103 protein-coding genes, 5 tRNA genes and 2 riboswitches (2 of these 110 only partly in view) are annotated in these 111,638 nt (G+C 61.9%); of the genes, 71 read left to right on the forward strand and 37 right to left on the reverse strand.

Features of this window, described 5'->3' with window-relative positions; translation table 11 throughout:
• The 3 genes from ACYVKQ_RS06785 to ACYVKQ_RS06795 form a co-directional block, all read right to left on the reverse strand.
• On the reverse strand, positions 1–493 hold the 5' portion of the coding sequence (locus ACYVKQ_RS06785) for a site-specific integrase (protein ID WP_460576955.1). Its footprint begins 395 nt before the window's first position; 493 of the gene's 888 nt are visible here — the first part of the coding sequence; it begins with the start codon at positions 491–493; its stop codon lies beyond the left edge, outside the window.
• Positions 494–656: 163 nt separating this feature from the next.
• Positions 657–848, reverse strand: coding sequence for a small ribosomal subunit protein bS21 (gene rpsU / locus ACYVKQ_RS06790; RefSeq protein ID WP_460576957.1), 192 nt, complete (start codon positions 846–848; stop codon positions 657–659).
• 118 nt (positions 849–966) lie between these two features.
• Positions 967–2,106, reverse strand: a complete 1,140-nt coding sequence (locus ACYVKQ_RS06795) for an acyl-CoA dehydrogenase (RefSeq protein ID WP_460576959.1) — start codon at positions 2,104–2,106, stop codon at positions 967–969.
• A gap of 336 nt (positions 2,107–2,442) precedes the next feature.
• On the opposite strand from ACYVKQ_RS06795, the gene ACYVKQ_RS06800 reads away from it, so the two are divergent.
• From ACYVKQ_RS06800 to ACYVKQ_RS06860, 13 genes are all read left to right on the forward strand, one after another.
• The gene (locus ACYVKQ_RS06800) at positions 2,443–3,258 is read left to right on the forward strand and encodes a polysaccharide biosynthesis/export family protein (protein WP_460576961.1); all 816 of its coding nucleotides are present in this window, start codon (positions 2,443–2,445) and stop codon (positions 3,256–3,258) included.
• Positions 3,259–3,323: 65 nt separating this feature from the next.
• A complete protein-coding gene (locus ACYVKQ_RS06805) occupies positions 3,324–5,828 on the forward strand; it encodes a P-loop NTPase family protein (protein ID WP_460576963.1) in 2,505 nt (834 codons plus the stop codon).
• A 12-nt stretch (positions 5,829–5,840) separates the two neighbouring features.
• Entirely contained in the window at positions 5,841–6,596 is a 756-nt protein-coding gene (locus ACYVKQ_RS06810) for a tyrosine-protein phosphatase (RefSeq protein WP_460576965.1), read from the forward strand.
• Between the two features lie 92 nt (positions 6,597–6,688).
• Complete coding sequence (locus tag ACYVKQ_RS06815) at positions 6,689–7,702, forward strand: Rossmann-fold NAD(P)-binding domain-containing protein (protein WP_460576967.1); 1,014 nt, start codon at positions 6,689–6,691, stop codon at positions 7,700–7,702.
• Positions 7,703–7,789: 87 nt separating this feature from the next.
• Entirely contained in the window at positions 7,790–9,187 is a 1,398-nt protein-coding gene (locus ACYVKQ_RS06820; RefSeq protein ID WP_460576969.1) for a tetratricopeptide repeat protein, read from the forward strand.
• A 139-nt stretch (positions 9,188–9,326) separates the two neighbouring features.
• Complete coding sequence (locus ACYVKQ_RS06825; RefSeq protein ID WP_460576971.1) at positions 9,327–10,160, forward strand: phosphosulfolactate synthase; 834 nt, start codon at positions 9,327–9,329, stop codon at positions 10,158–10,160.
• Between the two features lie 264 nt (positions 10,161–10,424).
• Positions 10,425–10,901 (forward strand): hypothetical protein, encoded by a 477-nt coding sequence (locus ACYVKQ_RS06830; RefSeq protein ID WP_460576972.1) that lies wholly within the window; start codon positions 10,425–10,427, stop codon positions 10,899–10,901.
• An 84-nt stretch (positions 10,902–10,985) separates the two neighbouring features.
• Positions 10,986–11,510, forward strand: a complete 525-nt coding sequence (locus tag ACYVKQ_RS06835) for a GNAT family N-acetyltransferase (RefSeq protein ID WP_460576974.1) — start codon at positions 10,986–10,988, stop codon at positions 11,508–11,510.
• A gap of 84 nt (positions 11,511–11,594) precedes the next feature.
• Entirely contained in the window at positions 11,595–12,473 is an 879-nt protein-coding gene (locus ACYVKQ_RS06840) for an alpha/beta hydrolase (RefSeq protein ID WP_460576976.1), read from the forward strand.
• A 68-nt stretch (positions 12,474–12,541) separates the two neighbouring features.
• The gene (locus ACYVKQ_RS06845; RefSeq protein ID WP_460576978.1) at positions 12,542–13,909 is read left to right on the forward strand and encodes a PQQ-dependent sugar dehydrogenase; all 1,368 of its coding nucleotides are present in this window, start codon (positions 12,542–12,544) and stop codon (positions 13,907–13,909) included.
• A gap of 195 nt (positions 13,910–14,104) precedes the next feature.
• Positions 14,105–14,302, forward strand: a riboswitch (cobalamin riboswitch).
• Between the two features lie 163 nt (positions 14,303–14,465).
• Positions 14,466–14,852 carry an acyl-CoA thioesterase gene (locus tag ACYVKQ_RS06850; RefSeq protein WP_460576980.1) on the forward strand — a complete coding sequence of 129 codons (387 nt, stop codon included), beginning with the start codon at positions 14,466–14,468 and terminating at the stop codon, positions 14,850–14,852.
• Positions 14,853–14,957: 105 nt separating this feature from the next.
• Complete coding sequence (locus ACYVKQ_RS06855; protein WP_460576982.1) at positions 14,958–15,608, forward strand: SNARE-associated domain-containing protein; 651 nt, start codon at positions 14,958–14,960, stop codon at positions 15,606–15,608.
• A gap of 98 nt (positions 15,609–15,706) precedes the next feature.
• Positions 15,707–16,450: a shikimate dehydrogenase family protein gene (locus ACYVKQ_RS06860; RefSeq protein WP_460576984.1), complete on the forward strand. Its 744-nt coding sequence runs from the start codon at positions 15,707–15,709 to the stop codon at positions 16,448–16,450.
• A gap of 112 nt (positions 16,451–16,562) precedes the next feature.
• Here ACYVKQ_RS06860 and ACYVKQ_RS06865 read toward each other — a convergent pair whose 3' ends face one another.
• From ACYVKQ_RS06865 to ACYVKQ_RS06880, 4 genes are all read right to left on the reverse strand, one after another.
• Complete coding sequence (locus ACYVKQ_RS06865) at positions 16,563–16,739, reverse strand: hypothetical protein (protein WP_460576986.1); 177 nt, start codon at positions 16,737–16,739, stop codon at positions 16,563–16,565.
• Positions 16,740–17,020: 281 nt separating this feature from the next.
• Positions 17,021–19,630 carry a TonB-dependent receptor gene (locus tag ACYVKQ_RS06870; RefSeq protein ID WP_460576988.1) on the reverse strand — a complete coding sequence of 870 codons (2,610 nt, stop codon included), beginning with the start codon at positions 19,628–19,630 and terminating at the stop codon, positions 17,021–17,023.
• A 275-nt stretch (positions 19,631–19,905) separates the two neighbouring features.
• Positions 19,906–20,793 carry an ABC transporter permease gene (locus tag ACYVKQ_RS06875; RefSeq protein WP_460576990.1) on the reverse strand — a complete coding sequence of 296 codons (888 nt, stop codon included), beginning with the start codon at positions 20,791–20,793 and terminating at the stop codon, positions 19,906–19,908.
• Positions 20,790–21,716, reverse strand: a complete 927-nt coding sequence (locus ACYVKQ_RS06880; RefSeq protein ID WP_460576992.1) for an ABC transporter ATP-binding protein — start codon at positions 21,714–21,716, stop codon at positions 20,790–20,792. The genes ACYVKQ_RS06875 and ACYVKQ_RS06880 overlap by 4 nt, the downstream gene beginning before the upstream one ends.
• A 260-nt stretch (positions 21,717–21,976) precedes the next feature.
• On the opposite strand from ACYVKQ_RS06880, the gene ACYVKQ_RS06885 reads away from it, so the two are divergent.
• Both ACYVKQ_RS06885 and ACYVKQ_RS06890 read left to right on the forward strand, forming a co-directional pair.
• Positions 21,977–23,125 (forward strand): sensor histidine kinase, encoded by a 1,149-nt coding sequence (locus tag ACYVKQ_RS06885; protein WP_460576994.1) that lies wholly within the window; start codon positions 21,977–21,979, stop codon positions 23,123–23,125.
• A gap of 29 nt (positions 23,126–23,154) precedes the next feature.
• On the forward strand, positions 23,155–23,919 hold the full coding sequence (locus ACYVKQ_RS06890) for a LytR/AlgR family response regulator transcription factor (protein ID WP_460576996.1): 765 nt from the start codon (positions 23,155–23,157) through the stop codon (positions 23,917–23,919).
• 225 nt (positions 23,920–24,144) lie between these two features.
• Here the strand turns inward: ACYVKQ_RS06890 and wrbA are convergent, their stop codons facing one another.
• A complete protein-coding gene (gene wrbA / locus ACYVKQ_RS06895) occupies positions 24,145–24,603 on the reverse strand; it encodes an NADPH-dependent FMN reductase family protein (RefSeq protein ID WP_460576998.1) in 459 nt (152 codons plus the stop codon).
• A 343-nt stretch (positions 24,604–24,946) separates the two neighbouring features.
• Here wrbA and ACYVKQ_RS06900 point away from each other — a divergent pair, with 343 nt between their 5' ends.
• The 4 genes from ACYVKQ_RS06900 (at position 24,947) to ACYVKQ_RS06915 (ending at position 29,894) form a co-directional block, all read left to right on the forward strand.
• Positions 24,947–25,627, forward strand: coding sequence for an RNA polymerase sigma factor (locus tag ACYVKQ_RS06900; RefSeq protein WP_460577000.1), 681 nt, complete (start codon positions 24,947–24,949; stop codon positions 25,625–25,627).
• A complete protein-coding gene (locus tag ACYVKQ_RS06905; protein ID WP_460577002.1) occupies positions 25,608–27,227 on the forward strand; it encodes an outer membrane beta-barrel protein in 1,620 nt (539 codons plus the stop codon). Before ACYVKQ_RS06900 ends, ACYVKQ_RS06905 begins: the two co-directional genes overlap by 20 nt.
• Positions 27,228–27,378: 151 nt before the next feature.
• The gene (gene uvrB / locus ACYVKQ_RS06910) at positions 27,379–29,421 is read left to right on the forward strand and encodes an excinuclease ABC subunit UvrB (RefSeq protein ID WP_460577004.1); all 2,043 of its coding nucleotides are present in this window, start codon (positions 27,379–27,381) and stop codon (positions 29,419–29,421) included.
• 137 nt (positions 29,422–29,558) lie between these two features.
• Complete coding sequence (locus ACYVKQ_RS06915; protein WP_460577006.1) at positions 29,559–29,894, forward strand: DUF4177 domain-containing protein; 336 nt, start codon at positions 29,559–29,561, stop codon at positions 29,892–29,894.
• A 23-nt stretch (positions 29,895–29,917) separates the two neighbouring features.
• On the opposite strand, the gene ACYVKQ_RS06920 is transcribed toward ACYVKQ_RS06915, so the two are convergent.
• Complete coding sequence (locus tag ACYVKQ_RS06920) at positions 29,918–30,445, reverse strand: DUF421 domain-containing protein (RefSeq protein ID WP_460577008.1); 528 nt, start codon at positions 30,443–30,445, stop codon at positions 29,918–29,920.
• A 13-nt stretch (positions 30,446–30,458) separates the two neighbouring features.
• Entirely contained in the window at positions 30,459–30,971 is a 513-nt protein-coding gene (locus ACYVKQ_RS06925) for an inorganic diphosphatase (RefSeq protein ID WP_460577010.1), read from the reverse strand.
• 135 nt (positions 30,972–31,106) lie between these two features.
• Between ACYVKQ_RS06925 and ACYVKQ_RS06930 the strand changes: the two genes are divergently transcribed.
• A complete protein-coding gene (locus ACYVKQ_RS06930; RefSeq protein WP_460577012.1) occupies positions 31,107–31,517 on the forward strand; it encodes a hypothetical protein in 411 nt (136 codons plus the stop codon).
• 95 nt (positions 31,518–31,612) lie between these two features.
• On the opposite strand, the gene ACYVKQ_RS06935 is transcribed toward ACYVKQ_RS06930, so the two are convergent.
• Positions 31,613–32,656: a LacI family DNA-binding transcriptional regulator gene (locus ACYVKQ_RS06935; RefSeq protein WP_460577014.1), complete on the reverse strand. Its 1,044-nt coding sequence runs from the start codon at positions 32,654–32,656 to the stop codon at positions 31,613–31,615.
• Between the two features lie 246 nt (positions 32,657–32,902).
• On the reverse strand, positions 32,903–33,277 hold the full coding sequence (locus ACYVKQ_RS06940) for a YbbN family protein (protein ID WP_460577016.1): 375 nt from the start codon (positions 33,275–33,277) through the stop codon (positions 32,903–32,905).
• 160 nt (positions 33,278–33,437) lie between these two features.
• Between ACYVKQ_RS06940 and ACYVKQ_RS06945 the strand changes: the two genes are divergently transcribed.
• Positions 33,438–35,051 (forward strand): sensor histidine kinase, encoded by a 1,614-nt coding sequence (locus tag ACYVKQ_RS06945; RefSeq protein ID WP_460577018.1) that lies wholly within the window; start codon positions 33,438–33,440, stop codon positions 35,049–35,051.
• A complete protein-coding gene (locus ACYVKQ_RS06950) occupies positions 35,029–36,078 on the forward strand; it encodes a response regulator (RefSeq protein ID WP_460577020.1) in 1,050 nt (349 codons plus the stop codon). The genes ACYVKQ_RS06945 and ACYVKQ_RS06950 overlap by 23 nt, the downstream gene beginning before the upstream one ends.
• Before the next feature lie 86 nt (positions 36,079–36,164).
• Here the strand turns inward: ACYVKQ_RS06950 and ACYVKQ_RS06955 are convergent, their stop codons facing one another.
• The 10 genes from ACYVKQ_RS06955 to ACYVKQ_RS07000 all read right to left on the reverse strand — a co-directional run bounded on the left by ACYVKQ_RS06955 (position 36,165) and on the right by ACYVKQ_RS07000 (position 46,993).
• Positions 36,165–37,082, reverse strand: coding sequence for a universal stress protein (locus ACYVKQ_RS06955; RefSeq protein WP_460577022.1), 918 nt, complete (start codon positions 37,080–37,082; stop codon positions 36,165–36,167).
• Between the two features lie 41 nt (positions 37,083–37,123).
• Positions 37,124–37,849 (reverse strand): sulfite exporter TauE/SafE family protein, encoded by a 726-nt coding sequence (locus tag ACYVKQ_RS06960; RefSeq protein WP_460577024.1) that lies wholly within the window; start codon positions 37,847–37,849, stop codon positions 37,124–37,126.
• Between the two features lie 102 nt (positions 37,850–37,951).
• Positions 37,952–38,431: a FixH family protein gene (locus ACYVKQ_RS06965; RefSeq protein ID WP_460577026.1), complete on the reverse strand. Its 480-nt coding sequence runs from the start codon at positions 38,429–38,431 to the stop codon at positions 37,952–37,954.
• 111 nt (positions 38,432–38,542) lie between these two features.
• Complete coding sequence (gene ccoG, locus ACYVKQ_RS06970) at positions 38,543–39,958, reverse strand: CcoG/RdxA/FixG family protein (RefSeq protein ID WP_460577027.1); 1,416 nt, start codon at positions 39,956–39,958, stop codon at positions 38,543–38,545.
• Between the two features lie 277 nt (positions 39,959–40,235).
• The gene (locus tag ACYVKQ_RS06975; RefSeq protein ID WP_460577029.1) at positions 40,236–41,099 is read right to left on the reverse strand and encodes a cbb3-type cytochrome c oxidase N-terminal domain-containing protein; all 864 of its coding nucleotides are present in this window, start codon (positions 41,097–41,099) and stop codon (positions 40,236–40,238) included.
• A 32-nt stretch (positions 41,100–41,131) separates the two neighbouring features.
• Positions 41,132–41,338: a hypothetical protein gene (locus ACYVKQ_RS06980; protein ID WP_460577031.1), complete on the reverse strand. Its 207-nt coding sequence runs from the start codon at positions 41,336–41,338 to the stop codon at positions 41,132–41,134.
• A 97-nt stretch (positions 41,339–41,435) separates the two neighbouring features.
• Complete coding sequence (gene ccoN / locus ACYVKQ_RS06985) at positions 41,436–43,634, reverse strand: bifunctional cbb3-type cytochrome c oxidase subunit I/II (RefSeq protein ID WP_460577033.1); 2,199 nt, start codon at positions 43,632–43,634, stop codon at positions 41,436–41,438.
• Between the two features lie 239 nt (positions 43,635–43,873).
• Positions 43,874–44,296, reverse strand: a complete 423-nt coding sequence (locus ACYVKQ_RS06990) for a DoxX family protein (protein WP_460577035.1) — start codon at positions 44,294–44,296, stop codon at positions 43,874–43,876.
• Between the two features lie 88 nt (positions 44,297–44,384).
• The gene (gene ccoS, locus ACYVKQ_RS06995; RefSeq protein ID WP_460577037.1) at positions 44,385–44,543 is read right to left on the reverse strand and encodes a cbb3-type cytochrome oxidase assembly protein; all 159 of its coding nucleotides are present in this window, start codon (positions 44,541–44,543) and stop codon (positions 44,385–44,387) included.
• 8 nt (positions 44,544–44,551) lie between these two features.
• Positions 44,552–46,993 (reverse strand): heavy metal translocating P-type ATPase, encoded by a 2,442-nt coding sequence (locus tag ACYVKQ_RS07000; protein WP_460577039.1) that lies wholly within the window; start codon positions 46,991–46,993, stop codon positions 44,552–44,554.
• Between the two features lie 181 nt (positions 46,994–47,174).
• Between ACYVKQ_RS07000 and ACYVKQ_RS07005 the strand changes: the two genes are divergently transcribed.
• Positions 47,175–47,684, forward strand: a complete 510-nt coding sequence (locus tag ACYVKQ_RS07005; RefSeq protein WP_460577041.1) for a hypothetical protein — start codon at positions 47,175–47,177, stop codon at positions 47,682–47,684.
• A 17-nt stretch (positions 47,685–47,701) separates the two neighbouring features.
• The gene (locus ACYVKQ_RS07010; RefSeq protein WP_460577043.1) at positions 47,702–48,088 is read left to right on the forward strand and encodes a group III truncated hemoglobin; all 387 of its coding nucleotides are present in this window, start codon (positions 47,702–47,704) and stop codon (positions 48,086–48,088) included.
• Positions 48,089–48,195: 107 nt separating this feature from the next.
• On the opposite strand, the gene ACYVKQ_RS07015 is transcribed toward ACYVKQ_RS07010, so the two are convergent.
• Positions 48,196–49,329, reverse strand: coding sequence for a glycoside hydrolase family 43 protein (locus tag ACYVKQ_RS07015; RefSeq protein ID WP_460577045.1), 1,134 nt, complete (start codon positions 49,327–49,329; stop codon positions 48,196–48,198).
• 25 nt (positions 49,330–49,354) lie between these two features.
• On the opposite strand from ACYVKQ_RS07015, the gene ACYVKQ_RS07020 reads away from it, so the two are divergent.
• Complete coding sequence (locus ACYVKQ_RS07020) at positions 49,355–49,573, forward strand: hypothetical protein (protein WP_460577047.1); 219 nt, start codon at positions 49,355–49,357, stop codon at positions 49,571–49,573.
• Positions 49,574–49,663: 90 nt separating this feature from the next.
• On the opposite strand, the gene ACYVKQ_RS07025 is transcribed toward ACYVKQ_RS07020, so the two are convergent.
• A complete protein-coding gene (locus tag ACYVKQ_RS07025; RefSeq protein ID WP_460577049.1) occupies positions 49,664–50,446 on the reverse strand; it encodes a DUF547 domain-containing protein in 783 nt (260 codons plus the stop codon).
• 379 nt (positions 50,447–50,825) lie between these two features.
• Between ACYVKQ_RS07025 and ACYVKQ_RS07030 the strand changes: the two genes are divergently transcribed.
• The 8 genes from ACYVKQ_RS07030 (at position 50,826) to ACYVKQ_RS07065 (ending at position 63,632) form a co-directional block, all read left to right on the forward strand.
• Entirely contained in the window at positions 50,826–52,130 is a 1,305-nt protein-coding gene (locus tag ACYVKQ_RS07030) for a site-specific integrase (protein WP_460577051.1), read from the forward strand.
• 100 nt (positions 52,131–52,230) lie between these two features.
• The gene (locus ACYVKQ_RS07035) at positions 52,231–52,755 is read left to right on the forward strand and encodes a GIY-YIG nuclease family protein (protein ID WP_460577053.1); all 525 of its coding nucleotides are present in this window, start codon (positions 52,231–52,233) and stop codon (positions 52,753–52,755) included.
• Between the two features lie 3 nt (positions 52,756–52,758).
• The gene (locus ACYVKQ_RS07040; protein WP_460577055.1) at positions 52,759–54,240 is read left to right on the forward strand and encodes a type I restriction-modification system subunit M; all 1,482 of its coding nucleotides are present in this window, start codon (positions 52,759–52,761) and stop codon (positions 54,238–54,240) included.
• Positions 54,237–55,403, forward strand: coding sequence for a restriction endonuclease subunit S domain-containing protein (locus ACYVKQ_RS07045; protein WP_460577057.1), 1,167 nt, complete (start codon positions 54,237–54,239; stop codon positions 55,401–55,403). The genes ACYVKQ_RS07040 and ACYVKQ_RS07045 overlap by 4 nt, the downstream gene beginning before the upstream one ends.
• Positions 55,403–58,741: a DEAD/DEAH box helicase family protein gene (locus ACYVKQ_RS07050; RefSeq protein ID WP_460577059.1), complete on the forward strand. Its 3,339-nt coding sequence runs from the start codon at positions 55,403–55,405 to the stop codon at positions 58,739–58,741. The genes ACYVKQ_RS07045 and ACYVKQ_RS07050 overlap by 1 nt, the downstream gene beginning before the upstream one ends.
• A gap of 54 nt (positions 58,742–58,795) precedes the next feature.
• Positions 58,796–61,195 carry a DEAD/DEAH box helicase family protein gene (locus ACYVKQ_RS07055; RefSeq protein ID WP_460577061.1) on the forward strand — a complete coding sequence of 800 codons (2,400 nt, stop codon included), beginning with the start codon at positions 58,796–58,798 and terminating at the stop codon, positions 61,193–61,195.
• A gap of 591 nt (positions 61,196–61,786) precedes the next feature.
• Positions 61,787–62,191: a hypothetical protein gene (locus ACYVKQ_RS07060; RefSeq protein WP_460577062.1), complete on the forward strand. Its 405-nt coding sequence runs from the start codon at positions 61,787–61,789 to the stop codon at positions 62,189–62,191.
• A gap of 406 nt (positions 62,192–62,597) precedes the next feature.
• Positions 62,598–63,632 (forward strand): DUF3871 family protein, encoded by a 1,035-nt coding sequence (locus tag ACYVKQ_RS07065; RefSeq protein WP_460577063.1) that lies wholly within the window; start codon positions 62,598–62,600, stop codon positions 63,630–63,632.
• A gap of 46 nt (positions 63,633–63,678) precedes the next feature.
• On the opposite strand, the gene ACYVKQ_RS07070 is transcribed toward ACYVKQ_RS07065, so the two are convergent.
• On the reverse strand, positions 63,679–63,963 hold the full coding sequence (locus tag ACYVKQ_RS07070) for a helix-turn-helix domain-containing protein (RefSeq protein ID WP_460577065.1): 285 nt from the start codon (positions 63,961–63,963) through the stop codon (positions 63,679–63,681).
• Positions 63,964–64,043: 80 nt separating this feature from the next.
• On the opposite strand from ACYVKQ_RS07070, the gene ACYVKQ_RS07075 reads away from it, so the two are divergent.
• Entirely contained in the window at positions 64,044–64,502 is a 459-nt protein-coding gene (locus ACYVKQ_RS07075) for a hypothetical protein (protein ID WP_460577067.1), read from the forward strand.
• Positions 64,503–64,741: 239 nt separating this feature from the next.
• Here the strand turns inward: ACYVKQ_RS07075 and ACYVKQ_RS07080 are convergent.
• A tRNA-Gly gene (locus ACYVKQ_RS07080) sits at positions 64,742–64,814 on the reverse strand.
• Between the two features lie 126 nt (positions 64,815–64,940).
• Between ACYVKQ_RS07080 and ACYVKQ_RS07085 the strand changes: the two genes are divergently transcribed.
• From ACYVKQ_RS07085 to ACYVKQ_RS07095, 3 genes are read left to right on the forward strand one after another with little or no spacing between them, the layout of a single operon-like run.
• Positions 64,941–65,207 (forward strand): hypothetical protein, encoded by a 267-nt coding sequence (locus tag ACYVKQ_RS07085; RefSeq protein WP_460577069.1) that lies wholly within the window; start codon positions 64,941–64,943, stop codon positions 65,205–65,207.
• A gap of 34 nt (positions 65,208–65,241) precedes the next feature.
• Positions 65,242–65,778: a GNAT family N-acetyltransferase gene (locus ACYVKQ_RS07090; protein ID WP_460577071.1), complete on the forward strand. Its 537-nt coding sequence runs from the start codon at positions 65,242–65,244 to the stop codon at positions 65,776–65,778.
• A 2-nt stretch (positions 65,779–65,780) separates the two neighbouring features.
• Positions 65,781–66,845 carry a hypothetical protein gene (locus tag ACYVKQ_RS07095; RefSeq protein ID WP_460577073.1) on the forward strand — a complete coding sequence of 355 codons (1,065 nt, stop codon included), beginning with the start codon at positions 65,781–65,783 and terminating at the stop codon, positions 66,843–66,845.
• A gap of 22 nt (positions 66,846–66,867) precedes the next feature.
• Here the strand turns inward: ACYVKQ_RS07095 and ACYVKQ_RS07100 are convergent, their stop codons facing one another.
• The 3 genes from ACYVKQ_RS07100 to ACYVKQ_RS07110 form a co-directional block, all read right to left on the reverse strand.
• Positions 66,868–69,195: a B12-binding domain-containing radical SAM protein gene (locus ACYVKQ_RS07100; protein WP_460577075.1), complete on the reverse strand. Its 2,328-nt coding sequence runs from the start codon at positions 69,193–69,195 to the stop codon at positions 66,868–66,870.
• Positions 69,196–69,412: 217 nt separating this feature from the next.
• Entirely contained in the window at positions 69,413–69,976 is a 564-nt protein-coding gene (locus ACYVKQ_RS07105; RefSeq protein WP_460577076.1) for a helix-turn-helix domain-containing protein, read from the reverse strand.
• A complete protein-coding gene (locus ACYVKQ_RS07110; RefSeq protein ID WP_460577078.1) occupies positions 69,973–70,332 on the reverse strand; it encodes a hypothetical protein in 360 nt (119 codons plus the stop codon). The genes ACYVKQ_RS07105 and ACYVKQ_RS07110 overlap by 4 nt, the downstream gene beginning before the upstream one ends.
• Positions 70,333–70,525: 193 nt before the next feature.
• Between ACYVKQ_RS07110 and ACYVKQ_RS07115 the strand changes: the two genes are divergently transcribed.
• Positions 70,526–70,804: a hypothetical protein gene (locus tag ACYVKQ_RS07115; RefSeq protein ID WP_460577080.1), complete on the forward strand. Its 279-nt coding sequence runs from the start codon at positions 70,526–70,528 to the stop codon at positions 70,802–70,804.
• 78 nt (positions 70,805–70,882) lie between these two features.
• Here the strand turns inward: ACYVKQ_RS07115 and ACYVKQ_RS07120 are convergent, their stop codons facing one another.
• On the reverse strand, positions 70,883–71,977 hold the full coding sequence (locus ACYVKQ_RS07120) for a DUF5074 domain-containing protein (protein WP_460577082.1): 1,095 nt from the start codon (positions 71,975–71,977) through the stop codon (positions 70,883–70,885).
• A gap of 28 nt (positions 71,978–72,005) precedes the next feature.
• Entirely contained in the window at positions 72,006–73,907 is a 1,902-nt protein-coding gene (locus tag ACYVKQ_RS07125; protein WP_460577084.1) for a TonB-dependent receptor, read from the reverse strand.
• Positions 73,908–74,118: 211 nt separating this feature from the next.
• A riboswitch (cobalamin riboswitch) is annotated at positions 74,119–74,346 on the reverse strand.
• A gap of 105 nt (positions 74,347–74,451) precedes the next feature.
• Between ACYVKQ_RS07125 and ACYVKQ_RS07130 the strand changes: the two genes are divergently transcribed.
• Positions 74,452–75,051 carry a DNA-3-methyladenine glycosylase gene (locus ACYVKQ_RS07130; RefSeq protein WP_460577086.1) on the forward strand — a complete coding sequence of 200 codons (600 nt, stop codon included), beginning with the start codon at positions 74,452–74,454 and terminating at the stop codon, positions 75,049–75,051.
• A 133-nt stretch (positions 75,052–75,184) separates the two neighbouring features.
• Here ACYVKQ_RS07130 and ACYVKQ_RS07135 read toward each other — a convergent pair whose 3' ends face one another.
• Together ACYVKQ_RS07135 and ACYVKQ_RS07140 are read right to left on the reverse strand one after the other, a co-directional pair.
• The gene (locus tag ACYVKQ_RS07135) at positions 75,185–76,381 is read right to left on the reverse strand and encodes a THUMP-like domain-containing protein (RefSeq protein ID WP_460577088.1); all 1,197 of its coding nucleotides are present in this window, start codon (positions 76,379–76,381) and stop codon (positions 75,185–75,187) included.
• Positions 76,382–76,426: 45 nt separating this feature from the next.
• A complete protein-coding gene (locus ACYVKQ_RS07140; protein WP_460577090.1) occupies positions 76,427–77,041 on the reverse strand; it encodes a hypothetical protein in 615 nt (204 codons plus the stop codon).
• 123 nt (positions 77,042–77,164) lie between these two features.
• Here ACYVKQ_RS07140 and ACYVKQ_RS07145 point away from each other — a divergent pair, with 123 nt between their 5' ends.
• Positions 77,165–77,923 carry a DUF4397 domain-containing protein gene (locus tag ACYVKQ_RS07145; protein ID WP_460577092.1) on the forward strand — a complete coding sequence of 253 codons (759 nt, stop codon included), beginning with the start codon at positions 77,165–77,167 and terminating at the stop codon, positions 77,921–77,923.
• A gap of 114 nt (positions 77,924–78,037) precedes the next feature.
• Entirely contained in the window at positions 78,038–79,351 is a 1,314-nt protein-coding gene (gene ahcY / locus ACYVKQ_RS07150) for an adenosylhomocysteinase (protein ID WP_460577094.1), read from the forward strand.
• Between the two features lie 101 nt (positions 79,352–79,452).
• Here the strand turns inward: ahcY and ACYVKQ_RS07155 are convergent, their stop codons facing one another.
• A complete protein-coding gene (locus ACYVKQ_RS07155; RefSeq protein ID WP_460577096.1) occupies positions 79,453–79,848 on the reverse strand; it encodes a hypothetical protein in 396 nt (131 codons plus the stop codon).
• Between ACYVKQ_RS07155 and ACYVKQ_RS07160 the strand changes: the two genes are divergently transcribed.
• From ACYVKQ_RS07160 to nadD, 7 genes are read left to right on the forward strand one after another with little or no spacing between them, the layout of a single operon-like run.
• Positions 79,817–80,584 carry a glycosyltransferase family 2 protein gene (locus ACYVKQ_RS07160; RefSeq protein WP_460577098.1) on the forward strand — a complete coding sequence of 256 codons (768 nt, stop codon included), beginning with the start codon at positions 79,817–79,819 and terminating at the stop codon, positions 80,582–80,584. The two genes, ACYVKQ_RS07155 and ACYVKQ_RS07160, sit on opposite strands and share 32 nt — an antisense overlap.
• Positions 80,581–81,609, forward strand: a complete 1,029-nt coding sequence (locus ACYVKQ_RS07165) for a glycosyltransferase family 9 protein (RefSeq protein WP_460577100.1) — start codon at positions 80,581–80,583, stop codon at positions 81,607–81,609. The genes ACYVKQ_RS07160 and ACYVKQ_RS07165 overlap by 4 nt, the downstream gene beginning before the upstream one ends.
• A 37-nt stretch (positions 81,610–81,646) precedes the next feature.
• On the forward strand, positions 81,647–82,921 hold the full coding sequence (locus ACYVKQ_RS07170; RefSeq protein WP_460577102.1) for an O-antigen ligase family protein: 1,275 nt from the start codon (positions 81,647–81,649) through the stop codon (positions 82,919–82,921).
• 60 nt (positions 82,922–82,981) lie between these two features.
• A complete protein-coding gene (locus ACYVKQ_RS07175) occupies positions 82,982–83,632 on the forward strand; it encodes a sigma-70 family RNA polymerase sigma factor (protein WP_460577104.1) in 651 nt (216 codons plus the stop codon).
• A gap of 41 nt (positions 83,633–83,673) precedes the next feature.
• Positions 83,674–83,970, forward strand: a complete 297-nt coding sequence (locus ACYVKQ_RS07180) for a hypothetical protein (RefSeq protein ID WP_460577106.1) — start codon at positions 83,674–83,676, stop codon at positions 83,968–83,970.
• A 9-nt stretch (positions 83,971–83,979) separates the two neighbouring features.
• Entirely contained in the window at positions 83,980–84,564 is a 585-nt protein-coding gene (gene gmk / locus ACYVKQ_RS07185; RefSeq protein WP_460577108.1) for a guanylate kinase, read from the forward strand.
• Entirely contained in the window at positions 84,564–85,163 is a 600-nt protein-coding gene (nadD, locus tag ACYVKQ_RS07190) for a nicotinate-nicotinamide nucleotide adenylyltransferase (protein WP_460577110.1), read from the forward strand. Before gmk ends, nadD begins: the two co-directional genes overlap by 1 nt.
• A gap of 63 nt (positions 85,164–85,226) precedes the next feature.
• Here the strand turns inward: nadD and frr are convergent, their stop codons facing one another.
• The 3 genes from frr to ACYVKQ_RS07205 form a co-directional block, all read right to left on the reverse strand.
• Positions 85,227–85,790, reverse strand: a complete 564-nt coding sequence (gene frr / locus ACYVKQ_RS07195; protein WP_460577112.1) for a ribosome-recycling factor — start codon at positions 85,788–85,790, stop codon at positions 85,227–85,229.
• 105 nt (positions 85,791–85,895) lie between these two features.
• Positions 85,896–86,696: a uridine monophosphate kinase gene (pyrH, locus tag ACYVKQ_RS07200; RefSeq protein ID WP_460577114.1), complete on the reverse strand. Its 801-nt coding sequence runs from the start codon at positions 86,694–86,696 to the stop codon at positions 85,896–85,898.
• A gap of 68 nt (positions 86,697–86,764) precedes the next feature.
• Complete coding sequence (locus ACYVKQ_RS07205) at positions 86,765–87,265, reverse strand: acyl-CoA carboxylase biotin carboxyl carrier protein subunit (protein WP_460577116.1); 501 nt, start codon at positions 87,263–87,265, stop codon at positions 86,765–86,767.
• A 109-nt stretch (positions 87,266–87,374) separates the two neighbouring features.
• Between ACYVKQ_RS07205 and ACYVKQ_RS07210 the strand changes: the two genes are divergently transcribed.
• The 23 genes from ACYVKQ_RS07210 to rplC form a co-directional block, all read left to right on the forward strand.
• Positions 87,375–89,957: a M1 family aminopeptidase gene (locus ACYVKQ_RS07210; protein ID WP_460577118.1), complete on the forward strand. Its 2,583-nt coding sequence runs from the start codon at positions 87,375–87,377 to the stop codon at positions 89,955–89,957.
• Between the two features lie 177 nt (positions 89,958–90,134).
• Positions 90,135–90,217: transfer RNA gene (locus tag ACYVKQ_RS07215), tRNA-Tyr, on the forward strand.
• A gap of 29 nt (positions 90,218–90,246) precedes the next feature.
• A tRNA-Gly gene (locus ACYVKQ_RS07220) sits at positions 90,247–90,319 on the forward strand.
• 39 nt (positions 90,320–90,358) lie between these two features.
• A tRNA-Thr gene (locus tag ACYVKQ_RS07225) sits at positions 90,359–90,433 on the forward strand.
• 160 nt (positions 90,434–90,593) lie between these two features.
• Entirely contained in the window at positions 90,594–91,781 is a 1,188-nt protein-coding gene (gene tuf, locus ACYVKQ_RS07230) for an elongation factor Tu (protein ID WP_460577120.1), read from the forward strand.
• A 371-nt stretch (positions 91,782–92,152) separates the two neighbouring features.
• Positions 92,153–92,223, forward strand: a tRNA-Trp gene (locus ACYVKQ_RS07235).
• Between the two features lie 69 nt (positions 92,224–92,292).
• Complete coding sequence (gene secE, locus ACYVKQ_RS07240) at positions 92,293–92,487, forward strand: preprotein translocase subunit SecE (RefSeq protein ID WP_460577122.1); 195 nt, start codon at positions 92,293–92,295, stop codon at positions 92,485–92,487.
• A gap of 25 nt (positions 92,488–92,512) precedes the next feature.
• The gene (gene nusG, locus ACYVKQ_RS07245; RefSeq protein ID WP_460577124.1) at positions 92,513–93,073 is read left to right on the forward strand and encodes a transcription termination/antitermination protein NusG; all 561 of its coding nucleotides are present in this window, start codon (positions 92,513–92,515) and stop codon (positions 93,071–93,073) included.
• A gap of 114 nt (positions 93,074–93,187) precedes the next feature.
• Positions 93,188–93,631 carry a 50S ribosomal protein L11 gene (gene rplK, locus ACYVKQ_RS07250; RefSeq protein WP_460577126.1) on the forward strand — a complete coding sequence of 148 codons (444 nt, stop codon included), beginning with the start codon at positions 93,188–93,190 and terminating at the stop codon, positions 93,629–93,631.
• A gap of 12 nt (positions 93,632–93,643) precedes the next feature.
• Entirely contained in the window at positions 93,644–94,342 is a 699-nt protein-coding gene (rplA, locus tag ACYVKQ_RS07255) for a 50S ribosomal protein L1 (RefSeq protein ID WP_460577128.1), read from the forward strand.
• Between the two features lie 14 nt (positions 94,343–94,356).
• Positions 94,357–94,911, forward strand: a complete 555-nt coding sequence (gene rplJ / locus ACYVKQ_RS07260; RefSeq protein ID WP_460577130.1) for a 50S ribosomal protein L10 — start codon at positions 94,357–94,359, stop codon at positions 94,909–94,911.
• 59 nt (positions 94,912–94,970) lie between these two features.
• A complete protein-coding gene (gene rplL, locus ACYVKQ_RS07265; RefSeq protein WP_460577132.1) occupies positions 94,971–95,351 on the forward strand; it encodes a ribosomal protein bL12 in 381 nt (126 codons plus the stop codon).
• A gap of 347 nt (positions 95,352–95,698) precedes the next feature.
• Entirely contained in the window at positions 95,699–99,583 is a 3,885-nt protein-coding gene (gene rpoB / locus ACYVKQ_RS07270; protein WP_460577134.1) for a DNA-directed RNA polymerase subunit beta, read from the forward strand.
• 394 nt (positions 99,584–99,977) lie between these two features.
• Positions 99,978–104,324: a DNA-directed RNA polymerase subunit beta' gene (gene rpoC / locus ACYVKQ_RS07275; RefSeq protein WP_460577136.1), complete on the forward strand. Its 4,347-nt coding sequence runs from the start codon at positions 99,978–99,980 to the stop codon at positions 104,322–104,324.
• 168 nt (positions 104,325–104,492) lie between these two features.
• On the forward strand, positions 104,493–104,822 hold the full coding sequence (locus ACYVKQ_RS07280; RefSeq protein WP_460577257.1) for a DUF3467 domain-containing protein: 330 nt from the start codon (positions 104,493–104,495) through the stop codon (positions 104,820–104,822).
• 64 nt (positions 104,823–104,886) lie between these two features.
• Positions 104,887–105,627: a class I SAM-dependent methyltransferase gene (locus ACYVKQ_RS07285; RefSeq protein WP_460577138.1), complete on the forward strand. Its 741-nt coding sequence runs from the start codon at positions 104,887–104,889 to the stop codon at positions 105,625–105,627.
• 56 nt (positions 105,628–105,683) lie between these two features.
• Positions 105,684–105,977: a hypothetical protein gene (locus tag ACYVKQ_RS07290; protein WP_460577140.1), complete on the forward strand. Its 294-nt coding sequence runs from the start codon at positions 105,684–105,686 to the stop codon at positions 105,975–105,977.
• Positions 105,978–106,200: 223 nt separating this feature from the next.
• Positions 106,201–106,629, forward strand: coding sequence for a 30S ribosomal protein S12 (gene rpsL, locus ACYVKQ_RS07295; RefSeq protein WP_078013202.1), 429 nt, complete (start codon positions 106,201–106,203; stop codon positions 106,627–106,629).
• Positions 106,630–106,738: 109 nt separating this feature from the next.
• Positions 106,739–107,206: a 30S ribosomal protein S7 gene (gene rpsG, locus ACYVKQ_RS07300; RefSeq protein WP_111478191.1), complete on the forward strand. Its 468-nt coding sequence runs from the start codon at positions 106,739–106,741 to the stop codon at positions 107,204–107,206.
• 97 nt (positions 107,207–107,303) lie between these two features.
• A complete protein-coding gene (fusA, locus tag ACYVKQ_RS07305) occupies positions 107,304–109,439 on the forward strand; it encodes an elongation factor G (protein ID WP_460577142.1) in 2,136 nt (711 codons plus the stop codon).
• Positions 109,440–109,463: 24 nt separating this feature from the next.
• Complete coding sequence (gene rpsJ, locus ACYVKQ_RS07310; RefSeq protein WP_078013199.1) at positions 109,464–109,769, forward strand: 30S ribosomal protein S10; 306 nt, start codon at positions 109,464–109,466, stop codon at positions 109,767–109,769.
• 186 nt (positions 109,770–109,955) lie between these two features.
• A complete protein-coding gene (locus ACYVKQ_RS07315; protein WP_460577144.1) occupies positions 109,956–111,257 on the forward strand; it encodes an O-antigen ligase family protein in 1,302 nt (433 codons plus the stop codon).
• Between the two features lie 263 nt (positions 111,258–111,520).
• Positions 111,521–111,638, forward strand: partial view of a large ribosomal subunit protein uL3 gene (rplC, locus tag ACYVKQ_RS07320; protein WP_460577146.1) — the beginning only. 503 nt of this gene lie beyond the right edge of the window; the window shows 118 of its 621 coding nt (coding positions 1–118); its start codon is at positions 111,521–111,523; its stop codon lies beyond the right edge, outside the window.

Consider the following 111,638-nt stretch of genomic DNA (forward strand, 5'->3'; position numbering starts at 1 on the left):
CGCGCACGGTGCGGCCCGGCAGGCTCACGTCTTGGTGCCCGATACCGATGAGCTCGGAGAGGCGGATGCCCGTGCCGTAGAGCATCTCCAGCATTAGCTGGTCGCGCACCCCGCCGAAGCTGTCCTCGAACTGAAATGAATCCAGCAGGTGGTTCAGCGGCTCCTCCGGGACGAAGTCCGGCAGCTTCTTGCTGGTTTTAGGGGCCGTGATGCGCAGCATGGGGTTGCGCACCACCACGCCCGTGTGCAGTAGGAACTTGTAATAGGAGCGGAGGCAGGCAATTTTGCGGTTCACGGTGCGCGGATCCCGCTGCTGCTCCATCAGCGTCACGATCCAGGAACGGATGAGCGTGTGGTCGGCCTCCGCCGAGTTGCTCAGCTCGTAAGTCGCCAACAGGTAGTCGCCAAACTGCCGTAGATCAGTTTCATACGACAGGATGGTGTGGGGCGAGTAACGGCGCTCGAAGCGCAGGTAGTCAATAAATGCTTGCATTAAGAGGACGCCCCGGGGCGGCAGGCGGATAGCCAATGTAGGAAACCCGCCCGATAATCAAAACATAAAAAACGGCTGGCTGTCCCCACCGTAGAGGGGCCAGCCAGCCGTGGAAGAGGCTAGCAAAGCTGGCTACGCCAACTTGCTCAACGTCGCGGGAGAATTAGTCCTGCGTGCCGTACATCGCCTGCTTGTAAGCAGCCTTGATCTTCTGCTTACGCTTGGTGATGGAAGGCTTTTGGAAAAACGTGCGGCGGCGCAGCTCTTTCAGCACACCCGTGCGCTCGAATTTCTTTTTGAAGCGTTTCAGGGCGCGGTCAACCGACTCGTTCTCCTTGATTTGTACGATGAGCATAAAAAAGAAAGCGTGAGTTTCAGACTTTGAGGGCCGCAAAGATAATGATTGCTTTTGAATGTTGCAACCAAAACCGCAGATGCACAGCGCGGTTTTGGTTGCAGGCCGCTTCAATAGGCTATTTCAGAATGGTACGGGCAATAACCAGTTTTTGAATCTCCGAAGTGCCTTCGCCGATGGTGCAGAGCTTGGAGTCGCGGTAGAATTTCTCGGCCGGGTAGTCTTTGGTGTAGCCGTAGCCACCAAAGATCTGCACCGCCTCGTTGGCCGTGCGCACGCACACCTCGGAAGCGTATAGCTTGGCCATGGCCGATTCGCGGTTGATGCTCAGGCCCTGATCTTTCATGTCCGCGGCGCGGTACGTGAGCAGCGAGGCCGCCTCGATTTCGGTAGCCATGTCGGCCAGCTTGAAGCTGATGCCCTGGAAGTTGCTGATGGGCTGGTTGAACTGCTGGCGCTCCTTGGAGTACTGCAGCGCCGCTTCGAACGCGCCCTGCGCAATGCCCAGGCTAAGCGCCGCAATGCTGATGCGGCCGCCATCGAGCACCTTGAGCGCCTGCACAAACCCGTCGCCCACCTTGCCGATGACGTTTTCCACGGGCACGCGGCAGTCGGTGAAGATCAGTTCCGTGGTTTCGGAGGCGCGCATGCCCAGCTTGTCTTCTTTGCGGCCGGCCGCGAAGCCCGGCGTGCCGCGCTCGATGATGAAGGCCGTCATGCCGTGCGAGTCGCCTACTTCGCCGGTGCGGGCAATAACCACGGCCACGTTGCCGCTCTTGCCGTGGGTGATGAAATTTTTGGCACCGTTCAGCACGTAATGGTCGCCGTCGAGCACGGCGGTGGTGCGCATGTTGCCCGCGTCGGAGCCGGTATTGGGCTCGGTGAGGCCCCAGGCCCCGATCCACTCGCCGGAGGCCAGCTTGGGCAGGTACTTGCGCTTCTGCTCCTCCGAGGCGTGCTGCAGGATATGGCCGGTGCAGAGGGAGTTGTGCGCCGCCATGGAGAGGCCAATGCTCGGGTCGATTTTCGACAGTTCGGCAATGGCCGTCACGTATTCGGTGTAGCCAAAGCCTGCGCCGCCGTACTCGGCGGGCACCAGCACGCCCATCAGGCCCAGTTCGCCGAGCTTGTGGAACACCTCTACCGGAAATTCCTGGGTGTCGTCCCACTCGCGCATATTGGGTTTGATGTGCGCCGCACCGAAGTCGCGCACCATCTGGGCAATCATCGTCTGGTTTTCAGTGGCTACCAGTTCCATGGCAGTAAAGGGGTTGGTGGGAATGATGGGAGAAGCAGAACCCAGGAAAACAAACGCTCGTTTGGGTGGGGCCAAGGTACGCATTTTGACGGGTCGCCGCCAGCGTCTGCCGGGGCAGAATTTTGATGGGGGCTGGTAATTCGGTTTCTTTGAAGGTTTTTTAGAATAACCACCCCAGCCAGTGGCAACAACGCTTGCACCTGCGCTGGTTTCTTTTCGCTTCTACCTGCCTGCATGCGCTGTTTGAATTTGGGCCGTGAGTGGCTTCGCCATCTGTGGTTGCTTGCCCCGCTGGCCTTGTGCCTCTCGTCGTGCGCGACGTATCGTCAAAACATCATGTTCCGCATGCCCGAGGGCGCCGATACGCTAAAGCTGCGCCGGGCGGTAAACCGGGCCGAGCAGCAGTACCGCATTCGTCCGAACGATTACCTGGAGGTGCGGGTGTACACCAACAAAGGCGAGCGGATTCTGGATCCGAACGGGGAGCTGTCTTTTGGCAACCCCAGCGGCATGGGGCTGGGCCAGGGCACGACCAGCTACGGCCGGGCCGGGCAGGCCATCAGCGGCCAAACCGCTACAACCGTTACCCAGTCCTTGAACACCACCAATGAATTTTTGGTACAGTCTGACGGTCAGGTGAAACTGCCGATGGTCGACTTGGTGTTGCTGGGGGGATTGACCCTCTACGAAGCCGATAGCTTGCTGCAGATTCGCTACACCAAGTTCTACAAAGACGTGTACGTGTCGACGCGCGTGACCAACAACCGGGTTGTTGTGCTCGGCAGCGTGGGCGGGCGCATTGTGCCGCTTTACAACGAGAACATGAACCTGCTGGAAGTGCTGGCGGCCGTGGGCGGCATTGGAGGCGGCGGCGGCGCGGGCGGGGGCGGGGGGGCCAGCGGCGTAGGCCGGGCCACCAACATCCGCCTGATCCGCGGCGACCTGAAAAACCCGCAGGTGGAGGTCATCAACCTCTCCACGATTGAGGGCATGCGCCGGGCCAACCTGCAAATGGAGCCCAACGACATCATTTACATCGAGCCGGTGCGGCAGCCCTTCGTAGAAGGCTTCCGCGACTATGGCCCGATTGTGACGACGGTGCTTTCGCTCGTCACGACCACGATTCTGGTCATCACCACCATCCAACGTTAATAAAGAAGGAGTGCTGATCAGTCGCCGGCTCTGCTGGCCCAGCTGATCGGATTTCTGCGCCTGCTATGGCTGTAAACGAAAACGCGGAGCTGGAACAACTGATTCGCAACGCTACCAGCGGCGGTACCCCCGCCGCGGCCGCCCCAACGGCCGAGCCGGAGGAAGACTCCGTCGGCGGGGGGCTGGACATGCCGCTGCTGCTGTCCGTCACGCGGCGCAGCGTGCCGTGGATGGTGCTGCTGGTGCTGCTGGGCCTGGCCGCCAGCTGGACGTACCTGCGCTACACCAAGCCCGTTTACCAGTCCAACTCCACCATCAAGATTGATGAAAAAACCCAGGCGGGGGTGCTCAACCTGCCCGGGGTCGGCTCGGCCGACCCGCGCCAGGCGGGCAGCCGGCTGTCGGGCGAGGTTGAACTGATCAAATCGGACCTGATCTACACGCATTTGCGCGATTCGCTGCCGCTCGACGTGAACTATTACGCCGAGGGTACCGTGCTCGAAACCGAACTCTATGGCAGTTCCCCCTTCGAGGTAACGTACACGGTGCGCCAGCCGGTGCAGTACAACCAGAAGTTCAACGTGCTGGTGCTGGACGCGCAGCGCTTCCGTCTCACGTACACGCTGGGCCAGCAGGAAGTGGAGGGCGAGTACCGCTTCGGGCAACCGATTGCCACGCCGGGCTTTACGCTGCAACTCACCCCGACTGCACGCTTCGGGCCGCAGACACCGGAATCGGCTTACTACTTCACCATCAACGACCCCGGAACCATCAATAGTTACCTGGGGGCCAACCTGGCCGTCAGCATCATCAACCCGGAGGCCAGCACCATCGGTATTTCTTTTACCGACCACAACCCGATCAAGGCCCGCGACATCGTCAACAAGATTGACTCAGTGTATTTGCAGGTGAAGCTGGCTCGCAACAACCAAGCGACGCAGCAGACCCTGGCTTTCCTGGAAGGGCAGCTGCTCGACAACAGGGACAAGCTTTCCAGCGCCGAGGAAGCGCTGCAGAACTTCGTGAAGCGGAGCAAAACCTACGATGCCAAGGCCGACCTTTCGGCCCTGACCACCAGGCTCGACGACTTGCAGAAGGAACGGGAGCTGCTGCTGCGCCGTGCTTCGGTGCTGGCGGAAGTAACGCGGCTGGTAGAACAGGATCAACTAACCAGCAGCGACGACGAAACCGTGGAGCAGAGCATCCCGAGTTTGGCCAACCTGCAGGACGCGCAGCTAACCCAGCAGATCAGTCTGCTCAACGACCAGCAGCGCGAGATGCGCAAGGTGCTGCAGTCGTACCAAGCGGGGGCCACCACGGCCATTCGCATCCGTGAAGAGCAGCTGAAGCGCACCAAGAGCAACATCCAGAAGCTGCTGCGCCAGAACCTGCAACTGGTGCAGAAGGAAATCAACGACTTGGACCGCCGCAGCAACGAGTTTAACGCGGAGCTGCAGGCCCTGCCGCAGAAGGAAACCGAGCTGGCCCGTCTGCGCCGGCCGCTGGAGCTCTACGAGAAGAGCTACCTGATGCTGATGGACAAGAAAGTGGAATTCGCCATTCAGAAGGCGGGAACCACGGCCGACTTCCAGATTCTGTCGCCGGCCAGCCTGCCGAGCGCCCCGATTTACCCGGTCAAGCTGATGGTGTACGCTATCGGACTGGCCGTGGGCGCAGTGCTGGGCTTGGGCTTGGTGGCGGGCCGCTATTTCCTGCACAACACCGTAACCAACATCCGGGAACTGGAGCGCAACACCGCCGCCCCGGTACTGGGCGTGGTGCCCTCTTACGACAAGGAAAAGCTGGCTGTGTCGAAGCTGATTGTGGACAAGAACCCCAAGTCGGCTATTTCCGAAGCTATTCGCTCCATCCGCACCAACCTGGAGTTCGTGGCCAACTCCAAGCAGAAGCGCCTGATTTCGATTACGTCCACGATTTCCGGTGAAGGCAAAACCTTCGTGGCGGTTAACCTGGGCGGTATTATTGCCCTCTCGGAACAGCGCGTGGTCATCATCGACCTGGACATGCGCAAGCCGAAGGTGAACCTGGCATTCGACGCGGAAAACACGAAGGGCGTCAGCACCATCCTGATTGACCGGCACTCGGTGCAGGAGTGCATCCAGCACACCAACATTCCGACGCTGGACTTTATTTCGGCCGGCCCTACGCCGCCCAATCCCTCGGAGCTGATCCTGCACCCGCAGTTTGATCTGATGCTGGAGGAGCTCAAGCGCCACTACGACGTTATCATTATCGATACGCCCCCGGTGGGCTTGGTAACCGATGGGGTACTGATCATGCGCAAGGTGGACGTGCCGATTTACATTGTGCGGGCTGGTTACTCGAAGAAAACCTTCCTGAAAAACGTGAACAAGCTGGTGCGCAGCGGGGGCTTCAGCAAGCTCACCACCATCCTGAACGACGCGCAGGCCGGCGGCATGTACGGCTACGGCTACGGGTATGGCTACGGGTATGGCTACGGCTACGGGTATGGCACCGGCTACGGCTATTACGAAGATACCAAGGCTCCCACGGGGCTATTGGCCCGCCTGCGCCGCCGCTTTTCGTAAGTTGGCGCTGCCATGGCCTCTTTCTTCCAAAAGCTTTTCGGCCGCTCGGCAGCCGTAGCATCGGTTTCCTTCGCCGCCCTCGGTGCCGACATGCACTCTCACATTCTGCCGGGCCTCGACGACGGGGCCGAGACGTTGGAGCAGTCGGTGGAGCTGCTGCGCCTCATGCAGGGGCTGGGCTACCGCAAGCTAGTGATGACGCCCCACATCATGGGCGACTTTTACCGCAACACGCCCGAAGGCGTGCGCGGGGCGCTGGCCCAGGTGCAGCAGGCGGCCACGGCGGCCGGCCTCACGCTGGAGCTGAGCTGCGCCGCCGAGTATTACCTCGACGAGTTTCTCGTGCGGCGCCTGGAAACCGGGGAAGAGCTGCTCTCGTTTGGGGGCGAACAGCGCTACGTGCTCTTCGAGACCTCCTACATCAACGAGCCGTTTAACCTGCAGGAGGTGGTGTTCGGGCTCCGCTCGGCGGGTTATCAGCCGGTGCTGGCGCACCCGGAACGCTACACCTACCTCTACGGCCGCTTTCAGGAACTGGAAAAGATTCGGGAAAACGGCGCCCTGCTGCAGCTCAACCTGAATTCGTTGGTGGGCTACTATTCCAGCGGCGCCAAGCGCGTGGCCGAAAAGCTCATCGACGGCGGCTTGGTTGATTTTGTCGGTTCAGATACGCACAACCTGCGCCACCTGAGTGCTTTGGAGCGGGTGCTGCAGAGTGAATATTTGTCTAAGCTGCTGCGCCTGCCGCTGCGCAATGCAGAGCTTTGAATTGTTAAACGGTTAAACGGTTAAACGGCCGGTCGTTCGCAGACTTGAACGACCAGCCGTTTAACCGTTTAATAATTCAGCCACTACCCACCATGATCTTCGTTACCGGCGGCAGCGGCCTGATAGGCTCTTACCTGATTCCGGCGCTGCAGGCGCGGGGCCTGGGCGTGCGGGCGCTGTACCGCCAGCAGGTGCCGGCGCAGGTGCCCGGGGCCGGCAAGGTGGAGTGGGTGGAAGGCGACCTGCGCGACTCCGGCGTGCTGCGCGATGCGCTGGCCGGCGTAACACACGTGTTTCACTGCGCCGGGCTCGTCTCTTACGCCCCGCAGGATGCTGAACTGCTGCGTCAAGTAAACGTGGAAGGTACCGCCGCCGTGGTGGACGCTTGCCTGGCCCGACCGGGCATCCGCCTTTGCTACGTGTCCTCGGTGGCGGCACTGGGCGGGCTGCCCGAAACCGCTACCGGACCCGAACTGGATGAAAAAGCCAAATGGGACCTGGGCGCCGCCCACGGCCACTACGCCACCAGTAAATACCTGGGCGAAACGGAAGTATGGCGCGGGGTGGCCGAGGGCCTGTCGGCCGTCATCGTGAATCCCGCCGTGGTGCTGGGCGACACGGACTGGTCCCGCAGCAGCACGCGGTTATTTCGCTACGCCCACCAACAGCATTCGTTTTACACACCCGGAAGCGTTAATTTTGTAGATGTGCGCGACGTGGTGGAGGCCATGCTGCGGCTGACATTGGACCTTGACGTGACGGGCGAGCGGTACATCCTGAGTGCTGCTGCCCTGCCGCTCGGGGAGTTTTTCCGCCAAGCCGCCGCTTGCTTCGGCAAAAAGCCCCCCACGGTGAAAGTACCCGACTGGGCGGCCGAAGTCATCTGGCGGCTGGAGCACCTGCGCAGCCTCACCACGGGGTCCCGGCCGCTCATCACCAAAGACACCGCGCGGGCCGGGCGCAAGCCGGTGGTGTACCAATCCGGGAAGGTACAGCGGGCAACCGGCCTGCGGTTCCGGCCGGTAGAAGAGACCATCCGCTGGGCCTGTGCCGGACTGCAAGCCGCGTCGAACTCGCAGCCGGCGGGCGGGGTTGTACTACCCTAGGGCCCGTCCGGCCGAAACCGGCGGCCGTAAAGAGGAGGGAGGCGCCAGCCGCGTTGGCCGGCGCGTCCGTTGCTGATTAGAATGAGAATGAACGAACAATCTGAGGAGCGGGATGAGGTGTTGGCCACGGTGCGCCGCTTTGAGCGCATGCTGGCCAATGGTGAACCGATGTTTTTTGATCTGGCGGATTTTGAGAGCATCATCGACCACTACACCCAAGCTGCCCAATTTGATAAAGCGCTACAAGCTTGCGAAGCCGCGGTGGCTCAGTACCCGTTTTCCACGGAGCTGCTGATCGACCGCGCCCAGGTGCTGGCCATGCGCGGCCAGTACCAGGAAGCCCTGCACCAGATCGACGAAGTGGCCAGCCGCGACCCGGACAACGCCGATGTGGCCGTTACGCGCGGCATCATTGCCACCCAGCAAGGCGACTTTCCGGCGGCCGTGGCCTATTTCCAGCAGGGCGCTGAGCGCGCCCCTGACCGCGACGATATTTACTTCAACCTCGGCCTGGCGTATCAGCAGTGGCAGAAGTTCAAGAGCGCGGCGCGCAACTACAAGCAAAGCCTGAAGCTGAACCCCGACAACGACGCGGCCGTGCAGGAGCTGCTGTACTGCCTGGAGGTGTCGGGCCGGCTGGAAAGCAACCTGGAGTTCTTCCGCCGCTTCACCGACGAGGATCCGTACTCGGCCCTGGCCTGGTACAACCTCGGGCAGGCGTATTACAAAGCGGCTCAGTACGGCAACGCCGCGCAGGCCTTCGACTACGCCACTGTCATCGACCCCAAGTTTTACGAAGCGCACGCCTTCCTGGCCAGCTGCTTCGTGAGCATGGAGGAGTACCAGCGCGCCATCGAGGAGTTTCAGCTCAGCTATGAGGAGGGCCAGCCTACGGCGGAAGCGTATTGCAACATCGGCGAGTGCTACGAGAAGCTGCGCCAGTGGGACCAGTCGCGCCGCCACTACCAGAAAGCGCTGGACATCGACCCGGAGATGGACGAGGCCTGGTTTGGCATCGGGGTGATTCTGGACGCGCAGGAGCATTGGTTTCAGGCGCTGCACTACTACCGCAAGGCCGTGAGCCTCTACGCCGACAGCGGCGAGTACTGGGTGGCCCTGGCCGGCGCCGAATACCAAGTGGGCAACGTGGTCAGCGCCTTGGAAGCCTACGAGAAGGCCACCGAGGTGCAGCCCGACATGCCCGAGGGCTGGATCAACTGGAGCGCCATCCTCTACGAGCAGGGCAACTACGACGGGGCCATCGACCTGATGAAGACCGCCACCGAGCTGCTGCCCGAAGACGCCGAGCTGCTTTACCGCCTCTGCGCCTACCAGTTGGCCGCCGGCCGCTACCGGCAGGCGTACGACGTACTCGAAAATGCCCTACTTTTGGACTTCGACAAGCACCGCCTGCTCTTCGAGTTCTTTCCGGAGCTGGAGCAGCAGCGCGCCCTCACCCGCTTGATTGAGCAATACCGGAAGTAAATGGCTGATTGGCTGCATTGTTAAATGGCTAACCACAGGAGTGGCTGTCTGGGCTTCGGCGCCAGATGGCCACTCTTTTTTTGCCGTTGCCAGAACGACCAGCCTGTTGGCCATTGCGCCATTTGACCACCCACACAAGATGAACTACACCCTTTCGCAAATCCCGGAGCGCACCCAGAAACCGCGCGAGCAAGGCTTCACCATGGTCATGGACAAGGGCCTGAGCGTGCGCGAAGTCGAAGATTTCCTGGAAAACGGCGCCGAATACACGGATATCGTCAAGCTGGGCTGGGCCACGTCCTACGTGACCACCTCGCTGCAGCGCAAGCTCGACGCCTACAAGGCCGCCGGTATTCCGGTGTACTTCGGCGGCACCCTGTTCGAAGCCTTCATCATCCGCGGGCAGTTCGACGACTACCGCCGCCTGCTCGACCAGTACAGCATGGAGTACGCCGAGGTATCGGACGGCTCCATTGAGCTGGACCACGAGCGGAAGCTGGACTTTATCCGCGAACTGTCGAAGGACGTGAAGGTGCTGTCGGAAGTGGGCTCCAAGGACGCGGAGAAGATCATCCCGCCCTACAAGTGGATTCAGCAGATGCGCACCGAGCTCGAAGCCGGCGCCATCAAGGTTATCGGCGAAGCCCGCGAGGCCGGCAACGTGGGTTTGTTCCGCTCGACGGGCGAGGTTCGTTCGGGCCTGGTAGAGGAAATCCTGACGCAGATTCCCTTCGAGAAGATTCTCTGGGAAGCTCCGCAGAAAGCCCAGCAGGTGTGGTTCATCAAGCTGCTCGGCGCCAACGTGAACCTGGGCAACATCGCCCCGAATGAAGTCATTTCGCTGGAAACCATCCGCCTCGGCCTGCGCGGCGACACGTTCTCCCACTTCCTCGACATGGACGGCGTCGACCCCATGTTCAAGCCCGTGGAAAAGCCCGGCGCCAAGCCCGGCACTTCCATGCCGCGCGGGTAAAGCCAGCTTCGGAGGTGGCCGGAACTTGGACGTACCCCGGTCCCATTCGGCACAACCAACTCCGCTCCGGCCCGCAGAAAGGCCACGGTTTCCCGACGGGAGGCCGTGGCTTTTTTGCGGGCCGGGCGCCAGCATTTCAGCGCTGGCCACAACTTCCAGGCGGGGTAGGTGCGTATAGCGGCGAGCAGGAGGCGGATGGTTCCGAGCCGCTGGTTGGCCCTCCGATGCGTCCGCCCGTCACCCCAACCCCCATTGCTCATTCCTATGCGTCGCCATTATCCCACCTATCCGCCGGCCCGCGGCAATGTGCTGCTGCTGAGTTGTATGGACCTGCGTCTGCTCGACGACATCGGGCGCTTCATGGACCACGACAACCTCACCAACCGCTACGACCAGTTCATCCTGGCCGGGGCGGCCTTGGGCGCCATGCACAAAGAGCAGTGGTCTGTTGCCCTGTTTGAACACCTGGAAGTGGCCTGCCAGCTGCATAAGGTGCGCGACGTGTACATCCTGGAACACCGTAACTGCGGGGCGTACCGCGAATTTTTGGGCGAAGAAGGCACGTTCGGCGACTCAGACCAAGCGTACGATTCGGAGCGTGTTCTGCACAACCGCTACGCCCAACAACTGGCCGACAAGATTCGGGCTTGGAGCGCCGGACGGCCCGACTGCCCGCTGCAGGTGCGCTGCTTCCTCATGGACCTGCGCGGCAACGTGGAGCTGCTGGAAGCTAACAGCTAACCGAGCGGCGGCCCAAACCGGCTACCTTGCGCGGCCAGTCGCCTTGCCCGTATGCTACACTTCCAATTGACCCCGTTTGCTGAATTGCGCACTCCCCGCCTCGTGTTGCGCCGCATTACGCCCGCCGATTCGCCCACCATCCTTTTTCTGCGCTCCGACCCGGCGGTGATGCGCTACCTTGACCGGGAACCCGACGCTTCGCTGGCCGAGGCGGAAGCCGTCGTTCGGCGCATGGACGAGGCGCTGGTGAAAAACGAGGGCATCGTGTGGGGCCTCGCCCGACTGGGCGAGGAGGAGCGGCTGCTGGGGACCTGCGGACTATGGCGCCTGATACCGGAGCACCACCGCGCCGAAGTGGGCTACACGCTGCACCCCGACGGCTGGGGGCAGGGCCTGATGGGCGAGGCCCTGGCCACGGTATGCCGGTACGCTTTTGAGGTGATGGGTCTGCACAGCATCGAAGCCAACGTAAATCCTCAGAATGCGGCTTCCATCCGGCTGCTGGAACGGCAGGGCTTTGTGCGCGAGGCCTACCACCGCGAGAACTATTACTTCCGCGGGCAGTTTTTAGACTCGGCCATTTACTCGCTGCTGACGCCCCAGGCGTAGGACTTAGGAACCATGAATCTCAAACGTATAATCAGCGCTGTGGGGGCGAGCCGCTTGCTCCTGTGGGTAGGCACTACTTGCGGCTTGCTCGCTTTCCGCGCCGACGACCCGCGTGACCCGGGCCGCGTGGAGCATTTGGCCGATTTTCCCTCGCAGTTTGTCCAGCCCCGCCACGTGGATGTGTGGTTGCCTGCTGATTACCCACGTCCCGGCCGCCGCTACGCCGTGCTGTACATGCATGACGGGCAGAACCTGTTTCACCCGGCCAGCAGCTACGGCGGAGTGGCCTGGGAGGTCGACAGTACCTTGGCCCGGCTGCAGCAGCGCGGCGAAGTACGTCCCGACGTCATCGTGGTGGGCGTGTGGAACACCGGACGCCGCTTCGCCGAGTACTGCCCCGCCAAGCCCTTTCGGCTGATGAGTACCGCCCGCCAGGCGCAACTGGCGCAGGAACGCCTGCTGGCCGGCCCGCCGCTGTCCGACGAATACCTGCGCTTTCTGGTGCAGGAGCTAAAGCCCTATATCGACGGGCATTACCAGACCGATAAACGGCGGCAAAGCACGTTTATCGGCGGCAGCAGCATGGGTGGCCTGATTTCGCTGTACGCCGCCGTGGAGTACCCGCACGTATTTGGCCGGGCGGCGTGCCTTTCCACCCACTGGCCGCTGAGCCTGCAAAACAACACTGCGGACTTTACCTCCGCTTGCCTGCGCTACTTGGATCAGCACCTGCCTAACAAGGGCCGTCGGCCGGGCCTCTATTTCGACTTTGGCACCACTACCCTGGATGCCCGCTACGAGCCGCACCAGCGGCGCGTCGACAGCCTGCTGCGCGCCAAAGGCTACACCGAACGCAACTGGCGCACGCGCAAGTACGAGGGCGCAGCCCACAACGAAGCCGCTTGGAAAAAGCGTTTCGACGTGCCCGCGCGCTTTTTACTCGGTTCGTTCCAAGGCCGATAGGCCAGCGCGGGCAACCCTACGGCCGCCCGACTGGTATGAGGGCAAACACACCGCTTGCCGCCCGCCTTATGAAAACGTTGCCGCTTTACCTACCAGTCGCTGCGCTGCTGCTGGCGGCCTGCAATCAAAACGCCAAACCCACCAACGCCGAGGCCGGCGCGGCCAACGCGGCCACCGCTGCCGATACGGCCGCCACTGCGCAGACGCTGGCGCTGCCCCCGCCCAATGCCACGAAATCCGCTACCAAGCGCGTGGACATCATCGACTGGCCGGCCGGCAAAACCCCGACGGCCCCGGCCGGCTTCTCCGTCACCAAGTACGCCGATGGTTTCGAGAGCCCGCGCTGGCTGTACATCGCACCCAACGGCGACGTGCTGGTGGCCGAGGCCAGCACCATTCCGACCACAACCAAGAAAAAGATAGCCGCCGAGCTGAACCTGGATAAGTCCCGGTCCTTGCGCGAGAACAGCGCCAACCGCATCACCCTGCTGCGCGACGCGGACCAAGACGGGCGGCCGGAACTGCGCGAGACGTTCCTGGCGACGGGCCTGAGCCAGCCCTTCGGCATGCTCGTGCTCGATGGCTACTTCTACGTGGCCAATACCGACGGCGTGCTGCGATTCCCTTACAAAGCCGGCCAAACCAAAATCACCAGCCCGGGCCAGAAAATCATGACGCTGCCCAAGGGCGGCTACAACAACCACTGGACGCGCAACCTGCTGGCCGCGCCCAACGGCCAGAAAATCTACGTGTCGGTGGGCTCGGCCTCCAACGTGATGGAGCACGGAGCGGAAGAAGAAACGCGCCGGGCCAACATCCTGCAGATCAACCCCGACGGCTCGGGCGAGAAAATATACGCCGCCGGCCTGCGCAACCCCGTGGGCATGGCCTGGAACCCGGCCACGAAAACGCTGTGGACGGCCGTGAACGAGCGCGACGAACTGGGCGACGACCTAGTGCCCGATTACCTGACCAGCGTGCGCGAGGGCGGCTTCTACGGCTGGCCCTACGCATATTTCGGTCCGAACGAGGACCCGCGCCGCCAAGGCGAGCAGCCGGCGCTGGTGCAGAAAACCCTGGTGCCCGAAGTGCCGCTGGGCGCCCACACGGCTTCGCTGGGGCTGGCCTTCTACGACGCCGCGGCCTTTCCCACCAAGTACCGCGGCGGCGCCTTCATCGGGCAGCACGGCTCCTGGAACCGCTCGGCCTACTCGGGCTACAAAGTGGTGTTTGTGCCCTTCCAAAACGGCAAGCCCAGCGGCCCGCCCGAAGACTTCCTGACGGGCTTCCTGGCCGGCGGTGACAAAGCCTACGGCCGCCCGGTGGGCACCTTCGTGGCCCCCGATGGCGCCATGCTAGTGACCGACGATGCGGCCAACACTATCTGGCGGGTAGCCGCCAGCAAAAACGGCGGCACAGCGGCTGGCAGTCGGTAGGCCATTGAGTAGCCGGCCGCCTTCCTGAGCGCCGCGAAGGGCGCTGATGCCCCGTACGGACTCCTTATTTCGGTGGTGGCTGCGCTTCGCGGTGGGGACAAGAAGCTGTGCTGTGCTCAGGACGACGGACAATCTTCACTACTGTTGACTGGCGCGCGTCTACTTCACCCTACCTTGCGGCTCGTTCTTTACCATCCGCAATTGCCGTAGTAAGGTTTTGGGCCCGCCACGGGCCCGGACGAAGAAGGAACCGTGTGCAAATCACGGGCTGTCGCGCAACTGTAAGTAACTACCCGGGCGGCCCTGCTGCACGCCATTGCTTCCGCGTGCGGAAGCGAGAAGGCCGGCCGCCCCGTTACGAGCCAGGAGACTTGCCTTACCACGACGTGACGCGCGCTTTCGCGACTTGAAGCTGCCGTTGGGTCAATTGGGAACTACCCGTAACTGGCGTCTGCATGGGGCCGGGCGTCGGAGGAAGCCCCGTTATGGCCCGAGGAGGAGCGGCAAGCAGCGCGCGGCCGGTGCCAGCGCGGGCTAACCTTCCTTTTTCTTTGCCATGACAGACCTGGCCCAACGCATTACCCAAGCCGAAACGCGCCTCTTCAAAGCCGTTTTCCCCAACACCACAAACCACTACGACACGCTGTTTGGCGGCACGGCCATGCAGATGATGGACGAAGTGGCGTTTATCGCCGCCACGCGCTTCAGCCGCAAGCGCATGGTCACCGTCTCGTCCGACCGCATCAACTTCCGCATTCCCATCCCGGCCGGCACCATCGTGGAATTGGTAGGGCGCATCTCGCGCATCGGCACCAAAAGCCTGGACGTGACGGTGGACATCCACATCGAGGAAATGTATTCCGAGCTGCGCCAGGATGCCGTATCGGGCACCTTTACCTTCGTGGCCATCGACGAGGATAAGGTGCCGATCAGCGTACTGTAGCACTGCTGGCCGGCTCCAGGCATTTCGGCTTGGGGGTGAGTTTGGCCCGCACGGCTGGGCCTTTGCCGCTTACGGGTTAGCTTTGTAAGCTAATCTCACGCCCGCATGGAAATCATCAAGGACTTCATTGACATTGTTCTGCACCTCGATAAGCACCTGACCGAGTTGGTGCAGCAGTACGACACCTGGACGTACGCCATTCTGTTCCTGATCATCTTCGTAGAAACGGGCGTGGTGGTGCTGCCCTTCCTGCCCGGCGACTCGCTGCTGTTCGCCGCCGGCTCGCTGGCCGCCCTCGACGGCAGCCCCCTGAACGTGGGCGTGCTGATGCTGCTGCTCATCGTGGCGGCCGTGCTCGGCGACGCGCTCAACTACCACATCGGCGACTACATCGGGCCGCGGGTGTTCCGGCGCGATTACCGCTTCCTCAAGCGGGAGCACCTGATCCGCACCCAGGAATTCTACGAGAAGCACGGCGCCAAAACCATCATCATCGCCCGCTTTATCCCGATCATCCGCACCTTCGCGCCCTTCATCGCTGGCGTGGGCACCATGAGCTACACCCGCTTCCTCTCCTACAACGTCGTAGGAGCCGTGCTGTGGGTGGTGCTGCTCACGGGGGCCGGCTACTTCCTGGGCGGCATTTCCATCATCCAAAAGAACTTCGGCCTGTTCACGCTGCTCATCATTGCCGTGTCGGTGCTGCCGGTTGTTTTCGAGTTTATCAAGCAGCGCCGCAGCCCGGTAGCCCGCTAACTGGATTTGGACAATAGAAAGTATGAACCCGCCCCGAGCCGCTTTGGCCGGGGCGGTTTTTTTTGCTTTTTCGGGTCCGAAACCAACCCCCAGGGAGTATGAGCCGCGAATTTGGATTGATCGGGCGCACGCTGACGCACTCGTTTTCGCCCACGTACTTCCAGCGGAAGTTCGAGCACCTGGGCCTGGAGGATTGCGTCTACGAAGCCTTTGAGCTGGCCGACATCCGCGAGCTGCCCGCCTTGCTGGCGGCGCATCCGCAGCTGCAGGGCCTGAACGTGACCATTCCCTACAAGGAGCAGATCATCCCGTACCTCGACGAGCTGGCACCTTCCGCCGGCCGGGTGGGCGCCGTCAACACGGTGCAGTTTGGGCCGGAGGGCCGGCTGATCGGGCACAACACGGATTACGTGGGCTTCCGCGAGTCGCTGCGGCGCTTTTACCCGCTGCGCGGCGAGGCGGCCGCGGCCCTGGTGCTGGGTACCGGCGGGGCCGCCAAGGCCGTGGAAGTGGCCTTGCGCGAGCTGGATATCCGCCACTGGGTGGTCTCGCGCGACCCGATGAGCCGCGGCCTGACTTACGCCGACCTCACGCCGCAGTTGCTGACCGAGCATACGCTCATCGTCAATACCACGCCGCTGGGCACCTACCCGCAGGTGGAGGCCTGCCCGCCCATTCCGTACGAGCTGCTCACTGCCCGGCACTACCTTTTCGACTTGGTGTACAACCCCCGCGAAACCGAGTTTCTGCGCCGCGGCCGGGAGCAGGGCGCCCACGCCCAGAATGGCTTCGAGATGCTGTGCCTGCAGGCCGAAGCCGCCTGGACGATCTGGAATCAATGACTTTTTGATTGTCAAATGGCTCGATGGCTAAATGGCTGGTCGTTCAACGATTCGTCCGAACGGCCAGCCATTTAACCATTTGACCATTTAACCATCAACCATTGCCCACGCTTTACTTCTGAAAAATCCAGCGGCAGCCTGGCTGGTACTTCTTATACACCGGGCGGTGCAGGCGGTGCTTTTGGTACCGGCCGCGGGCCGGGCTGGCGGCAAAGACGGCCACAGTCGGGAGCAGCAGGGCTACAACCAGAAACAGCGAAGCGAGGCGGGCGAGCAGGGGAGCTTTCATGAGCGGCGAAGGAAACGTTGCGCTTGGTGTGGTATCCCAGGTGGCGTGGTGGCCCTGGAACACGACAAAGGTGCCGCGCCGCCGCGCCGTCCGTGGCCGTGTTTCGCCCGAATGCTGTTGCCGCTGTGCCGGGGCCGTTGCGGGCTGTCCGAACGGCTGATGGCCGCAGCAGACGCACCGCTGGCTACATGCCCCTTAAAAAGCAGCGGCCGGCGCTTCCGCGAGGAAGCGCCGGCCGGCAAGAGGTCATCAGAACAGAACGTGTGGGCGTTGCGGAGCGATTAGTTGCCGCCCTGGCCGCCGCCACCGTCCCCCGACTTCTGGTCGTCGTTGCGGATGGAGCGGCTGGGGCGCTTGGGCTTGTTCTCCAGCTTGCCGAAGCGGTAGTTGAAGGCCGCGCGCACGCCGCGGTTGTACACGTACGTGGTGTTGCGCGAGTCGGAGCGGCCGTTGTCGAAGTCGTTGTAGAGACGGATGTTGCGCGCGAAGAGGTTGTCGGCGTTCAGGGTCAGGTCGGCCTTGCCCTTCAGCAGGTCCTTGCGCAGCCCGATGGAGTACATCTGCCAGGGCGAGTTGCGGCCTTGCAGCTGGATGCGCGGCGAGTTCAGCATGCCGAAGAACTGCAGGCTGTAGCCCTTGTCGAACTTGTAGCCCGAGTTGATGTTGGCCGAGTACACGACGCCGGAGTTGCGGTTTTTCTGGTTCAGCTGCTTCAGCGCTGCGCTGTACAGGTCCACGTAGAACACGCTCAGGTTGCCGCTCACGTCCCATTTGGGCAGGGGCTTCACCGAGCCGAACAGGTTCAGGCCGTACGTCTGGTTGCGGGCCACGTTGCCGAACGTCGATACCACCCGGCCCTGCTCATCGGTGTTGTACACCCGCTCGATGGCGTTGTTGGTCTGGCGCGAGTACAAGGACACGTTAATCACCGAGGTCTTCACGAAGGTGTTCCAGTTCAGCTCGTAGTTGTCGGTGAACTCGGCGTCCAGTTCCGGGTTGCCCTGCGAGATGTTGCGCGGGTCCGTCTCGTTGCGGTAGGGGTTCAGGAAGAAGATACTCGGGCGCTGGATGCGGCGCGAGTAGCTCAGGCGTACCGAGGAGCCGGGCTGCTTGAGGTTGCGCGTCAGGGCTACGTTGGGCAGCACGTTCGTGAAGTCCAGCGCGAACGGCCGGTCCTGGTTCTGGAAGTTGCCCTCCAGCTCCGTGCGCTCGGCGCGGGCCCCGAGGCGCACGTTGTACTTCTTGCCCAGGCTGGTGGCGTAAGTGGCGTAGCCGGCCAGCACGCGCTGGGTGTAATCGTAGTTGTTGGTCAGCTCCGGAATGAGGAGCAGGCCCTGCTGCCCGGTCAGGTCGCGCAGCACGCTGTACTCGCTCTCCACCTGCCGGTCAATCATCTTCACGCCCACTTCCGCGGTCTGCTTTTCCGACAGCGGGTGCACGTAGTCGGTTTGCAGGGTGGTTTCCAGGTTGCGCGAGAGGTTCGGGCTGAACTCCCGGAACACCGTGTTCAGCTTGTCGTAGTCGTCGAGGCGAAACTGGTCCACCTCGTAGCGGCGGTTGTTGCGGTTGCGGTTGTGCTGGGCCAGCACCGTCCACTCGCGGCGGCTGCCCTGCCCGAAGCTGCGGGTGTAAGTGCCCGTCAAATCGTAGCTCTGGGTGCGGAAGCGCTGCGCGAAGTTACGGGTGTAGTTGCCGGCCAGCGGGTTGCTGGTGTCCAGCACGCCTTCGTCCAGGGTGTACGTGTTGTAGATGTCGGCCTTGTTGCGGTTGCGGAACATGTTGCCGTTCACCGACAGGCTGAAGGTGTGCAGGGGCGAAGGCTCAAATTCCAGCCCGATGCGGCCGTTGCCGCCGCCGCCCTGGGCGCGGCCCTCGTTGCGCTGCATCAGCCGCCCGGTGGTGATGATGCCGTCGTCGCTGCGCACGTTGCGGTCGGTGCGGTCCACCTCCTGCACGCCGGGTGCATAAAAGGCCCACCCGTTGATGGCCGACGATAAGCCGAACTTGCCTTTGCGGGCGTTCAGGCCGAGGTTGCCGTTGGAGTTGCGCGTGCCCACGGCCAGGCCCACGTTGCCGTTGACGCCCTGCAGGTTGTTTTCCTTGAGCACGATGTTGATGATGCCCGCCGAGCCTTCCGCGTCGTACTTGGCCGACGGCGAGGTAATCACCTCCACGTTCTTGATCTGGTCGGCCGGCAGCTGCTTGAGGGCTTCCGCGATGTCGCCGGCCACCACGGCCGAGGGCTTGCCGTTGATGAGCACGCGCACGTTGCCGGAGCCGCGCAGCTGCAGGTTGCCGTCCGGGTCCACCGACACCATCGGGGCCTTGCGCAGCACGTCGGCCGCGGTGCCGCCCTTGTTGGTGTTGTCCTGGGCGGCGTTGTACACGAGGCGGTCGGGCTTGCTTTCCACCACGGGCCGCTCGCCGGTTACCTGCACCTCGCCCAGCTGCTTGGCCTGCGAGGTCAGGGCCACGGTGCCCAAGTCCACGCTCATCTTGCCTTCGGCCAGCGTAATGGGCTGCACCGAGGCGCCGTAGCCGATAAAGCTGATGGAGAGGCGGTACGAGCCGGCAGCCAGGCCTTTCAGCGCGAAGCGGCCTTTGTCGTCGGCCACGGCGCCGTCGATGGGCTGTTCGCCCACGGCCGGCAGCAGGGCCACGGTCGCAAATTCCACCGGCTGCTTGGTGGCCGCGTCGAGCACGGTGCCCGTGATGCGGCCGTTGCCGCGCACGGCCGGGGCGGCCAGAATGGCGGCTTTGGGGCTGGCACCGCCGGGGGCACCCGTAGGGGCACCGCTGGGAGCTACCGGTTTGGCAGCCGGTGCCTGTGCAGCGGCCTGCGTTGCTGCCAGGCTGGAAGAGGCCAGCAGCAGGAGTAAAGCGTTTTTCATAACGATAAGGAGGGGCGGAGGGAGGGTGAAGGCCGCTGGGGCAGCCGGCAACGAAGGGTGGAGCTACAAGGCGTGGGCAAAGCCGAGCGGGTAGCTGTGAAGGGTGGGGGCGCCCGCAGGCGCGGCAGGTCAGGTGCTCAGAAAACGCGGCGCCGGGCAGATGGCCTTACAGCAGCACAAAGGACCGGGTGGAATCAGGCTTAATCAATCACTCGTTCATGTGATAGGCGGCGCCAGGACGCGCCCGGTTACGTACGTGCGACAAGGGTCGTCGCCTACACAGGCTGGGTTGCATTTCCACCAGACAAAATTGTTGCTGAAGGGGCCCGCCGGAAGCGTTTTGGCAGGGCTGCGGCGCCCTCGTGCCGGTAGCGCAGCGCCGCGTAGCCCGCCACCAGCACCCCTACGAACCAGCCCAGCGCCAGCTGTTCGGCCGAGGTGAGCGGCAGCGGCACCTGCAGCGCGTCGCCCACCAGCCGGCCGGCCCGCACCGCCTGCAGCGGCGCGGCGTACGGTACCCAGTCGATGTGTTCCCAGCGGAGCAGAATCAGCGACGTGACGATGCTGCCCATGCCCAGGGCCACGGGCGTCACGAAGCTGCGCGACCAGAGCGCGGCCACGTACTGCACCGCTAGCAGCCCCAGAGTGGCCACGTAGGTGTGCAGCAGCAGGCGGCCGGCGGCGCCCACAGGAACGGCGTGGTCGAGGAAGTGCAGGCCGGGCCGCAGCAGCCCCAACACCCAGCCCGAGGCTATCAGCAGCAGCAAGAACAGCAGCTGGGCCAGCGCATTCAGCCCGAGCACAATCAGCAGCTTGCTGACAAAAGTGCTGAGCCGGCCGATGGGCTGGGCGTACAGGTGCTTCCAGGCGTTGGCGCGGTTTTCCACGCCCAGTACCAGGCTGGTGAGCAGCACCACGAACAAGGGCAGCAGCAGGGCCGCCGGCGTCTGCCAGCTCTTGAGCAGATACACGCCCCACGGGTCCTGTTCCGGCCTGAGCAGCTCGTGGCCTTTGAAGTAATAAATGCAGAAGGCCAGCACCACCGGCAGCACGCCGCTGCCCACGCTCAGCCAGAGGGCGGCGGTATGCTTGAGCTTGAGTACATCGGCCGCGAGGCTGCGGCGCAGCTGCACCAGCGGAGACGGCAAAGCGGAGTAATTCATAGGGCTACAGCTTGTTCGGTGAGGTGCAGGAAGGTTTGCTCCAGGGTGGGCTGCTGCCGGCGCAGGCCGTAGAGCGGCTGCCCGGCGTACACCAGTTGCTGCGCCAGGTACGCCAGCTGCTCGCTCGATTGGAACGGCACGCCCAGCGTGCCGGGCCCGAGCACCGTGGCGTGGCCCAAATCGGCGGGCAGCAGCAGGCGGCAGGTTTCCGCGCTTTCCGTTTCAATGACAATCTGGGTTTGATCGGCCTGCCGGAGCTGCAGCGCCGCCAGGCTGCCCTGAAATAGCAGCTCCCCGTGCTGGATGACGCCCACGTGCGAGGCCACGCGCTCAATCTCCCCGATGAGATGACTCGACAGCAGGATGGTTTTGCCGTGCGCCCGCTGCAGGGCGAGCAGCAGCTCGCGCATCTCGGCAATGCCCTGCGGATCAAGACCGTTGGTGGGCTCGTCGAGGATGAGCAGCTCCGGCTCCGACAGCAGGGCCAGGGCCAGCCCGAGGCGCTGGCGCATGCCCAGCGAATACTGCCGCACCGGCCGGCCGGCGTCGGCGGTCAGCCCCACCACGGCCAGCACCTCGGCGGTGCGGGAGTGGGGCAGCCCGCGCAGGCGGCGCGTCACCTCCAGGTTGTCGCGGCCGCTAAGGTGGTCGTAGAGCGAAGGCATTTCGATCAGGGCCCCGACGCGGCTCAGGGCCGTAAGGCGCTGCCGGCTCAGGTCGTGGCCGAAGAGGCGCACGCTACCAGCCGGCGCGGGCAGCAGGCCCAGCAGCAGGCGCAAGGTGGTGCTCTTGCCCGCCCCGTTCGGCCCCAGAAAGCCGTAGATGCTGCCGGCGGGCACCTGCAGATCAAGGTGGTGGAGCACAGGCCGCCGGCCGAAGTCGAAGGACAGCGCGTGGGTTTCGACGAGAAAGGAAGTCGCCATAGCGGTGCGGGAGTTGGAACGGCAGCAAACCTAGGAATCGGTAAGGCCCGCTATTGGAATATTCCACCAACCACTCGATTTCCGGGACGAAAAGCCGGATTCGGGCTGCCAGTCGCGGGGCACCGGGCATCGGCCGGGCTGAATCAGGTTGGAGGGCCAAACGGGGGCTTTGGCGGCGTGCCGCGGGCAGTTCGTTGAAATTGGGCAGCGTCCGCCCCGGCCGGCCGGTAGATTGCGGCCGCTTTTTTTATTCCGCTGCTATGAGCCTTTCCTCCGATGCCGTGGCCCTGGCCCCGGCAGCATCCGCCCCCCCGTTTACGGGGCGCCCGGCTGCCCCCGGCGAGCGGCGCGTGCCGCTCTGGGCCCACTTGGTGCTCGGGGCGCTGCTGCTGATCAGCGACGGGCTGCAGTTCTGGCAAATGCTCACCGTGCCTGAGCGCCACGGCCTGTCCGGCCGGGAGCTTTGGCAAAGCGCCGTGCTGCGCAGCCTCTGCACCGATGCTCTGTACGCGGCCATCTTCTACCTGAACTGGCGCGAGCTGATTCCGCGCCTGCTGGCCCGCGGCCGGGTGCTGCTCTATGCCCTGGGCGTGCTGGTGCTGCTGGCGGCATTTGTGAGCCTGCGGGTGGCCGCCTCGCGCTGGGTGTACAGCACCCCGGCGGATCTGCCCCCGCCCGCGCTGCCCAAGCTGCTGATTCCTTACGCCCTTACTGGTCTGATGATGGTGTTTCTGAGCTCGGCCCTGAAAGTCACCGGCGACTACCTGCGCGAGCAGCGCAACCGGCGCGAGCTGGAGCGCCGGCAGCTGCTCACGGAGCTGTCGTTGCTGAAAATGCAGGTGAACCCGCACTTCCTGTTCAATACCCTGAACAACATTTACGCCCTGGCCAGCCAGAAATCCGACCGCGCCCCCGAGGCCGTGCTGCGCCTCGCCGACATCATGCGGTACATGCTCTACGAGAGCAGCGCCGACACCGTGCCGCTAACTCAGGAGCTGCAGCACCTGCGCAGCTTCCTCGATCTGCAGCGCCTGCGGCTGCCTTCCACCGGCCCGGCCGCCGTGGCGTTCGACACCGCTGGTATGCCCGCCGACGTGGCCTGGCCCATTGCGCCCATGCTGCTGCTGCCGCTGGTCGAAAACGCCTTCAAGCACGGCGACCTGACGGCCCGCCCCGCCGTGAGTCTGGAGCTCCGCCTAGCCGCCGACGGTGCGCTGTGCTTCGTGGTACAAAACGCCGTGGCGGCGCCGGCCGCGGGCCCTGCCCTGGAGCAAGCCGGCGGTGTAGGCCTCACCAACCTACGCCGCCGTCTGGAGCTGCTCTACCCCGGTCGCCACCAGCTGCAGGTAGAGGTGCCGCCCGGGCGCCACCGCGTCACGCTCACGCTGTGGCCCGCCGCGCTGGCTTGATCGGGCGCCACCTTTCTACCTTGCCCCGCATGGAATCCGCCAAACCTACCCGCAAGCTTAGCTGCGTGCTCATCGACGACGAGCCGCTGGCCCTCGACGTGCTGGCCGGTTACTGCGCGCAGCTGCCGTTTCTGGAGCTGCGTGGGCAGTTTCACGATGCGTTGCAGGCGCTGGCGTACGTGCAGGACCACCCCGTCGATGTGGTGTTCGTGGATATTCACATGCCGCGCATCACGGGCCTGCAGCTCGTGCAGCTGCTGCCCCGGCCGGCTCCTCGGGTGGTCTTTACTACGGCCTACGACCAGTACGCCGTGCAGAGCTACGAGCTGAGCGCTACCGATTACCTGCTGAAGCCCATTGCCTTCGAGCGGTTCTTGCAGGCCGTCAACAAGGTGCGTGCCCTCACCGCCGCGCCGGTTTCGGCTCCGGCCCCGGCCTTGGAGGCCGGGCCCGCGGCGCCGGCCGTGGCGGCGGATGCCATGTTCGTCAAAAACGAGCACCGGCTGCAGCGCGTGGCCTTCGACGACATCCTCTACATCGAGGGCATGCGCGAGTACCTGATGATTTACACGGCCGAGAGCGGCAAGATCCTGACGCTGCAGTCGTTTCGGCGGGTGGAGGAGGTGCTGCCGCCGCAGCGCTTCGCCCGCATCCACAAGTCCTTCTTGGTGGCCTTGAACCGCATCGAGCACGTGGAGCGCAGCAAGGTGCAGGTGGCCGGCCGCCTGCTGCCCGTCGGCGACGCCTACCGCGACGGGTTCATGGCCCTGATCCGCGCCTATAATCAGCTGTGAGGCCAAAAGGTGAGTTGAGGCTCGGATGATCCGGCGTACCTCAATTCACCCGGCTATGGTCGCTCCGATTTACTTCTGCGCCAGCTTGCTGGCAATCTGGGCCGTGTAGCGGCCCTGGTAGCGGGCGCCCTCCAGCTCGTTTTCGCTGGGTTGCCGCTCGCCCTTGCCGCCGGCAATGGTGCTGGCGCCGTAAGGCGAGCCACCCGTTATTTCGTCGATGCGCGACTAGCCCTGCCAGGCGTAGGGCAGGCCGGCAATGACCATTCCGTGGTGAAGCAAGGCCGTATGCGCGGTACGGATAGTGGTTTCCTGGCCGCCGTGCTGCGTAGCGGTGCTCACAAAGGCCCCACCCACTTTGCCGACCAGCGCCCCGCGGGCCCACAGCGGCCCGGTGGCATCAAGGAAAGCCTGCACCTGCCCGCACAGGCTACCGTAGCGCGTGGGCACGCCCAGGATGATGGCGTCGTAGTCGGCCAGCTCCTCCACTGTGGCTACTGGCAGGTGCGCAAACGCCTGCTGCGCCTGGGTAGCCCCTATCTGAGCCAGCAGCTCTTGGGGCAGGGTCTCAGGCACTCGCTTGAGGGTAACTTCGTTGCCGGCAACTTCGCGGGCGCCTTCGGCCACGGCTTCGGCCATTTTCCAGACGTGGCCATAGGTGGAGTAGAACAGAACGAGGGTTTTCATGGTGTGGGTACGGAGAAGGTGAAAGAAGCCCGGCCGGCGGCCAGGCTAGGGTAGGTACCGGGAATCGGGCAGTGAGGTTGGGGTGCTGCGGGATAAGCCGTAGCTTTAGGAGTGCTGAAAGCACCAGCGGGCAGTGGATAGAGCCCGCGCCGAGAAAAAATTACCCTGACTTGCAACCCCGCAGCGCCCGCGCTGCTCCTCCTATTGCCGCTGCCTGCTGAGCGGTTCTGTTTTGCTATTCCGTGGTCCATTAGCCCATGAGACATCTGCTACCTGTTACCAGCTCCCGCCGCCGCTTTGCGCTGGGTAATGGCGCCCCCGGCCGCACTTGCCGGGCCCACGTATGAGTGCCCTCGCCGCCTTTGGCACCAGCGGTCTGGGCCGGCTCGTGGGCGGGCTCTCCGCTTCACCTACGGAAGCTTCCGACGTGGCTCCACCGGCTGCCACGCGTCCGCTGCAGCCGGCCAACCGCTGGAGCGAAGCCGAGCTGATTGACGCCTGCCTCGACGGCAGCCGCGTGGCCCAGAAAGAGCTGTACGTGCGCTACGCCGGCCGCATGCTGGCCGTGTGCTCCCGCTACTCGCAGACGACCTTCGAAGCCGAAGACGTGCTGCAGGAAGGGTTTGTGACGGTGTTCAGCAACTTGAGCCACTTCCGGCGCGAATGCCCGCTGGAGTTCTGGATTCGGCGTATCATGATCAACGCCGCCCTGCGCCAGCACCGCCGCAACGCGCCCATGCTGGCCGTTACGGAAAGCGAATACCCCGAAGCCGTAGCCGACGAGGAGCTCATCCTTTCGAACTACAACTTCGAAGAATTACTCAAGATGGTGCAGGACCTGGCCCCGCGTTACCGCATGGTGTTCAACCTGTTTGCCATCGAAGGCTACGGCCACAAAGAAATTGGCGAGATGCTCGGCATTTCGGAGGGTACCAGCAAGTCGCAGTACTCCCGGGCCCGCGCAATCCTGAAAGCCAAGCTGGAAAGACTCGACCAACGTTGCAATGACACCCGTTTCCGATAACCACGACCACCGGCCGCCCACCGGCAACCTGGAGGAGATGTTCCGCCAGAAGTTTGCCGAGGCTGAGCTCACGCCCCGCGCCGACGTGTGGGACCGGCTCGACCACGAGCTGCTGCTGCGGGAAAACCAAGGCTACCGCCGCCGGCTGGTGGGCTACCGCCGTCTGGCCGCTGCGGCCTGCGCCGTGGCCACGCTGGGCGTAGGCGGCTGGCTGACCCAGCGTACCCTGACCGCTGATACCCCGGCGCAGGTAGCAGCCGTAACCAACCGCGCTGCCACCGAGGCCGCGGCCAGCCGCCTTGGCGAAGCTGCCAACGCCTCGGTCTCCGGCGAGGCGCAGCGCAGCACAGCCGCAGCGGAAGGCCGCCCGGCCGGTGCTGGTGGCGCTGCTGCCGATGCTTTTGACCTGCGCCAGTCCTCCGAAGGCGTGGCCGCCCAAAGCCCTGCGGCCGATGCGGCCGTAGGACCTGGCTTGGCTGTCGGGGCTCTGCGGGAGTCGTTTGGCGCTGCGCCGGAGGCCGCTACCCAGCCTGGGCTGGTAAGCCGCGCGCTGGCCACCATCAAGCAGACTTTCGGTATGGAGGCGGGGCAGTCGGCGCCGGTGCCCGGCGGCGCTATGCCCGGTGGGCGCAGCCTGCCGCTGAACGGTGGTAACGGCTCCCTCGCCACGCCCGGCAGCGCGTTGGCGGCGGCCCGCATGCCCGCCGCCGGCGCCCTGGCCGCGCCGGCTGCCGCCCAGGCAGACGGCATCGACGGCCTGCAGCCCATTGCCAGCCGTCTGCGGCGGGCCGCCGCTGGCAGCCGTCCCGATTCGGTGAAGCCCGCGCTGCTGAGCGCCCCCGTGCTGCTGGCCGCGCAGGTTTCGTCGGAAGAAGAAACCGATGACAAAAAAGAGCTGAACAGTCGGTGGAAGTGGCGCGGCAGCTATGCTGCCCAGCGCTTTGTGCCCAACGTGAGCGGCGCCGCCGGCACGGGAATGGCTTTGAATTTTGCGTCGCCGGCCTCGCCGCTGCGGCCCGCTCCCGTCGAAGAGCCCACGAAACTGCAGCCGGGCCTGGCCCAGCGCGGGCAGCTGGGGGTGGCCGTACCCTTGGGCAAAAAGCACTGGACCCTGCTGACCGGCGCCGAGCTGGCGGCCATCAGCGGCAACACCGGCCGCGAAGTTACCCGGCAGTTTAGCAGCGCCAACAGCCCCAGTGCCGCCGACCAGAAATTCCAGACCGGCCGCTACCACCTGACCACCATCGGCGTGCCGGTGCAGGTGCGCTACGAAGGGCGCAAGCAGGGCTGGGGCGTGTATGCCGCCGTAGGCGCCGCCGTGAACGTGCTGCTGCGCAACCGTACCGACGTCGGGACGCTCAGCGCCACTAGTGATGCGCCTTACCGCCGCGTGCTGGCCTCGGCCCGGGGCAGCGCGGGCGTACGCTTCTCGCCCGCTCGCGGCAACTGGCAGCTCAACGTGGGCCCCGAGGCGGAAGCCGGGCTGAACACGCTGAACGTCAATCCGAGCGAAGGCTGGAGCAAGCGCACCCGCCCGTACGCGGTGGGGCTGGCGGCCAGCGTAGAGTTTGGCGGCGGCAAAGCCGAGCTGGCTCCCTGATAAAGCTTCCCCAGCATTACCCACTCACTCACCTGGGTCGAACCCTGCGGCTGGTATCCAGTCGTGGGGTTTTTCTTTGTTCGGCGGAAACCCCCTGCGCGCCGCCGTAGTTAAGAAGGGTTATCTTTCCCGCTCTCCGAATTCTCCCCGCATGGAGTACCAACTGACCTCTGAATTCAAGCCTACCGGCGACCAGCCCAAAGCCATTGCCCAGCTCGTGGCGGGCATCGAGGCGGGCGAGCCGGCCCAGGTACTGCTGGGGGCTACCGGCACCGGCAAGACCTTCACGATGGCCAACGTCATTGCCCAGACGGGCAAGCCGGCGCTGATCCTGGCCCACAACAAGACGCTGGCTGCCCAGCTCTACGGCGAGTTCAAGCAATTCTTCCCCAACAACGCCGTCGAGTACTACATCAGCTACTACGACTACTACCAGCCCGAGGCGTACATCGCTTCGACGGACGTGTTCATCGAGAAGGACCTGGCCATCAACCAGGAAATCGAGAAGCTGCGGCTACACACCACGTCCTCGCTGCTCAGCGGGCGGCGCGACGTGATTGTGGTGGCGTCGGTGTCGTGCATCTACGGCATCGGCAACCCCGAGGAGTTCGGCAAGAACATGATCCTGCTGAAGCCGGGGCTGAAGTTTTCGCGCAACGCCCTGCTTTACCAGTTCGTGCAGATCCTGTACTCGCGCACCGAGCAGGAGTTTACCCGCGGTACCTTCCGCGTGAAGGGCGACACGGTGGACATTTTCCCGGCCTACCTCGACTACGCCTACCGTATCTACTTTTTCGGCGATGAAATCGAGGCCCTGCACCGCATCGATCCGGAAAGCGGCAAGAAGCTGGGCGAGGAAAAGGACGTGGCGCTGTTTCCGGCCAACCTCTTCGTGACCGGCAAGGATACCCTGCAGCAGGCCATCAAGGAAATTCAGTACGACATGGTGCAGCAGCACGCCTACTTCGAGAAGGAGGGGCGCGACTCGGAGGCCAAGCGCATCGTGGAGCGCACCGAGTTCGACCTGGAGATGATCCGGGAGCTGGGCTACTGCTCGGGTATCGAGAACTACTCGCGCTACTTCGACGGCCGCTCGCCCGGCTCGCGCCCGTTCTGCTTGCTCGACTACTTCCCCGACGACTACCTGCTGGTGGTGGACGAAAGCCACGCCACCATGCCGCAGATCCGGGCCATGTGGGGCGGCGACCGAAGCCGCAAAACCGCGCTGGTGGAGTACGGCTTCCGCCTGCCCTCGGCCATGGACAACCGCCCGCTCACCTTCAACGAGTTTGAGAGCATGTTCCGGCAGGCCGTGTACGTGTCGGCCACGCCGGCCGACTACGAGCTGGAGCGCGCCGGTGGCGTGGTGGTGGAGCAGATTATCCGCCCGACGGGCCTGCTGGACCCCGAAATCGAAATCCGGCCGAGCATCAACCAGATCGACGATTTGCTTGACGAGGTGGACAACCGCGTGAAGATGGGCGACCGGGTACTCGTCACGACGCTCACCAAGCGCATGGCCGAGGAGCTGACCAAGTACATGGAGCGCCTCAACATCAAGGTCAGCTACGTGCACTCCGACGTGAAAACGCTGGACCGGGTAGAAATCCTGCGGCAGCTGCGCCTGGGCGAAATCGACGTGCTGATCGGCGTGAACCTGCTGCGCGAGGGCCTGGATTTGCCGGAGGTGTCGCTGGTGGCTATTCTCGACGCCGATAAGGAAGGCTTCCTGCGCGACCAGCGCAGCCTGATTCAGACCATGGGCCGCGCCGCCCGTAACGACCGCGGCAAAGTCATCATGTACGCCGACCGCATCACCGGCTCCATGCAGCGCGCCATGGACGAAACGAACCGCCGCCGCGCCACCCAGATGGCTTATAACGAGGAGCACGGCATCACCCCGCGCACCGTGCGCAAGTCGCGCGAGGCCATCATGGAGCAAACGTCGCTCTCCGATTACCGCGTGCCGGAGCAACCCATGGCCTACGTCGGCCCCGACGAGGACGGCGGCGGGCTGGCCATTGCGGCCGAGCCGGTGGTGGCCATGATGAGCAAGGCCGACCTGGAAAAGCTCATCAAGCAAACCGAAAAGCAGATGGAAGCCGCCGCCAAGGAGCTGGACTTCCTGCAGGCCGCCAAGTTCCGCGACGAGCTGGCTTCCCTGCGGCAGCTGCTCAAAACCAAGCGCGACTAAGCCCCGCAGATAGATCTGCGTGCCACAAACGCCAGCTCGGGCTTTTCGGGCTGGCGTTTGCCTGTTTCGGGGCTTAGTTTTTGCACGTGGTTGACCGGCTCGTTTCGGCCTTTCGCCACCCTTATTCCCCCTGGTTTATGCGTCTGCTTGTTATCTGCTTGCTGCTGGGCTTGGGCCGCTTTATGCCGGCGGCTCAGCAACCTATACCGCGTTATCAGTTCATGCACGTCAACTTCAGCGGCAGTCGCATCTTTTTCTCGCCGGCCCGCCAAGGCAAGGAGTGGGTGAAGGTGAAGGATTACCTGGGGCAGAGCTTCTCCATGTTCGACCAGGAAAAGCTGGGCTGGGAGGCCATGAGCCGGCTGCTGAACGAGCTGTCGGCGGACGGGTGGGAACTGGTTCAGATGCTGCCCGAGAACAACAAGGATGGCAACGTGGGTGCGGTGTACCTGCTGCGCAAGCCGCAACCGTAAGCATCGCGGCTGCCGATACCCGATCAGGCCGTTTGGGGGCGGCTGGCATCATCGTTTTTGAGCACCACGCTGATGCGGCCGTCGCGCTCCAGCCGGGCCATTTCGATGGCGGCCAAGTCGTCGGTGCCGCCGGCCTCCCGGATGCCCTGCAGCAGGTCGCGGCGGCTCAGGTTATTACGGCGCAGGTTGGCGTACTGAATGCGGCCGTGCTGCACCAGTAGGTAAGAGTTGCCCTTGATGACGCGACCGATCAGCGGACTGTGAAACGCAGCCCAAGCCAGCAGGCGGTGCAACAGCACCAGCACGGCACAGGCCAGCACAGTGCTGCCCAGCGGCGAGGCGCCCACAATGGCGCGGCTCAGCACCGCCCCGAGAATGATCTGAATGACCACATCGAAGGGGCTGATGCTGCCAAAGGTGCGTTTGCCCGACAGCCGCAGCAGCGTCAGCGCCACGAAAAAGACCAAGACAGCGCGGGCCGCCATCTGCCCCGCCGAGAGGTTGTCTGCGTCGGCCCGCAAGCCCAACAGCTCGTTGAGAAACGATTCCATGAAACAGCGACGGTTAAGAAGCCGCGCGTTGGGCAGCCCGCTGAACCAGCACCTCGGCCCGCTGCTTGCCGCTGCGGCACCAGAAGTGGGACAACTGCCCCTTGGCCTCGTGGCAGGACGCAAGGAAAGGCTCGATTTCGTGCAGCAGCTGCGGCGGCAGTCCACCGACGGCATGCCGGTGCTGGCCCGACCCGGCGGCCACGGCCAATAGCCGGTCGTGGCGCCGAAGCTGGCCGGATTCGGGCTGCTCCACTTCGAGCACCCCGATCCAGGGCGCTTTCGCTACCGTGCCCGGGGACGTAGAGGCGTCCATGAGCAGCACGGCGACCGGGTTGCCGTCGTCGGCTAAGGTGGAGGGCACAAAGCCGAAGTCTTTGGAAAACGAACTGCCTTTGGACAGGAAGCGCTTGGGCCTGAAGAAGCCCAGTGCTGGAGCGAAGGCCAGCTTGTTGGGGCTGCTCTTGGACGTCTTGGTGACTACGTGCAGGCGGCGGCAGCCGGGTGGTTGATCCAGCGTGGGAGGCATAGCGTGGGGGAGTTGCTGTAGTATACCCGGCCCGCTGCGCCAGTGTTGCCCGGTCGTGGCCGCCACATCATCATGCGTTGCCGGGCGGTGCGGGGGCCACTACTTTTGGGCCAACCTAACCTCTTTTTTCCATCCATGCGTACCCGCCGTTTGCTCCGCTTCTTCCCCGTTCTGCTGTTGCTGCTCCTGCCCCTGCTGCCCCAGCGCAGCCTGGCCCAGGTGTCGAAAGCCGGCTCCTACCAGTTCATGCAGATGACCACCATCGAGTCCATCGTGGCCGGCGGGCTGGGCCGCTCGCGGGTGATTTTTACCCCTGAGTTCAAAGGTTCGAAGGAAACCAACATGGAAAACCTATTCAGCCTCACCGGCATCAACATGCAGAACGTACGGGCCAACGAGGAAACCATCCTTCGTTTCCTGGCCGACGTACAGGCCGACGGCTGGGACCTGGTGCAGGTGACGCCGCTCACCCAAACGCTGCAGAGCGGCGGCTCCACGGGCCAGGGCATTTTCATGACGCGTTACCTCTTCCGCAAGGCTAAGTAGCGTTTTTACGCCTCCTAGCTATCCGCGTCGCGGGCCTGTGCGCACCGCTGCGTACGGGCCCGCAGCGCGGACGCGGGGAGCCCCGCGCGGCTGCGCTAGGCCGGGTTGTTGCGGTGCGAAGAGGCGCGGATAAGCAGCTCGGGCGTCAGCACCACCGGCGGGAGCGTCGGGGCGGGGGATTCGCGCTGCAGAATGTGGAGCAGCTGCTGCACGGCCAGGCGGCCCATCTGGTGGCAGCGCTGGTCCACTGAGCTGATGGTAGGCTCGGTGAGGGCCGTGAAGGCTTCGTTGCTGAAACCCACGACGGCCACTTCTGCCGGCACGCGGATGCGCCGGGCCTTGAGCACCTGGATAGCGCCCACCGCGGCCAGGTCGTTGGATGAAAACACCGCGTCGGGCGGGTTCGGCAGCTCCAGCAGGTGCTGCATGTTCTGCGTGCCGGTATCCTGGTTCAGCTCGGAAAAGCACATCAAGGCTTCGTCGGGCTGCAAGCCGTGGTCGCGCAGCGCGTCCAGGTAGCCTTGGTGGCGGTTGCGGTGAATGTTTAGGTGCAGGGGGCCGCTGAAGTGCGCGATGCGGCGGCAGCCTTGCTGGATCAGGTGCGCCACGGCCGCGTAGGCGCCGGCGTGGTCGTCGAGCACCACGGCGCTGGTGTGGGGGCCGGCCATGTCTTCCACGATGCGGTCGAAAAATACCAGCGGCACCTCGGCCCGGCGCACCGCGTCGAAGTGCGCAAACTCCTGGGTGGTACTGGCCAGCGACACTAAAATGCCCTCTACCTGGGCGTTCAGGAGCAGCTCGATGTTCTTTTTCTCCTGTCGCACGTCTTCGTTCGACTGGCAGATCATCACGTTGTAGCCCTGCTTGCTGGCTTCGATGGCAATGCCGTTGACCACTTCTGGAAAAAAGTGGCCCGTGATGTAGGGCACCAGTACGCCGATGGTGTTGCTGCGTCCGCGGCGCAGCGCGGCGGCCAGTTGGTTGGGCTGAAAGTTCAGCTCGTCGGCCAGCTGCCGCACCCGCTGCTTGGTGGCCTCGCTCACCTGCGGGTGTCCCGTCAGCGCCCGCGACACGGTGGAGGGCGAGAGGTTCAGGGCGTTGGCCAAGTCAGTGATGGACGTCCGATGCGGTGCCTTCATGCCGGTAGGGGCCACTACGGAGCCGATAAGCGCCCGGGCGGCCGGAAGTGGTGAAACAGGGAACAGTGCCGGCCGGCAGTTACCTGCGGCCGTTCACAGGTGGTAAACATAAGCAGAAGCGGCCGCACGTCCCGCCGGCCTAGACACAGCGGCAGCCGCGCAAAAACGAAGCCGCCGCAGCGGACAGCAGCGGCGGCAACGGTGAACCCGCACCAGGACGACCTGGGGTTGGCGGTTTCGGTTCGATCAGTGAACCGGTTGTGCGTTGGGCCGGTAGGTGGTCGTTACCCCGGTGCCCTCGGCTGGGCCGAGCTTGCTCAGCAGCGCAGCCACGGCCGCCTCGTCCTCGGGCAGGCCCACCTGCCGCCACAGCTCAATGCCCTGCCGCACCAGCACGCACGAGGGCAACTGGCTCGCCTGAAAGCTGCGCACCACGGTTGGGTGGCTGGCCTCATCGATTTTGAGCACCCGCACGGCCCCGCCGAGGCGGTGCTGCAGCTGGGTGAGCGAAGCGCTGGAGACGGGCGGTAGTTGCCTGGGTTGGCCCGCATCCGGCAGCAGCACCAGCAGCACGGCCGCATCGGAAGCCGGCAGCAGCGGTTTGGTTTGGATGACGGTCATAACGGGCAGTTGAAGGTTACGCTAGCAAAATTGACCTTTCCGCGCTGCTTATTCCATGATATTCGTCAGGTCGGGGTATAACTTCGGTCATCTCCGGCCGTTTTAGCCCGAGTTTTGTCCGAACGGCTTTTCCTCTGTTTCTTTCGCCCCGCTGCTTCCCATGACTCCGAACCCTTACGCCGACGCTTTGGTGAACACCCTGTTCCAGCAGGCCCAAGGGTTCGTGGGCGTGTATGACGCGCAGCTCGGCTGGTTTACCCAGGTAAATCCGCGCGGCCCGCAGCTGCTGGGCTACGCCTCGGAGCAAGCCCTAGTGGGCGCCGCCGACCACGTGCTGCCCGTGCGGCCGCGGGGGCACCAAAGCTGGAACGAGTTGCTGGAGGCCGCGCGCATCTCCGGTTCCCAAGTAGTCGATGCCGACATCCAACGGCTCGACGGCACGGCGTTTGGGGGCACCGCGGAAATTACATCCTTTCAGCACGACGGCCGCGCGCTGTTTCTGGTGCGCCTGCATGCACAGGACCGCCTGCGGCAGGCCGAGCGGGAACTGGCCCAGAGCGTAGGGCGCTTTGAGGCCGTGGTGGCCAACGCCACCATTGGCATTATCGTCTGCGACCGGCAGGGTCGCATCGTGACGGCCAACCGGTTGTCGCAGCAGCAGTTCGGCTACGAAGAGGGCGAGCTGACGGGGCTGAAGATCGAAGTGCTGGTACCCAACGCCGTGGGCCGCCGCCACGAGCAGCTGCGCGAATCGTTCAACGCCAACCCCTCGGTGCGGGCCATGGGCGCGCACCGTGGCGGCCTGGAGGCCCTGCGCAAGGACGGCACCGTGTTTCCGGTGGAAGTCAGCCTGAGCTATTTCCACCTCGACAACGAGCTGTACGTGGTGTCCTACATCCTCGACATCACCTACAAGAAGGAAGCTGAGCGGGAGCTGATTGCCCAACGCCAACACGTGGAGAAACTCAACGCCGAGCTGGAGCAGAAAGTGGCCGACCGCACGCACGCCCTGCTCAGCACCCTGGAGCAGCTGGAGCAGCGCTCCGAGGAGCTGGCCAAGGCCCTGGCCGCCGAGCAGGAGCTGGGCGAGCTGAAGTCGCGCTTCGTGAGCATGGCCTCGCACGAGTTCCGCACCCCGCTCACGGCCGTCATGAACTCGGCTACGCTCATTGAGAAGTACCCCGCCGGCGACCAGCAGGACAAGCGCCTCAAGCACCTGCACCGCATCCGCGCCTCCGTCAAGCACCTGAACGACATCCTGGAAGAGTTCCTCTCGGTGGGCAAGATCGAGGAAGGCAAGATCGAGGCCCGGCCGGTGCAGCTGCGCCTCGACGAGCTGCTGACCGACACGCTGCCCGACGTGCAAAGCCTGCTCAAGCCCGGCCAGCGCATCGTGCCGCGGGTGGAGTGCCCCGACTCGGTGTGGCTCGACCCCTCGCTGCTGCGCAAAATCCTCGTCAACCTGCTCTCCAACGCCATCAAGTACTCCGGCGACGGCTCCACGGTGACTGTGCACGCCCACTGCGCCCACGGCCAGCTCACGCTGGCCGTGCAGGACGAGGGTATGGGCATCTCGGCTGAGGATCAGGAACACCTGTTCGAGCGGTTTTTCCGGGCCCGCAACGCCGGCAACGTGCCCGGCACCGGCCTCGGCCTCTACATCATTGCCAAGTACCTGGAGCTCATGGGCGGCCACATTGCCCTGCAGAGCGAACTGAACGTGGGCACCACCGTCACCGTCACCATTCCCTATGAAGACCATCCTGCTGATTGAGGACAACGACCTGATTCGCGAGAGCACCGCCGAGATTCTGGAGCTGGCGGGCTACCACGTGCTAACGGCCGAAAACGGCAAGGTGGGCGTGGAGCACGCCCGCAGCACCCGTCCCGATCTGGTGATCTGCGACATCATGATGCCGGTGCTCGACGGCTACGGCGTGCTCCAGATCTTCAACCAGGATGCACAGCTGGCGGGCATCCCGTTTATCTTCCTCACGGCCAAGACCGAGCGCACCGACATGCGCAAGGGCATGGAGCTGGGCGCCGACGACTACCTGACCAAGCCCTTCGAGGAAAGCGAGCTGCTAAGCGCCATTACGGGCCGCCTGAACCGTTTCCGCCACTTTAAGGCCGACTACGACCTGCAGCACGAGGGCCTGAACGAGTTTCTGGACGACGCGCGGGCGGTGGGCAAGCTGGAAAGCCTCTCGGCCGACCGCAAGGTGCATGCCGTGCGCAAAAAGCAGGACATCTACCGCGAAGGCGACGAGCCCACGCGGCTGTACTTCGTGAAGGCGGGGCGGGTGAAGACGGTGAAAGCCACCGCCGCGGGCAAGGAGCTGATTACCGGCATTTACGCCCCCGGCGAGTTTTTTGGCTACATGGCCCTGCTGGAGCAAACCCGGCACGGCGACTCCGCCGTGGCCGTCGACGACTCCGAGCTGGTGTATATTCCCAAGGACGACTTCGCCCAGCTGCTGCTGCGCAACCCCGAAGTCAGCCAGCAGTTCATTCGCCTGCTGGCGGGCCGTGTGAGCGAGCGGGAGCAGCAGCTGGTGGGCATGGCCTACAACTCCATCCGCCGCCGCGTGGCCGACACGCTGCTGCGCCTGCACGAGCAGCACGCCGACGCGGCCGCCACCTTTCAGCTTTCCCGCGACGACATGGCCGCCCTGGTCGGCACGGCGCCCGAGTCGCTGATCCGCACGCTGAGCGAGTTCAAGCAGGACGGCCTGATTGAGCTGAGCGGCAAAGACATTCGGGTGCTGCAGCCCGACAAGCTGCGCCGCGCCAATTGGTAATCCGCTGAGCGGTTCGTCGGCTATGAAAACGGCCCGCTGAGGAATCGGCGGGCCGTTTTGTGTACGTGAGCAGTGCCGGGTGCCCATCAGGCCCAGCGAATGGAGCGGTAATCGGGCAAAGTCGGCTGGGCAAGAGCGGGCTCGGCTACGGCCTTCTGCTGGACGCACTGCTCGCAGCAGGGGGGCGCTACAGCTTCGCGCTGCTGCGGCAGCACCAGCAGCGGAATGCGGGTGTGGTAGGCCTGGGTTTTGGTGTAGCACACGTCGAAGAAGCGGCCGAGTAGGATGGAACGAGTAGGGACGAAGATGAGCAGCTGCGCCTGCATCTGTTCGCAGAACTCACCGATGCCCTCCAGCGGGTCGTCGTCGAGTACAAGGCGGCTGCGCATGGAAATGCCGGCCAGCTCTTGCTGCATCAGCTGCATGCCGCGTTTCACCCGAATCAGTTCCGGCAAGTCCAGTTGCTGGTAAAAATGCACGAGCTGCAACTGCGGCCGCAGCTCGCGTAGCATCTGGGCCAGCGGGGTTAGCGCGGCGGCCTGCAAGTGACCGAAGTCGGCCAGGAAAGCGGCGCGGGCGGGCAGCGTGCGGGCGCCGGGCGGCACCACCAGCACCGGGCAGCTGGCCAGCTCAGCGATGCGCGCGGCGTGGTTGCCGCCGATGGCCGCTTCGCCGCAGTCGACGTACTCCAGACTCATCACCACCAGCTCAGCGCCGTAGGCCTCGATGGCCTGCTGCACGTGGTCGTGCAGGCAGCCGGCGCGCACGGCGTGGCGGTAGCGGATGCGGCGCCCGTCCTGGCGCACGAGCTGTACGTAGCGCAGGCGTTCGGACAGGGTAACCAGTCGTTGCTCGTAGGCGGTGGTGTCGGCGGCCGAAAGCGGGCCGTGGTGGCAGTACAGCAGCACTACCTCGGCGCTGAGCCGGACGGCCAGCTTGTTGGCGTACACCACGGTATGCTCCGTCGCGGTGGTCAGGTCGATGGGAACAAGGATGGTTTTCATGGGGCGAATCAGGCGCGGGGGGAGAGAGAAGAAGCGGGGAATTATTCGCCGGGTGTGCCGTGGCACATGGTAACGGCGCGAGTGGCCGGGCCGGCAGCCGCCTGCAGCTGGGGGCTCAGGTACGGTATGCCGAGGCCCAGCCCGCGCACGATGAACAGCACGGCCATGGCCGTGGCCACCACCGGCACGGCCTGCCGCAGCCGGGTGCGCCAGCGCAGCGGCACCAACTGTCCGGTCAGCGAAAGCGCCAGCATCAGCGGCAAGGTGCCCAGGCCGAACAGGGCCATGTAGGCCGCGGCTCCGCCCACGCCCGGGGCACTCAGCGCCCCGGCCAGCGCCAGGTACACCAGGCCGCAGGGCAGCAGGCCGTTGAGCACGCCGCTCATGTACAGCGCCCCGGGCGCGGGCCGCTGAAAAAAGTACGCCAGCGCCTGCTTCAGCCGAAACAACGCGCGGTCGAGGCCCACCGCGGCGGCGGCGCGGCCCGTGTAGCGCTCGGGCACGGCCACCAGCAGCAGAATCAGCAGGCCCGATGTGACCGACAGCCCCTGCTGCCAGCCGGCCAGCCGCAGCGACTGCCCCAGCAGGCCGGCCAGCGCGCCCAGCGTGGTGTAGGTGGTCACGCGGCCCAGGTTGTAGAGTACCCGCCCGCTGACGTAGCGGCGGCGCGGCTGCCCCGCGCCGGGCAGCGCCAGGGCAATGGCGCCGCACATGCCCACGCAGTGGAAGCTGCCCAGCAACCCGAAAATAAAACCAGCCCAGAGCATTGGCGAAGGAGAAAGCAATAGAATGCAGCAGCGCCCGAAATGCGCGGATGCGCTGACGAAGGGCAAGTTCGTCAGCGCATCCGCGGCCCGCCATGACAAAAATCAGTGGGCGACGGTGACGTTCTGCTCCACGAAATACGCCTGGCCGCCGGCTTCAAAGTCCAGCCGCACGCGCCAGTAGCCGGGCTGCAGCTTGGCGGTGCTCAGGCGCTGGGTGCCGGCCGCATCGGGCTGCAGCGGCACGGTGAAATCGAGGTGCTGATCGGAGGGACGGAAAAACCGCACTTTTCCGGTGGGCTGCTGCCCGGCCAGCGCGGCGGGCAGTTGCAGCGTCAGCTCGTCGGCGGCGGCCTGGTAGCGGATGGCCCCGGGCAGGGCCGCGGCGCGGGCCGCGGCTTCCATGCGCTGCTGGTGCTGCAGCTCCTGCTCGTAGTAGTCCTTGCTGACCAGATCGACGCTGCTGCTCATGGCCTGCTTGACCATGTAGCCGATAAACGTACCGAAGAGGACAAACACGGCAATGATGGCGTACGGCCACAGGCTGCGTTGCGGGGCGGGCTTATTCACGGTGAGGGTAGACATGGGGGGGAAGAAAGTAGCGCGGGCAGTGGCCGCGTAGGGCCGGCCAATGGCCGTTTAACGATTTGCGGACGGCCGAGCAAGCCAGTAGCCGGCTGAGGTGCCGGGGCCGGGCTAGTGGGCCGGCGCCAGAAACTTGGTTTGCTCTTCCGTAATCAGCTGGCCGCCGCTGTACACGCCGATGCGAATCTTGCTGCTGGTCTTGGTCAGCGCGCTCTTGGGCAGCTCGGCGAAGAACACGGCCTCGGTCATGCCCTGGGCGGGCAGCTTCAGGCCGCTCTGGCCCACCACCTTCACCGAGCCGTCGGCGGGCTCCAGCACGCGCAGCTCCAGGGGCATGGCGCGGTTGGTTTTGTTGATGACGGAGATGTTGTAGAGGTTCGTGATGCTGCCTCGCTCGGTTTTCTGAAACAGCTGGCCGGGGGTGCGCAGCACGGTGGCTTCCACGTTGGAGCGCGTGAGCAGCAGGCCCGCCATGACGCCCACCAGCAGCAGCAGCACGGCGGTATAGGCCTTGATGCGGCCCGTCACCCGGAACTTAGTGCCGGCCTCGATGTGCGCTTCCGAGTCGTAGCGGATCAGGCCCTGCGGCTTGTTGATCAGGTCCATGATGGAGTTGCACACGTCGATGCAGGCCGTGCAGTTGATGCACTCCATCTGCTGGGCGCCGTTGCGGATGTCGATACCCGTGGGGCACACCTGCACGCATTGCTTGCAGTCGATGCAGTCGCCGGCGGTGCGCTCCTGGTTTTTGCGCAGCTTCTCGCGCGGCTCCCCGCGGCCGTAGTCGTAGGCCACCGTGATGGTGTTCTGGTCGAGCATCACGCCCTGCAGGCGGCCGTAGGGGCAGGCGATGGTGCACACCTGCTCACGGAAGCGGGCAAACACGGCGTAGAACAGGCCCGTGAAAATCACCATCGAGCTGAGCCCGCCCAGGTGCCCCAGCGGCGAGTCGCTGATGATGCGCACCAGCGCCTCGGTGCCGATGATGTAGGCCAGGAAGGTGTTGGCAATCAGGAACGAGATGAGCAGAAACAGCGCGTGTTTGCTCGTCTTGCGCCAAATCTTGTTCCAGGTCCAAGCGGCTTTGTCGAGGGCTTTTTGCTGCGGGGCGTCGCCTTCCAGCCAGTACTCGATGCGGCGGAACACCATTTCGAGGAAGATGGTCTGCGGGCACACCCAGCCGCAGAAAATCCGGCCGTACACCACCGTGAAGAGGATGATGAACAGGATAAAGGCCATGAACCCCAGCAGCAGGATGAAGAAGTCCTGGGGCCAGAAGATCTGCCCGAAGATGATGAACTTCCGCTCCACCACGTTGAGCATGAGCACCGGCAGCTCGTTGAGGCGCAGCCAGGGCCCGGCAAAGAGCAGCGCCAGCAGGCCGTAGCTGACCCACTTGCGGGCCGAGTACAGCCGGCCGCTGGGCTTTTTGGGGTAGAGCCACACGCGCTTGCCTTGGGCATCTATCGTGGCGATAGAGTCGCGGTAGGACTCGTCGGTGGCGGGTTTGTGGGCGACGGGGTTCATCTGGTTCTGGTGCCGCCTGCCGCGCAAAATGGCGCCGGGGCGGCTGTAATCGACTACACGTTCCGGCGGCCGGCGGCTAAGGCCGGCCTGGCCACCGCCCCGGGCGGTGAATCCGATGAGGCTACCAGCCCAAAGTGCCCGCCGCCAGCGGTGGAGTTTCTGGCGGCCTGCCCGAACGTGAGCTGTGCTGAAAGCAGTGTTCGGACAAACGGCAGGGTGAAGGTGGAGCCCGCCGCGGGCAGCTAGGGTGTTGCGAGCGGGTGGCCCGCAACGAGTATTACAGCTTGGCGACGCTGCGCGTGGGGGCTTCCTTCTCGCCCTGCGGCGCCTTCGGGTTGGCCGGCTTCGTGCCCTGAATGCTCACGATGTAGGACGACACCTGCAGCAGCTGCTTGCTGGAGAGCTTGCCTTTCCAGGCCACCATGCCCTTGCCCTGCACGCCGAACTTCACCGTCTTGTACACGCGGTTGATTTCGCCGCCGTGCAGCCAGTATTCGTCTGTCAGATTCGGGCCCACCTTGCCTTCGCCCTCCTGGCCGTGGCAGGCGGCGCAGTTTTGGGCAAACACGGCCTTGCCCGCGTCGATGTCGGCCGTGGCCGTCAGGGGCTGGTAGGTGGTGAGCTTGTTGGGGTCGTCGTTGGCGCCGAGCTGGGCGGCCAGCACGGCGGCCTGCTCCATTTCCTGCTGGTACTCGGCCTGGCTCAGGCTGCCGGTATCCGTCACGTGGAAGTGAATGAAATAGGCCACGCCGAACACGATGGTCAGGTAGAAGCCGTATTTCCACCACGGCGGCAGGTCGTTGTCATACTCCGTGATGCCGTCGTAGTCGTGACCGGCCATCACGTCCTCCTTGTAGGCGCCGGTCAGGCCCACCGTATCGCCGAGGAAGAGGCCCAGGGCCCGGCCGTACCACTGCTCGCGGATGGTCTCGATTTCGTAGACCTTGCGCAGCAGCGGGCGCATTTGCCAGAGCAGCCCGAACATGAGCAGCAGGATGAACACGATCAGGGCCGTCAGGCCGCCCATCATCCAGAGCAGGGCGCCCAGCTCGGAGCCAGCGGCGGCTTGCTTGGCCGCGTCGGCGGCCGGGGCGGCGGCGTCCTGGGCCAGGGCTGTGGCCCCGCTGAGCAGCGTGCTCAAGCTGAGCAGGGCGGCGAAGGAGAATTTACGCGTTAACACAGCGCACCTCCTTCCGTCTGGGCCTGCGCGGCGGCGAAGTCGTCGTCCTGCAGGGGCATCTGCTTCATGGCCTGGATGTGGGAGCGACTCACCACCGCCACGTACACCAGCAACGAGAGAAAAAAGAGAAAGAAGATGGCGAAGGAAATAAGCGGGTAGATTTCGATACCCGTGATGTGTTGCAGAACGTTCTTGTACATGACGGCTCAGTCTTGGCAGGCCTGTTAAGGGCGGGGCACCGGAAGCAAGTGTTTCCAGCACGTTGGGGGTCGGCACCCCGCCCGGGGACCTAGATGATTACTCGGCAGCGGCGGCCACGGCAGCGGCCTGCTCATCCTTCACTTTGATGTCGGTACCGAGGCGCTGCAGGTAGGCAATCAGCGCCACGATTTCCTTGTCCGACTTCACCTGGATGTCTTCCTTGGCCAGCTCCGCCACAATGCCGGCGGCCTGCTTGCGGGCCGCGGCCACGGCTTCTTTCTCGAAGCCGGCCGGGTACGGCGTACCGAGCTGGCGCAGGGCATTGATCTTGGCGGGCGTGTCGGAGTAGTCGATGTCGTTTTCGAACAGCCAGGGGTAGGGCGGCATGATGGAGCCGGGCGACATGCTGGTGGGGTCCATCATGTGGTTGTAGTGCCAGGAGTGGGGGTACTTCTGGCCCACGCGGTGCAGGTCCGGGCCGGTGCGCTTGGAGCCCCACAGGAAGGGCCGGTCGTACACGAACTCGCCTGCCTTGCTGTACTCGCCGTAGCGCTCCGTTTCGGAGCGGAAAGGGCGCACCATCTGGGTGTGGCAGTTCACGCAGCCTTCCTTGATGTACAGGTCGCGGCCTTCCAGCTCCAGGGAGGTGTAGGGCTGCACCGTGGCAATGGTGGGTACGTTCGACTTGATCAGGAACGTGGGCACCATCTCCACCGCGCCGCCGATCAGGATGGCTACCGTGGCCCAGATGCTGAGCTGCACGGGGCGGCGCTCAATCCAGCGGTGCCAGTGCCCGCCTTCGTGGCTGTGCTCGTGGTCGATGACGGCCGGGGCGTGGAACTTCTCGTTGGCCAGCAAGGAGCCGGCTTTGGCGGTCTGGTAGAGGTTGTACACCATCAGGAACACGCCGCTCAGGTAGAGCACCCCGCCGATGCCGCGCAGGTAGTACATCGGTACAATCTGCATCACCGTCTCCAGGAAGTTGGCGTACTGCAGCAGGCCTTCCTCGTTGAACTGCTTCCACATCAGGCCCTGCGTGAAGCCGGCCCAGTACATGGGAATGGCGTAGAACAGGATGCCCAGGGTGCCCAGCCAGAAGTGCACGTTCATCAGCTTCCGGGAGTGAATCGGGGTCTGGTAGAGGCGCGGCCACAGCCAGTAGAGCACGGCGAAGGTCAGGAAGCCGTTCCAGCCCAGGGCCCCCACGTGCACGTGGGCCACGATCCAGTCGGTAAAGTGGGCAATGGCGTTGACGTTCTTCAGCGAGAGCATCGGGCCCTCGAAGGTGGCCATTCCGTAGGCCGTGATGGCCACCACCATGAACTTCAGGATGGGCTCCTCACGCACCTTGTCCCAGGCGCCGCGCAGCGTGAGCAGGCCGTTGATCATGCCGCCCCAGGAGGGGGCAATCAGCATGATGCTGAACACCACGCCCAGGCTCTGCGCCCAGTCGGGCAGGGCGGTGTAGAGCAAGTGGTGCGGGCCGGCCCAGATGTAGATAAAGATCAGTGACCAGAAGTGGATGATGGAGAGGCGGTACGAGTACACCGGGCGCTCCGCCGCTTTGGGCAAGAAGTAGTACATCAGGCCCAGGTAGGGCGTGGTCAGGAAGAAGGCCACCGCGTTGTGGCCGTACCACCACTGCACCAGCGCGTCCTGCACCCCGGCGTAGAGCGAGTAGCTTTTCAGCAGCGACACCGGAATGGCCATCGAGTTGACGATGTGCAGCACGGCCACCGTCAGGAACGTGGCGATGTAGAACCAGATGCCCACGTACAGGTGCTTTTCCTTGCGACGGGCAATGGTGCCGAACATGTTCCAGCCGAACACCACCCAGATCAGCGTGATGGCCACGTCGATGGGCCACTCCAGCTCGGCGTATTCCTTGCTGGTGGTGAAGCCCAGCGGCAGCGTGGCCACGGCCGCGACGATGATGAGCTGCCAGCCCCAGAAGTGGATTTTGCTGAGCAGGTCCGAGAACATCCGGGTCTTGCACAGGCGCTGCAAGGAGTAGTACACCCCGGTGAAAATGCCGTTGCCGACGAAGGCAAAAATCACCGCGTTGGTGTGCAGCGGGCGGATGCGGCCGAACGTGGTGTAGGGCGTGCCCATGTTCAGCTCGGGGCGGGCCAGCTGAAAGGCCGCAATAACGCCGATGAGCATGCCGGCAATGCCCCAGAACACGGTGGCAACGCCGAAGTCTCGGACGATTTTGTTGTCGTAGAAGGATGCGAGAACGGCCTTCGGGGAAGGTTGAGGAGCCCCGGGCGGTTTCGCTTGGACCAGCACAGCCATAGCGCGAAACGGGTTGTTTTGAAGTAGGACAAAACTCCGAATCAGGCCTTTGGCAAAAGATGACGAACGTCAGCCGCGTGGGCTGATAGATGTCAGGCAGCGCGGTAGTAGCTGATGCTTAAAAGCTGTCATCCTGAGCGGAACACGAAGGCCCTTCCCACGTCAGATAGATGACTATCAAACCAGAGAAGCTCCTTCGCGTTCCGCTCAGGATGACAGATGGTTATGGTTCAGGCCCGCTACTTCCGGCTCTGCCGCAGCGCCTTTAGCGCGCCGGTGCTCCAGAGGGCCCAGTTCACCAGCACGGGCTGGAAGAACAGCCGCGCTAGGCGTTTTTGATCGGTGTCGAGGCCGAAGGCGTCGAGGTGGTGGGTATACTGGTGCACGTTGCCGGGAAACACCGCCACATAAAAGGCGCCCAGCATCAGGCCGACCGCCGCCCGCTCGCGTTTCCACAGCAGCAGCGAGAGACCCAACCCGATTTCCACCACGCCCGAGAGCAGCACTGTGGTATCCTTGCTCAGCGGCACGAAATCAGGCACCTGGGCCTGAAACTCGCGGCGCTGAAACGTGAGGTGGCCGGTGCCGGCCACTACCATAAAAGTGCCCAGGATGCTGCGGGCTACGTTCTGCAGTGCGGTGGTCTTGACGTGGTGTTGCATGGTGGGCGGGCGGGGAAGGTAGCCCCGCTACCGTTGGGTACGGCCCGCGCTGCCTTTGAGTGGCGCGGCGTTGGGCACCGTCCCGGGTTCAGGGGGCGGTCTGCTCTTCCTGGTCTTCGAAGAGCATGCGCACGGAGGGCGTGTACGTGTCGTCGTACTGCTGGCTGCGCACGGCCCACACGAAGGCCAGCAGAAACAGCACGGCCACGCAGAGCGAAATGGTGATGAGGGCGAAGATGATTTCCATGAGAAGAATTACAATTGGCGCCGGTGCGCGGCGTAGCGCACCAGCAGGGTGGCAAACACCATCACGCTCAGGGAGCTGATGGGCATCAGAATGGCCGAAACGATGGGCGTGAACTTGCCCTGCACCGCCAGCCCCAGCCCCACGCCGTTGTACACGAAGGAAATGACGAACGTGGCCAGCACCACCTGCAGGCAGTCCTGGGTGAAGCGCAGGAAGGTGCCGAGCTGCCCGAAGCTGCCCGCGTCCAGGATGGCGTCGCAGGCGGGGGAGAAGTTGGTGAGCGTGTCGGTGAGGGCAATGCCAGCGTCGGCCTGCTGCAGGGCGCCCGCGTCGTTGAGCCCGTCGCCCACCATGACCACCGTTTCGCCGCGGCGCTTCAGCTCGGCGATGTAGTCGAGCTTATCCTGCGGCGACTGGCGGAAGCGCAGCTCGGCCTGCGGCCCGAACAGCTCGCGCAGGCGGTCCTGTTCGGTGTCGTTGTCGCCCGAAAGCACGGCCAGGCGGTAGCGGCGGCTCAGCTCGCTCAGCACGGCGGGCAGCTCGGGCCGGTACACGTTGCGGAAGATGTAGCAGCCCTGCCGCGCGCCTCCGCCCAGGCGCACGTACACTCTGGACTGCAGGTGGTCGGTGGTGGAGCCGGCGGCCCGCAGCTCCGCCGGGCCTTCCGCAGCCACAAATGCGGCGGCGCCTACCTTCACCTCCAGGCCATCGACCACACCGCTCAGGCCCTGGCCGGGTACTTCGCGGAAGTCCGTGACCGGCAGCGGGCCGGCGGGCAGCTCGGCGGCCAGGCGCTGGCTCAGCGGGTGTGTGCTCTGGGCCACCACGGCGGCCACGGCCTGCTGCTCGCGCGGTGTGAGCGTGGAGCCCTGGTACTCCACGGCCGAACGCTTCACGTCGGTGAGCGTGCCGGTTTTATCGAACACGATGGTGGTGGCGCGGCCCATCACTTCGGCCACGGCGGAGTTTTTCAGGTAGAATTTGCGCCGTCCAAACACCGTTAGGGCGCTGCCGAGGGCGAAGGGCGTCGCCAGCGAGAGGGCGCAGGGGCAGGCAATGACGAGCACCGAGGTAAACGCCCGCCACATCATAGGCTGGTCGCGCGGGAGCCAGTAGAGCACGGTGCCGGCGGCCAGCAGCAGCGTGACGGCCACGAAGTAGCGGCCCACCTTGTTGGCGTAGCTTTCCAGCGTCTGCTTTTCGGCTTTCTGGAAGGCGGGGTTGTTCCAGAGCTGGGTGAGGTAGCCCTGCGACACCTCGCGCACCACCTCCAGCTCCACGGCCTCGCCCAGCTGCCGGCCGCCGGCGTACACCACTTCGCCGGCCACCTTGCCCACCGGCACGCTCTCGCCCGACACGAACGAGTAGTCGATCTGCCCGGTGCCGCGCATCAGCATCGCGTCGGCGGGCACCACTTCCTGGTTGCGCACCCGGATGCGGTGGCCCACCTTCAAATCCTTAGCCGACACGGATTTCTCGCCCTCGGCCGTGAGCAGCGTCACGGCCACCGGGAAGTAGGAGGTGAAGTCGCGGTCGAAGCGCAGCGCGTCGTAGGTGCGCTGCTGCACCCACTTGCCGATCAGCATGAAGAACACCAGCCCCGTAAACGAGTCAAGGTAACCCGGCCCGCGCTGCAGCAGAATGTCGAACACGCTCACCAGAAACAGCGCCGTCAGGCCCAGGCTGATGGGAAAGTCGAGGTTGATGGTGCGCTGGCGCAGCCCGGACCAGGCCGAGCGGTAAAAGCCGCGGGCGCTGAACAGCAGCACCGGCAAGGCCAGCACGAGGCTCAGGTAGCCAAAAAAGCGCCCGAACTGGGCCGCCAGCTGCCCGGTCACGGCCAAGTAATCGGGGAAGGCCAGCAGCATCACGTTGCCGAAGCAGAACGCGGCCAGGCCCAGCTGGTAATACAGCGTGCGGCTGCTGTGGTGGGGCTGCGCGCCCAGCTCGGCCAAGGTTATCTGCGGCTCGTAGCCCAGCGAGGCGAGCAGCTGTACCACTTCCTTGAGCGAGGTGCGCCCGGGCTGGTAGCTGATGCTGATTTCCTTGCGCAGAAAGTTGACCCGCGACTCGCTCACGCCGGGGTTGAGCTGGTAGAGGTGCTCCAGCAGGTAGATGCACGAGGCGCAGTGCATCTGCGGCAGGTGCAGCGTGAGACGGGCCAGCGCGTCGGAGCGGAAGCTCAGCAGCTGGGCTTGCACCGTTTCCGTGTCGAGGTAGTCGAAGCGGCCGGGTAGCTCCACGGCCTGCACCTTCTGGCCGGGGTGCTCGTCCAGGGCGTAGTAGCGGCAGAGGTGGTTGGCGTCGAGCAGCTCGTACACGGCCTTGCAGCCCTGGCAGCAGAAAGACAGCTCGGGCCGGGCCGCCAGCCGAATGGGCTGCTCGGGGCAGTCGTCGCCGCAGTGGGTGCAGGCCAGGTGAGGGGGAGCAGGGGCAGTCGTCGGATGCACGCCGGAGTCGGGTCAGGTGAAAAGCAAATTTCCCTCCGGCGCCGCGGCGAAAAGCTGACGAACGTCAGGCGCCGGGCCTGATCCTCGTCAGCGGTGCGGGGTGAACCAGGCCGGACTTTTGAGGTGTTGCTCGGGCGCGGCCCGTGCGGCCCTTGCCCCGGAGCCTTTCTTACCTTTCCTTATGCGTCCGTCTGCCTCGACTCTCTCGCTGCTGCTGGTGCTGGCCCTGTTTCTGTGGGCCGGCATGGTGGCGGGCATCTCCTTTATGGAAGCCCCGCTGAAGTTTACCGCGCCCCACATCACGGTAGTGCTGGGCGTGGGCATCGGGCGCATCGTTTTTCACGCCCTGAACAAGGCGGAGCTGGTGCTGAGCGTCGTGGCGCTGCTCTGCGCCGGGGTGCTGGGCGTACCTTCGCGCATCTGGCTGGTGCTGCTCACGGCCGTGCTGGTGCTGGCCGCCCAAACGCTCTGGCTGCTGCCCGCCCTCGACGTGCGCGCCGAAGCGCTGCTGGCCGGCCTGCCCAATCCGCCCAACTCCCAGCACATGACCTACATCGTGCTGGAAGTGGTGAAGCTCGTGAGCCTGCTGACGGCCGGCAGCCTGAGCTTCCGCTGGGCGCTGCGCATGGCCCGCCGCCGCGAGTCGCACCGCTACGCCCTCAAGCACCACGCCCGCGCAAGCCATTCCTGAATTCATCCGCTGCCCTCATGTCTACCCTGCCCGATATTGCCACCGAAGCCCATATTCAGCAACTCGTCGACCGGTTCTACGACAAGGTCAACGCCGACGAACTGCTCGGGCCCGTCTTCAACGCCTTAGCCCGGGTGCACTGGCCCGCGCACCTGCCCGTCATGTACGATTTCTGGAGCTCGGTGCTGCTGGGCACGGCCCGCTACAAGGGGCGCCCGTTCCCCAAGCACATGGCGCTGCCCATCGAAAAACCGCATTTTCAGCGCTGGCTGCAGCTGTTCTACGCCACCGTGCAGGAACACTTTGCCGGCCCTAAAGCCGAGGAGGCCAAGGTGAAAGCGCTGAACATTGCCACCATGTTCGAGTACCGCATGCGGCCCAAATCCGCGCTTTCCATTCTCTAGGCAAACTCCTCCACGGACATTCCGCGGCGGTTTCGCCCAAAGCACAAGCGGCCCCGGCTTGCTGAAAGCCGGGGCCGCTTGTGCCGAATGAAATACGGATATGCCGCCTAGCTCATCGGCTCGATGGTTTCGATGCTGCCGTCGGGGCGATACTTCAGCTCGGTCACCTTCACGTTGCGCAGGTGCGTCTTGCCCGACAGCTCCGTGTCGTGGTAGAAGAGGTACCACTTGCCCTTGTGCTCCACGATGGAGTGGTGCGTGGTCCAACCCTGCACCGGGTTCAGAATGACGCCCTGGTAGGTAAACGGCCCGGTGGGCTTGTCGCCGGTGGCGTACACGAGCAGGTGCGTGTCGCCGGTGGAGTATGAATAGTAGTATTTGCCCTTGTACTTGTGCAGCCAGCCGCCCTCGAAGAAGCGGCGCTTGGTGTCGCCGGCCAGCAGGGGCTTGCCATTTTCGTCCAGAATCTTTACTTCCTGCACCGGGCCGGCGAAGGAGCGCATGTCCTTGCTCAGGCGGCCCACCCGCGGCCCGTAGGCCACTTCCTCGGCCGGTTGATTGGGGGATACTTTCTCGTCGTACTGCCCGCTGCGCCAGCGCTGCAGCTGCCCGCCCCAGATGCCGCCGAAGTACAGGTAGCTCTGCCCGTCGGTATCGGTAAACACGTTCGGGTCGATGCTGTACGAGCCGGCCAGCGGCTTGGGGTCGGCCTTGAACGGGCCGGTGGGCGAAGTGCTGGTGGCCACGCCGAGGCGGAACACGTCCTGCTTGTCCTTCACCGGAAAGTACAGGTAATAGGTGCCGTTCTTGAACTCCGCGTCGGGCGCCCACAGCTGGCGGCCGGCCCAGGGAATGTCCTTGATGTCCAGGGCCACGCCGTGGTCGGTCACCTTGCCGCCCACGCTGTCCATCGACAGTACGTGGTAGTCGCGCATGGCGAAGTGGGCGCCGTTGTCGTCCTCCGGGATGCCCACGTCGATGTCGTGCGAGGGGTAGATGTAGATGCGGCCGTTGAACACGTGGGCCGAGGGGTCGGCCGTGTACATGCCGCTGACCAGCGGCTTCGATAGGAAGATCGGCTTGGCGGCTGTGGCCGGTTGTTGGCTGGTCGAATCAGGGGCCGCGGTAGCCGTAGTTGTTTCCTGCTGGCCTGAATTACTCTGGCAGGCACCGGTCAGCAGCAGGAATACCGCCCCGCCAAGGGCGAACAGGCGCGTAGTGGAATCGGGAAAGAAGTTCACGTGGTTTGGAAAGATGGTGGCAAGGATGCGCAAGAAAAAACGCCGCACCGGTAATCAGACCTATCGGGGTAGGTTCCGATACAACCACATTCGCAAACTGATTGACTTAAAGAGGATTGTTGAAGACCTGGCCCGGTTTACACCAATTGCCGGCGCGTTTCCGGTGAAGCTCAAAAGCGGCGGTGCCACTCAGCGGCTGGCGGGTGGCCGTCATCGTACCCACCCGCACACCGCCACGGCGTAACGCCAAATAGGTTCAGGTACGGGTTTCGGGCTCGTTGGCAGCCAAGGTGCAGGGCCGGGCTGCAGCATGAGGCCCAACGTGCGTCCCGGCCTACTGCTCGTTTAACTTCCAGTTGTAGTCGAGGTAAGTAATCTTGGCCGTGGGCAACATCGGCGTGGTCGAGTACCGGTTCACCCACTTCGCTACTGATTGGCCGTTCTGGTTCCAGTCGCCCTTGTACCAGTCGAAGTATTTGGACAGCTGCGCACTTTCCTTGCCCACCTTGTTCTTGGCCGGGTTGCGGAGGAAGTCGCGGCCCTGGTCGTCAAGCTGTTGGTTGAGCTTCACGGCGGTGTAGGCTTCGTTGCGCAGGCGCGGGCAGCTGATGGAAGCGCATACCAGCGCGAAGTGAATCCGCGGGTCGTTGTACTGCTTGCGCAGCGTGCCGTGTTCGATGTCGTCCAGGCTCATCTTCTGGCCGCCAATGCTGAAAAACTCCGCAGCCCACGGCGTGGTCACGAAGGGTATCTGGATTTTGGAGCCGATGTCCTTGATGCTCTCCAGCGGGTAGTGGTTCAGGATCAGCTTAATGGTGTAGGCGTTGTAGGCATTGATCCAGTACGCCATCTGCTCGGCTTTGCTCCAGCTGGCGGCCGGCGGATTTTTGCTCAGCTGCTCCAGGTAGTGGTTCAGCTCCTGCTGGTCACCCTGCCACGCCTTGTAGTTCACGAGTCCTTTGGGGGTGACGTACTTTTTGAGGAGCCGGTCGTAGGCCGAGTGGTCGACCGGAGCGGCAGCGGTAGCCAGCTCCGGGCCGGGGGTAGGGGCCACGAAGGAGACCAGAGCAGCGCCCACGACACTTGCCAGCAGTACGGTCAGGATGGTTCGGCGCATAGCGGTAGGGTTGGGTTTACATGTACGAGAACAAAGCCGGCAGAAGATTGTCCACGGAGCACTGTTCCCGGCCTGACCGCTTCGTATGGATAGAAGCGCTTGTGCAACGCGTACGCTTATCGGACGGAAGAAAAGCGTGTCACCGGAGGCCCCAAAAGAGAATCAGCCACCCGGACCTGCGTCCAAGTGGCTGATTCTAAGTGAGCGGGAAACGAGGCTCGAACTCGCGACCCTCAGCTTGGGAAGCCCGTTGGCTGCTCTCAGAAAGTGCCTCTACGCGCCGGAAAGGCCGTTTCGGTCACAGCCCGTCGCACCCATTTCCTACCGCCGCCTTCACTTGTAGGCACCGCTGTAGGCACCGCCGCAGCGGCTCATTCCGATGAGCAAGACGACGGAACACAAGGAAGGACAGGCTACTGTCCGCATCATCTACAAGGTCGGCAAGACGCTGGCCGATGGCTCGCACCCTTTCATGGTGCGCATCACCAAGGACCGGAAGCAGGTCTTCCGTGCCACGGGCCTCTCACTCCACCCCAAGTACTGGAACGCCGAGAAGCAGGAAATCCGCCGCAGCTACCCCGAGCCCCAGCGCACGGAGTTGATCCAGGCGCTGCAGCGCTGGGAGCAGAAGTACACGGATGCAGCCCGCTCGCTCGCCGGCAACGACGAGCAGCACGACGCCACCGCCGTGTTTTCCCAGGCCGCCCAGGAGCGGCAGAAGCTCCGCCGCATTCAGTTGCTGGCCTTCATCGACGAGCTGGTGGCCGGCATGATGGCTGCGGGCCAGGTCGGAAACGCCACGGTGTATCGGGACATCCGCAACCAGCTCGCCAAGTTTCTGGCAGCCGAGTTCGACGTTGCCGACATTCCCTTTGAGCGGGTGACGGTGGCTTTCTGCAACCGGTGGGAGAAGGCGCTGCGGGCCACGGGCATGCGGGAAATCACCCTCTCACTACGTTTCCGGACGCTGCGAGCCGTGCTCAATAAGGCCATTGCCAACGAGGATGCCAAGCTGGAGCACTACCCGTTCGCCCGTACCGCGGCCGAGCGCCACAAGTTCAGCGTCGGCAAGTTCGATGTGAGCACCACCAAGCGGGCTGTCAGCCGGGATGCGCTACGGCGGCTTGAAGCCATCGACCCGGCAACGGCGCGGCTGCAGCGGGCCAAGGACGTGTTCCTGTTCTCGTTCTACGGCGGAGGCATCAACTTCGTGGACTTGGCCCAACTGCGTTGGCGCAACCTGACGGTGGGGGAGGACGGCAGCTGGCGGCTGCGCTACGAGCGGCAGAAGACCGGCGGCAAGTTCGTGCTTAAGCTGGTGGCGCCCGCCGTGGCTATCCTGGAGCGCCACCGCCCGGCCACGGGTGCCACACCCGACAGCTACGTGTTTCCCGTCCTCCACACGGAGCAGCACCGCACCGCCACCCAGATCAAGAACCGTCTGCACAAGGTGCTGAGCCAGGTCAACAAGGATCTGAAAACGCTGGCGGAGCTGGCCGGAATTGCCACATCCTTGACGACATACGTGGCCCGCCATTCCTTCGCGACCAGCCTCAAGAAGGGCGGCGTGGCGACCAGCCTTATCAGCGAGGCGATGGGCCACAAGTCGGAAGCCGTGACGGCCATCTACCTTGACTCGTTCGACGCTGACGCGCTGGACTCAGTGTTTGAGCAGCTGCTGTGAAAGTTGGGCGCAGGTGCTGGAAGTCTTCCGGGCTTTCAGCACCTTGCGCTTGGGGCCTTGTCGGCCACCGCCTCATCTATCCAGCTACCCGCTATTGCACATGTCCATCGACGGCTGCACCCACACGTTCTCCGATCTGGCCCAAACCGTCCTCCCGGCGCACATGGCCCGGCTGAACGAGGCCATCCAGCATCCTTGGCCGGCGTCGGACTTCTCACAACCCGGCCAGGGTGTGGCAACACTGGCGAAGCGGTGGGGCGTACCGGCAGACTTCAGCGGATGCTACGTGCTGCTCGACGGAACCACGCCGATCTACGTAGGAATCTCCCGGGGCGTGCTCAACCGCCTACGGCAGCACATGCTTGGCAAGGACCATTTCAGCGCCAGCCTGGCCTTCGCCGTTGCCAGGAAGCGGCACGGCAGTCCAAAGGGCACCCGCAAGCAGTTGATGAACGCCGACGAAACTCCCGACTTCGGTACTGCTTTCGAGCAGGCGCAGTTGTACCTTCGCGGCCTTTCTGTCAGCGCCATCCGCATCGACAATCCCCTCGAATTGTACATCTTCGAGGCCTACGCTGCGATGGAGCTGGAAACCACGGAATGGAACACGTTCCGCACCCACTGACCCATGATTACCGGAGAACTACGTAGCAAGATTGACCGTGTGTGGGAGGCCTTCTGGACGGGAGGCCTGTCCAACCCCATCACCGTCATCGAGCAGATGACCTACCTGCTGTTCATCCGCCGGCTGGATGACCTGCACACCCAGCGCGAGCAGAAGGCCGCCTTCCTCAAGAAGCCCATCGAGAATCCCGTATTCCTGCCGCTTGAGAACGAGCTGCGGTGGAGCTACTTCAAGAACACCGACCCGGACGTGATGTACCGGCTCTTCACCCGCAACGGTGGAGTATTCGATTTCCTGAAGAACATGGGCTCCCGTGAGGGCACCTTCGCCACCTACATGAAGGGCGCCACCTTCATGATTCCGACTCCGCGCCTGCTGGCCCAGGTCGTCGACATGCTGAGCGAAATCAACATGGACGACCGCGACACCAAGGGCGACGTGTACGAGTACCTGCTCAGCAAGATTGCCACGGCCGGCCAGAACGGACAGTTCCGCACCCCGCGCCACATCATCAAGATGATGGTGGAGATGGTGCAGCCCCGGCCGGACGACATCATTTGCGACCCATCGGCGGGGAGCTGCGGCTTCCTGGTGGCGGCCGGCGAGTACCTGCGCGAGAACCACGCCGCCGAACTGCTCAAGCCCGAGGTGCAGAAGCACTTCCAGGAGAAAGCGCTGATGGGCACCGAGTTCGATCCGACCATGATCCGCATTGGGGCCATGAACCTGATGCTGCACGGCATGGACAACCCGCACCTGCGGCAGGTGGACGCGCTAAGCGAGGACAACGCCGGCTTCACCAACGTAGCCACGGCGATGCTCGCCAATCCCCCGTTCAAAGGCTCGCTTGACCGGGAGGTGGTAGACCCCAAGCTGCTCAACATTGTGGACAGCAAGAAGACCGAGCTACTGTTCCTGGGCCTGATCCTGAAAGGCCTGCAGCTGGGTGGCCGGGCCGCGGTGATTGTGCCTGACGGCGTGGTGTTCGGCAACAGCAAGGCCCATCAGATCATCCGCAAGACGCTCATTGAAGAGCACACGCTCACCGGCGTGGTGTCCATGCCATCCGGTGTTTTCAAGCCCTACGCCGGGGTGAGCACCGCCATTCTGCTTTTCACCAAGACCGGCGTCGGTGGCACCGATCAGGTGTGGTTCTACGACATGCAGGCTGACGGCTACAGCCTCGATGACAAGCGCAACCCGGTGGCGGAAAACGACATTCAGGACGTGGTAGCTCGGTGGCACACCCGTGACGCCGAAGCCGGCCGCACCCGCACCGACAAGAGCTTCCTCGTGCCGGTGGAGGAAATCCGCCGCAACAACTACGACCTGAGCATCAACCGCTATAAGGAGGTGGTGCATGAGCAGAAGCAGCACGATAGCCCCGAAACCATCATTGCCCAGATTGAAGCGCTAGATGAGGAGCGTCAGCAGCTACTGCAAGAACTGAAGGCCATGGTTGCACTTGAATTGCAAACTGCATGAGCTGCCCTCAAGTGAAAATCGGGGAGGCTTTCGAGCTCATTCGCAACGGCGTGAGCATCAAGCAGGAGGCTGGCAAGGGCGGTATTCCCATCACCCGCATTGAGACCATTGCGAGCGGAATCATCGATACTACGAAGCTTGGCTACGCTGACGTGACTTCTGACGCCTACGCGGGTTACTACCTGCGTGAAGGTGATATTCTGATGTCCCACATCAACAGCTGGGCGCATCTGGGCAAAACTGCTCTCGTGCGTGAGCTTTCGGAGCCAATCATTCACGGGATGAATCTGTTGCTTCTGAGGGCAAGTCCTGACCAGACTGATGCCACATACGCGAAGCACTATTTCACCTCGTCGGCCTTCAAAGCCAAGCTCCACAGGATTTCGAACCAGTCTGTCAACCAGTCAAGCTTCGCCGTCACGAAACTCAAGGAGCTGACACTACCACTTCCTTCACTGCCCATCCAGCGGCGAATTGCAGCTACTCTCGATAAGGCCGACGCCCTCCGTCGCAAGAATCAAGAAATACTGCAGAAGTACAACGAGCTGACACGGAGCATCTTTCACGAGATGTTCGGTGACCCAATTGAGAACTACAAGAACTGGAAGGTGACTTCACTGGGAGAACTGGGCAGCTGGCGAAGCGGCGGGACTCCATCGAGGGCAGATGCGACCTACTTTCAAGGAACCATTCCCTGGTTGTCCTCAGGCGAATTGGAGCAGATGTACATTGGCACCAGCAAAGAGCATATCACCGAAGAGGCGGTGAGAAACTCGGCGGCCAAGATTGTCTCGCCTGGAAGTTTGCTGCTCGGTATGTATGATACGGCTGCGCTGAAGTCCTCAATCACCACGCAGAACCTGACTTGCAACCAAGCCATTGCCTTCGCCAAATTGGACGACGGGCGCTGTTCTACGCCATATGTCTACTTCTACATCCAATTCGCGAAGGAGCACCTGAAGCGAGGTCAGCGCGGCGTGCGTCAGAAGAACCTGAACTTGTCCATGATCAAGGAGTTGCCGGTGATTATGCCCCCGCTTGACCTGCAACGCGAGTTCGAGCATCAGACTCGGCAAATTCTGCTGCAGAAGCGCCTCGCTCAGAAAGCCGCCGAACAGTCCGAGCACCTGTTCACTTCCCTACTATCTAGCTACTTCGAGTGATGTCCAACTTCTCGTTTCTATCCGCCGAGTGGAGCACGCTAGCTCCCACCCTGCAACAAGCTGAACAACATGTCTACACGGCCGCGCCCTACGCGGCGGTGCTGTGCCGCAAGGCTCTGGAAGAGTGGGTGCGGTGGATATACGAGAACGACGCGGACCTTGAGGAGCCCTACGACACCTCGCTCAACGCCCTGCTGCACCAACCGGCCATGCGCGAGCTACTGGCCCCTGGCCTGTTCAAGCAGGTCAACCTAGTACGCAAGCTGGGTAACGACGCGGCCCACAGCACCATCACCGTGAGGCCGGAGCAGGCACTGCACGTCCTGCAGCTCATGCACGGCTTCACGGCCTGGGTGGTGAACATGTATAGCGCCGAGCGTGTAGCCGTGCCGGTCTTCGATGTGGCATTGTTGCCCCAGGACACGCCGGCTGTCAAGTACAAGGAGCGGATTCAGCAGATGGAGGCGGCGTTCCTGCAGACCCAGGAGCTGAACCGCCAGCTGCAGGCTGAGCTAGACCGCGTGAAGGCCGCCAAGGAGTCGCACGCCAAGCTGCCGCCGCCGCTCGACCCCAACGAGGCCATCACCCGCAAGCTCTACATCGACCTGCTGCTGAGTGAAGCAGGCTGGGACCCCAACGGCCCGAACGTGGCCGAATACAAGGTCTTGGGCATGCCCACCGCCGATGGGCAGAACAATGGACCCGGCCGCGTGGATTACGTGCTCTGGGGCGAAGATGGCAAACCGCTGGCCGTGGTGGAAGCCAAGCGCACCAGCAAAGAGCCCAAAGCCGGCCAGCACCAAGCCAAGCTCTACGCCGAATGCCTGGAGCAGGCGCATGGGCAGCGTCCGGTCATCTTCTACACCAACGGTTTCGAGACCTGGCTGTGGGACGATGTGGCCTACCCGCCCCGGCGCGTCCACGGCTTCTACAAGAAAGACGAGCTGGAGCGCCTGATTCAGCGCCGGACGACGCGGCAGGCCTTATCGGACGCACCGGTGGATGCGGCCATTGCCGACCGTTACTACCAGATTGAGGCCATCCGCAGTGTAGCCCGCGTGCTGGAAGGTAAGGGCCGGGAGTCGCTGCTGGTGATGGCCACTGGCACCGGCAAGACGCGCACGGCCGCCGCCCTCATCGACGTGATGAGCAAGTGCGGCTGGGTGAAGCGTGTGCTGTTCCTGGCCGACCGTACCGCCCTGATCTACCAGGCCAAGAACGCGCTGACCAAGACGCTACCCAACCTGCCCGCCGTGGACCTCACGCGGGAAAAGGAGCACGCGCAGGCCCGGGTGGTGTTCTGCACCTACCAGACGATGATCAACCAGATCGACCAGAGCTACGATGCCCATCAGCGCACCTTTGGCATCGGACACTTCGATCTGATTATCTTCGACGAGATTCACCGCTCCGTCTACAACAAGTACAAGGCCATCTTCGAGTACTTCGACGGCTACCGGGTGGGCCTCACCGCCACGCCCAAGAGCGAGGGCGACCGGGACACCTACCATCTGTTCGGCCTGGAGCCGGGCGTGCCCACCTTCGCCTACGAGTTGGAGCAGGCCGTGAAGGACGGCTATCTGGTACCGCCGTTCAGCATGTCAGTGCCGCTGAAGTTCCACCGCGACGGCATCCGCTACGCCGACCTCACCCCGGCCGAGAAGCTGCAGTACGAGGAGAAGTTCGCCAACCCACTGACGGGCGAGTTTCCCGACGAGGTAGACGGCGGGGCCCTGAACACCTGGCTCTTCAACGAGGGTACCGTGAACCAGGTGCTGGCCTACCTGATGCAGAACGGCATCAAGGTGGCCGGCGGCGACCGGATCGGCAAGACCATCATCTTCGCCCGCAGCCACGCCCACGCCAAATTCATCGAGGAGCGCTTCAACGCCCAGTACCCGCAATACAAGGGCGAGTACTGCAAGGTCATCGACAACTACGAGACCTACGCCTACGACCTGCTCAAGAAGTTCTCCGAGAAGGACAGCGCCCCTCACATCGCCGTGTCGGTGGACATGCTTGACACCGGCATCGACGTGCCCGAGGTGGTCAACTTGGTCTTCTACAAACCGATCCGTTCCAGCGCCAAATTCTGGCAGATGATCGGCCGCGGTACTCGCCTATGCCCGGGCCTTATCGGAGACGAGCAGGACAAGCAACACTTCCTCATCTTCGACTTCTGCGAGAACTTCGAGTTCTTCGGCCAGAAACCCCAGGGCAACGAGACGCGGCAGGGCAAGTCGCTCACGCAGCGGCTGTTTGAGCAGCGCCTCAAGCTCATCTTCCACCTGCAGAAACGTACCGAGCCGGAGCACCAGCAGTACGCCGACGAGCTGCGGAAGTACCTGCACCAGCAGGTCGAGCAGCTGGAAGACGAGAGCTTCCTCGTCCGACAGCACTGGCGCGTGGTGGAGAAGTACCGCGACGTACATTGCTTCAACGCCCTCAACGAGTTGCAGATCAAGGAACTTATGGACCACATCACGCCCATCGTGTTCGAGCCGGAGGACGATGAGTTGGCCAAGCGGTTCGACCAGCTCTGCTACTCGATGGAGCTGGAGGTACTCATGAAAGGCTCCACCCCTGCGCATCTGGTAGAGGAAGCCCGCGCCCTGGCCGACTCGCTCTCCAAACGCGGCTCCATCCATCAGGTGGCGGCCAAGATGGACCTCATCAAGCAGGTGCAGGGCCAGACCTACTGGACCGCGCCCACGCTCCCGCAGCTGGAGCACCTGCGCCAGGACCTCCGCTCGCTGATGCGCTTCATCCAGACGGAGAAGCGGCCGCCCGTCTACACCAACCTCGACGACCAGGTGTTGCCGTCGTTGGTGGCCGAGCCAGCCATGGTCAAGCTCGCCAGCCTCAACCTCGAAGCCTACCGCAAGCGCGTGGCGCAGTACCTGATCGAACACCGGACGAGCACCGTCATCCACAAGCTGCGCACCAACCAGGCCATCGGCCTGCCAGAGCTGCAGCAGCTGGAAACCATGCTCTTCGACCAGGGCACCGTTGGTACCCGCGAGCAGTTCGAGAAGGCCTACGGCAAGCAGCCGCTGGGCAAGTTCGTGCGCTCCATCGTCGGGCTAGAGGCCAACTCAGTCAAGGAGGCGTTCAGCTCCTTCATCAACAACCCGTCGATGAACGCGCAGCAGATTCGCTTCCTGGACCTCATCGTGCAGTACCTGAGCAGCAACGGCTACCTGGAAACCGAGACGCTGTTCGAGGCGCCGTTCACGGAGGTATCCACTCACGGTCTACTCGGCGTGTTCAGCGAGGATCAGGCCACGGAGGTGGTTTCCCTGCTTGAGCGCGTGAACCAGTACGCCGAGGCGGTGTAGAGCCGCAGATACTAGCCTATGGGTAGCACCAGTCAGTCGATTCCTGTTCCAGACTTGGCCGCCAGCAAGTGCCAAGAGCCCATCTGCTATTTCAAGCTGGACGAGACGATGTTCGCGGAACAGGTGGCCGGCCCGATGCCTGTGTTTCCGGACCTGACTATTGAGGAAATCCACCTGCGAGACGACGAGTACCTCGACGCAAGCACCAACCTTGCCGGGGTGGACCCGTTCCGCCAAGACACCACCATCCTCAACTTCCAGGTAGGCACCGGCAAGACTAAGGTGCTGTTCGACTACATCGAGCAGTACCAGAATGCAGAGCAGGAATACACCATCTTCTACTGTGCTCCGTTCCTGCGGCTGCTGGGCGAACTTTCCGGCGAGTTGAGACGACGTGGCATCATCTACTTCGACTGTACCCGCATTACGGGAGGCGAAGATGCCAGTTCGGCGACGCCTGACAACTTCAATCGGAGCGTGCAACTGATGACGCCCGATTTTCTGCTCGGCAGCGGCGGCAAGAAATCAGCGCGGCAATCCACCGGCAAGGCAGACTACAAAATGGAGCTGCTCAAGCACCTGCGAGCTGTGCATCGTCGGGTGGTGCTCATCATTGATGAGGTACACGAGCGGCCTCAGGTATTCGCATCTGCCTACCTGCCGCACCTGCTTGCGTGGCGTGGCTTGGTTCACAAGGCGTTCATTGCCAGCGCCACCTTTTCCTATGACTCTGTAGCAGTAGCCAAGGCCGTTGCACATCTGACCGGCCGCAAAATCGCAGTATACCAGGCAGATCGACAGAAGCGAGCTACCCAAGCGCGTCTGCATCTTCACCTCTGCGCGCATCCGTACAGCGAGAAGGAACTGGAACCGCTGGCGGGTTTGGCCGAGGTAGTTGGTCGCTACCCGGAGCGCCGTGTGCATGTGCTGACAGCCTACAAAAGCATGGCGAAGAAGCTGCATTCGGGACAAGGTGGCCCAGTTGCCAGCGCATTGAAGAGCCGGCTGCCAGTTCCAACGCTGCTGACAGGAGAGAGCAGTGCCGCCTTCCACGAGTCCAGAAATACCATCGGGACCACCTTCAAAACCGGCGTCAACATCACCCGGACGGATGGTGTGCTCATCATTGTGTTGCCTGGAGCGGCTACGGACGGGACCATGGAAACCAGGCTCGGCACATTCACCGACATGCGTTCGGCTGTTGTTCAAGCGTTTGCGCGTCTGCGCAATGGAGGGGACATTCATGTGTTCATGCCACCCTTCAAGCACTACATCGACAACGCAAATCCGGGCCTGAACCTGCTCTGCAGTATGACGCTCAATCGCCTAGTGGGCGGCGGAGCTCAAAACGCCGACACGTATGCGACTGAACGAGAGCTGCTTCAAGATTTCACCGAGCTGCATGAGGAGCGACTCAAATTGCTGGAGGGTTTTCGGGCAGATCCATCAGTCGATGCCACAACTCAGGCTTCGTACGAACGCTACATCGGTTTTGAGACGCTGTACGACTTCCTAGTGACCGAGTATCCTAGCCACAAGGACGCCGCGTTGGAGGCTCGCGGGCAAGAGCTACCCGCACTCATCTTGTGGATGGCGCTACATGAGCAATTCTCCAACTGCTCCTTGGAGTCCATCACCGTTGAGCGCTACACACCGCCCACCACTGTGCTGCCAGCCGCCGACAAGATGAGCGCTTTCATCGAAGACGCAATCAAGCATCGGCGCGACCAGTACCATCCAACAACGCTATTCGATGGCATCGAAGCGGTGTTGCAACTGCTAGACGAAAAGCCTGACGGTGGAAATGGTCGGCTCTTCGTGTATCGCACTCCTCTACTGTCCAAGTCAGAAAGGCTGACCATCGGAGAGTTGTTCGAGCGGTTCCCAGCTGTGGCCGAGAAGGTCACGGAAGTGGCTGAGAACTGGGTGCATCCGGGGCGGATTCAGCAGAAACGTCTGAGGTTTGGGCAGCATGTCACTGAGGCCAAGGATTGGGATTGGTCAGCGCCCAAAAGTCGCGAAGACTACTACTCAAGAGTGCAGCATGCCTTGGGTAGCGCAGTTCGCGAAGTGCTGGAGCTTGCCAAAGAGCTGGGTTCCAGCCTATATCTGCCCGCGAATTTCGAGGATCATCTTCCCCAGGAATCACAGTTGATTTTGGCCCACTTGGTCAGCGCGCTTCGTGCCGTGGAGTCGCATGATCCCAACCTTGGCAGCACTTGGCTCTACTTTCCGCGAGACTCCAAGATGCCTGCTGCGAACAGAAAGTCAGAGCCCGCACAGCCTAGCAAGCCGCGTGAGGATGCCGAGTACTGGTCGATTGCCGTCGCTTTGGTGCGTCAGCAACTCGGGCTGGTCAACAAACAACCGTCCAAGCGCGGGCGGGAGAACCTGTTTGGAGTCGACACGCTGCACATCAAGCTGGACCCAGCAGTGGTAGCGTCGGTACGGTGAGGCGTCACCTCCTAGCGGCACCTCATCTCTGACAACTGGAATCTTCCAGCACTCCTAGTAGGAGGTCTGCGAAAAATCCAGACAGCAGAGGCCCGGGCCAGATCGAGCACAAGCCAAGCCCTCTCGAAACCCGAAAGCCGCCTCCCTGTTGCCCGATCCGGCCTTCGGTTTCGCCGGGTGATGACGCCCCCCGGCATGCTGGCATGGACACAAATGCGCGTACACGAGAGGGAATGCTCACGCCAAATCCCAGCCTTCCTCAGTCTGCAGCCAGATGGCATGAGGCAAAGCTCTGACCAACAGCTAGAGATGGCTACCACGCAGGTCTGAGAGCTAGTCAATCTACCTTGCCCTCGGCTCCTCCAACGTGGGGCTTTGCGTGATGACCTGACTTCATCAAGTCGCAAGAGCAATTCGGAGCCCCGGTGCCCCAGAAAAATTTCTGGAAAAATTTTCAGCCAAGCAGCCGTGAGAGCGAGGACTGGCTTGGCTTTGCCCCCCCGGGCCTCGCCGCAACGGAGCACCCCCCGGGTGACGCAGCACGACTTCCGCGTGCTACTGGATCATTTCCCGTCACCTGAACCCCACAACATGATGTGTTCCATTGCGGCACAACTGCACCGTCTGGCCGTCACCTGCTTGATGCTGCTCGAACTTCCCGACTATGAGCAGCGCCAAGCAGACGAGCGTGACCTCATCCTCGCCAATGAAGCGCACGAGGCACTACCGCTGACTCTCCGCCGCCACGATTCCCACACCCAGGGTCCCGACGACGAAGGCCCTTTGGCTCACTACGCCACTCACGGCGATTGGATGGACGAACTGGCCCTCGACGCCGGCGAGCAGTGGTACATCGAGCAGCTGGAAGAGCAAAAGGCCCTCCACTACTTGCTGGTCGAGGCCGAGCTAGCGAATCGGGGCGAGCAGAGCCTCGCCCAGGAACATGCCCGCGGCTTCCCAGCTACGGAGCACCGTCCTGCAACGCCCGATTGCTGAACCCAGGCCGCTTTGGTTCACCGCTGCGCCAACCTACCGACTTCCCAGCCGATGGAGTGTAACTCTGGCGAGTGTACACGTCAGAGATGTATCTCCGCGAGCTTGCCGCTGCCTGCCGCTGAGCATGCGGTAGCTGATGGCCGCGCCCGCCGTCTGGGAAGATCGGCCACCTAGCCGAAGCCTAGAAGGGAGGTGCGGTGAGCAGAGGATATGGCTACGACGCACCATTCCCGATTCGTCTCCCAATCTGGTGCCCGATCAGGCCCAGCAACCCGGCCCACCTCCTTCGCGGCACAACCAAATTCCCTCACGCATGCCCGACGACCCACGTCGGCGCCTGAGCGCCTTTCCCCGTCATTTCGCACGCTTGGCGTGCTCATTGTTCACCCAAATCCTTCCACACATCATGGAAACTCCGATCATGCGGCTGAACGCCGCTCCATCCACTCCGCAACTGCAGATCATCCGAGAGCCAGGCCCGCAAGCGCCTGGCTCTTCTGCTTCTGCCCCGGCTCTGGTATCCACGTCGCGGGCCTTCATCGAGGCCAACACGGTGGCGACCAGTTTCTCAGAAATCCGGCACAACCACATCATCCCGGTATACGTCCGCGACAACGAGCCGCTGATCAGCCAGTCAGACTTCATCCAGGTGGCCGAAGAGGCCGTCTACGACGTGTTCCGCGGCGAGCAGATCCTCGCCCCGCAGATTCGCGTGTCGCACCCCATCAAGGGCCGCACGCCCGAGGCCAAGGACAAGCCGGCCAGTCAACTGCAGGACCACGAGCGGACGATCTACTATGAGCGCTTGGCCTTTTGCTTGGAGGTGCCGACCATTCGCAACACCGTGGGCGGCAACGACCTCACCCTCGTCGTGGGCGGGGTGAAGGCCTACAACCTCGACAACCTCTACAATCGCAAGGGGGCAGCCGAGCACTTCAAGCTCTTCGTCGGCTTTCAGAATCTGGTGTGCACGAACCTCTGCGTGCGCACCGATGGGTACATGGGCGACCTGCGTGTGGGCAGCCTCGACCAGCTCCGGGCCGCCGTCTACCAGTTGCTCAGCGCCTACGAGCAGCACCGCCATCTACGCCAACTGCAGGCGCTGACCGAGTACGCGCTGACGGAGCAGCAGTTCGCCCAGCTCATGGGCCGCTGCCGCATGTACCAGCACCTGCCCACGGCCGCCCGGCAGCAAATTCCGGCGCTCCTGTTCGGCGATCAGCAGCTCGGCACCGTCTGCCGCGACTACTTCCGTGACGAGAGTTTCTGCCGCGACGACAACGGCGACATCAACCTGTGGCGGCTCTACAACTTGTTCACCGGCGCCAATAAGAGCACCTACATCGACCAGTTCCTGGACCGTTCGGTCAACGCGCTGGATTTCGCGCTGCAGGTGCAGGATGCCATCGACGGCCGCGGCACGAATTGGTACCTCAGCTGACGACCGACCTGGCCCGCTCCGACTACTCGTGGTTGGGGCGGGCTTCTCAGGTAGCGTCAGCGTCTTCCATGCCAGGCACTTTCACCAGCTCATGCAGGGGAATCCGCAGTGCTTTTGCCAACGACAGCAATACGTCGATGGTCGCCGCAAACTGTGCCTTTTCGATCCGGTGGACGGTCTTGTTCGACACGTTGGCGTAGTCCGCTAGCTCCATCTGGCTCATCCCGCGCTGTTCGCGCAGGCGACGCAGATGCTCACCAAAAGCCTTGACTCCACCCGGATTCTTCACGGGCAGCAAGCTCCGATGTTGCCAGTTTCTGAACTTGGACACATGTGTCCAAAAAGCGCGGGCGCTTCCTACTTTTGAGGAGAGCTAGCCCAAGTCATTCAACCCACCAATCCTCCACAAACATGCGCAAGACGCTACTCATATTGGCCCTCCTACTACTCGTCATCAGCCCGCGTCACAGCCAAGCTCAAGCGCAGATGGAACTGAGTAGCCGAATGGGAATGAACATGCTCCAACTCTCGCAGGTGTACCGGAAAATGCCGGGCGCCAAGGAGTGGACGCAGCAGAAGATGAAACCGGAAGGCTCTGGTGACCGGGAGCAAATCTGGTGGAAGTTCGCTGACCACCCTGGGCGCACTATGCACTACTTCCTGACCAACGGGCGTGTTGATGGAATCATCATCGCGGACACACGCCGGCAATCGTATGCTGAGCTGGAAGAGCTTCTCAATCGCACGTTGATGGCCTTCAATGATCATATCTGGCTCGACACAGGGACTCGGACGCTGTGGGAGTTGAGCATCAACGAAGGACGCGTCCTGCTGACGGGGACACCTGCACCACCGAGAGACCGGAAATAGCAGAAGCAAGATCCGACAGTACGGCCTCGGTCAATTCACCAAGTGGGTCCAGGAGCGCGGGCACTTCAATTTGCTCGACCTGGCCCGATCCACGGCTGTTTCCAACGGTTTCGAGCCGCAATCAGAAACCCGAGTCACATTCAACACGGCGACGGTGGGGGAGTGGGTGTAGGCACCACCGTGGGCACCAAAAGCAAATCAGCCACCCAGACTAGTGTCTAAGTGGCTGATTCCAAATGAGCGGGAAACGAGGCTCGAACTCGCGACCCTCAGCTTGGGAAGCTGATGCTCTACCAACTGAGCTACTCCCGCTGATGTGTTTGGTAAGGCAAAAATACAGAGTGGCAACCAATATTCAATTGCGTATCGACTGCGCCGGTCACAAATCTTGAAACGACTGCATGCAACGCCCTGGCAGATATTTCGTTGATTTAGGCCATGGCTTTTTCACTTTCTCCAGCTACCCGGCGCATTGTTGGCCTCATGCTGATCGTAGCGGGCGGCCTGATGATTGCCGCGCAGTTGCTGCGCTTTAGCGTGTCGGCGGCGGAGTGGCAGCGCGGCGGCTGGGACGCCGTGGAGTCCACCTACCTCGTGCTTTCGGTGCTGATGCTGGTGGTAGGCGTGCTCATTGTGCGTTACGGATGGCGCTTGCGGCAGGATGGTCGCATCTCGGACGAACCGGGTAAAGGACGTATTTCGTAGCCGACGGCTGCGGGTTTTGTTTCTTTGCCGCGCTATGTCGTCACCGCTTCGCATTGTTCCGGCCAAACGCACCGCCGCCGCCGCCGCCCAGTTGGCCGACTTCGGCCGGCAGACCTTCCACGACACCTACGCAGCGCAGAATGCGCCCGCGGACATGGAGCTGTACCTGGCCGAGCATTTCGGCCCGGCGCAGCAGCTGGCCGAGTTGGAGGACCCCAACACCGTCTTTTTTCTGGCCCTCATGCAGCAGCAGTTGGTCGGCTACGCCAAGCTGACCGTGGGCTCTGGCCTGGGGGCCGAGGCCGGCGCCGACCCACGTACCCGCGCCGAGCTACAGCGGCTGTACGTGCAGCAGGACTGGCAGGGCACCGGCCTGGGGGCTGCCCTGCTCCGGCGCTGCCTCGACGAAGCCCGGCAGCGCGGCTGCCGCTCCCTCGTGCTGAGCGTGTGGGACAAAAACGCAAAGGCGCTGGAATTTTACCGGCGCAAAGGGTTTAAGCAAATTGGCGAAACGGAGTACCGCGTGGGCCACGACGTGCAAAACGACTTTATCCTCCGAAAAGGCCTGTGAGCATGGAGCACGCTGCGCGGCGGCTGAGGTGGAGCGGGCTACTGGCCCTGATGCTAGGCGGGTTGCACGGCTGCGCGCCGGCCACTGAAAAGCAGCACGCTGCCCCAACGGGACGCTACGAGGGCACGCTTACCCACCGGGGGGCCGAAATGCCGGTAGTGGTCAACCTGTACCAAGATTCCGTCAGCCGCCGCGTGCAAGTGGTGGTGCGCGTAGCCGATACGCCGTTGTATTCCCGGTTTTTCGACAGCGTAGCCTACCAAGCCCCGACGCTGGCGGGCCGCTTGCCGGGGGGCAGCCGCCTGGCGCTGCGCGAAGAGCCCAACTTCCTGACCGGGTCCATCTGGCTGCACGACACGCTGCGCGCAGAGCTGGTCGCGGTGCGCCGCGCGCCGTCCGATTTGCCCAGCTACACTACTGCGCGCCAACCAGGTGCTGACGGTGGCTACGGGCTGCTGTTTACTCCGCTCGACACGGTGCTGCGGCGGCCGGCTGTGCTGCTGTGGCCCGAGGCAGGGGCTGTGGGGGCCGCGTTTGGCTGGGCCGACTGGCTCGTGCGCCAGGGCATGGTGGTAGCCGTGGCCGCCCCGGAGCCGCAGTCCGATTCGGTGGCGGCCCCGCAATTGCGGGCGGCGCTGCAGCGGTTACGGTCCGAGACGCGCGCCCGGGTAGATTCGACGCAGGTAGGGGTCTGGGGCTTTGGGGCCGGTGGGCGGGCCGCCGCGCTGGCCGTTACAGGCGTTTCGCCAGCCAAACCAGCCTTTCTGATTCTGCAGGGACCCGGCCTGACGCCCGCCGACCGGTCTTGGCTGCGGCAGCTGGGCCGGCGGCGCCTGCCGGTGCTGGGGCTGTACGGCGCGCTGGATACCACCGTGAACGTACGCGAAAGCAGCCAGCAGTTGCGTAACGCGGTGGGCGGACGCCGCGGCTCCGGTGTGAAGGTCTACCAGCAAGCCAGCAAAAGCCTGCTCGTAGCGGCACCCGCCGATTCGGTACGGCGCTGGCCCCAACTCCCGGCCGATCTGGCTTCGAGCCTGCAGGAGTGGCTGGGGCGGATGCGGCGCTGAACCCGGCCGAGGTACGCGCAGGCTAAACCAGCAGCAGGCCCTTTTCGCGCAGCAGCAGCCAGGCCGGCGAAATCAGCAGGGCTTCAAACGACAGCCCCGCTTCGGCGGCAGGAAACGAGGCGGCGGCTTCCTTGAGCAGCAGTTTGGTGTCGTAATCTGCCGACAGCTTGGTGAGCAGCGCGTGCAGCCACTGGCCGACGGCAGGTGTGGTCTTCAGCTCAAAGTCTTCGGCCTGCTCGTAGAAGGTCAGCACGGCCTGCTCGGTGAGGCGGCCTTTCTTCTGCCGGGTTTCGAGGCGCAGCTCCGGCGCGTTGCCCAGCCAAAACAGCCGCAGGTTCTGCTTGGCGGCGTCGGCTTTGCCGGGCTCGGCCAGGGCCGATTCCACCAGCTGCCGCGGCACGGTGGTGCGGGGCACGCGGAAGTCAAACCAAAACTGCAGGGGCTCGTGCAGGGCCACGCCGTGCATGTAGTTGTACAGCGCCTTGGCCAGGCCCGGCCCGAACTGCTCGTGGTCGGCGCCGGTGGGGTCGTCGTGCCAGAGGTCGTTCCAGGCAAAGTCGCCGGGCTCGGGGCCGATGGGCTGCACCTGGTACTTCGCGGGGTTCTTGCCCACCGGCGAATGGGCCGTCATGGCAAAGCGGTGCCAGTAGCCCGACTGCACGATGCCGGCCTGAAACAGCTGGCGCACCACTTCCAGCGAGTCCACGGTTTCCTGCACCGTTTCGGTGGGGAAGCCGTACATCAGGTAGGCGTGCACCATGATGCCGGCCTGGGTGAAGCCCTCCGTCACGCGCGCTACCTGGGCGATGGTGACGCCCTTTTCCATCAGCGCGAGCAGGCGGTCGGAGGCCACTTCCAGCCCGCCCGACACGGCAATGCAGCCCGAAGCGGCCAGCAGGCGGCAGAGGTCGGGCGTGAAGGTTTTCTCGAAGCGGATGTTGCCCCACCAAGTGATGCTCACGCGTCGCTTGAGCAGCTCCACGGCCAAGTCGCGCAGGGCCAGGGGAGGAGCGGCTTCGTCGACGAAGTGAAAGCCCGTCTGCCCGGTTTGCCGCACGATCTGCTCGATGCGGTCCACCAGCAGCGCGGCCGGAGCCGTGTCGTAGCGGCGGATGTAGTCCAGCGTCACGTCGCAGAAGCTGCAGCGCTTCCAGTAGCAGCCGTGGGCCACGGTCAGCTTGTTCCAGCGTCCGTCGCTCCAGAGCCGGTGCATGGGGTTCAGCACCTCGATAACGGAAAGGTAGTCGCGAATCGGCAGCCCGTCGTAGTCAGGCGTTCCGACTTCGGTGTGCGGAATGTCGGCCGTAGTGGCTTGGTTGTGATACTCCACCTGACCGGTAGCGGGGTTGCGCAGAAAAGTGCGCTGAAAAGTAATTGCTGGCGGTTTCAGAACGTCATGCTGAGCCTGTCGAAGCATCTCTACCGCTTCGTTGGATACTATCTGACGAAACGGTAGAGATGCTTCGACAGGCTCAGCATGACGTTCTTTTTCCTTCTCGAAGGCTTTCAAAATTTGCAGCCAAGGGCCTTCGCCGTCGTCGAGGGTGAGGTAGTCGATGTAATCGAAAAACCGGGGCTCCTTGATGCCGCGCAGCTCCGTGTTGGGGTAGCCGCCGCCCATCAGGGTACGGACAGCGGGGTTCTGCTGCTTGGCAAACTGCGCCAGCCGCAGCGCGCCGTACAGGTTGCCGGGGAAGGGCACCGTAAAGCCGATAACGTCGGGCTGCTCGCGGCGCAACACGTCGGCGAAGCACTCCAGCATCACCTCGTCCACGAGGTTCGGCGCCTGCTGCAGGGCTTGGTGCAGCTCGTCGAAGGAGGTAGCCGTGAGGCCCAGGTGCTCGGCGTAGCGCGAAAAGCCGAACTGCGGGCCGACGGTTTCCTTGAGCAGGTCGGCCAGGTCTTCGAGGTAGAGCGTGGCCAGGTGGCGGGCTTGGTCGGTAAGGCCCATGGTGCCGAAGGCCGATTCCAGGTCGGCCACGTTATCGAAGCGGGCGGCTTCGGGCAGAAAGCGGCCGTGGCAGATGCGCGGGGCCAGCGTCAGGTCCTTGTTCTGCAGAAAGCGGATGACCGGCTCCACCGTGCTTTCGTAGCGGCGGCGCAGGCGCAGCATCCGCCGGGCGTTGTCGCTCAACTCAAAATTGCCCTGCTCGATGGCGTCGAACACCCGGCGCAGCCCCTGGGCCGAAAACAGCCGCAGCACTAGCTCAATGCCGATGTCGGCCTGGGCCGCGTGAAAGCCGCGCCCGCGCAAGAAGCCCGTCAGGTAAGCCGTGGCCGGGTACGGGGTGTTCAGCTGCGTGAGCGGCGGAGTAATGAGCAGGATGCGGAGGGAGGACGACGTCGGCACGGGGCAACAACCGCCACGCGGCGGCAAAGGTGCCCGCAAAGGTAGCCAGGTCGAACGGTGGCGTAGCGTTACAGCAAGCGGAGCCGCCGCAGCAGATCGAGCAAAGACTCCCGTTGAGCCTTAAAGCATGCTCGAATTTAGCCGCAAAGACTTTCAGAGCGTGCTGCTTAAGCTAACGTCCGCTTGGCGAAGCAGTGCATCGAAGTGTACTTAGTCCTCACGCTATCTGATCCAGCGACGTGCGCTCCGGATGGGCCTTGTACTCGGTCACCGTTTGGCCCGTCACCTGCCGAAACTGCGTGCTCAGGTGCTGCGAGGAGCTGTAGCGCAACTCGTCGGCTATTTCAGCCAGGGTCAACTGCCCGTAGCTGAGCAGTTCCTTGACCCGCTCGATCTTCAGGCGAATAAGGTATTTCTCCAGCGTGAGGCCCACCACGCGCGAAAACAGCTTGCTCAGGTGGGGGTAGGATGCCTCGAAGCGCTCCGACAGGAAGGCCGAGGTGGTGAGCGGCACACGCGCCGTGCGCAGGTGCTCCAGGTAGTCGGCCAGCGCCGCTTTCACCTGCTCCACCAGCTGCTCGTCGCGGCTTTGCAGCAGCTCAAAACCGGCCGCTTCCAGCCGCGGCTGCAGCTGCGCCGGGTCGGCCGGCGTGGCCTCGTCGAGCCGGGCGTAACCCAGCGTCACGTCGAGCGGCTGCAGCCCGGCGTCCTTCAGGATGGTGCGCACCGTGCTGATGCAGCGCGGGCAGACCATGTTTTTGATGTGCAGCTCGGTGGTCACGGGGCAGGATTCTTAGCGGAGTTGCGCGGGGCGTAGCGGGCGGGCTTGGCCGTGTTGGTGGCCCGGGGGCGGCGCACGGGCTGCGGCGTGGGCGCCTCGGCCCAGGTACGGCCAAACCAGTGCTCAGCCGCCCAGTTAACAAACGGCACCACGGCCAAAAAAGTGACACCCAGCAGCACAAACCACACGAACGTGGCCCCCAGCCAACGGCCGAAAAACGTGGCGTCGAAGCCGAACAGGTAGCCAATGAGGGCAAACGACAGCACCAGGCTGATGACCAGCAGGATGCCAGCCCGCCGGATCAGCGGGTGAGCCAGCAGGGAAGCTTGGGAAGGACGACGACGCGGTGCAGCCATGCGGCAAAGATATCAGCCCGCCGTTAGCGGAAAATGCCGCCGTTGCCAGGGGGCCCGCCCACCAGCGCCAAAAAATGCCTTCAGATCAGCTAGATAACCAATCGGCGGCATTGGCGTTTGTGCTAACAACGACGCTTCCGCCGGCTGGTCCGGCTGCGTATATTGCCCCGACCATATTTACTCCCTCACTTCCATGAACACCTCCTTCCACCCGCTGCGAACCCTGCGTTACCTGGCCGCGGCCTTGCTGCTGACCGCCGGCCTCACGGCCTGCAGCACCGGTACCGAATCGGGCGACACCAACGTAGAGCGCGGCAACCAAAAATACCCGCGTAACCCCGGTGCCCAGACCGCCAACGACGGCATCAACCAGGAACGCGTGCAGCGCGATACGGCCGAGAGTCAGCAGGAGCGTATCTACGAGGGCGGCAGCGAACGAAAAGACAAGAACAACGACGGCAAAGCCGACTAGCGCCGCCCGTACTAATCAAAAAGCCCCGGCAACAGTAGTTGCCGGGGCTTTTTGGTTGACCTGATAAGTGTACCGGGTTTAGCGGAAGGCGAAGCTGCTGGGCCCGATGCCGACATTGAAGGAATCAATGGCCGCGCCGCTGGTGGTGAAGCGCACCGTCCGCCCGTCGGTGCTGAATGAGCCGATGGCGCCGTACAGCGTACCATCGGTCGGGTCGACGCCGAGTCCGTTGAGGCGGCGACGAATCAGCGGCGTAGAGGGTAGAGCCGTGGCCGTGGCGTCCAGGCGGTACACGGCCCCGCCGTAGCGGTAGTACAGCTGCTGGCGGTTGGGGGTCGGCTGCAGACCCGTGGCGCCGCCGCTGCTAAAGGCCAGTTCCAGGCGGCCCGTGGTGGGAGCAGCCGGATTCAGGCGCACCAGCTTGGCGGGCGTGCTCGACAGCACTGGGTACGGCGGCGTGGGCGCGTAACGCGTGATGCCCCCGCACAGCACCCAGACGTTGCCGGCGGCATCGGCCACCAGTGAGTTCGGCCCGTCCGAAACGGTCAGCGTCGTTTCCACTTGGTCGGTGCTGGTGTTGATGACCGTGACGGTATTCTCGTCCGAATTCGGCACGTACAGCTTGCCACCCGCCAGCAAGGGCCGCTCGGGGAGCTTGCCCACCGGAATGGTGGCCGTCACCGTGTTGGTGCGCAGGTTCAGCACCGCCACCCGGCCGTTCTGGCCAAACGCTACCCACTCCGTCAGGTAGGCCTTATCGGCCGAAGCGGCCACCAGGTAGCGGGGCAGGGCACGGCCGCCGATGGTGGCCACGGAATGAAATCCGGGCAGGTGGATGACCTCCACCTTGTTGCTGTTGTTGACCACGGCGTAGCCCCGGTTGCCCACCACGGTCATGGACTGCACCACGTCGCCCAGGGTACGGCCATTGACGCGCTGGAAAGGGTCTTTCTCGCTGGCTTTGGTGGACTTGATGAACAGGCTGACCGAGCCGTTGGGCGTATTAAACTGGCCTTCGTTGACCACGTACACCGAGTCGTTGCGGACCGCAGTCGGCGGGGCCGGCGGCGTGGGTTGCGGGTCTTTCTTCTTTTCGGGCTCACAGCCCAGCAGCACACCCGACAGGCACAATCCAGTCAGCAGCGACGCGTGGTAGAGGGGAGACGTTTTCATGTGGAATGAGAATAAGTGAGGCAGAGAGTTAGTGCCAGCTGGCGCGCAGGCTCAGAGCGCCGGAGCGCAGCGGCATGGCCCGGAAGGCGTAGTTCTGGTAAGCGGTATTGGTGAGGTTGAAGCCCTGCACCAGCGCCGTCAGCTGCCAGCCGGCGAGGCGGAAGCTGCGGCCAGTCGTGGCATGGAGCAGCGCGTAGCCCGGCAGGAAGTCGGTGGCCGAAGCAGTGGTGTAGCGGTAGCTGGTCAGCATCAGCGTACCCGACAGGCTCCAGCCCTTCCAGTGCTGGTCGAGGGCGAGGTTGCCCGCGTGCAGGGGTACGTAAGCCAGCTGCACGCCGGCGGGGTCTTCGTCGGCAGGGTAGCCGCGCAGCTTCTGCGTCTGGGTGAGGGCGTAGCCGGCTTTGGGGCTCAGCACATAAGCGCCGGCCTGGTACCGGGCCTGGATGCTGACTTCGGCGCCCCGGCTGCGTACCTGCCGCAGGTTCTGGGGCGTCCAGGTGCCCGCTGAGTTGGGCAGCCACTGCACCCAGTCGTCCACCCGCAGGTGGAAGGCCGTCACGTCGGCCTGCAGGCCCAGCCGCCCGTTGGCGCTTAAGCCCTCGTAATGCAGGCCCAGGTCGCCGCCCAGGCTGGTTTCGGGGCGCAGGTCGGGGCGGCCGCCAGGCCGCCAGTACCGCTCGTTCAGGGTAGGGGCGCGGTAGCTGCGGGCGGCACTGGCCTTCAGCCACAGCTGCTGGCGCGCGGTGGCCCAGGCCTGCCACTCCAGGCCCGCCGTGGGGGCCAGCGGCGGCCGGCGGCCGGGTAGCACGGCCTGCCGGGCATTCAGCGTGAGCCGCAGCCGGGCGGTGGGGTCGTAGCGCAGCAGGGCAAAGCCGGCAAAGCGCGATTCGTCCACGCGCCCCCGGTAGCCGTCGACGTGGGCCACGAAGTACTGCGCTTCGGTGCCGAGGCGCAGGCTGAGGTTGGGCCGCCAGTTGTGGGTGTGCTCTAGCTGCGCCTGCCGCACGCTGCTGCGGGAATGACTAGTACTCAGCTGGTCGCTCTGGTAGTCGATCAGGTCGCCAAACCACGCCGTGCGCACCGCCGTTTCGCTGCGGGCACCGCGGTGGCGGTAGCCCAGCACCACCCGGGCGCTCTGGTCCCGCTCCCGGGCGTGGTTGTTGGCCGAGCCGATGGACGGTTGAATCTGGCGGTTGGCATCGGTCAGCCAGGCTGAGGCCGTTACCTCGCCGCGCTGGCCGGCCAGCACCGTCACGTCCTGCTGAAAGCTAGCTTGCTGCAGGGCGGCGTTTTCCTGATGCCGGCGCACCTGGCCGATTACTTCGCGGACGAGATAGGGAAAGTCGTTGCGGGCCTCGCGCACCAGGTAGCTGGTGCGTACGCTCACCCGCTCGTTGCGCTGGCTGCCGCTGACGCTCAGGGCCCGGGCGCCGAAGCTGCCCGCTTCTACCAAACCCTCCACGCGGGTACCGGCCGGCGCTGTGGCGGCACCCAGTACCACGGCGCCGCCCAACGCCCCCGTGCCGTACAGCGCCGCCGCCGGCCCGTGCTGCACATCGATGCGGCCCAGCCCGGCCACGGGCAGCAGGGCAAAATCAGCCTCGCCCAGGGTAGGGAAGTTCAGTGTGAAGCCGTGCCAGAGCACGGCCGTGTGGCGGGCCGCCGTGCCGCGCAGGGCAATGGAAGCCAGCTGGCCGGGGCCGTAGGTCTTCAGGTACAGCGGGGTGCGCGCCGACAGCGCGTCGGCGACGGTACCGGCTTGGTAGGGGGCCAGCGCCGCCGAGTCGAGGGAGGTGAAGTGGCTGCCGGCGGCGTAGCGCGTGGGCCGCAGGGCCTGCACCTGCACGCCGGGCAGCACGTGGCGAGCCGAGTCGGGCCGTACCGGCGACTGCGCCCACACCGCAGCCAGGCCGCCCGGCAGAAGCAGCAACGACAGCACCCCACGGCGGAGCGCGGCGGGCCAAGGAAAAGCGTAGAACCGAACCAAAGTTTTCGGGGCCGAAAAATTCGGTTCAGAACCCTGCAGCCGGCTGAAAAAGCTGCTTGCGGGGCTGAGGCAGAATCAGGAAGCACGAGCCGGCGCCGAATAGCGCTGGGGCCCAAAAACGATTCATTCTCCGCCCGTCCTCCGCAGGCGCCGAACACTAAGATGTGCAGGGGCAGGTCTCCTGACTTGCTTCGCGCCGGGCGGCCTTCCCATCCCTCCGGCTGCCGCAGCGGCAGCCCTCAGCAGGACAGTGGCGAAGAGAGGCCCGACGCATGGTGTTGTGAAGCTCACAGTTGCGGGGACAGTCGCCGAATTTCACGGCATTCCCTTTTCAGCCGCGCCCCCCAATCGGGGTCTGGCCACCCATGCACCGGCAAAGATAATCACGGATTAGTTGAATTTGATGGCGTCCACCAATTTCAAAGCCGCCCAACGTCCGGCCGAGCTGCCGCTCCCCTCAAAGTTCCTGCGGCACGTACAGTCTCGCATGAAACTTCCGCTTGCCTACTACCAACAGCCCGACGTGGTAACCCTTGCCCGCGATATGGTCGGCAAATACCTCTTCAGCCGCATTGATGGCATCCTGACGGGCGGCCGCATCGTCGAAACCGAAGCCTACGCGCATATCGATGACCAGGCCTGCCACTCGCACCTGGGCCGTTTTACCAAGCGCACCCGCGTGATGTACGAGGCCGGCGGCGTGGCCTATGTATACCTGATCTACGGCCGCTACGCCCTGTTCAACATCATCACCAACGTGGCCGGCAAGGCCGACGCCGTGCTGATTCGCGGGCTGGAGCCGACGGAGGGCCTAGCGGAAATGGCGCTGCGCCGCGGCGTGCCAGCCACCGCGCGCAACCTCACCGGCGGCCCCGGCCTGCTCACCCAGGCCCTCGGCATTGGCGTGCCGCACTACGGCACCGACCTCACCGGCGACCTGATCTGGCTGGAGGATCGGCAAGAGGCCGTGTCGCCCGAACAGCTGCTGGCCAGCCCCCGCGTCGGCATCGATTACGCCGGTGCCGACGCGGCGCTGCCCTGGCGTTTTCGCCTGAAAGACAGCAAGTGGACCAGCCCGGCGAAGTGACCTCGGATGAAATGGTGAGTGAATGTCCAGATGGGCCTGAACGCAAACCGGCCCCGGTAGTCAGTGCTACCGGGGCCGGTTTCATGGCGAAATGTTGCCAGAAAGTCAACTCACCACCTCTCTATTGCACCGCTCACGGCGCGAGCCGGTCGCAGACGAGCACGATGAGGCGGCCGGTCAGGTCGGTAGTGGCCATTAGGTACGTGGTGCCGCCCTCCCGGATACCGGTGCGGTGGCGAATCTCAGCCACCGAATCAGGGAAGTTGCGGGTGGTGACGTGGGCGCGCTGCTCCGGACCTAGGTAGGCCAGCAACTCCTTCTTGTCGTACCGGCACACGGCCCGGCAACGGAAGATGCGGCCGGGAAAGTCCTCGCGGAGGGTATTGGACGTGTAGAGGTGGCTGTGCTGGTGCAGCTTCAGCAGGCTGAAGCTGGTACCGATGCTCTTGAAGCTACCGGCCTTGAGCACGGCCACGTTGGGCTCGTAGACGTAATCCTGCGGCTCCGCATAGCGCGGAATGGCTTTGGCTTCGCGGGTGCGGTTCGAGCGAAACGTCTGTTCGCGGCCGTCGCGCAGCAGGTTCACCGTCAGGCGCTCGGGGTCCACGGCGGGCTCCTGGCCCAGCTCGTAGAGCACTTCCTTGCACTCGTTGTCGACGGCCACCACCCACAGGCGGCGCACGTGCGCCAGTTCCTGAATGGCCTGCTCCACGTCGAGCATGGGTGAGGTTTTGAGCAGCACGCGCTCGGCCTTGCGCAGCAGCACCGGCAGCAGGCGCAGCACGTCCGGCTCGCAGTCGGCCAAGCGGAAAATCTTCTTGTCGGCCGTGTCGCGACGGGCTGGGTCGAGGTAAATCCAGTCGAAGTGCCCGTCGGGCTGCTCGCGCAGCCACGCGGCGGCGTCGCCCACGTGGTAATGCACGTTGTCGACGCCAAGTACTTCCAAGTTGTGCCGCACCACGCTCACGAGCTGCGGGTTGCGCTCCACGTAGTGCACTTCCTCCAGCGCGCGGGCAAAGTGGCTGCTGTCGACGCCAAAGCCGCCGGTGAGGTCGGCCAGACGGGTGCCGCTCACCAGGCCCGCCTTGAACGCGGCGGTGCGCGCCGACGAGGCTTGCTCGACCGACAGCGCGGGGGGAAACACCAAGTCCGGATTGGCCGCCCAGGTGGGCAGCTTGGCTTTGGCCTTCTGGCGGGCCTGAATCTGGCGCACCAGTTCGGGCACGGGCAAGTTGGGGTAGCGGCGGGCCTGCAGCGCCAGCTTGGCTGGGTCGTCGTGCAGGTGCTTCGCCACGTATTGCCGGGCCGCCGCCGATAGGGAAACGTCCATTACAACGGTAAAAAACGCCTGAAACGGCGCAAAAATACTAGGGAATTAGCGCAGCGTCCAGCCTACTAGCAGCTGCGGACGGCCCGTCGGGGCCGTTACGCCTAGTAGGTCGGGCTTGGCCCGCTCAAGTCCCATACGGCGTGCAGCCGGCAAAGTAGCGTTCTGGGCTTCCACGGCGCGCATAAAATGCTGGTTGGTATGGCGCGTAATCAGCGTGTTGGAGAGCAGGCTGACCACGGCCGCGCCGATGGCTACTTTCTGGGTGTTGTTGAAGTATTGCGGCTCGTCGCGGCTGAATACCTGCTGCGCGTACACGCCGGCAGCACCCACAAAGACGGCCCGCTCGGCCAAGTGCAGCCAGCGCTGTCGGCGGTAGCGGTCAAGACTGGCCAAAGCCTGCTCATCGGTAAGGTGGGGGCGCAGCTTCTGCCCGAAAAACCCTGCGTTCTGGTAGTCCTCGCCGCTGCCGGTAGTAAACCAGAAATTCTTCTGTACGCCGTTCAGCCCGCGGTCGAAGTCCTCGGGGCTTAGGCGGATGGTGGGTGCCGGGGACGCGGCGGGCTGCTGCGCGAAGGCCGGGGTGGTACCCAACAACGCCAGTGAAAAGAATGCGGCAACGTGGCGGCCGCGGCGCGGCGTCAGCAGGGCGGAAAACGTCATGCTACAAAGTTAATATTCCAAAAGCCGGATAATGGGACATATCCGACCAACGCCCCAACAAAACCGACGAACGATACGTTCTCAGGCTCAACACTTCGTGGTGTTGCTAAAATCCCTAGACTCATGAACCACCCGTTTCACTTAGGCCGCCTATGGCTGCTGGCCGCGCTGCCGGCCGCTTTGCTCACTAGTGCCTGCGGAGGCAACGACGACGACGATCCGCCCGCGCCGGCACCCGATCAAGGCCGGGTGATGCTGGTGCACGCCGCCGCCGCTTCTGACGTACAGGTTACTGCTTTCATCAGCGACCAGCAAGTAGGGCAGCTCAACTACGGGCAGAACAGTGCTTACCTAAACGTCAATACCGGCACGCCTACCCTGCGCATCAACGCCGGCAACCAGGTGCTGACCACCCAGGGACTGACGATTGCAAAAGACCAAAGCTATTCGTCGTTTGCTTACTCGCCTTCTGCCACCATCGGCGCCACGCCTGTGCTGCTGACCGTCACCGACGACCTGACCGCGCCGGTAGCCGGGCAGGCCAAAGTGCGCGTCGTGCACCTGGCCCTAAATGCGCCCTCCCCGGTCCGGCTGACCGTCCCCTCGGCCTTGCCCGGCACCCCCGGTACCGATATTAGTCCTGACGTCGCCTTCGGCGCCGCCTCTGCTTTCTTCCCGATCAACGCCGGCCAGCTAAACCTGAGCATCACCGCGGGCACGCCCCGCACCCAGGTACTGGCTGTGGGCGATGGATCCGGCAGCGGCACCGGTACCCGGAATTACGAGGCCGGTAAAATCTACACCATTGTGGTACGCGGCATCGCCGGCGCGGGCGTACCCGCTGGCCAGCAGGCCCGGGCCGTTATTATTCCCAATAACTAGCCTTTTCGGCAAGTAAAATCAAAAGCCCGAACCATTGGTTCGGGCTTTTTCTATATTGGTCTACGCCGAACAAATTGGATACCTTTGTAGTTGCATTGCGAAAATCCCGTGACCATGGTTGAGACCAAGACCTACGTACCTTACAAGGTAAAAGACATTTCGCTGGCCGAGTGGGGCCGCAAGGAGATTCGTCTGGCTGAAGCTGAAATGCCCGGTCTGATGGCTCTGCGCGCACAGTACGGCGCCAGCAAGCCCCTGCAAGGTGCCCGCATCGCCGGCTGTCTGCACATGACGATTCAAACGGCCGTCCTCATCGAGACGCTGCAGGCGCTAGGTGCCGAGGTGACCTGGTCGTCGTGCAACATCTTCTCTACGCAGGACCACGCTGCGGCCGCTATTGCCGCCGCTGGTACGGCCGTGTATGCCTGGAAGGGCATGAACGAGGAAGAGTTCAACTGGTGCATCGAGCAAACGCTGTTTTTCGGCGAGGAGCGCCAGCCGCTGAACATGATCCTCGACGACGGTGGCGACCTGACCAACATGGTGCTGGATCAGTTCCCCGAGCTGGTAGCCGGCATCCGCGGCATCTCGGAAGAAACGACCACCGGCGTGCTGCGCCTCGTGGAGCGCATGAAGGCCGGCAAGCTGCCGCTGCCCGCCATCAACATCAATGACTCGGTAACGAAGTCGAAGTTCGACAACAAGTACGGCTGCAAAGAGTCGGCGGTGGACGCTATCCGCCGCGCTACCGACATCATGATGGCCGGCAAAGTGGCCGTGGTGGCCGGCTACGGCGACGTAGGAAAAGGCACCGCAGCGTCGCTGCAAGGCGCCGGTGCCCGCGTTATCGTGACGGAAATCGACCCGATCTGTGCCCTGCAAGCGGCCATGGACGGCTTCGCAGTGAAGAAGATGAGCAACGCCATCAAGGAGGCTGACATCGTCATCACCACCACCGGCAACTGCGACATCGTAACGGAAGAGCACTTCCGCGCGCTGAAGGACAAGGCCATCGTCTGCAACATCGGTCACTTCGACGATGAAATCGACATGGCTTGGCTGAACAAGAACTACGGCCACACCAAGGACACCATCAAGCCGCAGGTGGACCTCTACACCATCGACGGCAAAGAGGTAATCATCCTGGCCGAAGGCCGTCTGGTGAACCTGGGCTGCGCCACCGGCCACCCCTCGTTCGTGATGTCGAATTCGTTCACGAACCAGACGCTGGCGCAGCTGGAGCTGTGGCAGAACCACGGCAGCTACGAGAACAAGGTGTACACCCTGCCCAAGCACCTCGACGAAATGGTGGCCCGCCTGCACCTGGCCAAAATCGGCGTGGAGCTGGATGAGCTGAATGATAAGCAGGCCAAGTACATCGGCGTATCGGTGGAAGGCCCGTTCAAGTCGGATCTGTACCGCTACTAAGAGCCGCACTGGCCTTAATGAAAAGCCCCGCCTGACTTTCAGGCGGGGCTTTTCATTTATTCGGCTACCGTGTAACCACGGGATGCTTAGCTTACCGGGCATCAGCAGCACCGGTCGGGCCGTTCGGCTTCGTTCTGTCCTAGCGCTTCGTCGGCCAGCAAAGCCGTTTCGGACCCCTGCAACTTCTGCGCATCAAGATCAGGAAACTGGTCTGCCAGCCACTGCTGCAGCTCTGAGTAAGAAGCCGTGGCGTAGCTGAACTTAATAGTGGACTGATCCGGGTGTTTTGGCAACACCTGCGTGTAGTTCTGGTCGATGCGGAAGCCCTTAATATCTGCCAGCGCCAGTTTCTTGGTTTCAGGGTGCCTGTGCTGATGAGTTTGGTGGGCGAGATGATCAGGCGCCAGCGGGCCGTTTAGATCAGGCTGTAGAGCAAAAACCCGGCAAAGCCGGATATTTGCCCCCATGCCCACGGTTTCGCTCTCGGTCGTCATCATCACGTTCAATGAAGAAGCCAACATCGGCCGCTGCTTACAAGCTCTGGGCGACGTGGCAGACGACGTAGTGGTAGTGGATTCCGGTTCCACCGACCGCACTGTGGCTATCTGCCAAGAGCATGGCGCCCGCGTGGTGCACCACCCGTTCAAGGGCTACGTGCAGCAGAAAAACTTCGCCACTGCCCAGGCCCGCCACGACCACGTGCTACAACTCGACGCCGACGAAGTGCTGACCGACGAGCTGCGGGTCGAGGTGCAACAGATTAAAGCCAACTGGCAGCACGCCGGCTACACCCTGCCGCGCCTCACCAACTACTGCGGCCACTGGGTGCGCCACGGCGGCTGGTACCCCGACCGTAAGCTGCGCCTGTACGACCGGCGCCTCGGCGCCTGGCAGGGCCAGCTGCTGCACGAACGCTATGAGTTGCAGCCAGGCCAGGCTGTCGGGCACCTTGCCGCCGACTTGCTGCATTATTCCTACCCCACCATCGAAAGCCACGTGCAGCAACTCAATAAATTCACCACCATCGGGGCCGAAGAGCTGGCAGCCCGCGGCAAGCGTGCCAGCGGGCTGCAACTGGGGCTGAAACCCGCGTGGAAATTCTGGCACCTGTACCTGCTGCGCGGCGGCTGGCGCGATGGTTTTGCTGGTCTGAGCATTGCCGCGTTGTCGGCCTGGGGGGTGTTTCTGAAGTACGCCAAGCTGCGCGTGCTCACTCCAAAAGGCAGGGCATGAAGACCTTCCTCGTTAGCCGTACCGACGCCATCGGCGACTTGGTGCTGACCTTGCCGGTGTGCGGCTGGCTCAAGCAGCGCTACCCCGGCTGCCGCGTGGTGCTGCTGGGCCGTGATTATACCCGCGCCGTGGCCGCGGCCTGCCCCGCCGTCGATGCCTTCCTAAGCGACGACGACCTGCAACAGTTGCCTGCAGCCGAGCAGGTAGCCACGCTGCGCGCCGTTGGGGCCGAAGCCGTGCTGCACGTATTTCCCAGTGCGCGCCTGGCCCGTCTCTGCCGCCAGGCGCGCATTCCGGTCCGCATCGGCACGCGCAACCGCTGGTTTCATTGGCTGACCTGCAACCGGCTGGTCGCCCTGAGTCGGCGGCATTCACCGCTGCACGAAGCCCAGCTGAACCTGGAGCTGCTGCGGCCGCTGGGACTGACGAGCTTTCCTGCGCTGGCTGAGCTGACGTCGCTTGGGCAGCTGCGGGCGACAGAGCCACTGGCGCCCGCCCACGCAGCCCTGCTGGCACCGCGTGGGGCCCAGCAGCTGAACATCATTCTGCATCCCCGTTCGCGGGGCCACGGCCGCGAATGGGGATTGGAAAACTTTGGCCTACTGGCGCGGGCGTTGCACGCGGCCGGTCACCGGGTATTCGTCAGCGGTACCACGGCCGAAGGCGACTCCATGCGGCCTTGGCTGGAGCAGCACGCGGCCGTGCTCACCGATTTGACGGGACAACTGTCCTTGCCGCAGTTTTTGGCCTTTATTGCCGCGGCCGATGGTCTGGTGGCCTCGGGCACCGGCCCGCTGCACCTGGCGGCGGCACTGGGCCGCCACGCCCTGGGGCTGTTTCCGCCTATGCGTCCCATTCACCCGGGCCGCTGGGCGCCGCTGGGCCCCCACGCCGACTATTTAGTGTTCGACAAGCCCGACTGCCAGGATTGCCGCCAAGCCCCGGCGGCGTGTACCTGTATCCGCGCCATCAGCGCAACGCAGGCGCTGAGCCGCATCGGTACCTGGCAGCCGCTTGCGTCGTAGCTTTAGCCTTCCGACGTTGCCCTGATCTTTTCTCCGCGTGAAATTTCAAGTTGGCTCCTTGATAGACTGGTACCACTCCGGGCGCTGGTCACAATACCTGCTGCTGCTGGCCTGCGTAGCCGGTAGCATCGGGCTTTTATTTACGGCCCGGGCGTTGGTGGCCCTGGCACCGGTGGCCGCCGTAGTAGCGGCCGGGCTCAACCCCGACCTGCGCCGCGCCGTGGCCGGCTGGCTGCACAACGGTGCCGTGCGGCGCGCGGCCGTGCTTTACCTGCTCATCCCGCTTTCGTGGTGGTATACCCAGGACTGGCCGGTATGGCGCCACGAGGTGTACCGGCAACTGCCGCTGCTGGGAGTGCCACTCGCATTTGCGTTGGCTGTTCCGTTGTCGAGCCGCCAGCGCTGGTGGGTAGGAGTGGGGTTTGTCGGCAGCGTGGTGCTGCTGGGGCTGGCTACGCTGGGGCGCTACCTGCTCGATCCGGCCGCTGCGCAGGAGCTGATCCGGGTGGGTCAGAACGTACCATCCGTTACGGGCATCTTCCACATTCACTTCGGGATTCTGCTGGCGTTGTCGGCGTTTTTCGCCGTGCTGCTCAGCCAGGAAGCTCGGGCGGGTCGCCTCGGGCGCTGGCTGCTGCTGGGCGGAGCCGCCGTGGCCGCCATCAGCCTGCACGTGCTGGCATACCGCACCGGCCTGATGGTATTTTACCTGACGCTGGCTGCTTCGGGAGTGGGGTTGTTATTCAGCCGGCCGCGTCTGGCCTTGGGGTTGCTGGCGGTAGGTTTATTGCTGGCTGTGGGCGCTTACTTTGGGCTCAGCTCTGTGCAGCAGCGTGTGGCGGCCACCGTCTACGACGTGCAGCAGTTCTACTACAGCCACGATATCAACCAGTTTTCCTTGGCCCGCCGCCTCGCCGCCTTACAGAATGCCTGGGTGCTGATCGAAGAGCACCCCTGGCTCGGGGTAGCCCCGGCGGATGTGCGCCAAGCTATGGACGAGCAGTTTTCGTGGCATACATTCGGCCTGGAGCAGCAAAACCGCGTAATGATTCACAATCAGTACATTCATTACCTGGTTGGAGCCGGCCTAGTGGGGCTGCTGGTTTGGCTTTGGGTGCTGATTACGCCCTTGGTGCAACCCCAAACGCGCCGAAATCCGTACGTCAGACATTTCCTGCTCATTTTTGGCGCGGCGGCTCTAGCCGATTCGCTGCTGGAGATGCAGATTGGCTTCAACCTGTTCATCTTCCTGTATGGCTTTCTGGTGGTAGCGGCCGAACGCCGGCCGCAAGCCCACGATGTAACCCGTTGAACCCTTCCTTTCGTTACATTTAGCCGAGGCAATACTCACCTGCCTGAACCACCCACCTCTATGAGCGACTCTCCCGAACGGGTTCCTAAACTGAGCAAGGAGGAAAAAGACCGTCGTTTCCAAGCCGAGCTGCTGCCCGTGCTGGATTCCCTCTACAACTTTGCCTTTCGCCTGACCCTCGACGAGGACGATGCCAACGACCTTGTGCAGGAGACTTACCTGAAGGCATACCGCTTTTTCGAGTACTTCGAGCAGGGAACCAACGCCAAAGCCTGGCTGTTTCGCATCCTGAAAAATTCGTTCATCAACGATTTCCGAAAGAAAAGCAAGCAGCCCGCCAAGGTCGACTACAGCGAAATCGAGGGCTACTACAATACCGAGGACGTAGATGCCGAAGGCGACACGGGAGCTTCCTCGCCCGACTTGCGCCAGCAGGCCACCCGCGACCTGATCGGCGACGAAGTAGCTAGCGCTTTGAACTCTCTGCCTGTCGACTTCCGCACCGTCATCATTCTCTGCGACCTGGAAGGATTTACTTACGAGGAAATGGCCAAGGTGCTCGATATTCCCATCGGCACGGTCCGCTCGCGTCTGCACCGGGCCCGCAATTTCCTCAAGGATAAATTGGAGCGCTACGCAAAAAAAATGGGCTACGGCAACGATTCTGAAGAAGACGATGTTGCCCAAGCGTACCACGAAGATGAAGACTAAGTACCTTTAACCCTCTCCTCCACCGACTTACCCCCCAAGCTATGGCATCGAAGTCTACACCCAACCAACAAGGCCCGGCCGTGACCCCCGCTGTTGCCGTCGGCGCCGACTGTGAGCGTGTGAACACCATCCTCGATCAACTCATCGTGGGCAATGAGCCCACCGTTGAAGACGAAGAATACTTCGTCAGCCATGCCGAAGACTGCTCTCCGTGCTTCGATAGCATTGATAAGCAGCGCCTTTTCGTTGACTTTGTCAACCAGTACGTAGGCCGTAAAGGGGTACCTGCTGGTCTTTCTGCCAACATTATGGCACGCGTGCAGTCCGAAAAGGCCTAATTTTGCCCCATGCAGGGGAAAATCATTGCCTTTTCGGCACCGTCGGGTGCCGGCAAAACCACCATCGTCCACCGGCTCATGGAGCGCATTCCGGAGCTGAGCTTTTCTATTTCGGCCTGCACGCGCGACCGGCGCGGCCGGGCCGAGCAGAACGGCAAGGACTACTATTTCATTACTGTTCAGGAGTTTCAGGAGAAAATCCGCCACGATGAGTTCGTGGAATGGGAGGAAGTCTACGAAGGCTCCTACTACGGAACCCTGAAATCCGAAATCGAACGTATCTGGGAGGGCGGCAAGCACGCCATCTTGGATATTGACGTGAAAGGTGGCCTCAGCATCAAAGATTTTTACAAGGAACGCGCCCTCTGCCTCTTTGTAAAACCACCTTCCCTGGAGATTCTGGAGCAGCGGTTGAAATCCCGAGCGACAGATTCGGCGTCGAGCATTTCGGCCCGCCTCTACAAAGCCAACTTCGAGCTCACCTTTGAAGACCGATTTGATGCGGTCATTATCAACGATGACTTGGATGTGGCAACGGCACAGGCAGAAAAGCTGGTGCGTGACTTCATCACGGCCGAGCCGGCCATCGTCTGATGCAAGCCCCGCGGCGCGTGGGCTTGCTGTTTGGCTCGTTCAACCCTATTCACATCGGGCATCTGATCCTGGCCAACCACATGGCTACCCGCACCGACCTGGATACGGTGTGGCTAGTGGTGTCTCCGCAGAGCCCATTTAAAGTAGGAGAGGAGCTCTTGTCTGAGCAGGCAAGACTAGGCTTGGTCCAACTGGCTATTGCCGGCAATGACCGCCTGCGCGTGCTCGACGTGGAATTCGGCCTACCTAAGCCCAACTATACCATCGATACGCTGGATGCGCTGCGTCAACAGCACCCGGCCACACAATTCGTGCTACTGATGGGTGGCGATAACCTGCCCGGATTACCGCGCTGGAAATCCGCCGACCGGTTGCTCTCGGAGTTTGAGGTGTACGTGTATCCCCGGCCCGGCATCGACCTACCGAAACCATTGCCTGCCAAAGTGCGCGTCGTGCAGGCGCCGCTGCTCGACATTTCGGCCACCTTCATCCGGCAGAGCGTGCTCGACGGATGCTCCATTCGTTACCTGGTGCCGGACGCCGTCGAGGCTGAGATTCGCGCGCAAGGGTACTGGCGGGAAAATTTTCTCAACGCATAAACGCAAACCGCCCCGGCTAGTAAATCAGCCGGGGCGGTTTGCGTTTTAACGGTAGCTGGAAGATTATATGGTCATAATCTCGGCTTCCTTCTTGCTCATCGCGTCATCGATCTTCACAATGTAGCTGTCGGTATACTTCTGCACCTTGGCTTCTGCGTCCTTGATGGCATCTTCGGCGGCGCCTTCCTTCTGCAGCTTGCGCAGCGACTCGTTCACGTCTTTGCGGATGCCACGGATACGGACTTTTCCGCTTTCGGCCTCGTTTTTCACCTGCTTTACCAAGTCGCGGCGACGCTCCTCGGTCATCGGGGGCAGGTTCAGGCGAACCGAGTCAGCATCCATGATCGGGTTCAGGCCCAGGTCGCTGTTCTTGATGGCCTTCGAAATTTCGCCCAGCATGTTTTTCTCCCAGGGGCGGATAACCAACGAACGGGCGTCGGGAGCCGCCACGTTGGCCACCTGCGACACCGGCGTCGGCGTGCCATAGTAATCGACACGCAGCGAATCAAGCATTGCCGGCGTGGCTTTGCCGGCCCGGATGCGGCTCAGCTCCGTGTTGGTGTGCTGTAGGGCCTTCGCCATCGATTCTTCGGCGTCGCTCAGGTACAGCTGAATTTCTTCGTCCATGTGTGGAAAGAGAATGGTTAAATTGTTGGATGGCCAAATGGGCAGCGGTTCTACAAACCTAGAACGGCCACCCATTTAACCAGGCAGCCATTTGACAAGTAAGAATTACGCTTGCTGCTCGGCCGAGGCCGTGGAAGAGCGTTTGACGTCGGGTTGCAGGGCGCTGTGCTTCGGGTCGGGGTTGAGCTCGGCGCTGCCATTCATCGACACCAGCGTCCCTATTTCTTCACCGTTGACCAGCTTGAGCAGGTTGCCCTCTTTGTTCATGTCGAAGACGATGATGGGCAGGTTGTTTTCCTTGCAGAGCGTGAAAGCCGTCATGTCCATCACGTTCAGATTTTTCTCCATTACCTCGTCGAAGGTAATCTGCGGGTAGCGCGTGGCCGAGGGGTCCTTTTCCGGATCGGCTGTATAGATACCATCCACGCGGGTACCCTTGAGCACCACGTCGGCTTCCACTTCAATGGCGCGCAGCGAAGCGGCCGAGTCGGTGGTAAAGTACGGCGAGCCGATGCCGGCCCCGAAGATGACCACGCGGCCTTTTTCCAAGTGACGTAGCGCCCGGCGGCGGATGTATGGCTCGCACACGCGCTGAATGGTAACGCCGGAAAGCAGGCGCGTCGGGGTGCCGAGCTTTTCCAGGGCACTTTGCAGAGCCATTGAGTTGATGACCGTAGCCAGCATGCCCATGTAGTCGCCCTGCACGCGGTCGAGCCCGAAGGCTTCGGCCTGCACGCCGCGGAAGATGTTACCCCCGCCGATAACGACGGCGACTTGCACGCCCAGCTGCGCCACGGCGCGTACTTCTTCGGCGTACTGCATCAGGCGCTCAGCGTCGATGCCGTACTGCTGCTTGCCCATCAAGGCCTCGCCGCTCAGCTTCAGCAGGATTCGGTTGTATTTCAACGGTCTTGAATTAGGTTGATGACTTTGCTAGGGGCGCGGCAACGCGGGTGTTGACAGAGTTAACCGGTTTAGGCAAACTGAATCAGCACCTGTCCCTTGGTGACGTTGTCGCGCATGCCCACTTTTACGGCGCTGACTACTCCGTCGCCGGGCGACTTCAAGATGTTCTCCATTTTCATGGCTTCCAGCACGAGCAACGGCTCGCCCTTCTCCACATTTTGGCCGGGTACCACCCGAATATCCACGATAAGGCCCGGCATAGGCGCCTTCACTTCGTTGATTTTGTTGCTGGCGGCTTGGCTCATGCCAAGTTTGTCAAGTAGCAGATCAAAACGGTCCTTAGCCTGCAACTCGAAGCGGTGCCCGTCGAGTTTGAGCCGTATGGTTTTGGCCGGAGTGTCCACCTCCATTACCTCAGCCGAGTAAGAACGGCCCTGCCACAGCAAGTGGTAGCGGCCCTCGCCCAGGTACACCAGGTCCCAATCAAAGGCTTGATCGTCGACGGTAATACCGTGGGCGGTGATGTCGACACTCCATGAGTGTCCGGGGCCAGCGCTGACCTGTAGCATGCGGGTGGGGGTAAGATAGGGGAGAATGCGGCGGAAAAGGGCTTAAAGATAGGCGGAATCTGAAATTATTTCGGAACTTCAACCCTCAGATTACCCCAATTACCACCCCATGAAATATCGGGCACTCGGGGCTTTTGCGCTGTCTATTGTGTTGCCTCTCACCCTGCTGGGACAACCTTCGAAACCCGGAACGGTCAAGAAGAACACGCCGCGCAAAACCGCTCCCGCCGAAGCTCCTGGCAACATCCCACCGGCTAAGCAATCCATCATGGTGGTGCCCAACTGGCTGCCGCCGATCAACCCGCTACAGCCGGCGGCCACCATCCTGCATGATGTGCTGGATACTAAGCTCGACGTGCGTTTCGACTGGGCCAAGCAATGGCTGCTAGGCACGGCTACGGTAACCGTGCGGCCTCATTTTTACCCCCAAACGCAGTTGGTGCTCGATGCCAAGGGGTTCGACGTGAAGAGCGTTAAAATCGTTGCGGGCAACAAGGAAAAAAACCTGAACTACCAGTACGACAAACGTCGGCTTGCCATTACGCTCGACCGCACGTACGCCCGCACCGAGTCGTATCAGGTACGGGTGCAGTACGTGGCCAAGCCCAATGAATTGCCTACCGGGGGCGGCTCGGCCATTCGGGCGGCTAAAGGGCTGTACTTCATCAATCCCCTAGGCACCGACAAAACCAAGCCGCGCCAAATCTGGACGCAAGGGGAGACGGAAGGCAGCTCTTGCTGGTATCCCACTATCGATCGGCCCAACCAGCGCATGACGCAGGAAATCAGCCTCACGGTGGAACAGCAATACAAGACGCTTTCCAACGGCCTGCTCATCGCATCCAAAAAGAACAGCGACGGAACCCGCACCGACACCTGGAAGCAAAGCCAAGCCCACGCACCGTATCTGACGATGCTGGCCGTTGGAGACTTCGCCGTCATCAATGATTCCTGGCATGGCAAAGCGGTGGATTACTACGTGGAGCCGCAGAATGCTGCCGATGCCAAGCCGCTGTTCGGCCGCACCCCGCAAATGCTGGAGTTCTTCTCCAAAAAACTGGGAGTGGAATATCCTTGGGAGAAGTACAGCCAGGTATTAGTGCGTGACTTCGTGTCCGGTGCCATGGAAAACACGTCCGCTACGGTGCACGGCAGCGAGATGGTGCTGAAAACCCGGCGGCAGCTTATTGACGGTAACAGCGACGACGTCATTGCGCACGAGTTGTTTCACCAGTGGTTCGGCGACTACGTAACGGCCGAATCGTGGGCAAACCTGCCCCTTAACGAAGCCTTCGCCAACTATGGCGAGTACCTCTGGAACGAATTTAAATACGGTAAAGACGCGGCCGACCTCTGGAGCCAACGCCAACTGGCTATGTATCTGGAGGAAGCACAAGGCAAACGCGAGCCGCTCGTACGCTACCGCTACGCCGAGCGCGACGAGATGTTCGACCGGCACTCCTATCAGAAAGGGGGGCAGGTGCTGCACATGCTGCGCAATTACGTGGGCGACGATGCATTTTTTACGGCCCTGAATCGTTACCTCACCCAGCACAAATCGTCTGCGGTCGAGCTGGCTGAGTTACGACTGGCTTTCGAAGAAGTGACTGGCGAAGACCTCATGTGGTTTTTCGACCAATGGTTTTTGCAACGGGGGCATCCCGAAGTGGCCGTAGCTCACTCGTACACCGATGGTAAGGTGACCCTGAACGTCGTGCAGAAGCAGGATACCCTTTACCAGCCCGTCTACCGCTTGCCGGTGACGGTGACGACCTGGGTTAACAACCAGCCGACAGACCACCGCATCGTGGTAACCAAGGCCCGCCAAACCTTCCAGTTGCCAGCTAATCAGAAGCCCGCATTGGTCCAGTTTGATTCGGACAAACTGCTGCTTGGGGAATTGAAGGAGGAAAAAAGTCAGGATGAACTAGTGTACCAGTTCTATCACGCCCGCAACTACCGTTCAAAACAGCAGGCCATTGAGGAGCTGCGCACCAAGGTGGCGGATCTGAATGTGAGCAGCATGATGCGCAACGCCCTGAATGATCCGTTTTGGGGTGTCCGCGTCGCTGCTTTGGAAGGCTTGCGCCGCTACCGCGGCCCGGAAGGGGGAGCTGTGCGCAAAGACCTGGAGCGCGTTGCCGGCACCGATAAGGACAGCCGGGTGCGGGCTACAGCCATAGCCACGTTGTCGGCCTTCCAGAATGAGGATTACGGCAAAGTCTATACTCAGGCCCTAAACGATAGCTCTTACCTAGTACTAGGCGCTGCAATTACCGCGCTGACAAAATCCCCCACAGTAGCTGCCCAAAGCCGCATCGATGGCTTGCGAGGCGAAAAGAACTCTGCCATTGTGGGTGCCCTGTCCACGTATTTTACGTTGAATGGTGGCTTGGACCATTACCAGTGGTACCTAGCTCAGCTCGACGATGCCGACGCAGCCACTCTTTATCAACTGTTGCAGGACTTCGGTTCCTATATGCTGCGTATTCCCGCCGTTGAACGGGACAAAGCATTAAAGAAGATGGAACAGATGGCCCGAACCAATCCCAACTATGAAGTTCGTCTGGGGGCTTATAAAGGCCTCAGTACGCTGGCCGAAAACATGCCAAACCTGAAAACGACCTTGGCTGATATCCGCAGCAAAGAAAAAGATGAGCGCCTGGTGGGTATCTATAACCTGCTGCAATAGCGTTGTTTAGGCCTTTTTTGCTAAAAACAACGAAAAAAAATAGTTGAGGTTTTTGCGCTGGTGCTTGACTTGCATCAGAAAGCCCCTAATTTTGCAATCCAATTCAGCGACCTACTCACCGCAGCGGGTTTTAGGTTGAATCAAACACAACTCCGGCGTCCGGCCGGAGAATCAAGCGGGGGGATTCCAGAGCGGCCAAATGGGACGGACTGTAAATCCGTTGTCTTACGACTTCGAAGGTTCGAATCCTTCTCCCCCCACTTTATTTCTTCTTGCTATCAGCTCACACGCGGGAGTAGCTCAGTTGGTAGAGCGGCAGCCTTCCAAGCTGCAGGTCGCGGGTTCGAACCTCGTCTCCCGCTCTTTTTCCGCTGACCGAGTCTGATAAGTCAAGAATACCAGCCGTTGTAGCTCAGGGGTAGAGCACTTCCTTGGTAAGGAAGAGGTCCGGGGTTCAAATCCCCGCAACGGCTCCAGAGTGAACCTAACGGGGCAGCGCGCCTGCCGCCGTCTGGCCTGCAGCAAGCGACGTGCAGTTTTTTCCTAAGGAGAAGTCTGCGTATCGCTTTCTTGCAGTATACCCGCAGCGCGTAAGCACCCTCTTTTTCCTCAAAATTTCTTCCCAATCTCCTTACAATGGCTAAAGAAAGTTTTGACCGGTCCAAGCCGCACGTAAACATCGGCACGATCGGTCACGTGGACCACGGCAAAACGACCCTGACCGCTGCCATCACCACGGTGCTGGCTAACAAAGGTCTGGCTGCCAAGCGTGACTTCTCCTCGATCGACAACGCTCCGGAGGAAAAAGAGCGCGGTATCACCATCAACACCGCTCACGTAGAGTACGCCACCGCCAACCGTCACTACGCTCACGTTGACTGCCCGGGTCACGCTGACTACGTGAAGAACATGGTAACCGGTGCTGCTCAGATGGACGGCGCTATCCTGGTGGTAGCTGCTACCGACGGCCCGATGCCCCAGACCCGTGAGCACATCCTGCTGGCTCGCCAGGTAGGTGTACCGCAGCTGGTTGTGTTCATGAACAAAGTGGACATGGTGGACGACCCCGAGCTGCTCGAACTCGTTGAGATGGAAATCCGCGAGCTGCTGTCGTTCTACGACTTCGACGGTGACAACATCCCGGTAATTCAAGGTTCGGCCCTCGGCGGTCTGAACGGCGATGCCAAGTGGGTGGGTACCATCGAGGCGCTGATGGATGCTGTTGACTCCTTCATTCCGATTCCTCCCCGTCTGACGGACCAGCCGTTCCTGATGCCGGTAGAAGATGTATTCTCGATTACCGGCCGTGGCACCGTAGCTACCGGTCGTATCGAGCGCGGCATCATCAACTCGGGTGAGCCGGTTGAAATCCTCGGTATGGGTGCTGAAAACCTCAAGTCGACCGTAACGGGCGTTGAGATGTTCCGCAAGATCCTCGACCGTGGCGAAGCCGGTGACAACGTAGGTCTGCTGCTCCGTGGCATTGAAAAAGAAGCCATCCGTCGCGGTATGGTTATCTGCAAGCCCGGCTCGGTAACCCCCCACAAAAAGTTCAAGGCTGAAGTTTACGTTCTGTCGAAGGAAGAAGGTGGCCGTCACACGCCGTTCTTCAACAACTACCGTCCGCAGTTCTACTTCCGCACCACCGACGTTACCGGTATCATTTCGCTGGCTGAAGGCGTAGAAATGGTTATGCCTGGTGACAACGTGACCATCACCGTTGAGCTGATCAACGCTGTGGCCATGGAGAAAGGCCTGCGCTTCGCTATCCGCGAAGGTGGCCGCACGGTAGGTGCCGGTCAGGTAACCGAAATTCTCGACTAATTACGGCTTAGGTCGTATCAGGCGCACGGCCTCTACTGGGAAACCAGTAGAGGCCGTTGTGTTTTAACCAGTGCCGTAAGCTAAGTTGTCGGCTATGTATCCACTGGTTTGATATGCTTTCAGGTCGTCTCGATGAACCAGAGGCTGTTTAAAAAGCTGAGTTGTAGGACGGTAGTTTAATACCCCTGACCTTACTAATTTGAGATCAATCAGGCGCTGCATAGAGGCTGTAAACGTGATGAAACAGCCGTAATTGTCGGGGAGTCAAGAGAATCCACAGACGAAATTTTTGCGTGCAAATTTGTTTTATCCATAACCTTCGGTACATTTGCACTCCGAATTGAAGCATATCCGCTTCAATAGGAGCTTACACGGGCGTAGTTCAAGGGTAGAATAGAGGTCTCCAAAACCTTTGATGGGAGTTCGAATCTCTCCGCCCGTGCAGATTAATACCAAAGTCGGCCGCTGCTGAAGCGGCCGCTTTTGCCTTACCGCCAACCGGCCCTCAACAATGGATAAGCTGTCGAAATACTTCCGCGATACCGTCGAGGAGATGCGCTACAAAGTAACGTGGCCTTCTTTTGACGAGCTGCAGAAGAGCGCCGGTCTGGTGCTCATCGGTTCGCTGGTGTTTGCCATCGTAGTGGGCCTGATGGACGTGACGTTTGAGTCGCTGCTGAAGGCGTTCTACAACTCGTTCCGCTAAGCTTTACCACTAACCAGTTAGGAAAATGGGAGAACTGAAGTGGTACGTGGTGCGCTCCGTGAGCGGCCAGGAAAAGAAAGCCAAACAATACCTCGAAACGGAAATTCACCGCCATGGGCTCGATGAACTGGTGCCGCAGGTGCTGATTCCGGCCGAGAAGGTGTATGAGATGCGTAACGGAAAGAAGCGGGTGCGTGAGCGCAGCTTCTTTCCGGGCTATATCCTTATTCACGCGGATCTGACGCACGGTGAAGTGGACCACATCATCACTACCACGCCAGGGGTATTGGGCTTTCTGAGTGATAAGGAAGGCAAAACCGCCAACGCCAAGCCCGTGCCGTTGCGCATGAGCGAAGTGAACCGCATCCTCGGCATCGTGGATGAGACGGAGGAGCAGCCGGCAGCGCTGGAAGTGCCTTTCGTGGTAAACGAGACGGTGAAGGTTATCGACGGGCCGTTCAATGGCTTCTCGGGTACCGTGAACGAGGTGTTCGAGGAACGCAAGAAGCTGAACGTTATCGTCAAGATTTTCGGGCGCGCGCAGCCGGTAGAGCTGAGCTACACGCAGGTCGAAAAAGAAGTCTAGAAACTGTTACAGTTGGGCCACTGGTCGTCCGCTCCGGACTGGTGGCCGCTTCCATAGGAGCATTTTTCACAACGGCACTGGGTTGCCACCCAGCGTCGAAGTCTAACAACCTAAATGGCCAAGGAAATCAGAGGTTACCTGAAGCTTCAGGTAAAGGGAGGCGCGGCTAACCCTGCCCCGCCGATTGGACCTGCGCTTGGTTCGAAGGGCTTGAACATCATGGAGTTCTGCAAGCAGTTCAACGCTCGCACCCAGGATAAAGCCGGCCAAGTGTTACCTGTTCTCATCACCATGTACACTGACAAGTCGTTTGACTTTGTCATCAAGACGCCGCCCGCGCCGATTCTGCTCATGGAAGCAGCGAAGGTGCAGAGCGGGTCGAAAGAGCCGAACCGTAACAAGGTTGGCTCGGTGACCTGGGACCAAGTCCGCCAAATTGCCGAGACGAAGATGCCCGACTTGAACGCTTTCAAGATCGAGTCAGCCATGAAACTCGTTGCCGGTACCGCTCGCAGCATGGGCCTCACCATTACGGGCGAAAGCCCCCTCACCAAGTAATCGGCTAAGACCATGGCTAAAGTGAGCAAAAAGCGCAAGGAAGCCCTTGCTAAATTCGATCTGACGGAAGTACGGTCGCTGCAGGACGCCGCCAAAGTGGTAAAGGAAATCACCTTCACCAAGTTTGACGCGTCGGTAGACATCGACGTACGCCTGGGTGTTGACCCGCGCAAAGCTGACCAGATGGTTCGCGGCGTGGCGACGCTGCCCCACGGCACGGGTAAGACCGTACGTGTGCTGGCTCTGGTGAGCCCGGACAAAGAAGCTGAAGCTACCGCTGCTGGTGCTGACTTCGTAGGTCTGGACGACTACATCTCGAAAATCGAGAAAGGTTGGACGGATATTGACGTTATCATCACGATGCCGGCCGTAATGGCTAAGGTAGGCCGTCTGGGCCGCGTATTGGGTCCGCGTGGCCTGATGCCGAACCCCAAGTCGGGCACCGTAACCACGGACGTGGCCAAGGCCGTGCAGGAAGTGAAGGCTGGTAAAATCGACTTCAAAGTTGACAAAACCGGTATCATCCACACCTCGGTTGGCAAAGTGTCGTTCGACGAGCAGAAGCTGGCCGAAAACGCACTGGAGCTGATCCAGACCCTGCAGCGTCTGAAGCCTTCGTCGGCTAAGGGTACGTACATCAAGAGCATCACGCTCTCGAGCACGATGAGCCCCGGCGTACCGGTTGACACCGCTGTGAATTCCGCCAAGTAATTACACGCCTGATCATGACGAAGGAAGAAAAATACGCCCTCGTAGATGAGCTGGCCGGCAAATTCGGCGAATACAGCTTCTTCTACATCACGGATGCTTCGGGCATGACCGTGGCTAAGATCAACGAATTCCGTCGCCTCTGCTACAACCGGGGCATGGAGTACAAGGTCTACAAAAACACGCTGATCCGTAAGGCACTGGACCGTCTGGAAGGTGATACTTCCGGTATGGATGCGGCCCTGAAAGGCCAGTCGGGCATCCTGTTCTCGCAGGAGTCTGGTTCGGCACCGGCCAAGCTGCTGAAGGACTTCTACAAGTCGCAAAACTACGGCAAGAACGTAGAGCCGAAGCCGGTACTGAAAGGTGCCTACCTCGACAGCGACATCTACGTTGGTTCCAACCAACTCGAAACGCTGGCCACTATCAAAGGCAAGCAGGAACTCATCGGTGAAATCATCGGTCTGCTCCAGTCGCCTGCCAAAAACGTTATCGGTGCTCTGCAGAGCGGCGGCAACAAACTGGCTGGCATTCTCAAAACTCTCTCGGAAAAAGAAGAGGCCGCAGGCTAACCGCTGCTCTCTTTCATTCATTCAATCGTTTTCAACAACACCCCCAAATTTTTTGCAAAATGGCAGATCTGAAAGCATTTGCAGAGCAGCTTGTTAGCCTGACCGTTAAAGAAGTTAACGAACTGGCCACGATTCTGAAGGACGAGTACGGCATCGAGCCGGCTGCTGCTGCTCCGGTAATGATGGCTGGTGGCGCTGGCGCTGCTGCTGCTGACGCTCCGGAAGAGAAGACTTCGTTCGACGTAATCCTGAAGTCGGCTGGCGCTCAGAAACTGGCTGTAGTGAAGCTGGTGAAAGACCTGACCGGCCTGGGCCTGAAGGAAGCCAAAGAACTGGTTGACGGCGCTCCGAAGCCCCTGAAAGAGGGTGTTGCTAAGGATGAGGCTGAAGGCCTGAAGAAGCAGCTGGAAGAAGCTGGTGCTGAAGTAGAGGTTAAGTAATTACCTCTCTCCCTCACCTGCTTTAACTGGACTGACCATCCCGAAACAGAATACGGTTGATTCCATTTGCCGCACCTGTTTTTCCAGTCCGATAAAGCATGGATTAGACCTGGCAACTAAGTCAGGTCTTTTCCTGTTTGTAGCCTGCAAACTTTGCTAAAAGCTGTTCTGACGCTCTGGGAGCGTTTTTGCGGCGAAACAGTAGCGCGAACCTACCACGGCTCAATGGTATCCAAGAACGTTTTTGTTGCCCCTGGGGTTGTTCTTCGATGCGTGAGTGGTTGGCTCGCGCTACTGGCATGGTTTGAAGATTCCATCCTCCCAGTGTCATTTTAATTCTTAACACATTGGCTACACCCAAAGCAACGGCTAAGGCCGAGGAGCGGATCAATTTCGCCAAGATTAAGAAGGTAATCGAATACCCGGACTTCCTGGACGTGCAGCTGCAGTCGTTCCGGGACTTCTTCCAGTTGGAGACGGCGGCCGAAAACCGCTCGAACGAGGGCCTGTTTAAGGTATTTGCCGAGAACTTCCCCATCTCCGACTCGCGCGAGAACTTCGTTCTGGAATTTATCGACTACCACGTTGATCCGCCGAAGTACTCCGTGGACGAGTGCATCGACCGCGGCCTGACGTACTCGGTTCCGCTGAAAGCCAAGCTGCGCCTGCTCTGCAACGACGAGGACAACGAGGACTTCGAAACCATCGAGCAAGAGGTGTTCCTGGGGAACATCCCGTACATGACGGAGAAGGGCTCGTTCGTCATCAACGGCGCCGAGCGCGTTATCGTATCGCAGCTGCACCGTTCGCCGGGCGTGTTCTTTGCCCAGAGCAAGCACACCAACGGCACGAAGCTGTACTCGGCCCGTATCATCCCGTTCAAAGGCTCGTGGATTGAATTCGCCACGGACGTGAACAACGTGATGTACGCGTACATCGACCGGAAAAAGAAATTCCCGGTGACGACGCTGCTGCGCGCCATCGGCTACGGCACCGATAAGGACATTCTCGACCTGTTCGGGCTGTCGGAAGAGGTGAAAGCCGACAAGAAAACCCTCAAGAAGGTAGTTGGCCGCAAGCTGGCCGCCCGGGTGCTGCGCACCTGGACGGAAGACTTCGTGGACGAAGACACCGGGGAGGTAGTATCCATCGACCGCAACGAGGTGCTCTTGGAGCGCGACTCGACGGTAGAGGACTTGGATATTGACACCATCGTGGATTCGGGCGTGAAGTCCATCATCCTGCACCGCGAGAATGTCAACATCGCCGACTTCGCTATTATCTACAACACCCTCCAGAAGGACAACTCCAACTCGGAGAAGGAAGCTGTAGAGCAGATTTACCGCCAGCTCCGCAACACGGAAGCGCCGGACGAAGAAACCGCCCGTGACATCATCCAGAAGCTGTTCTTCTCTGATAAGCGTTACGACCTCGGCGACGTAGGCCGCTACCGTATCAACAAGAAGCTGGGCATCGACACGGGTTGGGACGCCCGCGTACTTACGAACGAGGACATCGTGCTCATCGTGAAGTACCTGATTGGCCTGATCAACTCGAAGGCCATCGTCGACGACATCGACCACTTGTCGAACCGTCGCGTGCGCACCGTGGGCGAGCAGCTGTACGCCCAGTTCGGCGTCGGCCTGGCTCGTATGGCCCGCACGATCAAGGAGCGCATGAACGTGCGCGACAACGAGGACTTCAAACCCGTTGACCTGATCAATGCCCGTACGCTCTCGTCGGTCATCAACTCGTTCTTCGGGACGAACCAGTTGTCGCAGTTCATGGACCAAACCAACCCGCTGGCTGAGGTGACGCACAAGCGTCGCGTATCGGCCCTGGGGCCGGGCGGTCTGTCACGCGAACGGGCTGGTTTCGAAGTACGTGACGTACACTACACGCACTACGGCCGCCTCTGCACTATCGAAACGCCGGAAGGCCCGAACATCGGTCTGATTTCGTCGCTGTGCGTGCACGCCCGCGTGAACTCGATGGGCTTCATCGAGACGCCCTACCGCACGGTAGAGAGCGGCAAGGTGGACGTCAGCTCGAACGTGAAGTACCTGACGGCCGAGGAGGAAGACACCCACCACATCGCGCAGGCCAACGCCCGCATCGATGACAACGGCAACTTCCTGTCGGAGCGCGTGAAGGGTCGTTTCGAAGGTGACTTCCCGGTGGTAGAGCCGGCGGAGTACACTTACATGGACGTAGCCCCGAATCAGATTGTATCGGTGGCTGCTTCGATGATTCCCTTCCTGGAGCACGACGACGCCAACCGTGCGCTGATGGGCTCCAACATGCAGCGCCAGGCGGTGCCGCTGTTGAAGCCCCAGGCACCCATCGTGGGTACCGGGCTCGAAGGCCGCGTGGCCATCGACTCGCGTGCTCTGGTCGTAGCCGAAGGCGACGGCGTTATCGATTACGTGGACGCCAATAAGATCATCGTAAAGTATGATCTGTCGGCCGAAGATATCCTCGTGAGCTTCGACGCGGAGCGCGTGACGTACGAGCTGATCAAGTTCCGCCGCACGAACCAGGACACCTGCCTTAACCTTACTCCGATTGTGAAGAAGGGCGAGCGGGTATACAAAGGGCAGCCGCTGTGCGAAGGCTACGCTACCGAAGCCGGTGAGCTGGCCCTGGGCCGCAACATGCAGGTGGCGTTCATGCCGTGGCAGGGCTACAACTTCGAGGACGCCATCGTCATTTCGGAGAAAGTAGTCCGCGACGACATCTTCACCTCGATTCACATCGAAGAGTTTGAGCTGGAAGTACGCGAGACCAAGCGCGGCGAAGAAGAGCTGACCTCGGAAATTCCGAACGTGAGCGAAGAAGCCGTCCGTAACCTCGACGAAAACGGCATCATCCGCATCGGTGCGGAAGTGCGCGAAGGCGACATCCTGATCGGCAAGATCACGCCCAAGGGCGAGACGGACCCGACCCCGGAAGAGAAGCTGCTGCGCGCCATCTTCGGCGACAAGGCCGGCGACGTGAAGGATGCCTCCCTCAAGGCGCCGCCCTCCCTGAACGGCGTGGTTATCGAGACCAAACTGTTCTCGCGCCCGAAGAAGGACAAGAACCTGCGCGCCAAATCCAAGCGCGAAGTAGAAGAGCTCAAGGACCGCTACGCCGCGGAGCTGCGTGGGGTGAAGGCAGTAATGGTCGACAAGCTGGTGCAGCTGCTGGAGGGCAAAACCTCGCAGGGCATCAAGCACAAGTTTGGCGACGAGCTGCTGACCAAAGGGGCCAAATTCGGCAAGAAGAACATCACCGATGCCCTCTTCCCCGAGAAGAACCCCTACAAGGACGAGAGCAACTACGCCGTGCCGGAAGAGGTGAACCTGTTCAAGGACCTCATCCTGGAAAACTGGACTGCCGACGAGAAGACCAACGCGATGGTGGCGGAGCTGGTGAAGAACTACACCAAGCGTCGCAACATCGTGACGGCCCGCTTCAAGCGCGACCGGTTTACCCTGGAGGTAGGCGACGAACTGCCCGCCGGTATCGTACAGCTGGCTAAAGTGTACATCGCCAAGAAGCGCAAGCTGAAGGTGGGGGACAAGATGGCCGGTCGTCACGGTAACAAAGGGGTAGTAGCCCGCATCGTGCGCGATGAGGACATGCCCTTCCTGCCCGATGGCACCCCGATGGACATCGTGCTCAACCCGCTGGGCGTACCGAGCCGCATGAACATCGGTCAGATCTACGAAACGGTACTGGGCTGGGCCGGCCTCAAGCTGGGTCGCAAGTACTCGACGCCCATCTTCGACGGTGGTACCGAAGACGAAGTGGCCAAGGAACTGACCGAAGCCGGCCTGCCGGATTGGGGCCGCGCGTACCTGCACGATGGTCTGACGGGTGACCGTTTCGACCAGCCCGTAACGGTAGGGGTGATTTACATGCTGAAGCTGGGTCACCTTGTCGACGACAAGATGCACGCCCGTTCGATCGGGCCGTACTCCCTCATCACGCAGCAGCCGCTGGGTGGTAAGGCGCAGTTCGGTGGTCAGCGTTTCGGCGAGATGGAAGTGTGGGCCCTGGAAGCCTTCGGTGCGTCGAACATCCTGCAGGAAATCCTGACGGTTAAGTCCGACGACGTGATTGGCCGCGCCAAAGCTTACGAAGCCATCGTGAAGGGCGATGTGCTGCCCAAGCCGAATATCCCGGAGTCGTTCAACGTACTCATTCACGAGCTACGCGGTCTGGCCCTGGAAATCACGCTGGACTAGTTTAAAAGCTGCTAACAGAATGGTTGTCGGTGCCTCGGTGCCGGCAACCATTTTGCGCATCCTGCCCTCGGCTGACTCGTCAGCGGATAGGGGAGAGGCCAAGCAGACCAGACGCATAGTACGAGCGGCTTTGCGACATGCTTTTCGGCCGTTGTTCCGAGATATGGTCAGGACAACACCAACGGGCCCAGAAGTCATCAACAAGCTGGTCGATTGGAGCCGGCGAGGCTTCGCCCAGACCCGATAAAACCTACTGCGTGGCGTACCTATCCGACCCGCAGAGCACTTTTACCGGAGTCGAGCTGTTGTGAATTTCTGCGGTGATACTCCTTGGGGTAAGAAGCAAGAGTCAGAGCAGTACACAGCAACAAGCTAAAGCTTAAACACAAGCAACATGGCGTTTGCAAAAACGAAAAAGCTGGTTCAAGACTTCTCGAAAGTCACCATCTCGCTCGCCTCTCCGGAAGCCATTCTGGAGCGCTCGAACGGGGAAGTGGTGAAGCCCGAGACGATCAACTACCGCACGTACAAGCCCGAAATGGGCGGCTTGTTCTGCGAGCGGATCTTCGGACCGGTAAAAGACTGGGAGTGCCACTGCGGCAAATACAAGCGTATTCGCTATAAGGGCATCATCTGCGACCGTTGCGGCGTGGAGGTGACCGAAAAGAAGGTGCGCCGCGAGCGAATGGGCCACATCGAACTGGTGGTACCCGTCGCGCACATCTGGTACTTCAAGTCGCTGCCCAACAAGATTGGTTACTTGCTGGGCCTGCCCACCAAGAAGCTCGACCAGATCATCTACTACGAGCGTTACGTGGTAGTGCAGCCGGGCTTGCTGGAAACGGACGGCGTGCAGCAGCTCGACTTCCTGACGGAAGACGAATACCTGGACATCATCGACAAGCTCCCCCGCGAGAACCAGATGCTGCCCAACGAAGACCCGCAGAAGTTCATCGCCAAGATGGGCGCCGAAGCGCTGTACATGCTGCTGGAGCGCCTGAACCTGGACGAACTGAGCTATTCCCTGCGCGACTCCGCCGCCCACGAAACCTCGCAGCAGCGTAAGGCGGAAGCCTTGAAGCGTCTGCGCGTGGTGGAGGCCTTCCGCGAAGCCAACGGCCGCGTGGAAAACCGCCCCGAGTGGATGGTAATCCGCATGGTGCCGGTAATTCCGCCGGAACTGCGCCCCCTCGTGCCCCTGGACGGTGGCCGTTTCGCTACCTCCGACTTGAACGACCTGTACCGTCGCGTTATCATCCGCAACAACCGCCTCAAGCGCCTGATCGAAATCAAGGCGCCCGAGGTGATTCTGCGTAACGAGAAGCGCATGCTGCAGGAAGCCGTGGACTCGCTGTTCGACAACTCGCGCAAGGTGAATGCCGTGCGTGCCGAAGGCAACCGCGCCCTGAAGTCGCTGTCCGACATGCTGAAAGGCAAGCAGGGCCGCTTCCGTCAGAACCTGCTCGGTAAGCGCGTCGACTACTCGGGCCGTTCGGTTATCGTGGTGGGTCCGGAGCTGAAGCTGCACGAGTGCGGTCTGCCCAAGAACATGGCGGCCGAGCTGTTCAAGCCGTTCATCATCCGCAAGCTCATCGAGCGCGGCATCGTGAAGACGGTGAAGTCGGCCAAGAAAATCGTGGACCGCAAGGACGCTGTGGTATGGGACATCCTCGAGAACGTGCTCAAGGGTCACCCGGTACTGCTGAACCGCGCGCCTACGCTGCACCGCTTGGGCATCCAAGCGTTCCAGCCCCGCCTGATCGAAGGCAAGGCCATTCAGCTCCACCCGCTGGTGTGTACCGCCTTCAACGCTGACTTTGACGGTGACCAGATGGCTGTGCACGTGCCCCTCGGGCCGGCCGCCGTGCTGGAAGCCTCCATGCTCATGCTGGCCTCGCACAACATCCTGAACCCGGCCAACGGCGCTCCGATTGCGGTACCGTCGCAGGACATGGTTCTGGGCCTGTACTACGTGACCAAGGGCAAGCGCACCACCGAAGAGGAAGTCGTGCAGGGCGAAGGCCGCACGTTCTACTCAGCGGAGGAAGTGGTTATTGCCATCAACGAAGGCCAGCTCTCCAAGCACGCCTACATCAAGGTGCGCACGAAAATCCGCGACGAAGAAGACAACCTCGTCACGAAGGTGATTGAGACCGTGGCTGGCCGCGTGCTCTTCAACCTGCACGTGCCGGAGGAAGTAGGCTTCGTGGACGAGCTGCTGACCAAGAAGAAGCTGCAGCAGATCATTTCGCTGGTGTTCAAGCGTACGGGCATGGCCCGCACGGCGCAGTTCCTCGACGACATCAAGACGCTGGGCTTCCAGTCGGCTTACAAAGGTGGTCTGTCGATGGGTCTGGGCGACATCCAGATTCCGAAGGAGAAGGACGAGCTGATTGCCCAAGCGCAGAACGACGTGAAGGCGGTAACCCAGAACTACCAGATGGGTCTGATTACCGACAACGAGCGTTACAACCAGGTCATCGACATCTGGACGCGCATCAACAACCAGATTACGGAGACCCTCATGTCCCGCTTGGAGAAGGAGAAGCAAGGCTTCAACTCCATTTACATGATGATGCACTCCGGCGCCCGTGGTTCGCGCGAGCAGATTCGTCAGCTCGGCGGTATGCGTGGTCTGATGGCCAAGCCGCAGAAGTCGCTGCAGGGTTCGGTGGGCGAAATCATCGAAAACCCGATCCTGTCCAACTTCAAAGAGGGCCTGGACGTAATCGAGTACTTCATTTCGACGCACGGTGCCCGTAAGGGTCTGGCCGACACAGCTCTGAAGACGGCTGATGCCGGCTACCTGACCCGCCGTCTGGTGGACGTGTCGCAGGACGTAATCGTGAACGAAAACGACTGCGGTACCCTGCGCGGCATCGAGACCTTCGCCCTGAAGGACAACGAGGACATCGTGGAGCCGTTGGCCGAGCGTATTCTGGGCCGCGTAGCCGTGCACGACATCGTGGACCCGCTGACGGACGAGGTTATCCTCACCGCCGGCGACGAAATCACGGAGGAAGTGACCCGTCGCATCGACCAGACCAGCATCGAGTCGGTGGAAATCCGCTCGGTACTGACCTGCGAATCGAAGCGTGGCATCTGCGCCCGCTGCTACGGCCGCAACCTCTCGTCGGGCCGCATGGTGCAGAAAGGTGAGGCTGTCGGCGTAATTGCTGCCCAGTCGATCGGTGAGCCCGGTACCCAGCTCACGCTGCGTACCTTCCACGTAGGTGGTACGGCCTCGAACATCGCCGTAGAAGCCAGCATCCGCGCCAAGTTTGCCGGTGTAGTCGAGTTCGAAGACGTGCGCACCGTGGATTCGGTGAATGCCGAAGGCGAACCGGTGAAGGTGGTCATGGGCCGTTCGGGCGAAGTGAAGATCGTGGAGAAGGGCACTGGCAAGGTGTTTATCTCGAACCACGTTCCCTACGGCTCGTTCCTGCTCGTGGAGGAAGGTCAGGAAGTTGAAAAGGGCCAGGAGCTCAACAACTGGGACCCCTACAACGCCGTTATTCTCGCCGAATTCGACGGTACCATCGTGTACGAGGGTATCAAAGAAGGCATCACCTACCGCGAGGAGTCGGACGAACAGACCGGCTACCGCGAGAAGGTGGTTATCGAATCGAAGGACAAGACCATGGCTCCGGCCATTATGGTGAAAGCCGGACGTTCGGGTGGCGACGAAAACCAGAAGGCGTACAACATCCCCGTAGGCTCGCACATCAACGTGGAGAACGGCGAGAAGATCAAGGCCGGTCACATCCTGGCTAAGATTCCGCGCGCCGTGGGCAAGACCCGCGACATCACGGGTGGTCTGCCCCGCGTTACCGAACTGTTCGAAGCACGTAACCCGTCGAATCCGGCGGTAGTATCGGAAATCGACGGCGTGGTAACCTACGGCACCGTGAAGCGTGGTAACCGTGAAATCTTCGTCGAGTCGAAAGACGGCGTGAAGAAGAAGTACATGGTGCCGCTGTCCAAGCACATCCTGGTGCAGGACAACGACTTCATCCGCGCCGGCTCGCCGCTGTCGGATGGTGCCATCACGCCGAACGACATCCTGAGCATTCAGGGCCCCGGCGCCGTGCAGGAGTACCTCGTGAACGAGATTCAGGAAGTGTACCGCTTGCAGGGTGTGAAAATCAACGACAAGCACATCGAGGTGGTCGTTCGCCAGATGATGCAGAAGGTGATTATCATGGACCCGGGCGATACCTCGTTCCTGGAGCACCAATCGGTCGATAAGGTGACGTTCATGGAAGAGAACGACGCCATCATCGATATGAAGGTGGTAACGGACGAAGGCGACTCGACGGTGCTCAAGCGCGGTCAGATCGTAACGGCCCGCAAGCTGCGCGACGAGAACTCCTCGCTGCGCCGCCGCGACCTGAAGCTGGTGGAAGTGCGCGACGCTTCGCCGGCCGTGTCCCGTCCGACGCTGCAGGGCATCACGCAGGCCTCGCTGGGTACGCAGTCGTTCATCTCGGCTGCTTCGTTCCAGGAGACGACGAAGGTGCTGTCGGAGGCTGCCATCCGTGGCAAAGCTGACGAACTGCTCGGCCTGAAGGAAAACGTTATCGTGGGTCACCTCATTCCGGCCGGTACCGGTCTGCGCGAGTACACGCGCATTCAGGTCGGCTCGACGGAGGATCCGGAACCGGCACCCGCCGCTCCGGCCGCCACGGACGCCCGTCCGGCCCGCGCCAGCCGCAGCAAGCGCGAAGTATCGGCCGAGTAATCGGTTAATTAAATAAGGAAGCCCGTCGGAAGCAATTCCGGCGGGCTTTTCTTTTTCTGCCTACTTTTAGGCTGATGGCATGTAGCGCGAACCTCTGTTCCGCGTCTTGTCCGCGCCATTTCAACTATTTCGTTCACTCATACGCGAAGCTTAGCTTCGCGCTACATGATGGCCCAACAACCACCTACTCCCGCGTCCGAAGAGCAACAAATCAACATCGAGCTGTCGGAGGAAATTGCCGAGGGCGAATACGCCAACCTGGCGATGATTGCGCACTCCAGCAGCGAATTCGTCATCGACTTCATCCGGCTGATGCCCGGTCTGCCCAAGGCTAAGGTAAAAGCCCGCGTGGTCATCACGCCGGAGCACGCCAAGCGGCTGCTAGCGGCGCTGCAGGACAACCTGGACCGTTACGAGCGCAGCTTTGGACCGGTGAAGACACAGACCGATATGAAAACCTTTCCCATGAACTTCAGTGGAACCATGGGCGAGGCGTAAGCCGGACCTGCTACCACGCACCAAGAGCCGCGGCATAACCCGCGGCTCTTGTTATTTTCAGTTCATGGCCAGTCTCGACCGCTTCTCCAATCACGCTGCGCAGTACGCCCAGTTCCGCATCACTTACCCCTCGGCCCTGTACGAGTTCCTGCTCTCCATCACGCCCGGCCGGGCAGTCGCTTGGGACTGCGGTACCGGCAACGGGCAGGTAGCTGTCGACCTCGCACCGCATTTTGAGCAAGTAGAGGCTACTGACATCAGCGAAAAGCAGCTGGCGCAAGCGGTGCAGCAGCCCAATATTCGCTACAGCGTCAGCAGTGCCGAACACACGGCTTTCCCTAATGCTACATTTGACCTCATCACGGTGGCGCAAGCGCTGCATTGGTTTGACGCAGAAGCTTTCCACCAAGAAGCGGCGCGGGTAGCCAAACCGGGAGCTACCGTTGCCGAGTGGAGGTACGGGTTGCTAGTAATCAACGCGCAGATTGATCCGCTGATTCGGCACTTCTATACTGACATTGTTGGACCCTACTGGGACGAGAACCGCCGGCACATCGACGATGAGTTTGCCCGCATCCCGTTTCCCTTTGCCGAGCGGCAGCACCAACGCTTTGAAGAGCGACAGCACTGGGATGCTGAGCGGTTTCTACGTTACTTGCAAACGTGGAGCAGCGTGCAACGCTACCAGCAAGCGTTAGGGGAGGAGCCGCTGCGGCAGATCGAGCAAGCGTTACGCGAATTGTGGGGCGAAGGAAAGCGCGAAGTCTGCTTCCCAATCTTCCTGAGAACCGGCAAAATCAGCTAGTAGTAAACGCTTTTACATAAGGCCGTAATTGGTAAACCTGCATACGGAATGGGGCAATGTGTTTGGTAGAAATGGGTTTTGAGTACCGCATCATCTGCACCTTGACCATCGAGCAGGCCAGTAGCATTCTTGCCAAAGCCCCACACCTGGACCACTGCGACGAGTTGGGACGGCATGAGTACCGCAGTGCCGGCGCCCTGACTAGCATACCCGACGCCGAGCTGCTGCGCGCCGAGTATGGCCTTTACTTCTGCGATTACAGCCGTAGCCGCACCAGCCTGGAGGTGCTGGGCTACGTGCTCAGCCGTTGCGCCGACCTCGGGCCAGTGATGCTACAGGCCGCTGATTAACCCAGTTTGACTCAAACCGCCAAGGAAAAGCCTACCCGACACCGGGCGGGCTTTCATCATTCTTGGGGACGTACAACTCAGCTGTTAGCAAACCCGCTGATAATGAGCTTTCCGCCTCCTCCGTGTTAAGTTACATTACCCGTTTGCTATTGTAAATCAGACTCTCTACCTTTGCAAGCCTAATTTTTTGGGAGAAGACCCTCCCGGACAAAACGCTCAATAGATGCCAACCATCAACCAATTAGTGCGCAAAGGCCGCGAGAAGCTGACGACGAAATCCAAGTCGCCCGCCCTCGATTCGTGCCCGCAGCGCCGTGGTGTGTGCACCCGCGTGTACACCACCACGCCCAAGAAGCCGAACTCGGCCATGCGTAAAGTAGCTCGCGTGCGCCTGACCAACGGCAAAGAAGTTAACGCCTACATCCCGGGCGAAGGCCACAACCTGCAGGAGCACAGCATCGTGCTGATCCGCGGTGGCCGCGTGAAAGACCTTCCCGGCGTGCGTTACCACATCATCCGTGGCGCCCTGGACACCGCCGGCGTAAACGGCCGTTTGCAGCGTCGTTCGAAGTACGGTGCCAAGCGTCCGAAGCCCGGTCAGCCGGCCGCAGCCGCTGGCAAAGGTGGCAAACCCGCAGGCAAGAAGAAATAGTAATCAGGTAGTTGGGGCCTGAACGTTGACCACGGGTCTGAGTAATGCGCCGCAGGGCGTGTGAAGCTAGGTCACGAACTACCCCAGTCCCCACGACTCCTCATATACCATGAGAAAAGCAAAACCGAAGAAGCGTATCCTCCTGCCGGACCCCAAGTTCGGCGAGACGCTGGTAACCCGTTTCGTTAACTACCTGATGTACGACGGCAAGAAAAGCCTGGCGTACGGCATCTTCTACGATGCCCTGGAGCAGGTAGAATCCCGCACCAAGGAAAACGGCCTCGAGCAGTGGCGCAAAGCCCTGAACAACGTGATGCCGACCGTGGAAGTAAAGAGCCGCCGCGTAGGCGGTGCTACCTTCCAGGTGCCCACGGAAGTTCGCCCCGACCGTCGTATTGCCGTTGGCTCGAAGTGGCTGATTCAGTACTCGCGTCGCCGCGGTGAGAAGACGATGAAAGACAAGCTGGCCGGCGAAATCATCGCCGCCGCCAAAGGTGAAGGTGCCGCCGTCAAGAAAAAGGACGATACCCACCGGATGGCTGAAGCCAACAAGGCCTTCTCGCACTTCCGCTTCTAATTCAGCGAATGCGTGAATGAGTGAACGAGTGATGTTGCCGCTACGGAACCTAATCACTCATTCACTCATTCTCTCATTCACTCATTGATACAGAGAAATGGCTGTTAACGAAAACCTGAAGTACCTCCGCAACATTGGGATTATGGCGCACATCGACGCCGGTAAGACCACGACCTCGGAGCGCATTCTCTACTACACGGGTAAAACCCACAAAATCGGGGAAGTGCACGAAGGTGCAGCCACGATGGACTGGATGGAGCAGGAGCAGGAGCGTGGTATCACCATCACCTCGGCCGCTACCACCACGTTCTGGAACTACCCCACGGAGCAGGGCGAATCCACTCCTGAGACCAAGCAATACAAAATCAACCTGATTGACACCCCCGGCCACGTTGACTTCACCGTTGAAGTTGAACGTTCGCTGCGCGTGCTCGACGGTGCCGTTGCTCTGTTCTGCGCCGTTTCGGGCGTGGAGCCGCAGTCGGAAACCGTATGGCGTCAGGCTGACAAATACAAAGTGCCGCGCATCTGCTTCGTCAACAAGATGGACCGCGCCGGTGCTGACTTCTTCAAGGCTGTTTCGGAAATCAAAGACAAGCTCGGTGCTAACCCCGTGCCCCTGCAGATTCCGATTGGCGCTGAAGACACCTTCAAAGGCGTAGTGGACCTGCTGACCGGCAAGGCCATCGTATGGGACGACGCTACCCAAGGCAAAACCTACAAGGAAGTGCCGGTTCCCGAGGACCTCGTGGACACCGTAGCCGAGTGGCGTGAGAAGCTCGTGGAAAGCGTGGCCGAGTACGACGACACGCTGATGGAGAAGTTCTTCGACGATCCGGACAGCATCACCCGCGAGGAAATGATGACGGTAATCCGCCAGGCGGTTATCGACATGAAGTTCTCGCCGGTAATGTGCGGCTCGGCCTTCAAGAACAAGGGTGTACAGGCTATGCTGGACGCCGTTATGGCCTACCTGCCCTCGCCGCTGGACATGCCCGCCGTTGTTGGTACCAACCCCGACACCGGTGAGGAAGTAGAGCGTCACCCCGACAACTCGGAGCCTTTCACCGCCCTGGCGTTCAAGATTGCCACCGACCCCTTCGTGGGCCGTCTGTGCTTCTTCCGCTGCTACTCGGGTCAGCTCGACGCCGGTTCGTACGTGTTCAACAACCGTACGGGCAAGAAGGAGCGCATCTCGCGTCTGATGCAGATGCACTCCAACAAGCAGAACCCCATCGACAAAATCCAGGCTGGTGACATTGCCGCCGGCGTAGGTTTCAAAGACATCAAGACCGGTGACACCCTGACGGAAGAGAAAGACCGTCTCGTGCTCGAGTCCATGTCGTTCCCCGAGCCCGTAATCGGCTACGCCATCGAGCCCAAAACTCAGGCCGACGTCGACAAGATGGGTATGGCCATTGCCAAGCTCGTGGAAGAAGACCCCACCCTCACGGTATTCACCGACCAGGAAACTGGCCAGACGGTACTGCGCGGCATGGGTGAGCTTCACCTGGAAATCATCATCGACCGTATGCGTCGCGAGTTCAAGGTTGAAATCAACCAGGGTGCTCCGCAGGTGGCCTACAAGGAGATGATTACCAAGAAAATCGAGCACCGCGAAGTCTACAAGAAGCAGACGGGTGGTCGTGGTAAGTTCGCTCACATCGAGTTCGAACTGGGCCCGAAGGAAACCGATCCGGAGAAACCCGGTCTGGAGTTCGTCAACGGCATCACCGGTGGCGTTATCCCGAAGGAATTCATCGCGCCGATCCAGAAGGGCTTCGAAGAAGCGATGAAGACGGGCGTACTGGCCGGCTTCCCGCTGGACTCGATGCGCGTACGCATCTACCACGGGTCGTACCACGATGTGGACTCGGACGCCCTGTCGTTCGAAATGGCGGCTCGCCTCGGCTACAAGGAAGCAGCCCCGCGTTGCGCTCCGAAGCTGCTCGAGCCCATCATGGCCGTAGAAGTGGTGTCGCCGGACGAGTACACGGGCCCGGTAACGGGTGACCTGAACCGTCGTCGAGGCATCATGAAGGGCATGGACACGAAGGCTGGCGCCCAGGTTATCAAGGCTGACGTTCCGCTGTCGGAACTGTTCGGCTACGTGACCGACCTGCGCACCATCTCTTCGGGCCGCGCTTCGGCTTCGCTGACCTTCTCGCACTACGAGCAGGTGCCGCAAAACCTCGCTGAGGGCATCATCGCCAAAGTAAAAGGCGGTAAGTAATTCCTGCTTTCACAAGCTGACACAATGAACCAGAAAATTCGCATCAAACTGAAGTCTTACGATCATAACCTCGTCGACAAGTCGTCGGAGAAGATCGTAAAGGCGGTGAAAGCAACGGGTGCCATCGTTAGCGGCCCGATTCCTTTGCCGACGGAAAAAGAAAAGTTCACCGTTCTCCGTTCGCCCCACGTGAACAAGAAGTCGCGTGAGCAATTCCAGCTCTGCACCTACAAGCGCCTGGTGGATATCTTCTCGACCTCGTCGAAGACGGTAGACGCCCTGATGAAGCTCGAACTGCCGAGCGGCGTTGACGTAGAAATTAAAGTCTGAGCCTAACCGCTCAGCACCAAAAAGCCCCGCTGGCCTCGGCCGGTGGGGCTTTTTGTTTGCAACCTTTTCCCAAACGCTTAACTCTGCGTAAAAGGTGGGCAACACCGTGCCGCTGGAAAGGCTGGCACGAAATCGGTAACTTGCGTTTCGCCCACGCGTGCAGCTGTGGGTATGCGTTCAACGTCCGTGAGTATTTCTGCCGCTTCAAGTAATTCGTCCTGGCTGACGGTGGGCCGCATTCAAGCTGCCGCCACGATCAGCTGTGGCATGGTGATTACCGGGTTGTTTACCTTCCCGTTCTTCCGCGTGCTGTCGAGCATCGGCCAAGGCTGCCTGTTGCTGAGCGCCCTTGCCTACTTCTTACAGTTTCGGGAGGTCGCTCAGCGCAGCAAGTGGCCCGTATATGCGGGTTTCGCCTTGATTTTTCTTATGCACTTGGTGGCCGGCATCAATACCAGCGTTGCTAACACCAAGGAATTCTGGCGTGACGTGGTGCTACAGCTACCCTTTCTGCTGTTGCCCTTGTCTTTCTGGATTCTGCCACCGCTACCAATCAGCGACCTAAAACGGCTCTACAAGCTCCTGCTGGGCGTAACTACGTTTTCTGCCATTGGCAGCACGATTTATTACCTGCTGAACGCGGAGTACATCAACGAACTGTACACGCATTCCAAGATAATGCCCACGGTGCCGGACCACATCCGGTTCAGTTTGCTTGTCGTGCTGTCTATTGCCGTTGGTGCAGTCATGCTCAACCGCAAAGTATTAACTGGCTGGCGCCGTGCCGCAGTACTTGGAGCCACCATATTCCTTGCGGGCTTCCTGCACTTGCTGGCGGTCCGTAGCGGCTTGGTTGCATTATATGTCTTGGCAGTGGTAGCTATAGGCTACCTGCTCAAGAAGAGCGAGTGGCGCAAGGCTGCTTTGGTGGCGGCAATGATGATGGTGTTGCCGGTCGTGAGCTACTTCACGCTGCCAACGTTTTACAACAAGTACCACAACACGAAAGACGACGCCAGCCGAGTCGAGCAGACGCATTCGGCGAACAACTATTCCCTAGTCGGCCGCGTGTATTCCTATCAGACCGCTGTAGAAGTCTGGAAAGACCATCCGCTAGTCGGTGTTGGCAAAGCAGACTTACGCGACGAAATGTCGGCGCGGTACCGTGAGTTCTTCCCGCAGATTGACGGGGAGCACCAGATCCAACCGCACAACCAGTTCTTGTTTTACCTGGTTGCTTTCGGGGCATTGGGGCTGGCATTCTTTGTAGCTGCGTTTTACTACCCCCTTTGGTGGGCCCGCCGCCGGCACGCTCCTATGCTGGTGGCTCAGTACCTCATCGTAACCCTTTCTTTCATGGTTGAGCCGACCATGGAAGGACAGACGGGCCTTACGTTTTCCCTATTCTTTCTCTTGCTGCCCTTGAGCAGCGTGGCTGCTTGTCAGAAAGAGAGGGTGCGCAAAGGGAAAGAATGGCGGCCTGCGTAGCAGCAAAATCAATAGCCGAATTGGATTTCGCCGCGCTTAGCAAATTGCTGACCAGTTTCGCAAACCGATGGGCTAAGCCGGGCCGTGTGTTTACATGCCCGAGGCTAAACTGATTGAGTTAGAGTAGCAAGGGTACTTGGTATCTTCTGAATTTATTTGGAAAGGGGTTGCTATTTTGTCTTAACAATTCCCTAGCTTTGCACTCCCTTTCCGAAAACGTCATTCGGGCGTTTTCACTGTGTCTTTTCTAAAACCCCATTCGAATGCCTGGCATTATCGGTAAAAAAATCGGTATGACAAGCCTCTTCACTGCGGACGGTCGGAACGTGCCTTGCACGCTCATCCAAGCCGGCCCGTGCGTAGTGACGCAGGTGAAGACGC

It is taken from the genome of Hymenobacter coalescens (genome assembly GCF_054783195.1).

What these genes read in the sequence shown, in the direction of transcription:
- rpsU (WP_460576957.1), bottom strand. Translation starts at nt 848, where the DNA reads ATGCTCATCGTACAAATCAAGGAGAACGAGTCGGTTGACCGCGCCCTG.
- ACYVKQ_RS06795 (WP_460576959.1), bottom strand. Translation starts at nt 2,106, where the DNA reads ATGGAACTGGTAGCCACTGAAAACCAGACGATGATTGCCCAGATGGTG.
- ACYVKQ_RS06800 (WP_460576961.1), top strand. Translation starts at nt 2,443, where the DNA reads ATGTTCCGCATGCCCGAGGGCGCCGATACGCTAAAGCTGCGCCGGGCG.
- ACYVKQ_RS06805 (WP_460576963.1), top strand. Translation starts at nt 3,324, where the DNA reads ATGGCTGTAAACGAAAACGCGGAGCTGGAACAACTGATTCGCAACGCT.
- ACYVKQ_RS06810 (WP_460576965.1), top strand. Translation starts at nt 5,841, where the DNA reads ATGGCCTCTTTCTTCCAAAAGCTTTTCGGCCGCTCGGCAGCCGTAGCA.
- ACYVKQ_RS06815 (WP_460576967.1), top strand. Translation starts at nt 6,689, where the DNA reads ATGATCTTCGTTACCGGCGGCAGCGGCCTGATAGGCTCTTACCTGATT.
- ACYVKQ_RS06820 (WP_460576969.1), top strand. Translation starts at nt 7,790, where the DNA reads ATGAACGAACAATCTGAGGAGCGGGATGAGGTGTTGGCCACGGTGCGC.
- ACYVKQ_RS06825 (WP_460576971.1), top strand. Translation starts at nt 9,327, where the DNA reads ATGAACTACACCCTTTCGCAAATCCCGGAGCGCACCCAGAAACCGCGC.
- ACYVKQ_RS06830 (WP_460576972.1), top strand. Translation starts at nt 10,425, where the DNA reads ATGCGTCGCCATTATCCCACCTATCCGCCGGCCCGCGGCAATGTGCTG.
- ACYVKQ_RS06845 (WP_460576978.1), top strand. Translation starts at nt 12,542, where the DNA reads ATGAAAACGTTGCCGCTTTACCTACCAGTCGCTGCGCTGCTGCTGGCG.
- ACYVKQ_RS06850 (WP_460576980.1), top strand. Translation starts at nt 14,466, where the DNA reads ATGACAGACCTGGCCCAACGCATTACCCAAGCCGAAACGCGCCTCTTC.
- ACYVKQ_RS06855 (WP_460576982.1), top strand. Translation starts at nt 14,958, where the DNA reads ATGGAAATCATCAAGGACTTCATTGACATTGTTCTGCACCTCGATAAG.
- ACYVKQ_RS06860 (WP_460576984.1), top strand. Translation starts at nt 15,707, where the DNA reads ATGAGCCGCGAATTTGGATTGATCGGGCGCACGCTGACGCACTCGTTT.
- ACYVKQ_RS06865 (WP_460576986.1), bottom strand. Translation starts at nt 16,739, where the DNA reads ATGAAAGCTCCCCTGCTCGCCCGCCTCGCTTCGCTGTTTCTGGTTGTA.
- ACYVKQ_RS06870 (WP_460576988.1), bottom strand. Translation starts at nt 19,630, where the DNA reads ATGAAAAACGCTTTACTCCTGCTGCTGGCCTCTTCCAGCCTGGCAGCA.
- ACYVKQ_RS06875 (WP_460576990.1), bottom strand. Translation starts at nt 20,793, where the DNA reads ATGAATTACTCCGCTTTGCCGTCTCCGCTGGTGCAGCTGCGCCGCAGC.
- ACYVKQ_RS06880 (WP_460576992.1), bottom strand. Translation starts at nt 21,716, where the DNA reads ATGGCGACTTCCTTTCTCGTCGAAACCCACGCGCTGTCCTTCGACTTC.
- ACYVKQ_RS06885 (WP_460576994.1), top strand. Translation starts at nt 21,977, where the DNA reads ATGAGCCTTTCCTCCGATGCCGTGGCCCTGGCCCCGGCAGCATCCGCC.
- ACYVKQ_RS06890 (WP_460576996.1), top strand. Translation starts at nt 23,155, where the DNA reads ATGGAATCCGCCAAACCTACCCGCAAGCTTAGCTGCGTGCTCATCGAC.
- wrbA (WP_460576998.1), bottom strand. Translation starts at nt 24,603, where the DNA reads ATGAAAACCCTCGTTCTGTTCTACTCCACCTATGGCCACGTCTGGAAA.
- ACYVKQ_RS06900 (WP_460577000.1), top strand. Translation starts at nt 24,947, where the DNA reads ATGAGTGCCCTCGCCGCCTTTGGCACCAGCGGTCTGGGCCGGCTCGTG.
- ACYVKQ_RS06905 (WP_460577002.1), top strand. Translation starts at nt 25,608, where the DNA reads ATGACACCCGTTTCCGATAACCACGACCACCGGCCGCCCACCGGCAAC.
- uvrB (WP_460577004.1), top strand. Translation starts at nt 27,379, where the DNA reads ATGGAGTACCAACTGACCTCTGAATTCAAGCCTACCGGCGACCAGCCC.
- ACYVKQ_RS06915 (WP_460577006.1), top strand. Translation starts at nt 29,559, where the DNA reads ATGCGTCTGCTTGTTATCTGCTTGCTGCTGGGCTTGGGCCGCTTTATG.
- ACYVKQ_RS06920 (WP_460577008.1), bottom strand. Translation starts at nt 30,445, where the DNA reads ATGGAATCGTTTCTCAACGAGCTGTTGGGCTTGCGGGCCGACGCAGAC.
- ACYVKQ_RS06925 (WP_460577010.1), bottom strand. Translation starts at nt 30,971, where the DNA reads ATGCCTCCCACGCTGGATCAACCACCCGGCTGCCGCCGCCTGCACGTA.
- ACYVKQ_RS06930 (WP_460577012.1), top strand. Translation starts at nt 31,107, where the DNA reads ATGCGTACCCGCCGTTTGCTCCGCTTCTTCCCCGTTCTGCTGTTGCTG.
- ACYVKQ_RS06935 (WP_460577014.1), bottom strand. Translation starts at nt 32,656, where the DNA reads ATGAAGGCACCGCATCGGACGTCCATCACTGACTTGGCCAACGCCCTG.
- ACYVKQ_RS06940 (WP_460577016.1), bottom strand. Translation starts at nt 33,277, where the DNA reads ATGACCGTCATCCAAACCAAACCGCTGCTGCCGGCTTCCGATGCGGCC.
- ACYVKQ_RS06945 (WP_460577018.1), top strand. Translation starts at nt 33,438, where the DNA reads ATGACTCCGAACCCTTACGCCGACGCTTTGGTGAACACCCTGTTCCAG.
- ACYVKQ_RS06950 (WP_460577020.1), top strand. Translation starts at nt 35,029, where the DNA reads ATGAAGACCATCCTGCTGATTGAGGACAACGACCTGATTCGCGAGAGC.
- ACYVKQ_RS06955 (WP_460577022.1), bottom strand. Translation starts at nt 37,082, where the DNA reads ATGAAAACCATCCTTGTTCCCATCGACCTGACCACCGCGACGGAGCAT.
- ACYVKQ_RS06960 (WP_460577024.1), bottom strand. Translation starts at nt 37,849, where the DNA reads ATGCTCTGGGCTGGTTTTATTTTCGGGTTGCTGGGCAGCTTCCACTGC.
- ACYVKQ_RS06965 (WP_460577026.1), bottom strand. Translation starts at nt 38,431, where the DNA reads ATGTCTACCCTCACCGTGAATAAGCCCGCCCCGCAACGCAGCCTGTGG.
- ccoG (WP_460577027.1), bottom strand. Translation starts at nt 39,958, where the DNA reads ATGAACCCCGTCGCCCACAAACCCGCCACCGACGAGTCCTACCGCGAC.
- ACYVKQ_RS06980 (WP_460577031.1), bottom strand. Translation starts at nt 41,338, where the DNA reads ATGTACAAGAACGTTCTGCAACACATCACGGGTATCGAAATCTACCCG.
- ccoN (WP_460577033.1), bottom strand. Translation starts at nt 43,634, where the DNA reads ATGGCTGTGCTGGTCCAAGCGAAACCGCCCGGGGCTCCTCAACCTTCC.
- ACYVKQ_RS06990 (WP_460577035.1), bottom strand. Translation starts at nt 44,296, where the DNA reads ATGCAACACCACGTCAAGACCACCGCACTGCAGAACGTAGCCCGCAGC.
- ccoS (WP_460577037.1), bottom strand. Translation starts at nt 44,543, where the DNA reads ATGGAAATCATCTTCGCCCTCATCACCATTTCGCTCTGCGTGGCCGTG.
- ACYVKQ_RS07005 (WP_460577041.1), top strand. Translation starts at nt 47,175, where the DNA reads ATGCGTCCGTCTGCCTCGACTCTCTCGCTGCTGCTGGTGCTGGCCCTG.
- ACYVKQ_RS07010 (WP_460577043.1), top strand. Translation starts at nt 47,702, where the DNA reads ATGTCTACCCTGCCCGATATTGCCACCGAAGCCCATATTCAGCAACTC.
- ACYVKQ_RS07020 (WP_460577047.1), top strand. Translation starts at nt 49,355, where the DNA reads ATGCGCAAGAAAAAACGCCGCACCGGTAATCAGACCTATCGGGGTAGG.
- ACYVKQ_RS07025 (WP_460577049.1), bottom strand. Translation starts at nt 50,446, where the DNA reads ATGCGCCGAACCATCCTGACCGTACTGCTGGCAAGTGTCGTGGGCGCT.
- ACYVKQ_RS07030 (WP_460577051.1), top strand. Translation starts at nt 50,826, where the DNA reads ATGAGCAAGACGACGGAACACAAGGAAGGACAGGCTACTGTCCGCATC.
- ACYVKQ_RS07035 (WP_460577053.1), top strand. Translation starts at nt 52,231, where the DNA reads ATGTCCATCGACGGCTGCACCCACACGTTCTCCGATCTGGCCCAAACC.
- ACYVKQ_RS07040 (WP_460577055.1), top strand. Translation starts at nt 52,759, where the DNA reads ATGATTACCGGAGAACTACGTAGCAAGATTGACCGTGTGTGGGAGGCC.
- ACYVKQ_RS07045 (WP_460577057.1), top strand. Translation starts at nt 54,237, where the DNA reads ATGAGCTGCCCTCAAGTGAAAATCGGGGAGGCTTTCGAGCTCATTCGC.
- ACYVKQ_RS07050 (WP_460577059.1), top strand. Translation starts at nt 55,403, where the DNA reads ATGTCCAACTTCTCGTTTCTATCCGCCGAGTGGAGCACGCTAGCTCCC.
- ACYVKQ_RS07060 (WP_460577062.1), top strand. Translation starts at nt 61,787, where the DNA reads ATGATGTGTTCCATTGCGGCACAACTGCACCGTCTGGCCGTCACCTGC.
- ACYVKQ_RS07065 (WP_460577063.1), top strand. Translation starts at nt 62,598, where the DNA reads ATGGAAACTCCGATCATGCGGCTGAACGCCGCTCCATCCACTCCGCAA.
- ACYVKQ_RS07075 (WP_460577067.1), top strand. Translation starts at nt 64,044, where the DNA reads ATGCGCAAGACGCTACTCATATTGGCCCTCCTACTACTCGTCATCAGC.
- ACYVKQ_RS07085 (WP_460577069.1), top strand. Translation starts at nt 64,941, where the DNA reads ATGGCTTTTTCACTTTCTCCAGCTACCCGGCGCATTGTTGGCCTCATG.
- ACYVKQ_RS07090 (WP_460577071.1), top strand. Translation starts at nt 65,242, where the DNA reads ATGTCGTCACCGCTTCGCATTGTTCCGGCCAAACGCACCGCCGCCGCC.
- ACYVKQ_RS07095 (WP_460577073.1), top strand. Translation starts at nt 65,781, where the DNA reads ATGGAGCACGCTGCGCGGCGGCTGAGGTGGAGCGGGCTACTGGCCCTG.
- ACYVKQ_RS07110 (WP_460577078.1), bottom strand. Translation starts at nt 70,332, where the DNA reads ATGGCTGCACCGCGTCGTCGTCCTTCCCAAGCTTCCCTGCTGGCTCAC.
- ACYVKQ_RS07115 (WP_460577080.1), top strand. Translation starts at nt 70,526, where the DNA reads ATGAACACCTCCTTCCACCCGCTGCGAACCCTGCGTTACCTGGCCGCG.
- ACYVKQ_RS07120 (WP_460577082.1), bottom strand. Translation starts at nt 71,977, where the DNA reads ATGAAAACGTCTCCCCTCTACCACGCGTCGCTGCTGACTGGATTGTGC.
- ACYVKQ_RS07130 (WP_460577086.1), top strand. Translation starts at nt 74,452, where the DNA reads ATGAAACTTCCGCTTGCCTACTACCAACAGCCCGACGTGGTAACCCTT.
- ACYVKQ_RS07135 (WP_460577088.1), bottom strand. Translation starts at nt 76,381, where the DNA reads ATGGACGTTTCCCTATCGGCGGCGGCCCGGCAATACGTGGCGAAGCAC.
- ACYVKQ_RS07140 (WP_460577090.1), bottom strand. Translation starts at nt 77,041, where the DNA reads ATGACGTTTTCCGCCCTGCTGACGCCGCGCCGCGGCCGCCACGTTGCC.
- ACYVKQ_RS07145 (WP_460577092.1), top strand. Translation starts at nt 77,165, where the DNA reads ATGAACCACCCGTTTCACTTAGGCCGCCTATGGCTGCTGGCCGCGCTG.
- ahcY (WP_460577094.1), top strand. Translation starts at nt 78,038, where the DNA reads ATGGTTGAGACCAAGACCTACGTACCTTACAAGGTAAAAGACATTTCG.
- ACYVKQ_RS07160 (WP_460577098.1), top strand. Translation starts at nt 79,817, where the DNA reads ATGCCCACGGTTTCGCTCTCGGTCGTCATCATCACGTTCAATGAAGAA.
- ACYVKQ_RS07155 (WP_460577096.1), bottom strand. Translation starts at nt 79,848, where the DNA reads ATGATGACGACCGAGAGCGAAACCGTGGGCATGGGGGCAAATATCCGG.
- ACYVKQ_RS07165 (WP_460577100.1), top strand. Translation starts at nt 80,581, where the DNA reads ATGAAGACCTTCCTCGTTAGCCGTACCGACGCCATCGGCGACTTGGTG.
- ACYVKQ_RS07175 (WP_460577104.1), top strand. Translation starts at nt 82,982, where the DNA reads ATGAGCGACTCTCCCGAACGGGTTCCTAAACTGAGCAAGGAGGAAAAA.
- ACYVKQ_RS07180 (WP_460577106.1), top strand. Translation starts at nt 83,674, where the DNA reads ATGGCATCGAAGTCTACACCCAACCAACAAGGCCCGGCCGTGACCCCC.
- gmk (WP_460577108.1), top strand. Translation starts at nt 83,980, where the DNA reads ATGCAGGGGAAAATCATTGCCTTTTCGGCACCGTCGGGTGCCGGCAAA.
- nadD (WP_460577110.1), top strand. Translation starts at nt 84,564, where the DNA reads ATGCAAGCCCCGCGGCGCGTGGGCTTGCTGTTTGGCTCGTTCAACCCT.
- frr (WP_460577112.1), bottom strand. Translation starts at nt 85,790, where the DNA reads ATGGACGAAGAAATTCAGCTGTACCTGAGCGACGCCGAAGAATCGATG.
- ACYVKQ_RS07205 (WP_460577116.1), bottom strand. Translation starts at nt 87,265, where the DNA reads ATGCTACAGGTCAGCGCTGGCCCCGGACACTCATGGAGTGTCGACATC.
- ACYVKQ_RS07210 (WP_460577118.1), top strand. Translation starts at nt 87,375, where the DNA reads ATGAAATATCGGGCACTCGGGGCTTTTGCGCTGTCTATTGTGTTGCCT.
- tuf (WP_460577120.1), top strand. Translation starts at nt 90,594, where the DNA reads ATGGCTAAAGAAAGTTTTGACCGGTCCAAGCCGCACGTAAACATCGGC.
- secE (WP_460577122.1), top strand. Translation starts at nt 92,293, where the DNA reads ATGGATAAGCTGTCGAAATACTTCCGCGATACCGTCGAGGAGATGCGC.
- nusG (WP_460577124.1), top strand. Translation starts at nt 92,513, where the DNA reads ATGGGAGAACTGAAGTGGTACGTGGTGCGCTCCGTGAGCGGCCAGGAA.
- rplK (WP_460577126.1), top strand. Translation starts at nt 93,188, where the DNA reads ATGGCCAAGGAAATCAGAGGTTACCTGAAGCTTCAGGTAAAGGGAGGC.
- rplA (WP_460577128.1), top strand. Translation starts at nt 93,644, where the DNA reads ATGGCTAAAGTGAGCAAAAAGCGCAAGGAAGCCCTTGCTAAATTCGAT.
- rplJ (WP_460577130.1), top strand. Translation starts at nt 94,357, where the DNA reads ATGACGAAGGAAGAAAAATACGCCCTCGTAGATGAGCTGGCCGGCAAA.
- rplL (WP_460577132.1), top strand. Translation starts at nt 94,971, where the DNA reads ATGGCAGATCTGAAAGCATTTGCAGAGCAGCTTGTTAGCCTGACCGTT.
- rpoC (WP_460577136.1), top strand. Translation starts at nt 99,978, where the DNA reads ATGGCGTTTGCAAAAACGAAAAAGCTGGTTCAAGACTTCTCGAAAGTC.
- ACYVKQ_RS07280 (WP_460577257.1), top strand. Translation starts at nt 104,493, where the DNA reads ATGGCCCAACAACCACCTACTCCCGCGTCCGAAGAGCAACAAATCAAC.
- ACYVKQ_RS07285 (WP_460577138.1), top strand. Translation starts at nt 104,887, where the DNA reads ATGGCCAGTCTCGACCGCTTCTCCAATCACGCTGCGCAGTACGCCCAG.
- ACYVKQ_RS07290 (WP_460577140.1), top strand. Translation starts at nt 105,684, where the DNA reads ATGTGTTTGGTAGAAATGGGTTTTGAGTACCGCATCATCTGCACCTTG.
- rpsL (WP_078013202.1), top strand. Translation starts at nt 106,201, where the DNA reads ATGCCAACCATCAACCAATTAGTGCGCAAAGGCCGCGAGAAGCTGACG.
- rpsG (WP_111478191.1), top strand. Translation starts at nt 106,739, where the DNA reads ATGAGAAAAGCAAAACCGAAGAAGCGTATCCTCCTGCCGGACCCCAAG.
- fusA (WP_460577142.1), top strand. Translation starts at nt 107,304, where the DNA reads ATGGCTGTTAACGAAAACCTGAAGTACCTCCGCAACATTGGGATTATG.
- rpsJ (WP_078013199.1), top strand. Translation starts at nt 109,464, where the DNA reads ATGAACCAGAAAATTCGCATCAAACTGAAGTCTTACGATCATAACCTC.